Source organism: Shewanella sp. W3-18-1, assembly GCF_000015185.1.
GTDB lineage: Bacteria > Pseudomonadota > Gammaproteobacteria > Enterobacterales > Shewanellaceae > Shewanella > Shewanella putrefaciens.
The window spans coordinates 4,088,879-4,204,221 of sequence record NC_008750.1 but is presented as its reverse complement, the minus strand read 5'-3'; the positions used below and the strand labels follow the sequence as shown (position 1 = coordinate 4,204,221).

98 protein-coding genes, 3 tRNA genes, 4 rRNA genes and 1 pseudogene (2 of these 106 running past the window's edge) are annotated in these 115,343 nt (G+C 45.2%); 61 read left to right on the top strand and 45 right to left on the bottom strand.

The window, feature by feature from the left end; all coding sequences use genetic code 11:
• Positions 1 to 1,095, bottom strand: partial view of a tRNA (uridine(54)-C5)-methyltransferase TrmA gene (trmA, locus tag SPUTW3181_RS19080; RefSeq protein WP_011790917.1) — the 5' portion only. The gene continues 3 nt to the left of window position 1, outside the view; the window shows 1,095 of its 1,098 coding nt (coding positions 1-1,095); it begins with the start codon at positions 1,093 to 1,095; the stop codon falls past the left edge of the window.
• A gap of 235 nt (positions 1,096 to 1,330) precedes the next feature.
• Here trmA and murI point away from each other — a divergent pair, with 235 nt between their 5' ends.
• Positions 1,331 to 2,137: a glutamate racemase gene (gene murI / locus SPUTW3181_RS19075; RefSeq protein WP_011790916.1), complete on the top strand. Its 807-nt coding sequence runs from the start codon at positions 1,331 to 1,333 to the stop codon at positions 2,135 to 2,137.
• Positions 2,138 to 2,158: 21 nt separating this feature from the next.
• On the opposite strand, the gene SPUTW3181_RS19070 is transcribed toward murI, so the two are convergent.
• The gene (locus SPUTW3181_RS19070; protein WP_011790915.1) at positions 2,159 to 2,620 is read right to left on the bottom strand and encodes an RNA-binding protein; all 462 of its coding nucleotides are present in this window, start codon (positions 2,618 to 2,620) and stop codon (positions 2,159 to 2,161) included.
• Positions 2,621 to 3,282: 662 nt separating this feature from the next.
• Here SPUTW3181_RS19070 and SPUTW3181_RS19065 point away from each other — a divergent pair.
• The 7 genes from SPUTW3181_RS19065 (at position 3,283) to rrf (SPUTW3181_RS19035) (ending at position 9,331) form a co-directional block, all read left to right on the top strand.
• Positions 3,283 to 4,825, top strand: a 16S ribosomal RNA gene (locus tag SPUTW3181_RS19065).
• 242 nt (positions 4,826 to 5,067) lie between these two features.
• Positions 5,068 to 5,144: transfer RNA gene (locus SPUTW3181_RS19060), tRNA-Ile, on the top strand.
• 137 nt (positions 5,145 to 5,281) lie between these two features.
• Positions 5,282 to 5,357: transfer RNA gene (locus tag SPUTW3181_RS19055), tRNA-Ala, on the top strand.
• A 440-nt stretch (positions 5,358 to 5,797) separates the two neighbouring features.
• A 23S ribosomal RNA gene (locus tag SPUTW3181_RS19050) occupies positions 5,798 to 8,690 on the top strand.
• A gap of 223 nt (positions 8,691 to 8,913) precedes the next feature.
• Positions 8,914 to 9,029: ribosomal RNA gene (rrf, locus tag SPUTW3181_RS19045) — 5S ribosomal RNA — on the top strand.
• A gap of 73 nt (positions 9,030 to 9,102) precedes the next feature.
• Positions 9,103 to 9,178: transfer RNA gene (locus tag SPUTW3181_RS19040), tRNA-Thr, on the top strand.
• Between the two features lie 37 nt (positions 9,179 to 9,215).
• Positions 9,216 to 9,331, top strand: a 5S ribosomal RNA gene (rrf, locus tag SPUTW3181_RS19035).
• The 16S, 23S and 5S rRNA genes sit together here with 3 tRNA genes alongside, the layout of an rRNA operon.
• A 21-nt stretch (positions 9,332 to 9,352) precedes the next feature.
• Here the strand turns inward: rrf (SPUTW3181_RS19035) and SPUTW3181_RS19030 are convergent.
• The 13 genes and pseudogenes from SPUTW3181_RS19030 to rraA form a co-directional block, all read right to left on the bottom strand.
• Positions 9,353 to 9,786: pseudogene (locus SPUTW3181_RS19030) on the bottom strand (transposase); the annotation flags it as partial.
• A gap of 130 nt (positions 9,787 to 9,916) precedes the next feature.
• The gene (hemB, locus tag SPUTW3181_RS19025) at positions 9,917 to 10,924 is read right to left on the bottom strand and encodes a porphobilinogen synthase (protein WP_011790913.1); all 1,008 of its coding nucleotides are present in this window, start codon (positions 10,922 to 10,924) and stop codon (positions 9,917 to 9,919) included.
• Positions 10,925 to 10,933: 9 nt separating this feature from the next.
• Positions 10,934 to 12,808 (bottom strand): diguanylate cyclase, encoded by a 1,875-nt coding sequence (locus tag SPUTW3181_RS19020; RefSeq protein WP_011790912.1) that lies wholly within the window; start codon positions 12,806 to 12,808, stop codon positions 10,934 to 10,936.
• A complete protein-coding gene (locus tag SPUTW3181_RS19015; protein WP_011790911.1) occupies positions 12,801 to 13,604 on the bottom strand; it encodes a TatD family hydrolase in 804 nt (267 codons plus the stop codon). The genes SPUTW3181_RS19020 and SPUTW3181_RS19015 overlap by 8 nt, the downstream gene beginning before the upstream one ends.
• Complete coding sequence (locus tag SPUTW3181_RS19010; protein ID WP_011790910.1) at positions 13,604 to 14,131, bottom strand: hypothetical protein; 528 nt, start codon at positions 14,129 to 14,131, stop codon at positions 13,604 to 13,606. The genes SPUTW3181_RS19015 and SPUTW3181_RS19010 overlap by 1 nt, the downstream gene beginning before the upstream one ends.
• A 46-nt stretch (positions 14,132 to 14,177) precedes the next feature.
• Entirely contained in the window at positions 14,178 to 14,927 is a 750-nt protein-coding gene (gene tatC / locus SPUTW3181_RS19005) for a twin-arginine translocase subunit TatC (RefSeq protein WP_011790909.1), read from the bottom strand.
• A gap of 3 nt (positions 14,928 to 14,930) precedes the next feature.
• Positions 14,931 to 15,407: a Sec-independent protein translocase protein TatB gene (tatB, locus tag SPUTW3181_RS19000; RefSeq protein WP_011790908.1), complete on the bottom strand. Its 477-nt coding sequence runs from the start codon at positions 15,405 to 15,407 to the stop codon at positions 14,931 to 14,933.
• A gap of 7 nt (positions 15,408 to 15,414) precedes the next feature.
• On the bottom strand, positions 15,415 to 15,654 hold the full coding sequence (gene tatA / locus SPUTW3181_RS18995) for a Sec-independent protein translocase subunit TatA (protein WP_011790907.1): 240 nt from the start codon (positions 15,652 to 15,654) through the stop codon (positions 15,415 to 15,417).
• Positions 15,655 to 15,713: 59 nt separating this feature from the next.
• A complete protein-coding gene (gene ubiB / locus SPUTW3181_RS18990) occupies positions 15,714 to 17,363 on the bottom strand; it encodes a ubiquinone biosynthesis regulatory protein kinase UbiB (protein WP_011790906.1) in 1,650 nt (549 codons plus the stop codon).
• Entirely contained in the window at positions 17,360 to 17,980 is a 621-nt protein-coding gene (locus SPUTW3181_RS18985; protein ID WP_011790905.1) for an SCP2 domain-containing protein, read from the bottom strand. Before SPUTW3181_RS18985 ends, ubiB begins: the two co-directional genes overlap by 4 nt.
• Positions 17,980 to 18,735 carry a bifunctional demethylmenaquinone methyltransferase/2-methoxy-6-polyprenyl-1,4-benzoquinol methylase UbiE gene (gene ubiE, locus SPUTW3181_RS18980; RefSeq protein WP_011790904.1) on the bottom strand — a complete coding sequence of 252 codons (756 nt, stop codon included), beginning with the start codon at positions 18,733 to 18,735 and terminating at the stop codon, positions 17,980 to 17,982. The genes SPUTW3181_RS18985 and ubiE overlap by 1 nt, the downstream gene beginning before the upstream one ends.
• A 244-nt stretch (positions 18,736 to 18,979) precedes the next feature.
• Positions 18,980 to 20,044, bottom strand: coding sequence for a formimidoylglutamase (locus tag SPUTW3181_RS18975; RefSeq protein ID WP_011790903.1), 1,065 nt, complete (start codon positions 20,042 to 20,044; stop codon positions 18,980 to 18,982).
• Between the two features lie 127 nt (positions 20,045 to 20,171).
• Entirely contained in the window at positions 20,172 to 20,657 is a 486-nt protein-coding gene (rraA, locus tag SPUTW3181_RS18970) for a ribonuclease E activity regulator RraA (RefSeq protein WP_011790902.1), read from the bottom strand.
• 324 nt (positions 20,658 to 20,981) lie between these two features.
• On the opposite strand from rraA, the gene SPUTW3181_RS18965 reads away from it, so the two are divergent.
• The 4 genes from SPUTW3181_RS18965 (at position 20,982) to SPUTW3181_RS18950 (ending at position 24,777) form a co-directional block, all read left to right on the top strand.
• Positions 20,982 to 21,230: a YgjV family protein gene (locus SPUTW3181_RS18965; protein WP_014609726.1), complete on the top strand. Its 249-nt coding sequence runs from the start codon at positions 20,982 to 20,984 to the stop codon at positions 21,228 to 21,230.
• A 360-nt stretch (positions 21,231 to 21,590) separates the two neighbouring features.
• Entirely contained in the window at positions 21,591 to 22,103 is a 513-nt protein-coding gene (locus SPUTW3181_RS18960) for a phosphatase PAP2 family protein (protein WP_011790900.1), read from the top strand.
• A 73-nt stretch (positions 22,104 to 22,176) separates the two neighbouring features.
• Positions 22,177 to 23,217: an MJ1255/VC2487 family glycosyltransferase gene (locus SPUTW3181_RS18955; protein WP_011790899.1), complete on the top strand. Its 1,041-nt coding sequence runs from the start codon at positions 22,177 to 22,179 to the stop codon at positions 23,215 to 23,217.
• A gap of 141 nt (positions 23,218 to 23,358) precedes the next feature.
• Positions 23,359 to 24,777 (top strand): hypothetical protein, encoded by a 1,419-nt coding sequence (locus SPUTW3181_RS18950; RefSeq protein WP_011790898.1) that lies wholly within the window; start codon positions 23,359 to 23,361, stop codon positions 24,775 to 24,777.
• A gap of 107 nt (positions 24,778 to 24,884) precedes the next feature.
• Here SPUTW3181_RS18950 and SPUTW3181_RS18945 read toward each other — a convergent pair whose 3' ends face one another.
• The 5 genes from SPUTW3181_RS18945 to SPUTW3181_RS18925 all read right to left on the bottom strand — a co-directional run bounded on the left by SPUTW3181_RS18945 (position 24,885) and on the right by SPUTW3181_RS18925 (position 31,572).
• Positions 24,885 to 26,513: a methyl-accepting chemotaxis protein gene (locus SPUTW3181_RS18945; RefSeq protein ID WP_011790897.1), complete on the bottom strand. Its 1,629-nt coding sequence runs from the start codon at positions 26,511 to 26,513 to the stop codon at positions 24,885 to 24,887.
• Positions 26,514 to 26,718: 205 nt separating this feature from the next.
• The gene (locus tag SPUTW3181_RS18940) at positions 26,719 to 27,333 is read right to left on the bottom strand and encodes a DedA family protein (RefSeq protein WP_011790896.1); all 615 of its coding nucleotides are present in this window, start codon (positions 27,331 to 27,333) and stop codon (positions 26,719 to 26,721) included.
• Between the two features lie 191 nt (positions 27,334 to 27,524).
• Complete coding sequence (locus SPUTW3181_RS18935; protein ID WP_011790895.1) at positions 27,525 to 28,445, bottom strand: manganese-dependent inorganic pyrophosphatase; 921 nt, start codon at positions 28,443 to 28,445, stop codon at positions 27,525 to 27,527.
• Between the two features lie 136 nt (positions 28,446 to 28,581).
• Complete coding sequence (locus tag SPUTW3181_RS18930) at positions 28,582 to 29,043, bottom strand: YhcH/YjgK/YiaL family protein (protein WP_011790894.1); 462 nt, start codon at positions 29,041 to 29,043, stop codon at positions 28,582 to 28,584.
• A 135-nt stretch (positions 29,044 to 29,178) separates the two neighbouring features.
• The gene (locus SPUTW3181_RS18925; protein WP_041408256.1) at positions 29,179 to 31,572 is read right to left on the bottom strand and encodes a TonB-dependent receptor plug domain-containing protein; all 2,394 of its coding nucleotides are present in this window, start codon (positions 31,570 to 31,572) and stop codon (positions 29,179 to 29,181) included.
• Between the two features lie 312 nt (positions 31,573 to 31,884).
• On the opposite strand from SPUTW3181_RS18925, the gene SPUTW3181_RS18920 reads away from it, so the two are divergent.
• The 5 genes from SPUTW3181_RS18920 to SPUTW3181_RS18900 all read left to right on the top strand — a co-directional run bounded on the left by SPUTW3181_RS18920 (position 31,885) and on the right by SPUTW3181_RS18900 (position 35,906).
• Entirely contained in the window at positions 31,885 to 32,460 is a 576-nt protein-coding gene (locus tag SPUTW3181_RS18920) for an LON peptidase substrate-binding domain-containing protein (protein ID WP_011790892.1), read from the top strand.
• Positions 32,461 to 32,513: 53 nt separating this feature from the next.
• Positions 32,514 to 33,431: a pseudouridine synthase gene (locus SPUTW3181_RS18915; RefSeq protein ID WP_011790891.1), complete on the top strand. Its 918-nt coding sequence runs from the start codon at positions 32,514 to 32,516 to the stop codon at positions 33,429 to 33,431.
• Between the two features lie 114 nt (positions 33,432 to 33,545).
• Positions 33,546 to 34,850 carry a sensor histidine kinase gene (locus SPUTW3181_RS18910; RefSeq protein ID WP_011790890.1) on the top strand — a complete coding sequence of 435 codons (1,305 nt, stop codon included), beginning with the start codon at positions 33,546 to 33,548 and terminating at the stop codon, positions 34,848 to 34,850.
• Positions 34,847 to 35,398 carry a response regulator transcription factor gene (locus tag SPUTW3181_RS18905; protein WP_011790889.1) on the top strand — a complete coding sequence of 184 codons (552 nt, stop codon included), beginning with the start codon at positions 34,847 to 34,849 and terminating at the stop codon, positions 35,396 to 35,398. The genes SPUTW3181_RS18910 and SPUTW3181_RS18905 overlap by 4 nt, the downstream gene beginning before the upstream one ends.
• A 31-nt stretch (positions 35,399 to 35,429) precedes the next feature.
• Positions 35,430 to 35,906, top strand: coding sequence for a hypothetical protein (locus tag SPUTW3181_RS18900; protein WP_011790888.1), 477 nt, complete (start codon positions 35,430 to 35,432; stop codon positions 35,904 to 35,906).
• Positions 35,907 to 35,954: 48 nt separating this feature from the next.
• Here SPUTW3181_RS18900 and SPUTW3181_RS18895 read toward each other — a convergent pair whose 3' ends face one another.
• From SPUTW3181_RS18895 to SPUTW3181_RS18850, 10 genes are all read right to left on the bottom strand, one after another.
• On the bottom strand, positions 35,955 to 36,662 hold the full coding sequence (locus SPUTW3181_RS18895) for an SDR family oxidoreductase (protein ID WP_011790887.1): 708 nt from the start codon (positions 36,660 to 36,662) through the stop codon (positions 35,955 to 35,957).
• A 43-nt stretch (positions 36,663 to 36,705) separates the two neighbouring features.
• On the bottom strand, positions 36,706 to 38,319 hold the full coding sequence (locus tag SPUTW3181_RS18890; protein ID WP_011790886.1) for a cryptochrome/photolyase family protein: 1,614 nt from the start codon (positions 38,317 to 38,319) through the stop codon (positions 36,706 to 36,708).
• A 267-nt stretch (positions 38,320 to 38,586) separates the two neighbouring features.
• A complete protein-coding gene (locus tag SPUTW3181_RS18885) occupies positions 38,587 to 39,174 on the bottom strand; it encodes a DMP19 family protein (RefSeq protein ID WP_011790885.1) in 588 nt (195 codons plus the stop codon).
• Between the two features lie 98 nt (positions 39,175 to 39,272).
• A complete protein-coding gene (locus tag SPUTW3181_RS18880; protein ID WP_011790884.1) occupies positions 39,273 to 39,659 on the bottom strand; it encodes a gamma-butyrobetaine hydroxylase-like domain-containing protein in 387 nt (128 codons plus the stop codon).
• 206 nt (positions 39,660 to 39,865) lie between these two features.
• A complete protein-coding gene (gene hslU, locus SPUTW3181_RS18875; RefSeq protein WP_011790883.1) occupies positions 39,866 to 41,194 on the bottom strand; it encodes an HslU--HslV peptidase ATPase subunit in 1,329 nt (442 codons plus the stop codon).
• A gap of 19 nt (positions 41,195 to 41,213) precedes the next feature.
• Positions 41,214 to 41,738, bottom strand: coding sequence for an ATP-dependent protease subunit HslV (gene hslV, locus SPUTW3181_RS18870; RefSeq protein WP_011918556.1), 525 nt, complete (start codon positions 41,736 to 41,738; stop codon positions 41,214 to 41,216).
• Positions 41,739 to 41,888: 150 nt separating this feature from the next.
• Positions 41,889 to 42,467 carry a type II secretion system protein gene (locus SPUTW3181_RS18865; protein ID WP_011790881.1) on the bottom strand — a complete coding sequence of 193 codons (579 nt, stop codon included), beginning with the start codon at positions 42,465 to 42,467 and terminating at the stop codon, positions 41,889 to 41,891.
• Between the two features lie 165 nt (positions 42,468 to 42,632).
• Positions 42,633 to 43,184 carry a dihydrofolate reductase family protein gene (locus SPUTW3181_RS18860; RefSeq protein ID WP_011790880.1) on the bottom strand — a complete coding sequence of 184 codons (552 nt, stop codon included), beginning with the start codon at positions 43,182 to 43,184 and terminating at the stop codon, positions 42,633 to 42,635.
• A gap of 10 nt (positions 43,185 to 43,194) precedes the next feature.
• On the bottom strand, positions 43,195 to 43,476 hold the full coding sequence (locus SPUTW3181_RS18855; RefSeq protein ID WP_011790879.1) for a hypothetical protein: 282 nt from the start codon (positions 43,474 to 43,476) through the stop codon (positions 43,195 to 43,197).
• 362 nt (positions 43,477 to 43,838) lie between these two features.
• Complete coding sequence (locus tag SPUTW3181_RS18850) at positions 43,839 to 44,441, bottom strand: response regulator transcription factor (protein WP_011790878.1); 603 nt, start codon at positions 44,439 to 44,441, stop codon at positions 43,839 to 43,841.
• A gap of 263 nt (positions 44,442 to 44,704) precedes the next feature.
• Between SPUTW3181_RS18850 and SPUTW3181_RS18845 the strand changes: the two genes are divergently transcribed.
• A complete protein-coding gene (locus SPUTW3181_RS18845; protein ID WP_011790877.1) occupies positions 44,705 to 46,513 on the top strand; it encodes a PhnD/SsuA/transferrin family substrate-binding protein in 1,809 nt (602 codons plus the stop codon).
• Between the two features lie 29 nt (positions 46,514 to 46,542).
• On the opposite strand, the gene SPUTW3181_RS18840 is transcribed toward SPUTW3181_RS18845, so the two are convergent.
• The 4 genes from SPUTW3181_RS18840 to SPUTW3181_RS18825 all read right to left on the bottom strand — a co-directional run bounded on the left by SPUTW3181_RS18840 (position 46,543) and on the right by SPUTW3181_RS18825 (position 51,377).
• Entirely contained in the window at positions 46,543 to 47,700 is a 1,158-nt protein-coding gene (locus SPUTW3181_RS18840) for a putative sulfate/molybdate transporter (protein WP_011790876.1), read from the bottom strand.
• Positions 47,701 to 47,891: 191 nt separating this feature from the next.
• The gene (locus SPUTW3181_RS18835; protein ID WP_011790875.1) at positions 47,892 to 48,686 is read right to left on the bottom strand and encodes a substrate-binding periplasmic protein; all 795 of its coding nucleotides are present in this window, start codon (positions 48,684 to 48,686) and stop codon (positions 47,892 to 47,894) included.
• 199 nt (positions 48,687 to 48,885) lie between these two features.
• A complete protein-coding gene (locus tag SPUTW3181_RS18830; protein ID WP_011790874.1) occupies positions 48,886 to 50,424 on the bottom strand; it encodes an SEL1-like repeat protein in 1,539 nt (512 codons plus the stop codon).
• Between the two features lie 116 nt (positions 50,425 to 50,540).
• Entirely contained in the window at positions 50,541 to 51,377 is an 837-nt protein-coding gene (locus SPUTW3181_RS18825) for a mechanosensitive ion channel family protein (RefSeq protein WP_011790873.1), read from the bottom strand.
• A gap of 169 nt (positions 51,378 to 51,546) precedes the next feature.
• Between SPUTW3181_RS18825 and SPUTW3181_RS18820 the strand changes: the two genes are divergently transcribed.
• Together SPUTW3181_RS18820 and SPUTW3181_RS18815 are read left to right on the top strand one after the other, a co-directional pair.
• Positions 51,547 to 52,026 (top strand): hypothetical protein, encoded by a 480-nt coding sequence (locus SPUTW3181_RS18820; RefSeq protein WP_011790872.1) that lies wholly within the window; start codon positions 51,547 to 51,549, stop codon positions 52,024 to 52,026.
• 343 nt (positions 52,027 to 52,369) lie between these two features.
• A complete protein-coding gene (locus SPUTW3181_RS18815) occupies positions 52,370 to 53,545 on the top strand; it encodes a type III PLP-dependent enzyme (RefSeq protein ID WP_011790871.1) in 1,176 nt (391 codons plus the stop codon).
• Positions 53,546 to 53,607: 62 nt separating this feature from the next.
• Here the strand turns inward: SPUTW3181_RS18815 and SPUTW3181_RS18810 are convergent, their stop codons facing one another.
• Positions 53,608 to 53,820 carry a YdcH family protein gene (locus SPUTW3181_RS18810; protein ID WP_011790870.1) on the bottom strand — a complete coding sequence of 71 codons (213 nt, stop codon included), beginning with the start codon at positions 53,818 to 53,820 and terminating at the stop codon, positions 53,608 to 53,610.
• Between the two features lie 535 nt (positions 53,821 to 54,355).
• On the opposite strand from SPUTW3181_RS18810, the gene udp reads away from it, so the two are divergent.
• Positions 54,356 to 55,114, top strand: a complete 759-nt coding sequence (gene udp, locus SPUTW3181_RS18805) for a uridine phosphorylase (RefSeq protein ID WP_011790869.1) — start codon at positions 54,356 to 54,358, stop codon at positions 55,112 to 55,114.
• A gap of 102 nt (positions 55,115 to 55,216) precedes the next feature.
• Here udp and SPUTW3181_RS18800 read toward each other — a convergent pair whose 3' ends face one another.
• Positions 55,217 to 55,969 carry an outer membrane protein OmpK gene (locus SPUTW3181_RS18800; protein WP_011790868.1) on the bottom strand — a complete coding sequence of 251 codons (753 nt, stop codon included), beginning with the start codon at positions 55,967 to 55,969 and terminating at the stop codon, positions 55,217 to 55,219.
• A gap of 479 nt (positions 55,970 to 56,448) precedes the next feature.
• On the opposite strand from SPUTW3181_RS18800, the gene SPUTW3181_RS18795 reads away from it, so the two are divergent.
• The 3 genes from SPUTW3181_RS18795 to SPUTW3181_RS18785 are packed head-to-tail and all read left to right on the top strand — an operon-like array spanning position 56,449 to position 58,810.
• Positions 56,449 to 56,919 (top strand): NfeD family protein, encoded by a 471-nt coding sequence (locus SPUTW3181_RS18795; RefSeq protein WP_011790867.1) that lies wholly within the window; start codon positions 56,449 to 56,451, stop codon positions 56,917 to 56,919.
• 11 nt (positions 56,920 to 56,930) lie between these two features.
• Entirely contained in the window at positions 56,931 to 57,866 is a 936-nt protein-coding gene (locus SPUTW3181_RS18790) for an SPFH domain-containing protein (RefSeq protein ID WP_011790866.1), read from the top strand.
• A complete protein-coding gene (locus SPUTW3181_RS18785) occupies positions 57,866 to 58,810 on the top strand; it encodes an SPFH domain-containing protein (RefSeq protein ID WP_011790865.1) in 945 nt (314 codons plus the stop codon). Before SPUTW3181_RS18790 ends, SPUTW3181_RS18785 begins: the two co-directional genes overlap by 1 nt.
• Positions 58,811 to 59,000: 190 nt before the next feature.
• Here SPUTW3181_RS18785 and SPUTW3181_RS18780 read toward each other — a convergent pair whose 3' ends face one another.
• The 4 genes from SPUTW3181_RS18780 to priA form a co-directional block, all read right to left on the bottom strand.
• Positions 59,001 to 59,225 (bottom strand): hypothetical protein, encoded by a 225-nt coding sequence (locus SPUTW3181_RS18780; protein WP_011790864.1) that lies wholly within the window; start codon positions 59,223 to 59,225, stop codon positions 59,001 to 59,003.
• A 294-nt stretch (positions 59,226 to 59,519) separates the two neighbouring features.
• Positions 59,520 to 60,212, bottom strand: coding sequence for an SPOR domain-containing protein (locus SPUTW3181_RS18775; protein WP_011790863.1), 693 nt, complete (start codon positions 60,210 to 60,212; stop codon positions 59,520 to 59,522).
• A 3-nt stretch (positions 60,213 to 60,215) separates the two neighbouring features.
• Entirely contained in the window at positions 60,216 to 61,961 is a 1,746-nt protein-coding gene (gene argS / locus SPUTW3181_RS18770; protein WP_011790862.1) for an arginine--tRNA ligase, read from the bottom strand.
• Positions 61,962 to 62,071: 110 nt separating this feature from the next.
• Positions 62,072 to 64,267 (bottom strand): primosomal protein N', encoded by a 2,196-nt coding sequence (gene priA, locus SPUTW3181_RS18765; protein ID WP_011790861.1) that lies wholly within the window; start codon positions 64,265 to 64,267, stop codon positions 62,072 to 62,074.
• A gap of 104 nt (positions 64,268 to 64,371) precedes the next feature.
• Between priA and SPUTW3181_RS18760 the strand changes: the two genes are divergently transcribed.
• The 36 genes from SPUTW3181_RS18760 to SPUTW3181_RS18585 all read left to right on the top strand — a co-directional run bounded on the left by SPUTW3181_RS18760 (position 64,372) and on the right by SPUTW3181_RS18585 (position 107,072).
• Entirely contained in the window at positions 64,372 to 65,238 is an 867-nt protein-coding gene (locus SPUTW3181_RS18760) for a FimV/HubP family polar landmark protein (RefSeq protein ID WP_014609747.1), read from the top strand.
• Between the two features lie 178 nt (positions 65,239 to 65,416).
• Positions 65,417 to 65,629, top strand: a complete 213-nt coding sequence (gene rpmE / locus SPUTW3181_RS18755) for a 50S ribosomal protein L31 (RefSeq protein WP_011790859.1) — start codon at positions 65,417 to 65,419, stop codon at positions 65,627 to 65,629.
• 513 nt (positions 65,630 to 66,142) lie between these two features.
• Positions 66,143 to 67,387 (top strand): malic enzyme-like NAD(P)-binding protein, encoded by a 1,245-nt coding sequence (locus SPUTW3181_RS18750; RefSeq protein WP_011790858.1) that lies wholly within the window; start codon positions 66,143 to 66,145, stop codon positions 67,385 to 67,387.
• A gap of 186 nt (positions 67,388 to 67,573) precedes the next feature.
• Positions 67,574 to 69,478, top strand: coding sequence for an RNase E specificity factor CsrD (csrD, locus tag SPUTW3181_RS18745; RefSeq protein ID WP_011790857.1), 1,905 nt, complete (start codon positions 67,574 to 67,576; stop codon positions 69,476 to 69,478).
• Between the two features lie 225 nt (positions 69,479 to 69,703).
• Positions 69,704 to 70,582 (top strand): hypothetical protein, encoded by an 879-nt coding sequence (locus tag SPUTW3181_RS18740; protein ID WP_011790856.1) that lies wholly within the window; start codon positions 69,704 to 69,706, stop codon positions 70,580 to 70,582.
• Complete coding sequence (locus SPUTW3181_RS18735; protein WP_011790855.1) at positions 70,579 to 71,181, top strand: PilN domain-containing protein; 603 nt, start codon at positions 70,579 to 70,581, stop codon at positions 71,179 to 71,181. Before SPUTW3181_RS18740 ends, SPUTW3181_RS18735 begins: the two co-directional genes overlap by 4 nt.
• Entirely contained in the window at positions 71,178 to 71,828 is a 651-nt protein-coding gene (locus SPUTW3181_RS18730) for a hypothetical protein (protein WP_011790854.1), read from the top strand. Before SPUTW3181_RS18735 ends, SPUTW3181_RS18730 begins: the two co-directional genes overlap by 4 nt.
• Positions 71,815 to 72,132 carry a hypothetical protein gene (locus tag SPUTW3181_RS18725; RefSeq protein ID WP_011790853.1) on the top strand — a complete coding sequence of 106 codons (318 nt, stop codon included), beginning with the start codon at positions 71,815 to 71,817 and terminating at the stop codon, positions 72,130 to 72,132. Before SPUTW3181_RS18730 ends, SPUTW3181_RS18725 begins: the two co-directional genes overlap by 14 nt.
• A 14-nt stretch (positions 72,133 to 72,146) precedes the next feature.
• On the top strand, positions 72,147 to 73,823 hold the full coding sequence (gene mshL, locus SPUTW3181_RS18720) for a pilus (MSHA type) biogenesis protein MshL (protein WP_011790852.1): 1,677 nt from the start codon (positions 72,147 to 72,149) through the stop codon (positions 73,821 to 73,823).
• 6 nt (positions 73,824 to 73,829) lie between these two features.
• On the top strand, positions 73,830 to 74,756 hold the full coding sequence (locus SPUTW3181_RS18715; protein WP_011790851.1) for an ExeA family protein: 927 nt from the start codon (positions 73,830 to 73,832) through the stop codon (positions 74,754 to 74,756).
• Positions 74,753 to 75,943: a tetratricopeptide repeat protein gene (locus tag SPUTW3181_RS18710; protein ID WP_011790850.1), complete on the top strand. Its 1,191-nt coding sequence runs from the start codon at positions 74,753 to 74,755 to the stop codon at positions 75,941 to 75,943. Before SPUTW3181_RS18715 ends, SPUTW3181_RS18710 begins: the two co-directional genes overlap by 4 nt.
• The gene (locus tag SPUTW3181_RS18705) at positions 75,940 to 77,700 is read left to right on the top strand and encodes a GspE/PulE family protein (RefSeq protein ID WP_011790849.1); all 1,761 of its coding nucleotides are present in this window, start codon (positions 75,940 to 75,942) and stop codon (positions 77,698 to 77,700) included. The genes SPUTW3181_RS18710 and SPUTW3181_RS18705 overlap by 4 nt, the downstream gene beginning before the upstream one ends.
• Before the next feature lie 2 nt (positions 77,701 to 77,702).
• A complete protein-coding gene (locus tag SPUTW3181_RS18700) occupies positions 77,703 to 78,923 on the top strand; it encodes a type II secretion system F family protein (protein WP_011790848.1) in 1,221 nt (406 codons plus the stop codon).
• 43 nt (positions 78,924 to 78,966) lie between these two features.
• On the top strand, positions 78,967 to 79,461 hold the full coding sequence (locus tag SPUTW3181_RS18695) for a hypothetical protein (protein WP_011790847.1): 495 nt from the start codon (positions 78,967 to 78,969) through the stop codon (positions 79,459 to 79,461).
• Positions 79,462 to 79,537: 76 nt separating this feature from the next.
• Complete coding sequence (locus SPUTW3181_RS18690; protein WP_011790846.1) at positions 79,538 to 80,155, top strand: prepilin-type N-terminal cleavage/methylation domain-containing protein; 618 nt, start codon at positions 79,538 to 79,540, stop codon at positions 80,153 to 80,155.
• 51 nt (positions 80,156 to 80,206) lie between these two features.
• On the top strand, positions 80,207 to 80,716 hold the full coding sequence (locus SPUTW3181_RS18685; RefSeq protein ID WP_011790845.1) for a type II secretion system protein: 510 nt from the start codon (positions 80,207 to 80,209) through the stop codon (positions 80,714 to 80,716).
• 13 nt (positions 80,717 to 80,729) lie between these two features.
• A complete protein-coding gene (locus SPUTW3181_RS18680) occupies positions 80,730 to 81,239 on the top strand; it encodes a type II secretion system protein (protein WP_011790844.1) in 510 nt (169 codons plus the stop codon).
• Between the two features lie 207 nt (positions 81,240 to 81,446).
• The gene (locus SPUTW3181_RS18675; protein WP_011790843.1) at positions 81,447 to 81,935 is read left to right on the top strand and encodes a type II secretion system protein; all 489 of its coding nucleotides are present in this window, start codon (positions 81,447 to 81,449) and stop codon (positions 81,933 to 81,935) included.
• Entirely contained in the window at positions 81,925 to 82,473 is a 549-nt protein-coding gene (locus SPUTW3181_RS18670; RefSeq protein WP_011790842.1) for a type II secretion system protein, read from the top strand. The genes SPUTW3181_RS18675 and SPUTW3181_RS18670 overlap by 11 nt, the downstream gene beginning before the upstream one ends.
• The gene (locus tag SPUTW3181_RS18665; RefSeq protein WP_011790841.1) at positions 82,473 to 83,318 is read left to right on the top strand and encodes a PilW family protein; all 846 of its coding nucleotides are present in this window, start codon (positions 82,473 to 82,475) and stop codon (positions 83,316 to 83,318) included. The genes SPUTW3181_RS18670 and SPUTW3181_RS18665 overlap by 1 nt, the downstream gene beginning before the upstream one ends.
• Positions 83,308 to 83,796 carry a hypothetical protein gene (locus SPUTW3181_RS18660; protein WP_041408254.1) on the top strand — a complete coding sequence of 163 codons (489 nt, stop codon included), beginning with the start codon at positions 83,308 to 83,310 and terminating at the stop codon, positions 83,794 to 83,796. The genes SPUTW3181_RS18665 and SPUTW3181_RS18660 overlap by 11 nt, the downstream gene beginning before the upstream one ends.
• Positions 83,789 to 87,565 carry a DUF6701 domain-containing protein gene (locus SPUTW3181_RS18655; protein ID WP_011790839.1) on the top strand — a complete coding sequence of 1,259 codons (3,777 nt, stop codon included), beginning with the start codon at positions 83,789 to 83,791 and terminating at the stop codon, positions 87,563 to 87,565. The genes SPUTW3181_RS18660 and SPUTW3181_RS18655 overlap by 8 nt, the downstream gene beginning before the upstream one ends.
• Positions 87,566 to 87,908: 343 nt before the next feature.
• Positions 87,909 to 88,958 (top strand): rod shape-determining protein, encoded by a 1,050-nt coding sequence (locus SPUTW3181_RS18650; RefSeq protein WP_011790838.1) that lies wholly within the window; start codon positions 87,909 to 87,911, stop codon positions 88,956 to 88,958.
• A gap of 43 nt (positions 88,959 to 89,001) precedes the next feature.
• Positions 89,002 to 90,006, top strand: a complete 1,005-nt coding sequence (gene mreC / locus SPUTW3181_RS18645; protein ID WP_011790837.1) for a rod shape-determining protein MreC — start codon at positions 89,002 to 89,004, stop codon at positions 90,004 to 90,006.
• Positions 90,006 to 90,494 carry a rod shape-determining protein MreD gene (gene mreD, locus SPUTW3181_RS18640; protein ID WP_011790836.1) on the top strand — a complete coding sequence of 163 codons (489 nt, stop codon included), beginning with the start codon at positions 90,006 to 90,008 and terminating at the stop codon, positions 90,492 to 90,494. The genes mreC and mreD overlap by 1 nt, the downstream gene beginning before the upstream one ends.
• 2 nt (positions 90,495 to 90,496) lie before the next feature.
• Positions 90,497 to 91,093, top strand: a complete 597-nt coding sequence (locus SPUTW3181_RS18635; RefSeq protein WP_011790835.1) for a Maf family protein — start codon at positions 90,497 to 90,499, stop codon at positions 91,091 to 91,093.
• Between the two features lie 222 nt (positions 91,094 to 91,315).
• Positions 91,316 to 92,782 carry a ribonuclease G gene (gene rng / locus SPUTW3181_RS18630; protein ID WP_014609762.1) on the top strand — a complete coding sequence of 489 codons (1,467 nt, stop codon included), beginning with the start codon at positions 91,316 to 91,318 and terminating at the stop codon, positions 92,780 to 92,782.
• Positions 92,782 to 96,933: a YhdP family protein gene (locus SPUTW3181_RS18625; RefSeq protein ID WP_011790833.1), complete on the top strand. Its 4,152-nt coding sequence runs from the start codon at positions 92,782 to 92,784 to the stop codon at positions 96,931 to 96,933. The genes rng and SPUTW3181_RS18625 overlap by 1 nt, the downstream gene beginning before the upstream one ends.
• Entirely contained in the window at positions 96,857 to 97,687 is an 831-nt protein-coding gene (locus tag SPUTW3181_RS18620; protein ID WP_011790832.1) for a carbon-nitrogen hydrolase family protein, read from the top strand. Before SPUTW3181_RS18625 ends, SPUTW3181_RS18620 begins: the two co-directional genes overlap by 77 nt.
• 133 nt (positions 97,688 to 97,820) lie before the next feature.
• A complete protein-coding gene (gene tldD / locus SPUTW3181_RS18615; protein WP_011790831.1) occupies positions 97,821 to 99,269 on the top strand; it encodes a metalloprotease TldD in 1,449 nt (482 codons plus the stop codon).
• Between the two features lie 125 nt (positions 99,270 to 99,394).
• Positions 99,395 to 100,789: a TolC family protein gene (locus SPUTW3181_RS18610; RefSeq protein WP_011790830.1), complete on the top strand. Its 1,395-nt coding sequence runs from the start codon at positions 99,395 to 99,397 to the stop codon at positions 100,787 to 100,789.
• Positions 100,779 to 101,753, top strand: coding sequence for an HlyD family secretion protein (locus tag SPUTW3181_RS18605; protein WP_011790829.1), 975 nt, complete (start codon positions 100,779 to 100,781; stop codon positions 101,751 to 101,753). The genes SPUTW3181_RS18610 and SPUTW3181_RS18605 overlap by 11 nt, the downstream gene beginning before the upstream one ends.
• A gap of 77 nt (positions 101,754 to 101,830) precedes the next feature.
• Entirely contained in the window at positions 101,831 to 103,048 is a 1,218-nt protein-coding gene (locus SPUTW3181_RS18600) for an ABC transporter permease (RefSeq protein WP_041408468.1), read from the top strand.
• 1 nt (position 103,049) lies between these two features.
• The gene (locus SPUTW3181_RS18595; RefSeq protein WP_011790827.1) at positions 103,050 to 104,198 is read left to right on the top strand and encodes an ABC transporter permease; all 1,149 of its coding nucleotides are present in this window, start codon (positions 103,050 to 103,052) and stop codon (positions 104,196 to 104,198) included.
• Positions 104,199 to 104,429: 231 nt separating this feature from the next.
• Entirely contained in the window at positions 104,430 to 105,317 is an 888-nt protein-coding gene (locus SPUTW3181_RS18590) for an ion transporter (RefSeq protein WP_011790826.1), read from the top strand.
• 423 nt (positions 105,318 to 105,740) lie between these two features.
• Entirely contained in the window at positions 105,741 to 107,072 is a 1,332-nt protein-coding gene (locus SPUTW3181_RS18585; RefSeq protein ID WP_011790825.1) for an APC family permease, read from the top strand.
• Between the two features lie 200 nt (positions 107,073 to 107,272).
• Here SPUTW3181_RS18585 and SPUTW3181_RS18580 read toward each other — a convergent pair whose 3' ends face one another.
• The 3 genes from SPUTW3181_RS18580 to SPUTW3181_RS18570 form a co-directional block, all read right to left on the bottom strand.
• A complete protein-coding gene (locus SPUTW3181_RS18580; protein WP_011790824.1) occupies positions 107,273 to 108,343 on the bottom strand; it encodes a hypothetical protein in 1,071 nt (356 codons plus the stop codon).
• A 150-nt stretch (positions 108,344 to 108,493) separates the two neighbouring features.
• Positions 108,494 to 109,114, bottom strand: a complete 621-nt coding sequence (locus SPUTW3181_RS18575; protein WP_011790823.1) for a hypothetical protein — start codon at positions 109,112 to 109,114, stop codon at positions 108,494 to 108,496.
• A gap of 80 nt (positions 109,115 to 109,194) precedes the next feature.
• Positions 109,195 to 111,579, bottom strand: coding sequence for a catalase (locus SPUTW3181_RS18570; RefSeq protein WP_011790822.1), 2,385 nt, complete (start codon positions 111,577 to 111,579; stop codon positions 109,195 to 109,197).
• Positions 111,580 to 111,871: 292 nt separating this feature from the next.
• Between SPUTW3181_RS18570 and SPUTW3181_RS18565 the strand changes: the two genes are divergently transcribed.
• The gene (locus tag SPUTW3181_RS18565; RefSeq protein ID WP_011790821.1) at positions 111,872 to 112,339 is read left to right on the top strand and encodes an MgtC/SapB family protein; all 468 of its coding nucleotides are present in this window, start codon (positions 111,872 to 111,874) and stop codon (positions 112,337 to 112,339) included.
• Between the two features lie 148 nt (positions 112,340 to 112,487).
• On the opposite strand, the gene SPUTW3181_RS18560 is transcribed toward SPUTW3181_RS18565, so the two are convergent.
• Entirely contained in the window at positions 112,488 to 115,010 is a 2,523-nt protein-coding gene (locus tag SPUTW3181_RS18560; RefSeq protein ID WP_011790820.1) for an Ig-like domain-containing protein, read from the bottom strand.
• Between the two features lie 29 nt (positions 115,011 to 115,039).
• Positions 115,040 to 115,343, bottom strand: the 3' portion of a protein-coding gene (yjgA, locus tag SPUTW3181_RS18555) for a ribosome biogenesis factor YjgA (protein ID WP_011790819.1). 233 nt of this gene lie beyond the right edge of the window; only the last 304 of its 537 coding nucleotides appear in the window; its start codon lies off the right edge, out of view; its stop codon occupies positions 115,040 to 115,042.

The following is a 115,343-nucleotide window of genomic DNA, read 5'->3' as shown; positions in this document are numbered from 1 at the left end:
ACGACGTTCCAGCAAAACACCTGTTTCCATATGATCGGTGTAGGGGAACTGATCAAATAGGGCAAATTGTGTGACTCTATGGGTTTTGTACAGTTGTTCCAGATTGTCTTTTAAGGTGTCAGGATTACAGGAAATATATAAAATCCGCTCGTAACCTTGCACTAAAGCCAAAGTATCAGGATCGATTCCAGCGCGTGGTGGGTCGACAAAAATAGTATTACAAACATAGCTATCAAGATCGATCCCTTCTAAACGCCTAAAACTGCGTTTTTTTGCCATAGCATCACTAAAGTCTTCAGCCGACATACGGATAATCTGCAGATTTTTAATGCCATTAGCCTCAATATTGTATTGCGCGGCCTCTACCGAGGGTTTCGCAAGTTCAGTCGCAAGTACGCGATTAAAGTTTTGGGCCAATGCAATTGAAAAGTTACCATTGCCACAGTAAAGCTCAAGCAAATCGCCTTGGCTATCTTGAGTGACATCGATTGCCCACTCCAACATTTTGACTGCTACTTTAGCGTTCGGTTGGGTAAAGCTATTCTCTATCTGCTTATATAAGAAGGTTTTATCATTGACTTGTAATGACTCAACCACAAAGTCTTTATCTAAATCGATTTTTTGCTTACGGGCACGGCCGATGATGTTGACGTTAAACTGGCTACTTAACTTGGCTTTCAGTGCAGCCGCATTGGTGCGCCATTGGTCATCAAGCTGCCTGTGATAAAGCAAAGACACTAAGATCTCGCCGCTTAAAGTCGACAAAAAATCCACTTGGAACAGTTTGTGCCTTAGACTCGGATTCGGTTTCAGCTCGGCGATTAAGGCCGACATCATTTGATTGATGAGCACGCTAGCTGGTAAGTATTGATCGCAACGTACTTTCTCATTCAATACTTTATCGAACATGTAATAGTATAAGTCGTCACCATCATGCCACATGCGGAATTCCGCGCGCATACGGTAGTTAGCTGGCTCTGAGGCAAAAACTTCAACACTCGGTGTTTCAAATTGGGCAAAGGCTTGTTCTAGCTTGATACGCTTGTGTTCTAACTGCGCATCATAAGTCTGAGGGTCCATTGCTGCTAAGTTCATTGTTTGATTCACCGTTGCTGTAAATTGGGGCGCAAATATTATACTAGGTGACACGAATGTCCAGTATCTTGCTTTTGCGGTTTGGACAAAGCTGTGGGAAAATCCGCTCCGCTAGTGAGATGTTTTACCGTGCATTGAGTTTGTCATTGCGATTGAATACACGGATTGGATCACTAAGCTCACATTTCACTCTCTTTTTGTAGTCTATTCATAGTAACCAGGACTGGAGACTCAATTGTCGCGACCTATATTAGTGTTTGATTCTGGGATTGGTGGTCTATCTGTGCTAGCGGAAATTCGTAAACTTCTTCCCCAAAAAGAGTACTGTTATCTTTTCGATAATGCGAGATTACCCTATGGTGAGCTTGAGGAGCAGGTATTAATTTCTGGCTGTGTAACATTAATTGAAGAACTCGCGATTCGTATTGATGCTGCAATTGTCGTCGTTGCCTGTAATACTGCAAGTACCCTTGTATTGCCCGCATTACGCGAAAAACTCTCAATACCAATAGTGGGCGTTGTTCCCGCTATTAAACCTGCGGCCCTAATGTCTAAGAGTAAACGTATTGGTCTCTTGGCTACACCAGGTACCGTGAGGCGGCACTACACCCATAAACTGATCAGCCAGTTTGCAGATGGGTGCCATGTTGAACTTTTTGGTTGCTCAGAATTAGTTATGATGGCAGAGCAAAAAGTTGCAACTGGCATTCTAAATATAGAAAGGCTAGCACGCATATTAGCACCAGTTGTTGCAGCCGATCTTGATGTACTTGTTTTGGGCTGTACACATTTCCCCATGATCCGTAATGAATTACAACTTGTGCTTGGTGCTGGTGTCACCTTATTAGATTCTGGTGAAGCGATTGCAAAGCGAGTAGTAGCACTCTTAGCACAGGAAAGCGGGGTGCTGGATAATAAAACGATGGGAAGTAAAGCAAGTATGTCGGCGTATTATACTAAAGCGGAAATAAGCGAAGGATTATCATCAACATTAGCCGATTGTGGTTTTTCAGCTATTGAGCGAATTGCCACAATCAACTAAGTTCAATTTACATATCTAGGACTACTCGTCGGTACCAGTTCGCTCTGTACCTTCGGAATCCTGTGTTTTAGCTTCTCTTACCTTCAAGGTTCTTTCTTGGAAATTATAGTCGTTCAATTTGACCATGGCCTTTTGTGCGCCAGACTCTGACATCTCCACAAAACCAAAACCTTTACGACGACCTGTCTTACGATCTCTGACTAAACGTACAGAGTTAACTGGACCAAATTCGCCAAATAATACTTTTACTTCACCCTCATGAACACGATAAGGCAGGTTACCTACATATAAGGTCATAGTAGGGCCAACATATTGTTCTTCTGAAGCATGAGATGATGAAGTCTCTGGAACAAATTTAAAAACAAGACTTGCAATGATAGCGCCAGCGACAAAAGCAATAGCTGATAATGGCGTTGCGAACTGAGATAGTGCTACTGCGCCAATAATGGCGACAATCAAGACAATAAGAAATGACTTTTGCATAAGAATGCTCTCTGATGAATGGGAAATTGATAAATAACTGTTAACAGCAAGTATATGGTAATGAATTATTTACTTTTACACTAGAGTTCTGCCGAAAAATTGAGCGTGATTTATCATTTATTAGATAAATAGCGATTTTAAAATTTTATGAATAATCATTAATAGTCAAAAATTAAACATGATGTCTAAAATATCGACGTACAGTTCAGTTGGCATGAAAAAGCCCTTGCACAAAAAGTTTCGCTGCCTATAATGCGCATCCACTGACAGGGCAGACAGCGAAACGCAAGTTAAGCAAAGAAAGCCAAGCAGTTCATCGGTTAGCAAGCTAAACGATGAGTGTTGAGAAAGTTGAAAAAACTACTTGACGCACTAACGGGAATGCGTAGAATACGCAGCCCTGACCCGCTGAAAACACTGAAGTGTGTAAGCGAATGGTCAACGCTCTTTAACAATATATCAAGCAAATCTGTGTGGACACTCACAGGTGTTGAGTTAATCGAAACTGCTTAGCCTTCGGGTTGGCAGTCAAAGAATTAATCAATGATGAAGAGTGTTCATAGCAATATGTACATAATTTTGATTTCGCTTTTTTAAAAGCGGAAACAAAAAATCAGAATTCATTGAGCCGCTGAAGTCGTAAGACGGAAGCAACAAAACTTTAATTGAAGAGTTTGATCATGGCTCAGATTGAACGCTGGCGGCAGGCCTAACACATGCAAGTCGAGCGGCAGCACAAGGGAGTTTACTTCTGAGGTGGCGAGCGGCGGACGGGTGAGTAATGCCTAGGGATCTGCCCAGTCGAGGGGGATAACAGTTGGAAACGACTGCTAATACCGCATACGCCCTACGGGGGAAAGGAGGGGACCTTCGGGCCTTCCGCGATTGGATGAACCTAGGTGGGATTAGCTAGTTGGTGAGGTAATGGCTCACCAAGGCGACGATCCCTAGCTGTTCTGAGAGGATGATCAGCCACACTGGGACTGAGACACGGCCCAGACTCCTACGGGAGGCAGCAGTGGGGAATATTGCACAATGGGGGAAACCCTGATGCAGCCATGCCGCGTGTGTGAAGAAGGCCTTCGGGTTGTAAAGCACTTTCAGTAGGGAGGAAAGGGTAAGGTTTAATACGCCTTATCTGTGACGTTACCTACAGAAGAAGGACCGGCTAACTCCGTGCCAGCAGCCGCGGTAATACGGAGGGTCCGAGCGTTAATCGGAATTACTGGGCGTAAAGCGTGCGCAGGCGGTTTGTTAAGCGAGATGTGAAAGCCCTGGGCTCAACCTAGGAATAGCATTTCGAACTGGCGAACTAGAGTCTTGTAGAGGGGGGTAGAATTCCAGGTGTAGCGGTGAAATGCGTAGAGATCTGGAGGAATACCGGTGGCGAAGGCGGCCCCCTGGACAAAGACTGACGCTCATGCACGAAAGCGTGGGGAGCAAACAGGATTAGATACCCTGGTAGTCCACGCCGTAAACGATGTCTACTCGGAGTTTGGTGTCTTGAACACTGGGCTCTCAAGCTAACGCATTAAGTAGACCGCCTGGGGAGTACGGCCGCAAGGTTAAAACTCAAATGAATTGACGGGGGCCCGCACAAGCGGTGGAGCATGTGGTTTAATTCGATGCAACGCGAAGAACCTTACCTACTCTTGACATCCACAGAACTTTCCAGAGATGGATTGGTGCCTTCGGGAACTGTGAGACAGGTGCTGCATGGCTGTCGTCAGCTCGTGTTGTGAAATGTTGGGTTAAGTCCCGCAACGAGCGCAACCCCTATCCTTATTTGCCAGCACGTAATGGTGGGAACTCTAGGGAGACTGCCGGTGATAAACCGGAGGAAGGTGGGGACGACGTCAAGTCATCATGGCCCTTACGAGTAGGGCTACACACGTGCTACAATGGCGAGTACAGAGGGTTGCAAAGCCGCGAGGTGGAGCTAATCTCACAAAGCTCGTCGTAGTCCGGATTGGAGTCTGCAACTCGACTCCATGAAGTCGGAATCGCTAGTAATCGTGGATCAGAATGCCACGGTGAATACGTTCCCGGGCCTTGTACACACCGCCCGTCACACCATGGGAGTGGGCTGCAAAAGAAGTGGGTAGCTTAACCTTCGGGGGGGCGCTCACCACTTTGTGGTTCATGACTGGGGTGAAGTCGTAACAAGGTAGCCCTAGGGGAACCTGGGGCTGGATCACCTCCTTACCTATACGACTAACTCGATGCTTGGTCGAAAAATGCTCCTGCATTTTCGACATTCGGTACATCCGTGTACCTTTTGAGTGTTCACACAGATTTGCTTGATAGAAGAAAGAGTAAAAGATGGACCTAGTTAAATAGGTTTATCAAAGATGGGTCTGTAGCTCAGCTGGTTAGCACCCCAATTCCCTCATAAAGAGTAGGGTGAGGTCAGTGGTTCTGGATGGTTGTAGATTTATCAATAAGATGGGTCTGTAGCTCAGCTGGTTAGAGCGCACCCCTGATAAGGGTGAGGTCGGTGGTTCAAGTCCACTCTGACCCACCAATCCTTCCTTCTCAGCGTTGGAAAGTGACTCGTTTAGTGAACTAAACGTCGCCACTGTCCGCCTTGATAAGAAATGATTGGCAAACCAATCCTTTAAGAGGTTTGGAACATCTTATTTACTCGCACTGCATGTAAATGGGGCTATAGCTCAGCTGGGAGAGCGCCTGCCTTGCACGCAGGAGGTCTGCGGTTCGATCCCGCATAGCTCCACCATTTATTGCATTATGGTTAGAGATGCCAAAGATAAACTGAAAAATTATCTTTGGCTTTTTTAAGCCCGCTCTTTAACAATTTGGAAAGCTGATAGTAATTAATGGCATGAGTCTGTCATGTGATTAATTACAAAAAGTTTAATGCGAAAGCATTGAACATTGAGTTCTCAAACACTTTATTAAGTGTCTTGAATATTCAAGTCTAAGGCGCGTCCACTTCTTTGGTCAGAAGTGAGACAAGTAAAACCAGCTGGTCGCAATACAATTCGAGATGTGTTTTTTCTTATTTCGATAAGATAAGCGCAGCCAATCGCTTGTTAGGCAAGGCCGTAAGTTGAATGACGAATGAGTGTAGCAGCACTACATGATTGAGGAATGAGACTTGCAACGCCGCATAACAAGAGGAGTGGCAAGCGAAAAAGAAACCTATCTGGGTTGTATGGTTAAGCGACTAAGCGTATACGGTGGATGCCTTGGCAGTCAGAGGCGATGAAGGACGTAGTAACTTGCGAAAAGCGTTGGCGAGCTAGTAACAAGCATTTGAGCTAACGATGTCCGAATGGGGGAACCCGGCCGCATAAGCGGTCATCATGTAGTGAATACATAGCTACATGAGGCGAACGAGGGGAACTGAAACATCTAAGTACCCTTAGGAAAAGAAATCAACCGAGATTCCCCTAGTAGCGGCGAGCGAACGGGGATTAGCCCTTAAGTCTATGGGGTGTTAGTGGAATGGTCTGGAAAGTCCAGCGGCACAGGGTGATAGCCCCGTACACGAAAACTAACCGTAGATGAAAACGAGTAAGGCGGGACACGTGACATCCTGTTTGAATATGGGGGGACCATCCTCCAAGGCTAAATACTCCTGACTGACCGATAGTGAACCAGTACCGTGAGGGAAAGGCGAAAAGAACCCCTGTGAGGGGAGTGAAATAGAACCTGAAACCGTATACGTACAAGCAGTGGGAGCGGTACTTGAGACCGTGACTGCGTACCTTTTGTATAATGGGTCAGCGACTTACATTTTGTAGCGAGGTTAAGCGAATAGCGGAGCCGTAGGGAAACCGAGTGTTAACTGCGCGTTTAGTTGCAAGGTGTAGACCCGAAACCCGGTGATCTAGCCATGGGCAGGTTGAAGGTTGAGTAACATCAACTGGAGGACCGAACCGACTAATGTTGAAAAATTAGCGGATGACTTGTGGCTGGGGGTGAAAGGCCAATCAAACCGGGAGATATCTGGTTCTCCTCGAAAGCTATTTAGGTAGCGCCTCGAGCGAATACCATTGGGGGTAGAGCACTGTTAAGGCTAGGGGGTCATCCCGACTTACCAACCCTTTGCAAACTCCGAATACCAATGAGTACTACTCGGGAGACAGACGGCGGGTGCTAACGTCCGTCGTCAAAAGGGAAACAACCCAGACCGTCAGCTAAGGTCCCAAAGTGTATGTTAAGTGGGAAACGATGTGGGAAGGCTTAGACAGCTAGGATGTTGGCTTAGAAGCAGCCATCATTTAAAGAAAGCGTAATAGCTCACTAGTCGAGTCGGCCTGCGCGGAAGATGTAACGGGGCTAAACATACCACCGAAGCTACGGGTGCAGCCCATTAGGGTTGCGCGGTAGAGGAGCGTTCTGTAAGCCGTTGAAGGTGAAGGGGTAACCCACGCTGGAGGTATCAGAAGTGCGAATGCTGACATGAGTAACGATAAAGGGGGTGAAAAACCCCCTCGCCGAAAGACCAAGGGTTCCTGTCCAACGTTAATCGGGGCAGGGTGAGTCGACCCCTAAGGTGAGGCCGAAAGGCGTAATCGATGGGAAACAGATTAATATTTCTGTACTTCCGCTAACTGCGATGGAGAGACGGAGAAGGCTAGGCTAGCGCGGCGTTGGTAGTCCGCGTTTAAGGTGGTAGGTGGGTGACTTAGGCAAATCCGGGTTGCTATACACTGAGAGCTGATGACGAGGTCCTACGGGACTGAAGTAGTTGATGCCATGCTTCCAGGAAAATCTTCTAAGCTTCAGGTTAGCGGGAATCGTACCCCAAACCGACACAGGTGGTCGGGTAGAGAATACCAAGGCGCTTGAGAGAACTCGGCTGAAGGAACTAGGCAAAATGGTACCGTAACTTCGGGAGAAGGTACGCTCCTGTTGGTGATGAGACTTGCTCTCTAAGCTGACGGGAGTCGCAGATACCAGGTGGCTGCAACTGTTTATCAAAAACACAGCACTGTGCAAACTCGCAAGAGGAAGTATACGGTGTGACGCCTGCCCGGTGCCGGAAGGTTAATTGATTGGGTTATCGCAAGAGAAGCTCATGATCGAAGCCCCGGTAAACGGCGGCCGTAACTATAACGGTCCTAAGGTAGCGAAATTCCTTGTCGGGTAAGTTCCGACCTGCACGAATGGCGTAATGATGGCCACGCTGTCTCCAGCCGAGACTCAGTGAAGTTGAAATTGCGGTGAAGATGCCGTATACCCGCGGCTAGACGGAAAGACCCCGTGAACCTTTACTATAGCTTGGCACTGAACATTGAACCTACATGTGTAGGATAGGTGGGAGACTATGAAGTTGGGACGCTAGTCCTGATGGAGTCGTCCTTGAAATACCACCCTTGTAGTTTTGATGTTCTAACCTAGACCCCTAATCGGGGTTAGGGACAGTGCCTGGTGGGTAGTTTGACTGGGGCGGTCTCCTCCCAAAGAGTAACGGAGGAGCACGAAGGTTGGCTAAGTACGGTCGGACATCGTACGGTTAGTGCAATGGCATAAGCCAGCTTAACTGCGAGACATACACGTCGAGCAGGTACGAAAGTAGGTCATAGTGATCCGGTGGTTCTGAATGGAAGGGCCATCGCTCAACGGATAAAAGGTACTCCGGGGATAACAGGCTGATACCGCCCAAGAGTTCATATCGACGGCGGTGTTTGGCACCTCGATGTCGGCTCATCACATCCTGGGGCTGAAGTCGGTCCCAAGGGTATGGCTGTTCGCCATTTAAAGTGGTACGCGAGCTGGGTTCAGAACGTCGTGAGACAGTTCGGTCCCTATCTGCCGTGGGCGTTGGATGATTGAGGGGAGTTGCTCCTAGTACGAGAGGACCGGAGTGAACGAACCGCTGGTGTTCGGGTTGTCATGCCAATGGCATTGCCCGGTAGCTACGTTCGGAATCGATAACCGCTGAAAGCATCTAAGCGGGAAGCGAGCCCCAAGATGAGTCATCCCTTGGACTATAAGTCCACTAAAGAGCCGTTCGAGACTAGGACGTTGATAGGCATGGTGTGTAAGCGTTGTGAGGCGTTGAGCTAACATGTACTAATGACTCGAGAGGCTTAACCATACAACCCAGATGGGTTTTACAAAGAAGCCTTAGACAGAATATAAACACTTAATGAAGTGTGGTCATAAAATGCTCCTGCATTTATGACACACAGTACATCCGTGTACTTGAACTCAAAAAACAATCAGCTTTCCGAATTATTAAATAAGATAAGAGCAGGTTTTAGTTCCTAGAATCTAGCAGCACGCAGTGCGCTCTCGAGTCTTGTTTAAAATCGAATATGCTTGGTGACAATAGCATTGTGGAACCACCTGATCCCATCCCGAACTCAGAAGTGAAACGCAATCGCGCCGATGGTAGTGTGGGGTCTCCCCATGTGAGAGTAGGTCATCGCCAAGCGCCTAATTTAGGTTTCTACTTTTCGATAAAAGTGAAATCAAAAATGGATAATCATCACTGATGATAAAGAATTGCTGATATGGCTCAGTCGGTAGAGCGCATCCTTGGTAAGGATGAGGTCCCCAGTTCGATTCTGGGTATCAGCACCATTATAATCTAGTGTCTTTTCCTAGAATACAAAATTTGCTTGGTGACAATAGCATTGTGGAACCACCTGATCCCATCCCGAACTCAGAAGTGAAACGCAATCGCGCCGATGGTAGTGTGGGGTCTCCCCATGTGAGAGTAGGTCATCGCCAAGCGCCCAAATAAACGCAAAAGCCCTAGCCTAAACCGCTAGGGCTTTTATGTTTATCCGCTTCGCGAAAACTTACCTCGATGTCGACTCGCCAGCTAAGCTGGGGCAAAAATAACGTCCACCCATGTTTGATGGAACACTGCTCGACAATGTCGGCATAGCCGCTAAAACAACAATTGGCCAACATATTTTGACGTAGCCACTGCCATACCTGCTCTATCGGATCCAACTCCGGTGAATAAGGGGCAACTTGAGAAGCGTGAGATTATCAAAGTTTGTTGATGCGAGCCTGCGCCGTCTATGATGAGCAGCGCATGGTGCCCAAATGCTGTGGCGGCTGAAATTAGCTTTTAAATGCTCGTACATATATTCGCTATTGGCATGCGGCGCAATAATCGCTTGTGTCGCCCCCATCGCCGGACACACTGCGCCATATAGATAATTGCTGTTGCCTGACTGTACGTGGATGAATATCTTTTGGGGGGCCAAATGTGGGTGGTCATCCATAAGAATGTAATCGGTATTAAAAGTTGCAGATACAAAAAGAGCAGCCATCTGGCTGCTCTTGCTTTCCACATTCACACTGCGTCTAGGCTTCTTTAAGCCACTGAGCTGCGCGTTTGGCGAAATATGTGAGAATACCATCGGCTCCAGCACGCTTGAAGCAGAGTAGGGACTCCATCACGATCGCCTTTTCTGCCAACCAACCGTTTTGGATTGCTGCCATATGCATGGCGTATTCACCGCTGACTTGATAAGCGAATGTTGGCACTGCAAGTTCGGTTTTGACACGATGCACTATATCTAAATAAGGCATACCAGGTTTGACCATGACCATATCTGCACCTTCCTGAATATCCAGTGCGACTTCGTGCAATGCTTCATCACTGTTTGCAGGATCCATTTGGTAGCTGTGTTTATTGCCTCCTTTTAGATTGCCTGCTGAACCGACAGCATCGCGGAATGGTCCATAGTAGCTTGATGAGTACTTTGCTGAGTAAGCCATGATTTGGGTGTTCACATGACCAGCCGCTTCAAGTGCTTGGCGTATTGCACCAATACGGCCATCCATCATATCTGATGGTGCAATGATATCTGCGCCAGCTTCTGCATGCGATAGCGCTTGCTTCACGAGAATGTCGGTTGTGATATCGTTAAGGATATAACCTGTTTCGTCTATGATGCCGTCTTGACCGTGAGTGGTGAAGGGATCTAGTGCCACGTCTGTCATGATGCCGAGCTGTGGAAAGGCTTTTTTGAGCTCGCGCACAGCACGTTGTACTAGGGCATCTGCGTTATAGGCTTCTTCTGCCATTAATGTCTTTTTCTCTGCAGGTGTCACAGGGAAAAGTGCGATCAATGGAATACCTAACTCAACCAGTTCTTCAGCCTCCTTCAGTAGCAAGTCTATCGAGTAGCGTTCGACACCTGGCATAGAGGCAATTTTTTCACTACGATTAGTGCCTTCAAGGATAAACATTGGGTAAATCAAGTCATTGACCGTTAGATGATTTTCGGCCATCAATCGACGACTAAAATCATGTTTACGCATGCGGCGCATTCTGCGCTGTGGAAAAGCACTGGTAATAATATTCACTTCTGACTCCTAATTAGGTTCTGCTGTTGCAGAAGAATATAATTTCACTTGATTACGCCCACTATTTTTTGCTTGATAGAGCGCTTTGTCTGCTTGTTCAAGTAAGGTTGTACTGTGTTGGTCGCTAGCGACTATATCTGCGCTCACACCTATACTGACGGTGAGAGGGATGGGTTTTCCTTCCCACATTAAACCAATTGACGTTACTGCATCTCTTATAGTTTCAGCAACTTGAAGTGCACCGTCTGCAGTTGTATTGGGGAGGATGATAGCAAACTCTTCACCACCAAAACGTGATACTAGATCCGTTGGACGCTTTAAGTTTTGTTGTAATGTTTGAGCGATAATCTTTAATGCTTGGTCGCCTGCTAAATGGCCAAACTGATCGTTGATTGATTTAAACTTATCTATATCAAGCATTAATACCGCAATAGGAGTTTCTTGCCGGCGACTGATCCGGCTTTCTGCAAGCAATCGTTTATCAAAAGCGCTGCGGTTTTTAACACCAGTGAGACTATCGATAGTACTTTGTTCTGTGAGTTTTTGATTTACTTCGTGTAATTCTCTTAGTGTAATCTCAAGCTCTAAGGTGCGCTCTTGCACCATTTGCTCCAGCTTTTCATTCGTTTCAGCTTCTAGTTTCAGGGCTTCTTCTCGAGCACTACGAATTTTCTGGGCTTGCTTTAATGCCTCTTGCTGAATACGCAGTTTTGCCTTACGTTCATCGTTATATCGGATAGCAAGTACGAGGGACATGAAGATGATCTCAAAGGTGAGTCCGAGCATAACTGGTGTCTGAGGTTTCATATTTAAATCAATCACGCTCAGGTATAGCAGGCTACTGATACAGGCCCCTGTTAGCATGCTGACCCAACCTATAGTGTAAAGTCTGGCAAGTTTATGTCCATTAATGGCTTGCATAATAGCGAGCACCATAAGGATGAGGCTGAGAATGGCGACTGAAATAATCTCAATGTATAAGGCTGTGCCATAGTGGATAAATGGCAGTAATAGCCCAACGAGTAAAATGTATACAGCACTGTAGCGGCAAATAAGCAGCATATGGCGATTATAGTATTTGAGTTGCAGAATCTTTTCGGTAAACATCAACGCGAATGCCATGACTACAGGTAGTAGTATAGGCACCATAATTTGTTGCAACATAGGCCATTCTGGCCAAATAAAACGGAAAGCGAAGCCGTTAATCGTTGCGACGAGTAAAGTCATGCTAAGCACATAACCAGAATAGTAGCTATAGCTGAAAGATCCTGAAGCGACAGCAATAAAAAGACTAAAAATGCCTATAGCAGCTAACACCCCTAATTGAAATCCATGCTCAACGGCTGTTGATTCTGCTATTTGTGCCAAATCATTTGCAGACCAGAGGTAGAGTGGGACTGCTGCGCTGCCTTCCGTTTCAATATGCAGATAAAAAGTGTGTTCTTCATTAGCACTGATTTTGAAAGGGTAGAGGAAAATATTACTGAGTAACGGCCGTTCAGAGTAAGGCAGACTATCTCCCATATAAACTACGTTGAATGGTTTTTGATTAATGAGGTGGTAGATAGTCACTTTATCTAACAAAGGATTATCTAGGGCTAAGATCCGTGAAAGACTTGCATCAGTACTATTCAAACTGATGTTTAGCCAAAAGTTATGTTGACTAAGTTTTTGAATGTCTTTATTAGTAAAGTTACGCCATTCTTGTTTAGACAGATTCTGGATATCTGCCAATTGTGTTGTTGAAGGATGACTTACCTGTAGCCAAGGAGTTAAGTTCAGTGGTGTTGGTGTATCTGTGTCGATGTGGAGTAAAGCCGCAGCGGAAGTTACAGACGTTAGCAGCCCAAGAAAGAATAAAAGAAAGCGACTTACTTTAGCCATTATCTCGACTCAAATTAAAAAACGCTAAGCTATTTTGATAGCAGCGTGCAGCAAATTCATCTGCATTTTCCCCCCTCAAATCTGCAATGTATTTTGCAATATAGGGGAGGTATTCCGGCTTGTTTTTGCTCGATTTTGGCTTAGGTCGCATGCTTCTTGGTAGAAGATAAGGGCTGTCAGTTTCTATCAGTAAGCGTTCTTGTGGAATAAAGGGGACGAGTTGTGCTAACTCTTGGCCTCGCCTTTCGTCACACACCCAGCCAGTAATGCCTAAGTGTAAATCGAGCGAAATGTAGGTCTCCATTTGTGCATGGGTTCCAGTAAAGCAATGCAGTAATGCACCCGTAAGCTGTGGCCTATATTCTTGTAGAATAGCGATAAAATCCTCATGAGCGTCCCGTTCGTGCATCAGTACGGGCATTTTCAACTCAACCGCCAATTCCAGTTGGGCGATAAAAGCCTGACGCTGGATAGGTCTTGGTGAAAAATCACGATTATAGTCTAAACCACACTCACCAATAGCAACGGCCTGAGGTGCTTGGCAAAGCTGAGCTTGTAACTTACTTGAATCGGTATTCCAAGTGCTCGCATGATGGGGATGTACACCTGCAGTGCAATAAAGTTGGTTCGGATATTGTTTACAAAGGGTAATGGCGGCTGCACTTTCACTTAAATCGCTGCCAATAACAATTAACGGCGAAACCCCTTGGCTCGCCGCTGCTTGTATGATTGATGCTATTTCTGGCTCGAGTGCGCTGCCAAGTAAATTGACAGCGATATCTATATATGAGGGCATTATTTTAGGCGTTTCACCCGAATTTTGGCATTGCGATTATCAGTACCCATTAAGAAAGAACCTAAAGCTGCCTTTTCAATATAAACCGTCTCGCCTTGCTTTAAGTTGTACTTACGGCCTTCAGTTTGTTTCCAAATTTGACCATTGGTGAAAGTGACTTTAAGCGCGCCGTAGGCATCTTCAGTTGTAGATTGAACTTCCAAATAAATTTTATCTACAGTATTTTCTTGAATGCGCTTAGCTTCCATTCCAAAGTCATCGGCAATATTCGCAGCAGGTGCTTGTGACGTTGTTGCAACGGTAGCCGCCAGTTCTGAAACCGGTGCAACAATTGTCATTGTGGTTGGAGCTTGAGTGTTTACTATGGCTGGTGTTACACCTTTGACGCTTTCTGCTAGTTTGTCATAGCAAATTAAGCGTTCAAGTTTATCCGCCGTTGCGGCACATTGGGTTAGCTGCTGTTCAATGCTGGCATTAGCTTGCACTGATACCATAGCTATAGCTACAGCCATAATAGTTAAGCGCATGAGAATCTTCCTTATTATTATATTTTCTCTAACGCCAGCTAAGACGTTAGCTATTGGTTTGTTCTTCGTCGTCCGATTCGTCGCTAGGTTTGCTGTAAAAACGAGCGGCGAATAAACCACCTTCAAACAATAGCAGCATTGGTACAGCAAGCATAGTCTGCGAGATGACGTCAGGTGGTGTTAATAGCATACCAACAACGAAGGCGCCAACAACAATATAGGGGCGTTTTTGTCTTAAGTCATCAGGAGTTGTGACCCCGGCCCAGCAGAGTAAAACGACTGCGATGGGGATTTCAAAGGATAGGCCAAAGGCAAAGAAAAGCTTCAAAATGAAGTTTAGGTAGCTAGTAATGTCCGTCGCAACTTGAACTCCTTCCGGTGCATTATTAGCAAAGAATCCAAAAACAACAGGAAATACAATATAATAGGCAAAGGCAATGCCGAGATAAAACAATACGGTACTGCTGAATAGCAGTGGCATCACTAAGCGTTTTTCATGTTTATATAAACCCGGTGCAACGAAGGACCAAATTTGAAATAACACATAAGGCACAGCCACAAAAAATGATAAAACGAGCGTCAATTTAAAAGGCGCAAAAAATGGCGCAGCGACATCTGTCGCAATCATACTGCCACCAAGCGGTAAAGACTGCATTAAAGGTATTGCCATGTAATGGTAGATATCATTTGCCCAGTACACACTGCAAATGAACACCAATAACACGCTAGCAATGGATTTTAGCAGCTTGGACCTAAGTTCAAGCAAATGGCTGATAAGTGGCTGCTGTTGCGACATGAATTATCCGTTGGCTTTCGGGTTAGAACTGGTATCCACGCCCTGAGATGGCTCATTGTGAGCGGCGGGAGACGTCAAATGTTGACTTGTCTCTAATGGGGTCGTCGGATTGGTCTGGCTCACTTGAGCTGGACTGTGAATTTGATTATCCGGTGCAGCCGTCCCTTGGGATGAAGAGTCTTGAACTTGATAAGGACGGTTTACGGATTGCGCCGCTTGTTTTAACTGTTCAATGGACTCTTTGAGTTCAGGCGAAAGATTAGATAACCCTTTGCTTTCAGCTTTTTTAAGATCGGCATGTAATTGCTCAATCTTTAGCTCCTGCTCAAGCTCTTCTTTGACTGAGTTGGCCATGCGTTTCATCGCGCGGATCCAACCTGTAACCGAACGTACCGCGACCGGTAAACGTTCGGGGCCAAGAACGACTAGCCCCAAAACACCGATCAGCAGCAGCTCCATAAAGCCGATACCGTCAAACATAATAGAGTTACGCCTGTTCTTTGTTAGACTCAGGTTTCTTTTCAGTCGCCTGTTGAGTTGTTTGCGCTGTTTTAGCTGCTTCGGTATCTTCTAATGCCTTTTTATCTTCTTCTGAAGACATTGCATTTTTGAAGCCTTTAACCGCACCACCTAAATCACCACCCAAAGAGCGTAATTTCTTCGTTCCAAACAATAAGACAACGATTAAGGCAATGATAAGAAGTTGCCAAATACTAATGCCACCCATGAAGGTATCCTCTTAATTGAAATCGGTTCTATTATGAACCTCTGATTAATTAGTGCTAGCTAAAATTTACGATTCTTTGGCCTAGATCGCCATCCGATGAACCACATAAGTACGCCTGAAGTTAAGCATACGTAAGGGGACCACAGTGTAGCGTCTTGGTTGAATAATAACGTGCCACAGATCAATAAAACCGCAGAAGTGATAAGCATGTAATTGCTTTTATGAGCTTGCTGCTGATGTTTCAGATACTTATCTAGCATTTGTTGCTGAGAACTCAGCAATTTCCTGCCTAACTTAAGGTTGTCGTAAATTAGTTCAGGGAATTCAGGTAGTTTATCAGACCAATATGGCAGTTTTGTGGATACCTTTTTAAACATCGCTTTAGGCCCCACTTGCTCAGCCATCCACTGTTCTAAAAAGGGTTTCGCGGTTTGCCATAAGTCCAACTGTGGGTAAAGCTGGCGTCCGAGACCTTCGATATAAAGTAAGGTTTTTTCCAGTAATACCAGTTGTGGTTGTACTACGATATCGAAGCTGCGTGCTGTGCGAAAGAGTTCTAATAGCACGTGGCCGAAAGATATTTCATCGAGTGGTTTGTTAAACATAGGTTCACAAACTACTTTGATTGCTTGTTCGAAAGCCTGTAGATCCGTTTTTTCTGATACCCAACCAGACTCAATATAAAGTTGGGCGATTCGGTGGTAATCACGATTAAAGAATGCGAGGAAGTTTTCTGCCAGATAGCGCTTATCGACTTCGCTGAGTGTGCCCATAATGCCGCAGTCTAGGCCTATGTAGTAAGGATTCTCGGGATGGTCGCGGGAGATAAAAATATTCCCCGGATGCATATCTGCATGGAAAAAATTATCGCGGAACACTTGGGTAAAAAATAGCTCAACCCCGCGTTCTGCTAGTAATTTAAAGTTTGTACCTTGTGCTTTTAGGGCGGCAATATCGGAGACTGGGATGCCGTAAATGCGCTCCATTACCATTAAACGCGGGTAACAAAACTCTTCATAAACATAAGGGACATAAAGTGCATCTGAGTTGAGAAAGTTATTGCGTAACTTTATTGCATTTAAGGCTTCTAGCTTCAAATTCAACTCGCCTAAAATGGTGACTCGATAGTCCTCAATCACTTCAGCGGGGCGTAAGCGATTACCTTCACCAAGAAAATATTCAAGCAGATTAGCAGTTTGTGACATCAACTGTAGGTCGGCCAGAATTTTAGCCTCTACATTAGGGCGGAGCACTTTCAATACTACGGCTTTACCATTTGATTTGAGCGTCGCGGTATGAACTTGGGAAATAGATGCAGAGGCCAATGGCGTTTCATCAAAGTCATCAAACAAAGATTCAATCGATGCTTTTAACTCGGCCTCAATTGCTTTGCGAGCGAGCACACCATCGAAGGGAGGGACTTTGTCCTGGAGCATGGCTAACTCAATGGCCCATTCATCACTCAATAAATCGCGCCGGGTTGAGAGCATTTGTCCGAGTTTAATATAAACAGGGCCGAGCTCTTGCATTGCCAGTTTTAAGCGTTCACCACCGGGTTTGCTTTTATGTTTATTACGTATCCAAAATAAGCTGCTACGAGCGAGTGTAAAGTACCAAGGGGTCATCTTTGGCGGCAGAACTTCATCTAACCCGTATTGAAGCAGGGTTTTTATGACGTGGTAACCGCGGCGGATACTGGTAAGGGTCATGGCTTAATGTGGTCTCTTAATTGGATTATTCGCTGTTCAAGGGCAAGAGTATCACTGACTAAATCATCCAGTTGATCGCGAAAATAAACTAATTCAATTTTGTGTGGTGCGAGGCGATACTCTTCAACTGCAAGTTGACCTAAATGGGAGCGAGTTTTGCGTAAAACATCGAGGGCAAAATCCTTTGCCTGATGGCCTGTACTGATGAGTTTATGGGTGGCGGCATCACCTAAGTAGCGTGATATGGGCTCCGCAAAATCAAACTCTATACCACGTAGATATTGGCTAAAACTTTGTAATAAATTGAGGTCGCCCTCTAGTTTGAGTTTATCCTGTTTAATTAATTCGGTTAAGTTAGCCCCTTCCGTCACACGGTAAAGTGTCGTTGCATCGGCATGTAGACTGACATCGACCTCGCCTTCGTAGTGGCTGAGTACTTGGATCTCTTTGGCAAAGATCAAATAAATCGGCCAGGTAAGTTGTGATAATTGGATGCGAAATACTTTTCCATGTAGATTGCGTCGGCGCGAATAATCACCACCCGCTTGGGCCTGAAGCTTTTTCAGGCCTGTTTCAATTGCAGCGCAGACAAGTAACACAACTTCTTGCGGCATCATTAGAACTTATAACCACGGTGCAATGCGACAATGCCGTCGGTCATGTTGGTGTAGTCGACTTGTTCGAAGCCTGCATCAACCATCATTTGCTTCAGAGTATCTTGATCTGGGTGCATGCGAATCGATTCCGCCAAATATTCATAGCTATCTGCATCTTTAGTGATGAGTTCACCCATCTTAGGTAAGACTTTGAAGCTATATAAATCATACACTTTACGCATGATTTCATGCTGAGGCTTAGAAAACTCTAACACCAATAACTTGCCACCGGGCTTAAGCACGCGGTTCATTGAACGTAGCGCCGCATCTTTATCGGTCACGTTACGTAGACCAAAGGCGATGGTAATAATGTCGAAGTGGTTATCGGGAAACGGCAGTGCTTCTGCATTCGCTTGTACATAACTGACATTGTTGACTATACCTTTATCGCGCAGCTTAGTGCGGCCGACTTTCAGCATCGAATCGTTAATGTCGGCTAACACCACTTCACCTTTATCGCCCACTAAGTGAGAGAATTTTGCAGTTAAATCGCCTGTGCCGCCTGCTAAGTCTAAGACTTTCATACCAGGGCGAGCACCAGAAACCTCAATGGTATGACGCTTCCAGAAACGGTGGATGCCGAAGGACATTACATCGTTCATGATATCGTACTTAGCGGCAACAGAATGAAACACGCCGGCAACGAGTTCGGCTTTTTTATCGGCCTCTACAGTTTTGTAACCAAAGTGGGTACTTTTAGATTCGCCCTCAGACATCAATGTGTTCCTATTGTTTTGCAATGTATTAGCTGCGAGTGTATGCCATCGCCTGCATTTGCTGAATCTTTGATCTATCACTCTGTGATCGAGTTAGTAAACTAACGTCAGTGTCTTTGTTTACGCCACTTGGTATAGCACAACAAGTTATGTGCCTACGACCACATAAAACGGACAGGCATTAGACCACAATATCAAGATTTGTTGAATAGCTTAGCGTGTAGTTAGACGTTACCTGCACATGTTATTGTGCCAAATATTGTATGCGGCCTTGAACATAGGCATAAATAAGTTCACTTAGGCTTTGACCTACATCTCTAAATCCAGCTTCTATGCCTGCCTCGTGACAGATCGGTGCCGCTTCAGCTAAATGCAAATAAGCACAAGGGCAGTGACGGGCGATATAATTGACATAATGCGCAGCATCGAGCAACGGCACACCTGCTGCAGTTGAGGCGCTACTAGGCATTTTAGCGATAGCGTCGACGTCGAGTTCTAAGCCTACGGGTAAACCTGTGTTATTGAGTTTGGTCGCAATCTCAAACAAGGCTTGGTTGAGGCTGATTTCGCGGCGAACCCAAATCTGTTGCAAGCTATGCCAAGTGCCGCCAAATTCAGTGAGCTGGCTTAGGTTTGTTTCGCTGTTTTTTAACTCGTGCAATCCCAGTACATGGTAACAACCTAAGGCGCCACGGTCGGCAGCATAGCTAAAGCCATTGCCGCTGTGACGACCTTCAAGCAGACGAAAATCCGAATGGGGATCGAGATTCACCGCCGCGACTTGGCGCTGATAATGGCCGTAGGTTGCCATCAACAAACCATAGGCATTGTTATGGCCACCACCGATGAGTATGGGTTCTAAACCCGCTTTTAAAATTGCACTGACGATACGGATCACGCGCTCATCGAGTTGTTCTACCGCATCGCGTAATTCATCTAAGGTGACGTCATTGTTAGCTGTTGTATTGCTCGTGGTTTGTTGCTGCAGATCGGCGGTGTTAACTTGGCCTAGCACTAGGCATTCGGCGCCGGAAAGGAAACGATTCGATTGCAGGTTGAGCCATTGCTGCATACTGGTTGTGAACGCATCTGTTGCACCGCTGCGACCGAAGTTAGCACGTGGCCCTATATCCTCACCGACACCCAAAATTGCAAACTGAGCACCATGAGCTTTGGCTGTGTGAAGAATCATATCTAAAGTATGCTCTTGATTTGCAGTATGTACACATTGACCTAGCTTGGTTTCACCTGCTCTTGAGTTGACAAGCATCGCAACATCGGCATGAGTAAAAGGAATAAATTCGGGCATATGATTATTCTTATTGAGCCAAAGATAACTTATTGTGACGTAGGCTAGGGCGGTTATTCAATGGTCATTGGGTAAAATAGATAATAAAAAAGCCAGCTTAGCTGGCTTTCATCAAACAGTACTTAGACTACTCAATATCGAGTGGTTCAGGTGATAAAATAATACCAGTGTTATCAGCATAGATATGATCACCTGGTAAGAAAGTCACTCCGCCAAAATTGACGGGAATTTCGACTTCACCTACGGAGTTACCATCTGCACCCACTGGAATCGAGGCTAGAGCCTGAATGCCAATGTCTAATTCTTCTAGTGCATCCACATCGCGTACAGAACCGTAAACGATAATGCCTTCCCAGTTGTTGCTAACCGCAAGCTCTGCGATAGCGCCATCGATAAGAGCACGGCGTAATGAGCCGCCGCCATCGACGAGTAAGACTTTACCTTGGCCATCTTCTTGTAAGACTTCGGTAATTAGGCCGTTGTCTTCAAAGCACTTAATGGTGCTAATAGAACCGCCAAAAGAGCTACAACCACCGTAGTTACTGAACATGGGCTCGACTACATCTACGACATCTAAGTACATGTCACATAGTTCTGAGGTGTTGTATTCCATATTTACACTCCTATTGATCCGCGTTGCGTACAGTTTAGCGAGTTTACGCCAGTATAAAAGGGATTATTGAAAAGAAAAGTGTTATCAATCACGGTATTGTTGCCATTAGCTCGTTAACACTTTAGTGGTAAAGTTTCTTCATATAATCGGAATTCAAGCCAAAAACTTGATATTAGTCATTAAATAACGGTTTTTTATTACAACTCTGTTGCGTGATTTGTTATTATATCCCAAGTTTAAATTAACTTACTTAACTTAATTTGCTTTAGGGGCATGGACCCCCCGTTATGCTTATGGACGGTAGAGGGCCTTCGAGAGGTGCCTGTGGAAGCTATAAATACGATTGAAATTATTGGTTATTTTGCCTCTGTAATGGTGGCAATCTCTCTAATGATGAAGAATATCATTTGGTTACGCTGGTTGAATTTTGTGGGATGTACACTCTTTGTTATCTATGGTGTGTTTATTTCAGCTTGGCCAGTAGCAGGGATGAATGCGTTTGTTGCCTGTATTAACATTTATCATTTGACGAAAATTTACCGTGCTAAGGCAAATCCAAACGCCATAGCCTAAGTTTTATCGAGACGTGTTGTTCTAAACTTGAAGCATATCAATTTAGAACAACACTCCTTCGTTATTCCCACCGCTTATTTCAGCAAATCACTGCTAATCGGTTATTTCAGCGCACCAACGGTCATTATTGTCATAAAACTTTAGGCTAGATGTCACAGAGGCGTCATAGCGATTTTTTAGTCTCATTTTAACAACATCGTACTTGAGTTGGTGTTATATGAGCATCAAGACAAGTATTAAAAACCAAGCCTCAAAGCAAAGAATCTATTACTGAATTTGAGCATTTTAGTAAAGCGACACAGAGAATGCGGATTCACATTGCAGTAAAACTCGCTGGTATACCAGCAAGGAGCCTGTTTTATGTTGAGTTACATTGCAGACTTAGATAAGCGATTTTTTTGTTGTATTGTCGCCTTTACTGATCGCCATGGTCTTTATGCCTATGCCAAGCGACTATCTGCGAGTGGCGATGGGCATCTGTACTTGTATTTATCTGTAGGTTTGATGTTGGCTCATTCTCAGGGGCAGGCGCTATTCAATTTAATGTTAGTGAGTTTTCTGGTTGAATTGCCGCTGTATTTATTATTGAAAAATAGCATTCGGCGAACTCGTCCATGCCACGCCTTAGTGGGGTTTGAAAGTGGCTTTGAGCCATCGGATCGTTTTAGTTTGCCATCTGGCCATACGGCAGCGGCCTTTATCATGGCGACAAGTGTGGCGCAGATTTATCCCGTTGCCGCTCCCGCAGCATATTTATGGGCGCTAGGTGTTAGTTGTTCGCGTGTTGCATTAGGAGTGCACTATCCCTTAGATATCATGGCCGGGGCTTCACTAGGGGCTGGAGTTGTATTACTCGTTCATCAACTGATTTAACTCACATCCTATTAAATGTACCACTTCATTTTATTACCAACATCTTTCATATTTATTGGTTAAAGGATAACGAATGCGAATACTCTACGGAGTTCAAGGCACAGGGAATGGCCACTTAAGTCGTGCTCGAGTGATGGCTAAGGCGCTGATGGAGCAAGATATTAAAGTGGACTTTTTATTCTCTGGGCGTAAGCCGGATCAATACTTTGATATGCAATGTTTTGGTGATTATCGTGTGCAAACAGGAATGACGTTTGCGACTCATTCTGGGCGGCTTAATTTGCCACAAACGGTGAGACAGAACTTATCACTATCCTTAATGAAAGATATTCAAGCTTTAGATTTAAGTTGTTACGATCTGGTTCTTAATGATTTCGAGCCTATTTCTGCTTGGGCTGCACGGCGTCAAGGCGTGCCATCAATTGGCATTAGCCATCAAGCTGCGCTGATCCATCCTGTGCCTAAAATGGGGAATACTTGGCTTAACGAGTTGTTGCTTATGTACTTTGCGCCTGTGGATGTGGCGCTCGGTTGCCATTGGCACCATTTCGGGTTTCCGATATTGCCCCCCTTTGTTGAGGTCGTTCCCTGTTCTTCTGAGCATACTCACCAAATCCTTGTGTACTTACCCTTTGAAGATGTGGATACGATAGCCAGTTTTCTGGCTCCTTTTTCTGACTATCTGTTCTTGGTGTATCACAGCCAGCAACCTCAGGTGCAAACAGCCAAACATATCCAATGGTATGGCTTTAACCGTGATGGTTTTAAGCAACATCTAGCGAGTTGCGGCGGCGTGATTGGTAATGCAGGGTTTGAACTTGCCAGCGAGGCGTTAACATTAGGGAAAAAACTATTGGTAAAACCTTTGATTGGGCAGTTTGAGCAGTTATCAAATGTGGCCGCATTACAATTGCTTGCCGCCGCAGATAGCATGATGACGCTTGATATTAATGTGCTAAAGCGTTGGCTTAAAGCGGCATCACCAAATCCGATTGCTTATCCTCAGGTGGGGGATACTCTCGTGAAATGGCTTCGAGGTGGTGATTGGCATCATAGCCAACCATTATGCCAAGAGCTATGGGCACAAGTGGCGCTTCCAGACACATGGCGTTAACCCTGTGTTCTATTGACATGAAAAGTAGGTGAGACACTAGCTGGCTTTATGGGCTTAGCGTATAATTTGGGCAATTTTGCTGTTAGCCCCTTTCAGCACGTCTATGTTGGCCTAGTCTGGCCGTTGATTATGTTGTTATAAATGAGCCTCAAGAAGTTTACTCAGTACAAGCTACTGTTTTTAATGTTGTTATCTCTTTGTATTTTACTTCCTTTTATTCCAGATCAGGCTTATCACATTCCCGGTCCCGATATCGCGGAGCAAAATTTTCATGTTATTGAGTTTAATGATCAAGGCCAAGCCCATGATGATAGACAGTGGCAAGGTTTACGGGATCGTATTTTACAACCCAATAACGATATCGCTCCTGAGTTGCTAATTTTCGTTCATGGCTGGCACCATAGTGCTAATCCAAAAGATGAAAATTTTGTGGCGTTTGAACAATTTTACCGACAAATGGCGGCATCAGATAAACAACGTAACTTATTGGGTCTTTATATTGGTTGGCGTGGCGATAAATATGATCCTTTCTGGCTCGACGGCTCGGACGATGCAACCAGTCAAATTGAGCCCATAGATTTTCCGACGATTTTGCAACGTAAACGAGTGGCTAAACGCATTGGTCAGCAGGGATTGTCGCAGTTATTTGATAAGCTAGATGGCTTAGTCTCTAATCATCAATTACTGCGTTATACCGTTATAGGCCATAGTCTAGGCGGTTCAGTTGTATTACACGCCAGTAAGGATCGTATTAAAGCTGCAATTGATAATGGCCAAGATAATCCCAATTTATTTTTGTTGTTAAACCCCGCTGTGCCTGCGAAGGATTACCAACCTTTAGATAAGTTAGTGAGTTTGGATAGGCAAAAACCGAGTATGGTTGTGCTGCAATCTAAGGGGGATTTTGCGGTAAAAGAAGCTTTCAATTATATCAAGGATGGCGAGCGTGCTGTGGGTAACTCTTGGGCAATTACCCATGATATCGATAAATGTTCTGGTGGAAACTGCAATACCCCAATAAAGATGCCTTCGGCACTGATGGCTCACGATAAAATTCCTGGCTGTATGATGACTCTTGCCAATTCAGGTTGGAAAATTCGCGCTCGCTTACAGGCTCGTCGCAGCGTACAAACCTGCCCCGATGCTAATATGCAGGCGGTGTGGGTGTTGGCTGTGTCGGATGAGATTGTCTCTGGGCACAATGGTATTCTCACAGCGGATCATGCCAAAGCCTTGTCTGAAGTGATGAGTATGATTGATTTGTATCGAAATCAATTACCTAAACATGCGGTTGAAAGTCCAGCTAACCAAGATCTCGGCGCGCTAACGCCAGAGTCTGGAGCAGTAGTCTCTGCGGAAGGTGAAATAGCTGTACCAGAGGAGCCTGTTGTTATCGTTGAACCTTTACCAAATGAGCAAAGTTCAGACTCTCAGCGTCAAGATGAATCTCCTATTACCGAAGTGCCACCTGTGCCAATCATTGATTCTGAGCCAGACTCAACGTCTGAGAGTCAGCCTGAGGAAGACATCAAACCTCAACCTGAGACTAAAGACATGTAAGCCATCTAGGGAAAGTGCTAATGGCTTAAGGTTATGTTCAGTATCAAGCAATAACCACCAGATTGTACTTGATGTTATCTGTCAATCTGGTGGTCGTTTAAACGAGATTATGCTGTTTTAAACTGTTTAACATTTTGCTCTAATGTTTTTGCCAGTACTTCAAGTTTTTGACTTGCAATGGTAATTTTACTGGCTTGTTCCTCTGCGAGCGAGGCGGAATGAGTAATTTGGCTAAAGTTACGATTGATTTCTGATGCCACGACGGACTGTTCTTCCGCAGCAGTGGCGATCTGAGTGTTCATATCGCTTATTTTGGTGACTGATAGATTGATTGCATACAATGAATCACCTGCAGATTTGGCTTGTTCGACACTGATTTCAGCCTGAGTCTTACCTTCATTCATCACGGCGACTGCATTTATTGAGTTGCTTTGCATCTTCTCAATAACCGTTTGTACTTGTCCTGTGGATTCTTGCGTGCGGCGTGCTAGATTTCGAACTTCATCGGCAACCACGGCAAAGCCACGGCCTTGCTCCCCAGCTCTTGCTGCTTCAATTGCGGCATTGAGTGCGAGTAAATTTGTTTGCTCTGCAATGCTTTGAATCACTTCTAATACTGAACCAATTTGACGGCTATCCTCTGATAAATTGTTAATAACCACAGCAGCTTCGCTAACTTTGTCTGCAAGTTTATTAATACTTGACTGAGTTTTGCTCACTTCATTTTGCCCTGCATTGAACTCATTCATTGCCGTTTGTGCTAAAACGGCGGCATCACTGGTGTGGTTTGCAACCTCAGAAACGGTCGAAGACATCTGGTTTATTGCCGTAGCACCTTGCTCTGTGGCGGCTTTTTGATTACCGATTAAATCTTCATTGTACTTTGCTGTCAGTAATAATTCGTTTGATGCTGAAAGTAGTTCGCTGGCAGCCTTTATTGAATTTTTAGTGATCCCTGACATATGGTCAGTTAAATCTTTAAGTGCACTTAAAATACTTTCGGAAGTATGGAATTTAACTTGTGTCGTTAAATCACCTGATGCGATTTCTTTTATAACAAAAGCCGCATATTCAAGCTCGCCACCGACAAGTTTTTTTAATCGATTAACGGTACTAATCGCCACAAGGGAGCCGATAATAATCGCAATAGTGGTCACAACGAGCATGATCCACTGGAAACTGTTTGTTTGCTCACGTGCCGAGGCAACTTGATGTTGTATTGCTTCTTCTTGATAATCAATTAACTTATTAATTCGTTTAAGCCATTCACTGTAGGCAGGTGAAACTGTGGTAATCAAATAATCGGTTGCCTCGGCTTGACGGCCATTATTGATCATACTGAGCAAGTTTTCAGTTAAAGATAAGGTTGAAGCCTCTATTTCTTTGATTGACCGTAGTAGGTTTTGTTCTTCTGGTGTGTGCTTTACCTTTGCATACATGGCATCTAATGTAACTGCCGCTTTTTGGTAGTACTCATTCAGACGAACAATGTCATTTTGGTGTGATTTTGATTTATCGTTATCTTTGGCTAAAACGACATCTCTAATGGAAATAGCCCTATCATGCACGCTACCACGGAAGTTGATGGCTTGGCGTTGTTCAACTGCCGTTTGCTCGGACAGTTCAGTCAAATTTTCATCAGCTATGCTGATTTTGAACAAGCCAAAGAGTGTGATACCAAGCATGATCAATAGCAGCACAGCGAAGCCTGAATACAAACGTTTTATTACATTCATTAATAACACCTTATTTTGATATTAGGTTTCTTGCCATATCTGATGTTTAGTATACGTAAAGTGACTACTTTAGATCACTAAAAGACCAAATTAACTAATTGATTCAGGTCAATTTCAGGTCGAAAATGGGTTTAACCTTGAAATGAACCTGTAGTTATCATGCCAGTTTATTCTAGTGTTCAGGTAAACATTTATCATAAACAGGTTATTGTGGATTTTTGGTCTGCCACTTTCGCCAAGTAAGCAGGATAAGTACGGCAAGTATCAAGCTGACACCTGCCCATGTTGGATATTTATGCTGGTGGTAGAATGCCAATATTGGTGTTATCTCATCACGGATAATGGCGGGGCCAAGACCAAATATACTTACCCAAATACCGGTGGCAAGACAGTTACCTACTACAAACTGTTTCAGCGGCATTTTTGCCAGTCCGCAGCCGATAAACATGAATTGTTTTAAGCCTTCGATAAAACGACTCAGGATTAATGCTGCTATACCATATTGACCGATAACGCTGTGGATCTTGTCTTCTAATTGTGGTTTTATCCAGCCTTTGTTCAGTAACACCTCCCCGAAGCGCCAACCGATATAATACCCAAAGCTATTCCCGCAAAGTGCACCACAAGCGGCCACCATCAAAACAGCAGATAATGACATTTGACCTGTAGCGGCTAATAAACTGGCGACGATTAATAGGGATTGCCCCGGAGCAGGAATGCCAAATCCTTCGACCGCGATAGCGATAAACAGTAAGACATAACCATATTCTTGTAGCCATGGCGTGAGCTCACTCATGATATGTTGTAATGCATCAGGCATAGGGAAAAGGTTTAATATTAACTTGGAATATGTAGCATCATACAAGTGAAGCGCTAAGACTGAATAGGTTTATGAGCAAAGTTTCATGCTTGCTATATCTGATTGTGCACAAGGGGTTTAGCAGTAAATATCTGATTGGTTGAAATACAAAAGGCCGAACTCAGTTCGGCCTTTTGTATCGCGCATCGCGATTAAGCGAATGCAGCTTGTAGTTGCGGCACAACTTGCTTCTTACGGCTCAATACGCCGTCTAACCATACTTTGCCATCAACTGGGGTTTTGCCATAAGCGCGGTTAACCAGATCGGCATCGTCAGAAACCACTAACAACTCAGAGCCTTCTTTCATAATATCGGTCAGCAGTAACAATACGCTGTGACGGTTGCCTTCAACTTTCAGTGCTTTGATATCGGCTTCCAGTTCAGCTTTGATTGCATCAAATACAGACAGATCGATGACTTCTAGCTGGCCGATACCGACTAAGTGACCATTCATGTTGAAGTCTTTAAAGTCGCGCATAACGAGATCGCGTGCAGGCGTGCCTTCAACGGCAGATTTTACTTTGAACATTTCCATGCCCAGTGCTTTAAAATCTTCAATGCCCGCAATTTCAGCTAAGGCTTCAACGCAGCGAATGTCCGCTGTGGTGCAAGTGGGTGATTTAAAAATCACTGTGTCGCTCAAAATGGCGCACATCATAATGCCAGCAATGTTTTTAGGAATGGCGACTTGGTAGAAGTCATACATCATCTTGATTACTGTGTTGCTGCAACCGACTGGGCGGATCCAACATTCTAATGGAGTATCTGTTGTCAGATCGCCTAATTTGTGATGATCAACGATACCGACAATTGTCGCCTTAGCGATATCGTCTGGTGCTTGAGTCAGTTCAGAGTGGTCAACAATATAGACTTGCTCGCCTGCATAGCTGGTTTTGTATTCTGGCGCTTCAAAGCCGAAACGCTCTAAAATAAAAGCCGTTTCTGGCGATAACTCACCTAAACGTGCGGCAACGGCTTCTTCACCAATTTGGTTTTTTAAATAAGCTAAGGCGATAGCACCGCAGATTGAATCAGAATCGGGAATTTTGTGACCGACAACGTAAATGGGCATTTCAGGGACTCTCCTTTAAATTTGTGACAATTTTAGCAATATTTGGCCTTAATCGGAAATAGCCAAAGCGCATATCACTCTGGCTTTAAGCTGCTATTACGCTAAAAGATATTGAACTTGAATTGGGGCAATAGGCTTACACTTTGACTTTTATCACGACCTTGCGTACTGCGGTCGCAGGATGCCCTGTACCGGGCATATGTATGTCGCCAGGGAAAAATAGCGCAAACATGCCCGCTTTGAGTTTGATATAAGAGGCATTTTCTTTATTTGACTCGTAATCAAATCCCGCATAATCATGTTTTTCAAAATAGGGTTTTGAGGGAGCCTGATCGACTAAAGGCAAGTAACCAAACTCTTCTTCTCCGCTGAAAACATATTGCACGTCGATATATTTTTGGTGCACTTCAAAGGATTCAGTTGATTGATGTTTTGTGTGGTAGTCGTTAACTATCACAAAAATATCATCTCCATCGAGAGGGTAATTTCCCACAGGTAGCTGACTAAAGTCAGTCGTTGCTAAATGCTCCAGCGCACTCGCAATACGGGGATTTAGGGTTTGATAAATATGACGGTTAGCTAAAGTATCAACGATCATCTGTTACTCGATATGGCAGAAGGGAAATGGATAAATTATGGCTGATTATAATCAGATCCCTTTGGTTTAGACATCAAGTTTAAAGATAAAACAACAGGCCATGGAATGGCCTGTTGTTATGAAACGATGAACTCATTAGTAAGTGTATTTGGCTTCTAAGAAGTAGTAGCCACCATTAAAGCCAAAGGGGGTATTGGTTAATGGGTAGACGAAGATACCATTGAAGTTATTGTTATCTGGTCGTTTTTCTGGATACACATCAAACAAGTTTTGCACCCCAGCGGTAAAGCTTAGCGCATCAGTGGCGGCGTATCTTACCGACAGATCCATTACCCATTGATCGCTATAGTTTACATCGCCCGTTGAATAACCTTCACTATAGTCACCAAAGTAGTTTAAGCGAACATTGGTTTTAAAGTCCCCTAACTCATGGGTTAGCCCAATACTGCCCGTGTTATGCGGCGTAGCAGACGTCATGCGGGTTCTTTCTATACCATCAAAGAGTTTCTTTTCTAATCCGCCTAAAATAGACGGCAGATTGATGTCTTGGATCTCGGTTTTATTATAGGCATAGGCTAAATTCGCCCGTAAATCGCCCCAAGTGCCAATATCAATATCTTGGCTAACAACGAGATCGACCCCGCGAGTGCGGCTATCGATGGCATTGACGAAAAATCGTGCTGAATCGGCATTGGTGCCCGCAAGTGCCGCTGCAACCGCAGGGCTATCAGTCGCTCTTAGGGAGCCAGATAAGATGATGCGATCATCAATCTCGATTTGGTAAGTGTCGAGTGTTACCGCGAGGCCAGAGTCATTGGTATAAACAAGACCGAGACTAAATGATTGCGATATTTCAGGTTCTAGTTCGTTAATTCCAAGCGCCTTTGTCACTGGTGATAAGGTGTTGAAGGTGCCTGATTCAACTGGAACTAGCTGGCCTGTCACAGGATCGGGATTAAATAGGGTTGATATGTTGCTGAAGTACAGTTGTTGTACGCTTGGCGCTCTAAAGCCTGTATTGATAGTGCCACGCAGGGCTAAGTTGTCGGTAAAATCATAACGACCCGCTAACTTCCAGCTTGTATTGCCACCAAAGTCAGAATAGTTTTCGTAGCGCAGCGCCGCAGCCCAATAAAACTCGTTGGTTAGCTGGTTTTCAAGTTCGGCATAAATGCCTGTATTATCGCGTGTTTCATTGACCTCGGACTCAGGGGTAAAACCGGTGAAACCTTGGCTACCGGGTGCTTTACCATTGTAGCCACCATTGATATAGGAGCCTTCTTCTCCGGCTTCAATTTCATAACCGTTTTGACGCCATGAAATCCCCGTCGCAAACAGAATTTCAGAATCGTTCACAAAGGCAAAATAGCGAGAAATATCTAAATTGATATTGGTTTCACGGGTAGCCAATGTTCCAGCATCGAATTCAGTAGGACTTTCAGGACCTAATGAAGCATTTAACGTATTGACGATATTATAGTTGAATGAGTTTTTACCATATCCCACAGAGGTATCAATATCCCAATCACTTAGATTGAATTCATAGCCTAGGGTAAGAGAAGAATCGATAATTTTGGGGTTAATTTGCGGTAAAAAACCGTCGGGATACACTTCGGGTAAGTTACGGGCATCGAGAGCTAAACGGTAAAAGGCCCCTGATTTAGTCTCACGTTGACTGATGCCGCCAAAGGCATACAGTTTTCCATCAGTAGAGATAGGCTGAGCCGCATTGATAAATAAACCGACATTATCATATTCGGCATCACCAACCTGGTGGCTCTTACGGTTAAATGTCGCTTCGCGCGGATCGTCAGAACCATCTGCTAGTTTAGGGTATTGCTGCCGTGGATCGAGTCCTGCGCGGTTTGTGCTGTCTTTGTGATGCGCTTCTAGGGCGACATTCACAAAGCCATCATTGCTTAAACTGATACCATGGTTAACACCTACACGCCATTGCTCACCGTCACCTTGGTAGGTTTGTCCGGCTTGCGCCGAGATGCTACCTCCTTGATCGCTGTCCTTGAGTACCACGTTAATCACGCCCGCAATTGCATCCGAGCCGTATTGCGCTGAGGCTCCATCTCGGAGAATTTCAATGCGTTTTATCGCTGTCATTGGAATCGCGTTTAAATCGACGTTAGACGAGCCTTTTCCCATGGTGCCACTTAAATGTACTAGGGCAGAACCATGGCGACGCTTGCCATTTACGAGCACTAAGGTGTGGTCTGGCGACAGGCCACGTAAGCTGGCGGGGCGAACCGCATCTGAACCGTCAGTCACCGAGGAGAATGGAAAGCTATAGCTTGGCGCCGCAAATTGCAGCGCTTTTGCGGTTTCCGTCATACCTGTTGATTCGAGTTGTTCGGCTGTGATGATATCGACAGGGGCAACACTGTCGGTTGCCGTGCGCAAGGCAATACGTGAGCCGATAACTTCAATTTTTTCTACGGCAGCGTGTTGTGAATCTGCTTGTGCGGCAGACATAGTCAATGTAGATGATACTGCTAATGCGATAACGGCTAGACGCATACAACCTCTCAATAATGTATATATAAAACAACAATTAGACCGAACGAAGGTTAACACCATAACAATTGTTACATTTAGACGGATATGTACTAACTCAGAGCGGACTGTTCTAAATCGATATAAATGAATATGTTGTCGGGAGTCATCATTAAGACACTTTTAAAAAGTGGAGGTGTTTCTGGTTACACAAATCAGGTGGATGCTTTTTTACTTGCTTAGGAAGGAAATTATTTCTACTGCTACACTCTAAGTTAATAGGGAATGTAGGTGAGTTACTGATCATTTCCTTTTATTTCAGGGCGGGAGGTTGCTATGCAAACACGAGAAATGGCGTTAATCATACGCGATGCCTTGTTACTGCCACAGGGAAGGATTGAAGTTAGAGTGGTGGAGCCCGGTTATTTGCGAATGGTGGCAGATGTGCTTAAAGGGAAATATGATTTAGCCTTTGCTGCGGCAAATCCACGTGGAAATCCGCCCTGTTATCCCACTGCGACTCAGTGCAATATTATTGATTTTAATCAGTTAGAGGATGATTCTCTTAGCATTGTGCTCGAAGGGCGACAAAGGGTAAATATACTCTCAGCGGCGCAGGCTAAAGATAAAGTCTGGATGTCGCGTACCTTACCTTGTCGTAATTGGCGGCATGAGCCAATCAAAGGTGAGTTTGAATTAATTAGCGCCGCTCTAGAGCAATTCTATGAGGTTAACCCTGCGCTCTTGGAGCTTTATGCCCAAGTGCATTTAGAAGATGCGGCTTGGGTCAGCCAGCGTTGGCTTGAGGTTTTACCTATGTATAACAAAGATAAATTAGTGTTGGTCAATCAACCCGATTGCCATAAGACACTGGATTTTGTATTACAACTGATCAAGTCGCATGTAGACTGAAAAAGCCTATAAACGCTAGAATAGCGGCTTCTCAATAGCCGCTTTTTTTCGATATGACCTTAACTGTCCGCGCCGCTCAACCTTCCTATGTAGTACTGCCCCGGAATATTACCGATACGCCGACAGTATTTGCGTTTCTTTCGACACACTTTGCGCGTATCGGTGAAGAAGTTTGGCGTGAGCGTATTCTCGATGGCAAAGTGCATTGGCAGGATGGCAGTTTGATCGCGCTAGATACGCTTTACCGTCCAATGGCGAGGGTATATTACTATCGCGAAGTACCTGTTGAGACAAAAGTCCCCTTTGAAGAACAGATTCTATTTCAAGACGATAACCTTATCTTGGCCTATAAACCGCATTTTTTGCCTGTAACGCCTAGTGGTAATTATGTGAATGAGTGTTTAGTACATCGATTGAGGCTGCGAACGGGCATCGAGACCATTGCTCCGGCCCATAGATTAGACCGTGAAACCGCAGGAGTGATTTTGATGACAATTCAGCCTGAAACACGTCATCTTTATCATCAACTTTTTGTCGATAATGCCATTTGTAAGGATTATCAGGCCATTGCAAAACTCACACCTGGAATTATTGAGCAATACCAAAAAGGCCATTTAACTTTGCCACTGCATTGGACGGTAAAAAATCGTATGCAGCCAGGTGATCCGAGTTTCACGATGCAAGTGGTTGAAGGTGAAGCGAATAGCCATTCTGAAATCAGTTTGGTGGCGATAAAAGACGACTTAGGATTATTCCATTTAAGCCCGATTACGGGAAAAACGCATCAACTAAGAGTGCATATGTTAAGTCTAGGTATGCCATTGTTAAACGACAGATTTTATCCAAAATTACAGCCCAAAGGTCCAGATAATTTTGCTACACCGTTAAAGTTAATGGCCCAACGTTTGCGGTTTGTGGATCCTGTGAGCGGTATTCACCACGATGCTCAGTGCAATGGGTTTGAGTTTTAAAACCCACTCGTCAAGATAGACTTAAAGGTCGAGCAGTATTTAATAAATGCATTGAATATTAAAGGCTTTTTAAATTAAAGTGAATTCACTTAGCGACTGCATATAGGTGTTGCAATGACGAAGATTTTGGGCACAAGTTTACCTGCAGCCGACCAAGTTGCATTGCTACGAACATTAGGTTTGTTATTACAAATGGGTTTAACCACCTTTGCAGCCGACACCTTTGGCCTTAGCTTGCAAATGGAACCTTTAGTGCATGTACTCGTGTTGGAGACACTATATTTGTCACTCACACTCGTATTACGCAAGCCATTGTTTGCAAAAGAAAGTGGATTATTTATTGCGCTGGGGTTAGATACACTATTTTGGATTTCGTGGTTATATTTTTCCGGTGGTGCCACCAATGCCTTTATCTCGCTGTTGTTATTGCCTATCGCCTTGGCCGCTGTCACATTACCAATTTGGGCACCTTGGAGCCTGACGGCGATATCGACCCTTGCCTATAGCTTGATGATTTTTACCGTGCCAGAATCGCAAATGCAGCACCACGGTATGGATATGAGTTCCCACTATTTGGGAATGTGGTTTAACTTTGTGATTTCAGCATTAGTGATGACGACCAGTGTCGCGCTGATCACTAAACGTATGCGTCGTCAAGACGCGCAATTGGCCTTTATGCGTGAGGGACAATTGCGTCAGGAGCAATTACTCGCGCTAGGGACGGCGTCAGCTCAAATGGCACATCAATTGGCTACGCCACTCTCAACCTTAAGATTATTGTTAGACGAAGTTAAGGAAGAAGGTCGTGTTGTATCTGCCAGTGTGGGCGAGATGGAAATTGCTCTCGGTCGCTGTGAACATACTCTTACCGAATTGCGGCTAGCCACAGAATCGATTCGTGACCGTCGTCAGCATCCGTTAGCTTTAAATGAGCTTATTGATGGACTTAAACAAAAAACCTCATTGCTTATGCCACATACAGAGCTTAATTGGCAGATTGCCTGTCCCCCTTCGCAGTTGACAGGGCTACACATTTTGACTGATATGAGCCTTGCACCTGCAATCATGGCCTTGATTGAAAATGCTGCCCGCGCCAGTGCTGAAACGCTAGGTGTGGCACAGGTGGATATTAGTGTGGATAGCGAGCCAAATGAAGGGCTGCTTTATGTGCGGATCCGCGACTACGGCGCCGGAATTGCACCATCATTATTGCCTCAACTCGGTACTCTGCTGGTTGAAAGCCCTAAAGGATTAGGGGTTGCACTGTTACTTAGTCATGCCAGCTTAGAAAGGCTAGGCGCACAGTTAGTTCTGGCTAACCACCCGCAGGGCGGAACCGTTGCCCAAATTTGTTTTACGGTTTTAGTTGACCCGAAAACATTAGATAAGACCGCCTTGGTCGATAAGATAACGCCATGAAAAAATTGTTGATTGTTGAGGATGACCACGCCCTTGCGAGTATTTTGGAACGTCGTCTTACGCGCCATGGGTTTAATTGTCGTCTAACCCATGATGCTAGCGATGTACTGCTGGTGGCGCGGGAGTTTCGACCCAGCCATATTCTGTTGGATATGAAGCTTGCTGAAGCCAATGGGTTAAGTTTAATTGTGCCGCTGCGTAATTTACTGCCGAAGGTGATGATGGTCTTGCTCACAGGCTATGCCAGTATCGCAACGGCGGTGGAAGCGATTCGCCTCGGCGCCGATAACTATTTGGCTAAACCTGTCGATACCCAAACACTGCTTGTTGCGCTGGATATAGATACGCAGTCACATTTATTGCAAGAGGATGAAATTGATGACTCGCCGCTTAATCCTAAACGGCTGGAGTGGGAACATATTCAGCAAGTGCTCAATGCGAATCAGGGCAATGTGTCGGCTACCGCCCGCCAGCTTGGTATGCATCGCCGTACTTTGCAGCGTAAGTTATTAAAGAAACCCGTGAGTGAAACCGGGCCGCTAAAGTAAACGAGAATGATCTCAAGGAAGGAGTCGTAGGATGCGTGAGTATGATGGTATTGAGGTGCGTTATCGCAGGCCCGATACCAATTTAGCCAAAAGTTTACAAGTGATTGAAAATCTATTGGGATTTGCGCCAGAACCGCAGCAGTTAGACTTTGATTTATCCTTTTGGGCGGGTGGCGCTGGGGTATTGGATAAACTGGCGATCTCTTGCTTCGTCACGCCCGAGCAGCGGCAAGTTCTACAACAAAAACTGGATTTATATTCTCCCGAAGAGGCTGTTGCACGGGACTATTGGCGTGATGACTTTATCTGGTTAGTCGCCGATGATGAGGTATGCAGTGATATTTTGGCGGCCTCGGCGCAATTTATTAACGACAATAAGGCGCCCTTTCAAGATGAATGCGATACGTTGCAGGCTATCTACTTTGGTTATATGAGCGATGTGAATTGTTGGACGGCGGTATGGGGGCAAGGCAGCCGAATAAACTATGCCTACTTTTGCCAAGGTTAATCGCTGTCAGAGTTAACCTGTGTCAGTGCTAAGCGTTGCCTTATTGCTCTACCAAGGAAGCTCTGCACCATCGTAGGCTAAAAATCTTCCCGTTTGAGCTGGAGTGGCATTGGCAATAATGCTCACTAAACACTGGGCAACGTATTGCGGTGTAAACAATTTATCTTTGGGCACACTCTGCTGAAAAGGTCTGGATAATGACGTATCTGTAGTGCCGGGATGAAGTGATAGCACCACACAGTGTTTCATTGTCCTTTGCCATTCAATCGACAGCGTTTTAAGAAACATATTCAGTGCCGCTTTTGAGGTGCGATAGCTATACCAGCCACCCAATCTGTTATCAGTAATACTGCCGACTTTGGCCGACACCACGGCAAATCTTGCAGACACACTGCGTTTTAACACAGGCTCAAAGTATTTTGCCAGCATGACGCTGGGAAGCGTATTTAACTTTAGATTATGCTGGAAAAAATCCGTATCGAGGGACTGTAAACTTTTTTCAGGCCCGTTATCTTGGGTGTGTAAGATGCCAACACAGTTAATGACCCAATCTAATTTAGCGAGTTGTTCACTTAGCTGTTTAATCTCGGCTTCATTGGTTACATCTAACGCATGCCATTGGATCTTCTCCTGCACATCTTGGGGAGGATGATGCCTGTAGGTGGCATGCACAGCCGCGTCTGGATATGTTTCTTGGATTTGTTTAACCATGGCTTTACCAATGCCACCACTTCCGCCAATGATAAGTATTTCCATAACAAAATTCTCCATGGTCAATGTGCCATTATAAAATGTGCCGCTATAAACGGTTTAGATTGGCAAGATTGTGCTCGGCAGTGGCTAATATGGTGTTTCGGACGGATTCTTCCATCTTGTCCCAAGTCTGGTACAGCATGCCAATCCTTGGGTTTTGCGACAATCGTGCGCGATGTTTATTCATAAAGCGCCAATAAAAGCTATTGAATGGGCAAGCGAGTGCGCCGCTACGTTCTTTTATTTTGTAATGACAACCGCTGCAATAGTCGCTCATTTTATTGATATAACTGCCGCTTGCAGCATAGGGTTTTGTGCCGACAATGCCGCCATCTGCAAATAGTGCCATGCCGCGAGTATTGGGCATTTCGACCCATTCAATCGCATCCACATACACGCCTAAATACCACTCATCTACCTGATTTGGCTCGATTTCGGTTAATAAACAAAAATTGCCGATCACCATTAGGCGCTGAATATGATGGGCATAGGCAAAATCCAATGATTGAGATAACGCATGGCGCAGGCAATTCATTTGAGTCTTGCCATTCCAAAAGTAGTCGGGCAGCTTGCGCGTGGCCTCGAGGGCATTAATGCTGGCGTACTGCGGCATATTCGCCCAATAAATTCCGCGAACGTATTCTCGCCAGCCGAGGATTTGCCGAACAAAACCTTCGACTTGGGCTATCTCGATATGCGGGTTGGCCTGATAATACTCAATCGCCGCATTAATCACTTCTAATGGGTTGATAAGTTTGGCGTTTAAGCTAAAGGACAGCCGACTATGGTACAGGCTCCACTGCGCCGGATGCTGCTGGGTCATCGCATCTTGAAAGCGGCCAAAGGCGGGCAGGCAATACTCGCAAAAATACTTAAGCAACTCGAGGCTTTGCGCGCGGTTTATCGGCCAGAGTAAATGCATATCCGCCTTTCCCATGGTGTTAATGCCATGGCGTTTAAGGCGCTCGAGAATATCTTCTACATTGTGGCCAAACATCAAGGGTGTTGGTAATGATTTCAGATCTTGGGATTTAAGCTTTTGCCTATTGCTCGCATCAAAATTCCATTGCCCACCAACAGGCTTGCCATCCTCTATTAAGATATTGAATCTTTTGCGCATTCGCCGATAAAAATGCTCCATCATTCTGTGCTGCCCTTGGGGGAACTCCCTATCAATCTCGGCAAAGGGTAATAAAAAGTGCTCAGTATCGACGCAGTTCACCGTTATATTGGCAAACTTAAGTTGGCTTAACTGGGCTAACAGTCGATATTCGTCAGGCCGTTGATATTCAAACTTAATTGCACCTGTTTCGGCGATATAGTGTTGGAGTAAGGCATTCAGATCGGCAAAGTTTTGGGTATCGTCGAGGGTGAGGTAACGCACCTGATGCCCGTCCGCGCAAAGCTTGCTGGCGAATTGTGTCATAGCACTGAAAAAGGCACAGATCTTTTGCACATGGTGCGTCACATAGGTGTTTTCTTGATGCAATTCTGCGATTAAATACAGTACCTTGGGATCGACCTGCTTATACCAAGTATGCTGCGCATTAAGCTGATCGCCTAAAATTAACCTGACCGAATGGAAGTGCTTTAATTGCTGCTGTAATTGCTGCCGTAATTGCTGCCGTAATTGCTGCCGTAATTGCTGCCGTAATTGCATTAGGTGGGCTCTGGTGAATGATCTTTGCAATTGGGGATACGATGATATGGGTGGTTGGGATCAATCTGAAGGTGGCTTTACAGGGGAGGTTTTATCGCTGTGATTTGGGATTGGGCAAGGAGGATAGGACGAGCAGTCCTCCTTGGTCGACTCTTTATAAAAAATCAGGGGGTGAAGCCCCACGACTTTAAACAAAAAATACTACTGATAGTTTCAGTTAAAGTATCGCTTAATTACTTGCTTAAAGTTCTCGCTATAAACCCGTAATCATTCGATGGCGTTAACCAACCCAGTTTGTCGCGCATAGCTCTCTAGCTTGATATCAAGATTATCCAAGTCTTTATAAAACTCATCATCGAGTTGATTGAGTCGTGCTTCGGCTATTGGATTATCAGTTGCGGCCAGACGCTGGTCTCTATTGGTGGGGACTGGATGGTCGCCAAATACCGCCTGTTTGGCTTGTTGTAATAGAGCTAACGAGTGCAAAGCGCCTATTTGCTGAAGGCCGCGCTCGGCAACTTCATAATACTCGCCCGATGAGTTATCGAAATATTGGATGAAGCCGCCGTTATAGACTTCGCCAGAGAGGCAATTGACTACGTAATAGTATTGCGCTGCTTCGCTTAGTGTGTGAAAACCCTGCTTATCGTCGTGCACCCTCACCACAATATCTCGCCACAGTGCTCTAAAAGGGCAAGTTTTATCTAATTCCCGCTCCTGCTGGTAATAGGCTTTTGCCTGCTCGATATTTTCACGATTACCATTTTTACAGGGCATACATAAGCCCGCGTTTCGCTCGGCGGTGCTGGGCATGATTAAGGTTTGGCAGGCTGTGCAGGGGACTTTTTCCGACATTATCTTTCCTTAGATGCCATAGTCAGTAAGGTTTTGGTGTTATGGCCCAAGGAGAAAACAGAGCAATCTCCTTGGGCAATACTAGGCTATTCAACCGATTAGTTGTACTTAATATTCATCGAGATCAGCGGTTCGCGCGAGGCTTTTTCAGCGCGTAGGCGAGCTAAGTATTTTTCCCATAACTCCACTTGGTGGGTGGCGAGATCGTAGAGTACTTTCCACGAGAATAGGCCGGTATCGTGGCCATCATCGAAGACGATTTTTACCGCATAGTTGCCAACCGGTTCGATGCTGGTGATATTGACGTTTTTCTTATGGGTGACCAGCTTTGGGTTGCCGTGACCATGCACTTCGGCAGAGGGCGAGTAGACTCTGAGCATCTCGCAGCTAAGTTGATATTGCTCTCCATTATCGAAACTGATTTCTAGAATGCGCGATTTACGTTTCAGTTTAAGATCAATGACATTGGGGCTTGCTGTGGTCATAGGTTGGTTACCAGAAAATGCTAGGGATAAGATAAGGACTCATTAAAATAACGCCTGATTAATGTAACCGCTTGCCGCCAAGGATACAAAGGGTAAGCCAGAGCTGTCTATCTCTGGGAGGAGGCTTTTTCGTTTAAGTCACACTTTTGCTTTTGAGTTGTCGTTCATCGCCAAGTTGTTTGGGCTTGGCGATGAGCGGGGGCGCACTAGAGAATAAAGCGGCTTAAGTCTTCGTCCTGCACCAGATTATCTAAGTGGGCACTCACATAATCGGCATCAATCACAAAGGCGCTGCCAGACTTGTCGGAAGCCTCATAAGAAATATCTTCCATTAGCTTTTCCATCACAGTATGCAGACGACGGGCGCCGATATTTTCGGTGCGCTCGTTTACTTGCCATGCGGCTTTGGCAATGCTTTCAATGCCCGATTCGGTAAACTCGACCTTAACGCCTTCTGTCCCCATGAGTGCCACATATTGCTCGGTGAGCGAGGCGTGTGGCTCGGTCAAAATGCGTTTAAAATCATCGGCCGATAGCGCATCTAACTCAACGCGGATCGGCAGACGTCCCTGTAACTCAGGGATTAAATCCGAGGGTTTTGCCATCTGGAACGCGCCAGAGGCGATAAACAGAATATGGTCTGTTTTTACCATGCCGTGTTTAGTGGTCACAGTGCAGCCTTCAACCAGCGGCAGCAGGTCACGTTGCACACCTTCGCGTGAAACATCTGGCCCTGAGGTTTCGCCGCGCTTACAGATTTTATCGATTTCATCGAGGAACACTATGCCGTGTTGCTCAACCATTTCAATGGCTTGCTCTTTTAAATCCTCTTGATTCACCAACTTAGCGGCTTCTTCCTCGATCAATAGCTTAAAGGCTTCTTTGATCTTCATCTTGCGACGTTTTGCTGGTGCTTGGCCCATGTTTTTAAACAGGCTTTGCAGTTGGTTTGTCATTTCTTCCATGCCCGGTGGCGACATGATTTCAATACCAATCTGCGGCTGCGCCACATCGATATCGATTTCCTTATCATCCAATTGACCTTCGCGTAGTTTCTTGCGGAAGATTTGGCGGGTGTTTGAACCCGTGTCGGTGTCTGTGCTTTCCCAGTCATTTTTCGGCTTAGGCAGCAGGGCGTCGAGAATGCGTTCTTCGGCATGTTCTTCAGCGAGCTGACGGCACTTGCCCATTTGTTGTTCACGGGTCAGTTTGATGGCGATATCGGTCAAATCACGGATGATTTGCTCGACTTCTTTACCGACATAACCCACTTCGGTGAACTTAGTGGCTTCGACCTTAATAAAAGGCGCATTCGCGAGTTTGGCTAAACGGCGGGCTATTTCGGTTTTACCCACACCTGTTGGGCCAATCATCAGAATATTTTTGGGGGTGACTTCTTGACGGAAGTCGGCATCTAGTTGCATGCGGCGCCAGCGGTTACGCAGGGCTACGGCAACGGAGCGTTTGGCTTTTTTCTGGCCGATAATGTGTGCATCCAGCTCGTGGACAATCTCACGGGGGGTCATTTCAGACATAATATTCCTCACGGGCTGTTTAGTAATTGAGTTCTTCAATCGTTTTGAATTGATTGGTAAACACGCAAATATCGCCGGCAATAGTTAAGGACTTTTCTGCGATTTCGAGTGCCGATAATTCGGTGTTTTGCAACAGTGCCAGCGCCGCCGCTTGGGCATAATTACCACCCGAGCCAATGGCGACTAAGTCATACTCTGGCTGTACCACATCGCCGTTGCCTGTGATGATAAGCGACGCTTCCGCATCGGCCACGACGAGCATAGCTTCGAGTTTGCGCAGCATGCGATCGGTTCGCCAATCTTTGGCCAGTTCGACGGCCGAGCGCAGTAAATGGCCTTGGTGCATTTCGAGTTTGGCCTCAAAACGCTCAAATAGGGTAAAGGCGTCAGCGGTGCCGCCAGCAAAACCGGCTAATACCTTGTTGTGATATAAGCGACGCACTTTCTTGGCGTTACCTTTCATCACGGTATTGCCTAGGGAGACTTGTCCATCGCCGGCGATGACAACTTGATTATTACGGCGTACTGATACGATAGTGGTCACTTTTGAATCCTCTTCTCTGGCCCGCCATGACAAATCATGCGGTGGATAATGGAGTAGATATGGGGATAGATGACAATAATTCAAGTTGTAGTAAGAAAAGCCAAAGGAGTTTGCGATCTTTGGCATTCTTTTCGCGGGGAAAATAGGCGGTTACTGGGAAAGAGTGGATCGGCCCACTTCAGTGTAGCCACTAAGGGGATAGTATTTGAGTTCCCAATTTTCACTGCCTAAACGACGATCATCTGAGACATAATTGAAATAGCAAAAGGTATTTGGATTAGTTATTGGGCCGCCACTGTACCAATAAACAATGTCAGTGTTGGGCACTTGCTGCCAGTCGAAGTGATTAGCCAGGACAAATTCATTGTTTCCAATTAGGTTGTGCCATAGCTCACCGCAAAACTCGCCCTGTAATTGGGTTCCTGCATTACTGCTACTTGCCGTGTTGATACCGAGTGGAAATCCAGTGGAGGTTGAATCTATTTTTCCATCACCATAACAGGCGAGATCTTGGATATAACCAGAGTGACCGCCCGCAAGCCAGCAACTGTGATAAAGCTTAACACCAGAGGTAAAGGCCGCAAATGCGGTTTTGGCTCTGGCATCGTGAGCATCTTGGCCTAGGTTTAAAAACCGTGGTGCTGCGACGACGGCCAAGATCCCAAGGATGATAATGACCACAACCAGCTCAATTAACGTAAAGCCCTTCGAGGACTGCAAACGACTCATATTGCTCACCTATCTGTTAGAGGACAATATTCTAACGGAACTTTGATTTGCAATCAGTAAGTCATTGATAATATTTAGTTGTTTAACATTATTGTTACATGAGACTGCTGTAAGATGGCAAGCCAGAACTTTACCCTTCAATGCCATCTGCCGAATGTAAACGGCTTATAAAGCCGTGTTGTCTATAACACGATAGCGGGTTTGTACGTAGCCATTGTCATATTGCTGGGTGTGGATTGGCATTAATGGTATGGCTTGGGGTACGTCACTAAAGAGCGGAATACCTTTACCCAGTAAAGTGGGGATGCGAGTGAGCGTGAGTTCCTGAATTAGCCCTGCCGCTAAAAAGCCTTGGATTGTTTGGCCGCCATCGATATAGAGATGTTTGAAGCCACGCTCTCTGAGTTGTTTGCTAATATTTGCCGCATTGCCATTAAGCACTTGTACGTGCTCACTTAACGCCGACGGTACTGTTATGCCGCTGCGACTTAATACAAACACTGGGATATTCATATAGGGCCAATCACAATCGAAGGAGAGGACTTTTTCAAAGCTTTTTCGTCCCATTACAATCGCATCGATAGTGTCGATAAAGGCATGATAACCAAAGTCTTCATCGGGATTAGTACTGGGGTGCTGATTTAAAAAGTCGATATCCCCATCGGGCGTCGCGATATAACCGTCGAGGGTCGCGGCAATAAAAACAGAAGCTTTCATTTATTCTTCCTTAATGCGATTTCCGTGCGTGTTTCTCTAATGATTCTTTCAGTGCTTGTTGCTGAGCGAGGCAGTCTTGTTTTGCTTTGCCGGACATATCGTTACACGTTTGACTTTTATCTGGGCCTTCTAATATGGCGGCAGCAACATAAACCGCGGCGTCTGCGGCATTGCATTCTTGTGTGCTGTAAGGCGAGTTTGCATCGCATTTCGCATTTAATGGCCCAACACAGCCGCCAATAGAGGTTAATAAAAATAGACTAAAAATGATGAATATGAAGGATTTGAACATAGGCTGCCATGGGTCTTATCATTTGAAATGGCCGTCAATTATATAACCCGTCCGCAGTGTGAGCCCAGTGCTGAATTATTCCATTCTATTGTGGGTGTTTTTCTGAGGTAAAGAAACTCGAAAATCAAACATATAAAAAAATCCCCGAGGGCACTGGCAGGCTCTCGGGGTGAAGGTTCAAAAGCAGTGGATTTCTTGAGCGCCAGCAGGGCACAGAGGAAAGAACCTATTGCGAGAGTGTGCGCTTTGATACGATTTTTAACAAAGCCAAATGCACAAACTGCGACAGCTTGTCGCAGGTAAGGCATCTTTAAACCGCCAGGGTAAAGTGGTTAGATAAACTTGAGTATCAGCTCACGAAGTTATAGAACAGAATTAAGGCTCCCTAAGTGCTGTACTAGCTCTGCCATATTATTTACTTCAAGTTTTTTCATGATTTTTGCACGGTGAACTTCAATCGTGCGTAGGGATAAAAACATTGCCTCCGAGATTTGCTTGTTAGTCATGCCTTGGATTACATGGGCTAACACTTGCTGTTCGCGTTCGGTGAGTTGGTCAAACTTATGTTGTAAGCTCTGCTTTTCAAAGGTTGCGAGGCTCTCGCACTGAGCCTTTTCAATGGCTTGTACTAATGCTTTGCCCGATACGGGTTTTTGAAAAAAGTCGCAGGCCCCTTTACGAAAAGCACTCAATGCCATAGGTAAATCACCGTGACCTGTGAGAAATATCACGCCTAGTGGACTGTGGGTTTCTATCAGTTTTTGCTGTACTTCTTGGCCCGTAATTTCAGGCATTCTGCTATCTAAAATTACGCAGCCAGCCTCAGATAGTGGGCACTGTTCGAGAAAGTCTCGACCATTATTAAAGGTTTGTACTTGGTAGCCAAATTGCCTGAGCATAAAGCCAAGTGAATCTAAAATGGCGTCATCGTCATCGACAAGATAAAGGGGCAGCTTAGTGAGCATATATATCCTGTGTTATTAGGCAGATTATTAGGGCTTGTTGATTGTTTTGGTGAGTTACAGCGCCAAACATAAAATCTCCATACCTCAACAAGCCCTAACCAGCTTAAGCCGTGAAGGTGTAGTGCTCAAGATTAACCCTGTGTCTTGGGAGGTATATCACTAAATCACAATATTCATTTTACAGTGGGGTGAGAGTTTGGTGGCATTTCACAGCTTAGTGTCTTTTTATCAGTTAAGGTCTTGGTATTACTCAGGCAAAAGAGATGCGCTTAATGTTTAAAGCTATCGGTTATTTATTACTTTTAGGGTTGAGCTATGTGAGTTTGAGCTATGCCGATGAAGCGACCGAAGTGAACTTATTTAAGGTGGGTGTTCTGGCGAACCACGGTGTATTGCAGGCTAAGCAGCGTTGGCAACCTATGATGGATTATCTCAGTGAACAAGTACCTAATAGCCATTTTGAAGTTGTCCCAGTTGATTTTAATGGTATGAGTAGTGGCTTACTTAGCCATGACTTGCAGTTTATTGTGACCAACCCAGGGCAGTATTTACACTTAAGTAATAATTTTCCGCTATCTTGGCTGGCGACGATGAAGAGCCGTAAGCATCAAGGCAGCACTTTCACGATAGGTGCAACTATCATTGTACGTGCTGATAGCCCAATTCGAACCCTACAGGATCTACGGGGTAAAAATGTGGTCGCAACCGATCCGCAGGCCTTAGGGGGGTATCAAGCAGCCATGGGATTGCTGCACAAAATGGGTTTTTTACCAGAGCAGTTTTTTGGGCAAGTGCGTTTTTTAGGTTTCCCGTTAGAACCGCTGATTTATCAGGTGCGTGATGGTAGCGCCGATGCAGCCATAGCCCCCTTTTGTACCTTAGAAGAAATGATTGAGACAGGGCTGATTAATAAAGCTGATTTTCGAGTGATCCACCCGACTAAGCCCGCAGGGTATGACTGTGAGGTAAGTACCCAGTTGTATCCCAGTTGGTCATTTGCTGCGGCAGATACTGTTTCCCCGAGGATTACTATGCAGATCTCCCGCGCTTTATTTGATTTACCTCCTGACCATGTGGCTGCGATTACCGCCGATACGTTGGGCTGGACAGCGCCCGTTAGCCAGTTAAAAGTCATTGAATTATTCAAAGAACTACAACTACAAGGGGCTTCACCACCGCTTTATCAAACCGTTTATAAATGGATGGAAAAAAATAAAGAATGGGGCGGAGTGTTGTTACTGATTTTTATTGTTTCAACTATTTATCACCTTTGGCTTGAATATAAATTTCGCCAGAAGAGTGAGTTTTTAATCAGTACAGAGCGGCAACTAAAGGATAAGGCACTGCAACTAGAGCGGTTACAAAGTGCGGCGATTTTGGGGGAAATTGGCGCAGGCCTTGCCCATGAGCTTAATCAACCTATAGCAGCCATCACCCAATACAGTGAAGGTGCCATGTTACAACTGGAAAGGCTTGGGCAAAATAATCCCGAACTTTATGATGTGCTTGGAAAAATTAATGCTCAATCGATTCGCGCAGGAGCGGTTGTGCATCGTATTCGCGGCTTACTTAAACGGCGCCAAGCTAAGACTGAACCTTTAGATATTACGGTGGTGGTGAAAGAAGCCTTAGCTTTACTGCGGCGAGAGTTAGATAGGGCTAATGTACAAGTGAATGTACGAGTACAGGGCGAGCCATTTGAACTTACGGGTGATAGTGTGGGTTTAAGCCAAATGTGGGTCAATCTAGTGAAAAATAGTCTAGATGCGCTAGAAACCTGTGGTGATACTCGGGTGCGGCAGTTATGGATTGATATCTACTATTTGCCGCATGAAATCAGAGTATTCGTTATTGATAATGGTGAAGGTCTACAGGGGCAGGCGAGTGAGTTGATGGCATCTTTCGCCTCAACCAAGGATGAAGGTTTAGGGTTAGGTTTGGCGATCTGTAAGGATGTGGTTACCCGCCATCACGGGAGTATTCAAATTGAAAACTGCCAAGATTGTACCACCGAAGCAGCATTACCTTGGCAGCAAGGTTGCATTGTCACCGTAGTATTACCACGGGAATAGCGTCGAAGTGACAATGCGAGAAAGCCATATTAGCGCATAGCGATGGCCCAAGTGCGGCGACCTTGTTCGAGAATAATTCCCACGGCCAACCCTGCCGCCGCGTTAATGGCAAGGCAAGTCACGGCGGTAGATAAGATCACAAAGATACAGAAAGGCTTGCCGTCGAGCAGGCGTTTTGACCAGGCTAATTGTAATCCACCGATAGACAGTAAACTGCCGAGAATCGCTACTGGGATCAGCCCAAGTAGCCAAGCCATTTGGTTATCCCAAAACAGGGCAATGATAAGACAAGTGCCGCCAAAAATCAGTGGTGCGAGGTGAGTTCGGGCGCCAAAGTGGTACTGCACCGCGAGTCCTCCCGCGCCATGACACATGGCCGCAGCACCAAAAGGTGCGAGCAATAGATTCGCCAGCCCAGAGCTAATCGCTAAGTTTTTAGGGGTAAGTTTGGCGGCATCTTCAGGGAATTTTTCCCGCGCCATAACCGAGGTTGCAATCACCGCATTGGTTAAGGTGAGCGCCAGTTGCGGTAACACCAGCAAAATCGCGGCCGAGCTCCATTCGTTTAGTGTCGGCCAAGCCAAATGTAAAGATGCACTCACGGCTGGAATGCTCAGGCTGGTGGCCATGTCGGTTTGGCTATTGGCTTGCCAGATCATGCCTGCGGTGATAACGAGTGGCATGGCAAGGTAGCGTAATGGCAAGAATTTACTCACAAATAACAAGATAAATGCGCCTAGCCCGAGGAGCCAAAAGTCGCTCATCATCTTGGCACCCATCCACATCAATTGCAGACCAATCGCCAATTGAATCCCCACACTCACGGCTTGGGATAATTGTTTAGCAAGCCAAGTGATGGCGCCGCTAAAGGCCAAGATTAACAGGATAATGCCCATCAACATGGCACTGGCCTGTAGCATCCCAGGGGTTAAGCCTTGGGCGATCACCAGTGCAGCGATGACTTTCATCGGTTGGACTGGCATAGGGCGGCGGTAAAAAAATGCACTTATTATCGCGAATACGCCAAAGCCTAAAAATATCCCTTGGGGAGAAAACTGGTTAAGGGCGATAAGCCCTAACACTAAAGGTAAAAAAGTACCTAAGTCGGCAAAAGCGCCACTGGTTTCACCGAGTACACGGTTTAATGGTTGAGTCGTAAAATGGGTTGGGGTTTTGCCCGCAGTCATAGAGGTTGCCACAATTGAACATGGCTTGATTAGGCAAAATAAATGCCATAAAAATCAGATGATTTAGACTATAAACAGACTTAAACTACCGTATTGAGCCAGTCAGTAAGACAAATTAGGGCAAAATTAAGATAAAGTTGAGTCTAATTGTCTTTTTGTTTCAATGATGACAGGGTTAATTTGAGTATTGATTAGTGAGTGGCGGTAGGTGATTCAGTGAGATTAAGTGGTGGCTCGACACCATAGGATTCAAATAGACGCGTGATTTCACCCGAGGTACGCATTTGGTCGACGATTTGATGAACCTGCTTTGCATATTTGTGTCGTGGTGACGTTAATGGAATGCTGAAGTAGCGGCCATTTTTACTGATATCGACATATTCCATCTGTTTTAGCATGGGATCATTGGCAAAAATATGCATTTCATGTTGCTCAGAGCTAATTGCTAAATCAATACGGCCCGCTTTGAGCATATTAATTAACTGGCTGTTAGTATTAACAAATGAAACCTTTAGTTGATTCATATTTTCATTGAATTGCGTGCTATAAAATGTCCCTCTTAATGCTCCAATGATATAAGGGGTGAGTTCATTGAACTCCCGAATAGCCGTCGGTTGACTCGCCAGCGCGTAGTAATAGACATATCGTTTGTCGTAGCCAAGTAGCATAGGGTCGAGGAAGGACTCTCGTTCTGTGGTCATTGAATGGGAGGGAATGAGATCAACCTGACCAGCCTCTGCAACTTTGATTGTTCTTGCCCATGGAACATCAGTCCAATGTACTCTGTGTCCTAGGCGGCGGAATACTTCATTTATCACCGCGGCACCGGGGCCTTTACATTCACCTTGTTCAAAATAAATGATGGGGCTCCTATCGCGGCAGTGCGCTTGCCAAACAATTGGCGATACTGCGGCTGCTGCTTTGGGCAAACATAAGGATGAAAAGATAATCATCGTTAACAGCTTAGTTATCACAGTCAACTTCATTTTTTTGCCTATCTGAATGGGCGACTTTACTCTTTATGGTGTTATGGCAAGTCAGACTATGTTCTATTTTTTTAACGATTTAGAAGCATAGCTAGGACCGATATAAAGATTGTAGTGTGAAGGTGGCTTTTGCGCTTGGTTTTATACGAGCGAGATAAATGATGGTTTGGTCAGCTTTATCTAACCAAACCTGAGCGGGTTAATCTTCCGATTCAATAAAGGGGGCAAGTTTGCTTTCTATGGTCTCAATTTGAGTTTCAGCGTAGGCAAGTTCGGATTCTGTTAAACATGATTTTGCGGTGTTTTGATGCAGCTGTTGAACGCTATTCATCCCGTATTTACCAAAATGACGTAGCAATAAACTAGACCAAATAAACATTTGTATGGGTTTATTTAATTGTTCCGCGCCGTAAATATTGACCAGTTCCCGCATAGCAATTTCATTACCTAGCTCTGCCGATTTGATGTACCAAGCTTCTGCCGCTTGTAGAGCCTCTTGAGTGGGTTTTTCACCACTTAAAAATGATTCAGCCTTATAGGAATAAAAATATTGTTGTTGCTCAGCGGGGATTGGATGCTGATGCAAGAAACTGTCACGTAGACGCTCAGCCTCTCTTATCTCTAAGGTGCCTAGTTGCTGACTGAATCTGGCTAATTCTTTTAGGTGATCTGCTCTATTGCTCATGGCCGCGAGCTGGTAATACATTAACGCTTTAATCGGTTGGCGACTCACGCCTAAACCTTGCTCATAAATCTTGCCTAGGCCTAGCAGTGCGTCTTCATTCCACTTAAGTGCGAATTCTTCAAAGTCAATTTTAGCCTGTTGGTAATCACTCTCATTTTGTGGCGCTTTCAGTAAAAGATGAGCAAATTCAATCTTAGCGAAGTCATTACCTCTAGCGACAGATTGGCTTAACCAATGGCGCGCCTTGTCATAGTCGACAGCAAAATCTTCACCGTAGAGGAAACGTTTACCAAGATAATACTGGCGGAAATCATCGTCTGCGGCGCGCTCGCTAAGTAAAGCCTCTGCACGCGCTAAATCTTTAGGTCCACCTTGGCCTGCAGCAAGCATATGCCCTAGATCATCTTTTGCTAATTCATAATCAGCGGCTGCGGATTTCTCAAAGTATTCACGTGCTTTGATATAGTCCGAAGTGACGCGCTCATCATGCCAGTAGAGTGTGGCTAAATGGTAATAGGCTCTTTGGTTTTCTTGTGCGGCGGCTTTTTCGAACCAGTAAATTGCTTGGCTAGCATCGGGATCGAGAAAGGGCTGGCTTAGATACAAGTAAGCAAGCTCATATTGAAACTCGGCTTGCCCCGCTTCGGCATTAGGTTTGAGCTGTTCTACCTGTGCGATTAACTCATCGGGTGTTTGCGACTGCGAAGAGAGCAAATTAGGTAGGGTGAGCATGGGTAAATATTGAGGCTCTATTTCCGCGGCTTTTTTATACCAATCGTTAGATGCCTTGGGATCGGCGGGAACTTGTGGGAATCGACCGGAATAAAGTTCTGCCATAGCAATGGCGGCAACGGCTAAGCCTTTATCGACTGCCTGCTGAATATAATCTAGACCAGCGTTGACTTCGCCTTGGTTAATCAGCGTTAGGCCATGATTGAGTAGCGCCGTAGGTTCACCTGCGGCAAGCGCCTTAGCTTGCGCTTGCTTTTTTTGATATTTAGCAAAAACAATAAACAATACAACAAACGCAATAATTATGAGTATCAACAACATAGTAGTCCGTCACTATCGATATTTGGAGTCACAGTAAACTTGGATTATCACTAAAATGCAAGTTTACTGTTTAACTAAGGTCGACCAATTGAATGATTTAGACCTATGATTTTGGGCTATTTATTTTGTAAGTGAATTTCTTTCATTGGGCAAGCTATCTCAATTCCTGCGTTTTTAAGTGCATGATATAAATCAAGATTGACCTTATATTTATGCTGAAAATAGCTCTGGGTTGGCACCCAGTAACGCACCCCCATTTCAATTCCTACCGCGTTAAAACCGTTTATGCCGATATTAGGTGTCGTTTCCTGATGAACATAAGGGTTATTAGTGAGTTGGCTTGTAATCACTGCGATTGCATGCTCAGGATCTGTGCTGTAACTGAGATTAAACTGGGTTTCGACCAGTTTATTGCTAAAAGAGTTATGTAGGATCTCACCGACGATATGTTTATTCGGGATACTGATTTGCTCACCTTCTTCATTCGTCAGTATCGTCATTCCTAAATTAATACGTTTAACAACACCACTTTCGCCTTTAATTTCAATAGTATTTCCGACTACAAACGGTCTGGTTACGATAATAGTTACGCCTGCAGCGTAGTTGGATAACATGCCCTGCAAAGCTAAGCCTGCACCTAAAGAGGCCGCACCAATAGCTGCCACCATTGGAGTAACACTAATACCGATTTTGCCTAGGGCGATAATCCCCACCATAACAATAATCAGAATCCGAATAAGATTACTGACAAAGTTGCTAAGGGTGATATCAATATTGTGTTTTTCAAACTGTTTGGCGACTAAACGGGAGACTTTACTCGCAACCCATAAACCTAATAAAAAGATCAATAAAGCACCAAGTAACTGAAAGCTATAGGTGACTAAAAACTCAGTGATCAGTTGATAAACGCCCTGTAATTGCTGTAATTCTTGATCCAGTCCTGGTGCTATCATTTTGATATCCTTGTAATAAATTTAATCGTATGAGTATAACCTAAAAAGGTTATTCCATGCTTAGCTGCCATACATTGTGAAGCGTATCATGTAATCGCAGTTGCTTTAATGAGCCAATAGGGGGAGTCGGGTATGCTGTTCATCTATCCAAATATGGAGTTGAGTGTTTATGAAAACGCTGTTGTTATGTGTGTCTTGCCTATTAACCCCAATATGGGCATTTGCTGCTAGTTATGTAACTGGGGATACTATCAATCCTATTTCATTGGTTGATCAGCATGATAAATCAATTGAAGTCACCGATGATACCCGTGTAGTACTCTTTAGCCGCAGTATGAAAGGTGGTGATATTATTAAAGAAACGCTACAACCGTTAAGTGAAACACAGTTTCCCAATCACTTAGTTTATGTCGCTGATATTAGTGGTATGCCTTCTTTAATTGCTAAGTTTGTGGCGGTACCGCAAATGAAGGAATTACCTTTTTCAATCGGTCTAGATAGAGAAGGTGAGATAAGCCAAATGCTGCCAGACACAAAGGATATGGCGACGATGATTTTGCTTGATCACCGCAATATTCTCGATATCGCTTATTTTGATTCCAGTGAAGCATTGAGCCAAGCGCTCACGAAAATAAATGTGACACAGTGATTGGCTTACTGCGTCGCGGTTTTGTCATCTTCAAATAGTCCACTTGAGTAGGCTTGTTAGGGATGGATATTCTCGCTTATCCATCCCTGATTTAAGTACATCGTAAAAAATTCACTTTTTATTCTCCAAATAGGTGCAAATTTCACTTCGGGTTTGCATGCATAAACATCTGTTTTACAAATACTTTTTTGGATGACATATCCCCTTAAAATTAAATGGCATAAAAAGTTAGTTATTCAGCATAAAAATTCGTTGCGTAAAATGGAAAAATATCGTTTACTGCGCACGTTTTTAAGACTCATACCCACTTTTTATGACCTGACCCAAAGGAGACTCTGGCCCAATGAGCCAATTTCAATCTATTGATGTTGCTGATTATTATGATATGGACACATTCAAACGTATTGAAGCGTTTGCCAAAGACAAAGCAACCCCGTTCGTGGTGATCGATACCAGTATCATTGCGAAACAATACGATGACATGGTTAATAGTTTTCCTTATGCCAACGTTTATTATGCAGTCAAGGCAAACCCTGCGGCCGAGATCTTATCTTTATTAAAAGATAAAGGGTCCAACTTTGATATCGCCTCGATCTATGAGTTAGATATGGTCATGAATGTCGGTGTTACTGCCGACCGTGTGAGTTACGGCAATACCATTAAGAAACGCCAAGATGTGCGAGCATTTTATGAGCGTGGCGTGCGTATGTATGCATCTGACTCAGAAGCCGATTTACGCATGATCGCCGAAGAAGCACCAGGTTCTCGCATTTATGTCCGCATTCTAACCGAAGGGACAGACACTGCCGATTGGCCGTTATCCCGTAAATTCGGCTGCCAAAATGAGATGGCCTATGAGCTATTGGTATTGGCGCAGGAACTCGGATTAGAACCCTATGGTATTTCATTCCATGTGGGTTCACAGCAGCGCGATATCGGCGCTTGGGATTCTGCGATTGGCAAAGTGAAAAGCATTTTTGACCGTCTGCGCGATGAGCACAATATCACGCTGAAAATGATCAATATGGGTGGTGGTTTTCCTGCTAACTATATTGATAAAACCAATCAGTTGGGTGTGTATGCCGAGCAGATCACTCACTTCCTGAAGGAAGATTTTGGTGATGATTTACCGCAAATTATTCTGGAGCCGGGCCGTTCATTGATTTCTAATGCGGGCATTTTAGTGTCTGAAGTGGTGCTGATCAGTAAAAAATCCTACACAGCCTTAGAGCGTTGGGTGTTTACCGATGTGGGCAAGTTCTCGGGTTTAATTGAAACCATGGACGAGGCGATTAAGTTTCCAATTTATACCGAGAAAAAGGGTGAGTTGGATAAATGTGTCATTGCTGGGCCAACCTGTGACAGTGCCGATATTATGTATGAGCACTACAGCTATGGCTTACCGAATGACTTAGCCATTGGTGATCGTATGTATTGGTTAACCGCAGGGGCTTATACCACCACTTATTCAGCGGTATGTTTTAATGGTTTTCCACCGCTGAAAGATTATTATTTATAAGCTTTTGAAATAGAATTAAAAAGGGCGCTTAGGCGCCCTTATTGTTAACTTAGCGAACAAGGCTAGTTATGGGATTTAAGGATTTGATAGATCTCTTCTTTTAGATGTAGCTTTCTGCTTTTGAGTTCTTTCACCGCAGGATTGAAATCACTGCCGACACGTTTTTCCAGTTGTTTTATTTCTTCATCTAACTGATTGTGCTCATTGAATTTACGCTGAAAATGGGCATCTTGATTTTTTAGGGTGGAAATGAGCTCTCTGTACTCTGGAAACATTGGCTTTCTCCTTGTCGTTTTACTATATGTCTTGTTCTCTTTAACCCTAACCTTATGTAGCTGGTTGAATTGTGACTTAGATCAATATTCATTTGCCTTTCGGCTCATACTAAAGGGGGATTTATGTTTATCTGCTATCAATCCAGTGGTAAGGGCTTTATTGATATTTTCACGTCCATATCGCCGACATTTCGTTAACTCAGCAAACTTATGTGTAGACTCGTATATAAAGAACGTCAAATCACGGTGAAAATATCCCTAGATGCCTGCACGCTCTAAAATCATAATTGTAGTCTATAGCGCGTAAGTTAGATCTGGTTCACACTTTGTTTTACATAAATCAGACATTCATCCAGAATTGAGGAAGATTTGCTATCTTTGTGATCAGACTGTAAGCGTTTTGGTAATTACATTACGAATAGACAATTACTTCTTGCCGATAATTCTGTGATCAAGTTAACCTTCATCGCTTCGATACTAGGTTAAAGTCGATTTTATAAGAATTTAATTATCAAAAATGAAAGGGGTTTTCACAATGGCTGATGTATTTCATTTAGGTTTGACCAAAGCAATGCTCGATGGTGCAACCTTGGCAATCGTGCCAGGCGATCCAGAGCGTGTAAAACGTATTGCTGAGTTAATGGACAATGCGACTTTTCTTGCAAGCCACCGCGAGTATACAAGCTATTTAGCGTATGCCGATGGTAAGCCTGTTGTTATCTGCTCAACCGGTATCGGTGGTCCGTCGACATCTATCGCCGTTGAGGAATTAGCTCAGCTAGGTGTAAACACCTTCCTGCGTGTAGGAACAACAGGTGCAATTCAACCCCATGTGAATGTGGGTGATGTGATTGTGACCCAAGCATCTGTGCGTTTAGATGGTGCTAGCTTGCATTTTGCGCCTATGGAGTTTCCTGCGGTTGCCAACTTTGAATGTACTACGGCCATGGTTGCCGCATGTCGCGATGCGGGTGTAGAGCCACATATTGGTGTGACGGCATCTTCAGATACCTTCTATCCAGGTCAAGAGCGCTATGACACTGTTACAGGTCGTGTTACGCGCCGTTTTGCTGGTTCAATGAAAGAATGGCAGGAAATGGGCGTACTGAATTATGAAATGGAGTCTGCGACGCTGTTTACTATGTGTGCAACTCAAGGTTGGCGTGCTGCCTGTGTGGCGGGTGTGATTGTAAACCGTACTCAGCAAGAAATTCCTGATGAAGCCACGATGAAGAAAACGGAAGTCAGTGCGGTTTCTATCGTGGTTGCTGCCGCGAAAAAATTGTTAGCCTAGTTTGGATTAAGCTAAGTAACACTCCCCTGCAAAGTGAGTGATTAAAATGAAAAAGGTGCCAATGGCACCTTTTTTATGGCTTAAAAACGGCGCTAATACAGCTTAGAAGTGGTATTGAGCAATCACAGAATAAGTGTCTTGATCTACACCTTTTACGCCGTATTTATTGGTCCACAGATCGTATTCGATACCTACCAACAGTTTATTGGCTTTATGTTCACCGAATAGACTCTTACCTAGGTCGTATTTTAATTGTGGGTTGAAGTGGAAGTTCTCTTCATAACCATCCTTGTCTGTCGCAAACACCCAATCGATAAAGCCATCGAGCACTATGTTGGCTGAACCAACGGGAATATCGATGCGAAATACTGGGGTAAACTGCCAACCATCACTATTGTTGCCCGTGCTCATTGCATCGCGACGGTAAGTATTAAAGTTAAGGTAAGTGAAATAAGGTACGGCGACATCAACGCCTAGACCATAAAGCAGGCTATGAACTGGGCCTTCGCCTTCTTCATAGGTTAAGGCTAAAGATAAATCGGTCACTGGACCAAAAGCGATTTTCTCGCCAAGAATTTTACTCGCACTAAAGCGTGGGGAAATTTCACCATAGGTGGTGCTATCCATGCCCGTGTGGTTGCCTTTGAAATAGATAAAGTCTTGGAAGGCAAACCAATCTCCGTATTTCCAACCGCCTGCAGTTTCTAAGGTAATAGTGGCTTGTTTGTCTGATGGCGCTAAATCGTAGTCTTCGCCATAAAGGGCTGTAGCGCTGAAATCCCACCACTGTACTAAGTCACCCGCAAATGCTTGAGGAGAAAGCATTAATGCTAGACATAGGCATGTTTTTTTCATTGTTATTTCCTGTTGTAGAGGTAGAGGCTAAATAGTGTTGTACTCAATCCTCGCTCTGACGTCGGCACAGTTTGATGGGTAAGGTCAAACACTGCGGTTGCTGCGGGTCAAAGGTCTAGATAAAAAGTGCGGGCAATATATGCAAAAATTCACATTTATTCAAAGTTTTTATCGAATGTTGTTGTCAAAATCACATAATCAAAATCAGTAATTAAAATGGTTTAATTAGTTGATTTTTAGTGTTTTTATGTTTTAAGTGACATCCGTTTACTTAAATGGTAGCTATCTTTTTGAATTGATTGTGCTTAATTTTAAAACAACTAAAGAAGTGATTTGATAAATTTCATCGCGGTATTTTTTGACAGTGTGATATCTATAGCGGCTCATATTTAACGTAAATTTTGACATATTATGTCGCACATTGATGTGTCTACTGCTATAGTGCTGCAACGGGCACTCTCATTTTAGGGGGGGGGGATATGGAGCTTTCAAATCCAATTTTAATGTGGTCAGTTATTGGTATTATCTTGATGTTAGCCGAACTCATTGTTCCGGGTGGTATAGTGATATTGTTGGGAGCTGCCTGTTTGGTTGTTGCTGGCGCATTGGGTATCGGGTTAGTGGAAGGCATAGTGCAGAGTATGACATTGTGGTTTATTTCCGCGATTGTTCTGTTGTTGAGCTTTCGGCAGTTAACCCAAAGACTGGTAGGGGGCGATTCACATGTCGATAATACCGATGAAGAACTCGACATCTACAATCAAATTGCTCGTGTAAAACAAACTATCGGTCCCGGACAAACAACGGGGCGGGTTGAGTTTCAAGGGAGCGAATGGCCTGCTCTTGGCGATGGCAGTATTATTGCCGTGGGTTGTGAAGTTCGAATTATCTGCCGAGAAAACATTGCCCTAGTGGTTGAGCCTGTTACTCAGGCAACGTCTCAAAACTAAAGGATGAGTCTATGTTTCTGTTTACCTTAATTATTTTATTTGTTTTATTTATTCTCTACAAACTAATGCTAATAGTGCCAATGCGTGAAGTTCACGTTATTGAGCGATTAGGGAAGTTTCGTACCGTATTGCAGCCGGGTTTTCATTTTCTAATCCCGTTTTTTGACCGTGTCGCCTATCGTCACGATACCCGTGAGCAAGTACTTGATGTGCCACCACAAAGTTGTATTTCTAAGGATAATACTCAGCTTGAGGTGGATGGTCTTGTTTATCTTAAGGTAATGGATGGAAAACTGGCGAGTTATGGTATTGAAAACTACCGTAAAGCAGCGGTAAACCTCGCTCAGACAACGATGCGTTCTGAAATTGGTAAGTTAACCTTAAGTGAAACCTTTTCTGAGCGTGATAGTTTGAATGAATCCATAGTACGCGAGATTGATAAGGCTTCTGAGCCTTGGGGGATCAAAGTATTACGTTATGAAATTCGTAATATTACCCCATCACGCCATGTGATCCATACCTTAGAAAAGCAAATGGAAGCCGAGCGTCGCAAACGCGCTGAAATCACCTTAGCCAATGCGGAAAAAGCGGCAATGATCAATATGTCTGAAGGTGAGCGTCAAGAGGCCATTAACCTTTCTGAAGGGCAAAAACAGAAACGGATTAATGAAGCCAAAGGTACGGGACAGGAGATTGCTATCATTGCTAAGGCGAAATCAGAGGGGATGGCAATGATCTCTCAAGCATTAGCGGTTAATGGTGGTACTGATGCGATGAATATGTTGTTAAAAGAGCAGTTTATCGCTCAAGTTGGCAAGATACTTAATGATGCACAAGTATCGGTAGTTCCCGCCGAAATGGCGAAGCTCGAAGGTTTCTTCGAGGGCATGGAGCAGGTCACTCACACTATGAGTGGTCAAAATACAGTAAGTAAAGGAGCGCGTTAATGAATATCCCATTCGATACTGATCTTGCTGTGATGGCCATTTGGGGTCTTATTTTTGCCATTTTTGTTATTAAACTTTTCCAATCGATTCGCTTAGTACCAACTAAGTCAGCCTACATTGTTGAGCGTTTGGGTAAGTACCACTCCACCCTAGATGCGGGATTTCATACCTTGATCCCCTTTGTGGATAAAGTGGCTTATATCCATGACTTAAAAGAAGAAACGATTGATGTTCCACCACAGGAATGCTTCTCTAGCGATGAGGTGAACGTCGAAGTTGATGGTGTAATTTATATTTCTGTGACTGACCCTGTTAAGGCGAGTTATGGCATTACTGACTATCGTTATGCAGCTATCCAATTAGCGCAAACAACAACTCGTTCAGTGATTGGCACCTTAGATTTAGATCGTACGTTCGAAGAGCGTGATGTGATTTCGGCTAAGGTCGTCGAAGTGCTTGATCAAGCTGGCGCTATATGGGGTATCCGTGTACACCGCTATGAGATAAAAAATATCACGCCACCAGAAACTGTTAAAAATGCAATGGAAATGCAAGTGAATGCTGAACGTGAGCGTAGAGCATTACTTGCTAAGAGTGAAGGCGACAAGCAGAGTAAGATTAACCGCTCTGAAGGGGTTAAGGCTGAAACGGTTAACCGCTCAGAAGGGGAAATGCAGCGTCGTATTAACGAGGCCGAAGGTAAGGCTGAGGAGATATTAACCTTATCTCGCGCAACGGCAGAGTCAATTGAACGGCTTGCCTCGGTGATTTCTGCCCCCGGTGGTCATAACGCGCTGAGGATGCAACTCGGTGAACAGTATATGAAACAGCTTGATGGCCTGAGCCAAAAAAATACTCGTGTGGTATTGCCAGGCAATATGGTGGATTTTGATTACTGGATGAATAGCATAGGATTAAAAGAAGCAGGCTTAAAGGATAAATAATCCCTGCCGTGTTGATTTATAAGCCTATACCTAAGGCCAAATACACAGTATTTGGCCTTATTTTTGAGCATTATCATGGGGGTGTTAGCTAAAATTGTAGGTTTTATGACTGTTCGATTTAAGCCGAGCTATTGCATGAGTCGTTAGCTTGCCAATATTTGCTTAATACCGCTATCGAGATCTCATATTCTTAGTATGCTAAACGCTCAGAAATTTGAGAGTGTGAGTGAGTTTCAATGAGCTGAGCAATTGCGTTTTGCTCAAGTTGGGGTAATGCAGAGATTTCATCGTAAATTTTATCTTGGACATCTAAAGGCATGTTTACATGCTCCATAAACATTCTAATGCCTAACGTGTCACCATCCTTAAACAGTTGACTAAATTCATTGGCTTCAATCTCTATCAATGCGTTCATATTACTTCACCTTTAGGTTGGTTATTCATACGGAAATAACTTTTTGCCGTTGATTAAGGGATACGCCTAACTTTGATCTAGGTCAAATTAACTGTGTATTAACCTTTGTTAATAAACTGATTTTCAGTTTATAAATAGAGGGTTATACAAAAAGAGGTGTTAGTGGATAAATGATAAAAACGTATATTTAAGGGCGGAGACTTGGTTGTGTGGTGAATTTTAATCAATAAGGTGCAGGGATAAAAATAGCGGTGAGTTCTAAAAACTGACCGCTAATTTGTGGTTACGACTGGGTTATTTAGGAACGGCTAAAATCTGGCAACCGTTAATGCCTGCATTTTGCAACACATGGCGTTTACGTTCTGCATCACGTTTGGTGGTATATGGTCCTAAGGATACCTTATACCAAGTGCCAGTTGTCCCTTCAATTTGCCTTACCTGCGCCTCCAACCCTTGAAAAGCGATGACGGCTTTCATTTGATTGGCTTGGGACTCCTGACGGAATGACGCACACTGTAATTGATATTGTTGCGGTGCTCGTGTGCTAACAACGTCAGGAATATCAACCTCAACATGCTTGTTTTCTAACTCGTTAAGATAGGTCCACTCTTCCTTAGGTTTTGGTGGCAGCGCATTAGGATCGACTTTAGGTGTTACCTCTTGTTTTTCTACCGGAAGAGTCACAGCTTGACGTTCTTCCTGCACTTGCGCTTCTTTCACTTTTGGGGTCAGTGTTGAAGCTTCTTTGACCTTAACGCGATTCTCGGTTTTAGGCGTTGGGGCTGGAGTTTGCTGTTTTGCTGTATCTTTGATACTCCACAGAAAATAGCTAAAACACCCCACGGCAAGGATGACAAACAGGATCAGTGCGACAGGGTACTTCTTACGCGGTGCAGACTTTTGAACTGGCCGAGCTCTGGTTGCGCGGATCGGGCGCGGTTTAGCGCCCGATTGCGGTCTTCTGTTGGCATAGTCGCGATGGCTCATAGCTTACATCCGTTCTAGGGTTTCGATACCTAGCAGATTGAGTCCCTTTTGTAGGGTGCGAGCAGTCAACTGTGACAACAGTAACCGGCTATTTTTTTGCTCATCGTTATCGGCGGCAAGTACAGGGCAAGCCTCATAGAAACTAGAGAAAGCGCCTGCTAACTCATATAGGTAGGCACACAATACGTGCGGCTGGCCTTTATCGACAACACGATTAAGGATTTCGCCAAACTGAGCCAATTTGTTACCGAGATCTTTCTCTTTTTCATGCTCAAGCACGATTTTAGCTTGGCTGAGATCCAGACCAGTGACTCGCTTGAATATGCCCGCAACACGGGTATAAGCGTATAACAGGTAAGGTGCAGTATTGCCTTCGAAGCTGAGCATTTGTTCAAAGCTGAAGATGTAATCACTGGTGCGGTTTTTCGATAAGTCGGCGTATTTAACTGCGCTTATTCCTACAACACGGGCGATTTCTGCCAGCGTTTCCTCATCCATATCAGGATTTTTGCTGCGAACGAGTTCTAGCGCGCGCACATTGGCTTCTTCTAACAGGTCAACTAACTTCACAACGCCGCCGCTACGGGTTTTAAATGGACGGCCATCTTCGCCGTTCATAGTGCCAAAACCTAAGTGTTCCAATGACATATCTTCACGAACAAACTTAGCTAGCTTGGCGAGGCTAAAAACTTGTTGGAAATGCAGCGCCTGACGTAGGTCAACAAAATACAGTACGCGATCGGCTTTTAACACGTTAGAGCGGTAGCGCATTGCCGCGAGATCTGAGGTGGCATACAAATAGCCCCCATCGGCTTTTTGGATGATCACAGGCAGTGGCTCACCTTCTTTATTGCGGAAGGCTTCTTGGAATACCACTTTGGCGCCGTTGCTTTCTGTTAATAAACCTTGGGCATCTAAATCTTTCACCACTTGTTCGAGGTCGGCGTTATAGGCACTTTCTCCGTGCACATCGGCGCGGGTTAGGCTCACACCTAAACGGGCGTAGACTTCATGGCAGTGGCTTAACGAAATATCGTTAAATTCGCGCCACAGTTTGTTGCAATACTCGTCGCCCGATTGCAACTCAACCACTAACTGACGAGCGCGGGTGGCAAATTCTGCTGATTCATCGAAACGCAGTTTAGCGGCACGGTAGAAGGTTTCAAGATCAGACAGTTCAAGATGAGCTTGCTCACCATTTTTGGCGCGCAGCTCTTCCATATAGGCCAGCAACATACCAAATTGTGTACCCCAATCGCCCACATGGTTTTGGCGAATCACCTTGTGGCCCAGAAATTCCAGCGCACGCACAACACTGTCACCAATGATGGTTGAACGTAGATGACCTACGTGCATTTCTTTGGCGAGGTTGGGGGAAGAGTAATCGACCACTACAGTTTGCGGTGTCGGTAACTTAATACCTAAATGTTCATCGTTAACCGCATTTTGCAGTTGATCCGCTAGGGCACTGTCGTTGATGAAAAAGTTGATAAAGCCTGGACCTGCGATTTCAACCTTAGCCACAAATGCCGAAGCGGGTAGAGTATCTATGATCAACTGGGCTAATTCACGTGGATTCTTGCCAGCGACCTTGGTCAGCATCATGGCTAAGTTGGTTGCCAAGTCGCCATGACTCTTATCCTTGGTTCGATCTACTTGAATGCGTGCTTCAAAATCAGCAGGCAAAATACCTTGTTGTTTAAAGGATTCGATTGTTTGTTCAAGTAATGATTGGATATGTGATTTCATGGATTAATTAGCACTAACTTTAAGAGTGAATACAGGGAATAACCGCATATTTTAGCCGCTTGTGGTTAACAATTGCTATCTTCCCGATGATTTTTTATCAAATAATCGATTTATAACAGATCCTGTGGATCCCTATCCAAACTCCAGCGGCAACGCTTTGCTTCGGGGAGTAACTCCACAAGCGGATGAATACGTTCAAACTCTTGCTGCAGGCGATTGCGATTCTTGGCCTGAAACATTAACTGGCGGCGGAACTTACCTGCTTTTCTATCCAGTGGCGCAGGCATTGGGCCTATTACCTCAAACTCTTTATCTTGAGGTAAAAGTGCTGCAAAGGCATTGAGAAAACTGTCGGCATCCAAGGCAGAATGCGCTTCGGCGCGTACGAGTACCATATGCCATGCTGGTGGCAGTAGTGCCTGTTGGCGTTCTTTTAACTGGCTACGGGCAAACTCGCCATAACCGCGGTGCAGCAAATCCCGCAAGATGGGGTTATCACTCTGGTGTGTTTGTAGTAGCACTGTGCCGGGTTTACTGGCGCGGCCCGCACGCCCTGCGACTTGAGTATAGAGTTGCCCAAAACGCTCAGGCGCGCGGAAGTCGGCGCTAAATAGGGCCCCATCGACATCCAATAGCCCAACAAGGGTTACATCGGGGAAATGGTGTCCTTTTGCTAACATTTGAGTGCCGACTAAGATTTTATATTCACCCTTATGAATCGCACTTAAATGGCTTTCGAGGGAGCCTTTAAGACGCGTCGTATCTCGGTCGATGCGCACCACAGGATATTTCGGAAACTCCTGCTGTAATGCTTCGGCAAGTTGCTCTGTGCCTATGCCTTGACCCATCAGCATAGTGCTGCCGCATTTGTGACATTGTTTGGGAATGGCATATTGGTTACCACAATGGTGGCAGCAAATTTCACCAAGGGATTGATGCACAGTAAAAAATGCATCGCAGCGGTCGCACTCATGTAAGTGCCCACACTCGTGGCATAGCAGGGCTGGCGCAAAACCACGGCGGTTTAAAAACAGTAATACTTGGTTTCCTGCATCTAGATGCAGCCTAATTTCATTTAATAGTGGTGCCGACATCCCTGCCTTTAGGGGCAGATTTTTAATATCAATAATACCTTGTCTTACTTTTTTGGCGGCACCTGCGCGCTCACCAAGTTGTAAATGCACATAGCGACCACTCAAGGCATTTTGCAGACTTTCGAGTGACGGTGTGGCAGAGCCTAAAATGACGGGAATTGATTCTAAATGGCCACGCATAACCGCTAAATCACGAGCATGATAGCCCACACCTTCTTGCTGCTTGAAACTGCTGTCGTGTTCTTCATCGAGAATAATAATCCCAGGATAGGCCATAGGTGTGAACAACGCTGAACGTGTGCCAATAATGATCGCCGCCTGTCCACAGCGTGCTTGACGCCATGCTTCGAGGCGTTGGTTATCGGTTAACCCTGAATGTAAAACCGCGACATTGACCTTAAAACGACGTTTAAATCGGTTGATGGTTTGTGGCGTTAGGCCAATCTCTGGCACTAAGATCAGTGCCTGCTTTCCTTGTTTTAGAATTTCTTCGAGTACGGCCAAATAGACTTCGGTTTTACCCGAACCGGTAATACCTTCTAATAAGGTGCAATGATAACCTTGTTGCTGATTTAAAATAGTCACGGCAATAGCTTGTTCTTTATTGAGTCTATGCGGTGTTTCATCCAGAACTAATTGGGTACGCCAATCAAGGTTAAGTTCGGCTATTTTTTCGTGACGAGCAACCCAACCTTTATCTTCCAAGGCTTTTAAGGCGGTTTTACTTATCGCGAAAGTAATCACTTCTTCTTGAGTTAGGCTAGTCTTTTTGAGTAACTCGAGCAGTTTTTTCTGAGCAGGAGCGCGTTTAACGATCTCGGGAGCAATATTTTGCCCTAGTTCAGTTAATTGCCAATATTGGATTTTTTGTGGTGCGGCATCGAGTCCCTTACGTAATGCGACAGGAAGGGCTTGAGTTAGCATTTGCCCTTGGCTGCAAAAGTAATATCTTGCTGCCCATAAAGTTAATTTATAAAGGGATTCGGGCAATAGTGGCGTGTCGTCAATAAAATCAATAACCGCTTTTATTTGCTTTGGCTCTAGGCTACAAGTGTCAGTCACCGCGGTGACTAAACCTATGAGTTGTTGGCGGCCGAAAGGCACTTTAACGCGAACCCCAATTTGTGGTGTTTGCGGGTAGGTTTCGGGAACGCGGTAACTAAAGTTTTGCCGCATAGGTACAGGTAACGCAACTTCGACAAACAGTGACATATGCTAGGCAAGTCTTAAATGGGAATGGGGTTTAGTGTACTCAGCACGGCTAGCAAGGGCTAGTCCTAATGATGGTTTATCTAAGGATAGTGGAGAGTAAATTGATGGCTAATATCGTGAAATCATTAGGTCTATTCATCTTAGTTTGCAGTGCATCTTCGATGGCTCAAGTATCCCATGTGAGTATCAATAACATGATGTTTGAGTTGGGGACTTATCCGAAGATGCGCCTCAATGTGATTACTGATAATCAGGATATTACACGGCTTGAATTTGTGCTGCGCCAATCAAGTGGTGAAGAGAAGTTGATGGCGCAGGAGCTCAATCGCTTTCTAGTGTTACTCACTGGGGTTGAAGACGTCAAAGATCCCAAGGCGCAGTTAGTGGTGAGGGAATATCGTGTTGATCGTTGGTATGAGGTAAAAAAGATCCCACTTTTTGTGGAGCCTTCTGCCGTTGCGAGTCACACCACTTCAGTGGATTCAACAAAAATATCTCAAGGTGTTAAATCTGCAGAGCTTAGTTCCGAAGTGAGGCTAAACAAAGTGGATATTGTGGCAACAGAAGCTAAGTCCTTACCAGCGGTGTCATCAAGTAATTTAACCCCTATAACGAAAAGTATGGGTTCTGAATCTATCGTTACAACGGGTTTTATATTTTCTAAAGATGAGCCTGATCAAGAGACTGGTAACGCACCCAAGATGATGCCAACTAAGGAATGTTTGCTCAATTATGACTCAAGCGAAACCCTCTGGCGGGTTGCAAATCGTTATGCGAACGAATGGAATGTAAGTGTTTATGGCGCCATGCTTGCTATATATGATGCCAATCCCAAGGCGTTTGCTAAAAATAAAATCAGCGCGTTAAGAGGCGATGCCGCCCTTTACTGCCCATCAACAGATCTGTTGGCACAGTACCCAGATGCAAAAGAGGCCAAGGCCATCTTTGAGGCAAAGCAAGCGGGTAAATAAGAGCGAGATTCAACGGTATTATCATGCAGAGTTATCTGTGAAATGCTCAGATAATCTACTTGTATCCGCAGTGACGATACTGTACCATTCTGCGCCCTAACATATCGTTATTAACTGCATGTGGTGTCCGACTAAGGGTTGGAAGAGCGACATGGCCTTACATTTTGAGGTAACCCCAATGAAACAAGGTATCCACCCAGAATACGCAGTTATTACTGCAAACTGTACTTGTGGCAACGTAATCAAAGTAAACTCTACTGCTGGTAAAGACCTGCACTTAGACGTTTGTGGTGCATGTCACCCATTCTACACAGGTACACAAAAAGTTGTTGATACAGGCGGTCGTATCGACAAATTCAACAAGCGCTTTGCTGTGCTTGCTAAGAAATAATTGCGACGGCAATGTTTCTAGAAAGGGCGCCTCGGCGCCTTTTTGCTTTTCAATTTTTGATATTTATGACTCTTCACAGTAATAGCCGCTGGTATGACTTCAATTAAAAAATCATCAATACTGTGGAAGCTGACGCTTTAACACGGTAAAACGACTTATTCATTGCAATTAACGATAAGATAAGTGGAGTTCACTATCTTTATTGTAATTTAGCCAAAATTTATTGTGAGTTATGGTTGTGAGCCGCATTATTTCAGTAAAATTTAAGTTTGTTTCCTACAAAAAGTAAATAGGTAATCAGGTCTTATCCGTACAGATAAGTTTATAAAACTGGGCTTAGATGTCAGATTGATGCGCAAAGGCGAAATTTCTCAATCTCTTATTTAAAAATTACTGTGATTGGCGTATCTTACCCCTCACCTACAAAGTCGACAGATGTCTCAAAAATGAACTCATCTGCGCTGACTAGGCCTTACCCATACTATTATAAATGTCGCATTTCAGGATGTTAAAATGTCAGATATTCGTCAACAAGCACTCGATTATCATGAATTTCCCGTTCCAGGTAAAACCGCCGTTTGTCTTACTAAACCCGCCGAAACGAGCCACGATCTCGCCCTAGCATATAGCCCTGGTGTCGCAGAGCCTGTACGTGAAATTGCCGCTAATCCTGACAATGCATATCGTTACACCAATAAAGGCAACACAGTTGCAGTGATCACCAATGGCACGGCAATTCTTGGTCTTGGCAACTTAGGTCCGCTAGCATCAAAGCCTGTAATGGAAGGTAAAGCTTTACTATTCAAGCATTTTGCCAATATCGACTCGACAGATATTGAAATTACTCACAATACTCCTGAGGAATTTATCAACACTGTTGCCGCGATTGCAGATACGTTTGGCGGCATTAACCTCGAAGATATTAAAGCGCCCGAATGCTTTGTCATTGAACGCGAGTTAATTGCCCGTTGTAAAGTGCCCGTATTCCATGATGATCAGCATGGTACGGCCATTGTGACTGCTGCCGGTATGATCAATGCGTTGGAAATTCAAGGCAAGTTGATAAGTGACGCGACTTTTGTGTGTATGGGTGCAGGTGCTGCTGCTATTGCTTGTATGACGATGTTAGTCAAGTGTGGTGCTAATCGCGCCAACATTTATATGTTAGACACTAAAGGCGTTATCCATTCTGGTCGTACCGATCTTAATGAATATAAAGCATTATTTGCCAATGATACCGATAAACGCACTTTACAAGATGTAATTAAAGGTGCCGATGTCTTTTTGGGCTTATCTGGTCCAGATGTGATTGGCGCAGAAGAAGTTGCCATGATGGCTGACAAGCCGGTTATTTTTGCTTGCTCAAATCCAGATCCTGAAATTAAGCCTGCACTTGCCCATGCCATTCGCAATGATTTGATTATGGGCACAGGTCGCAGCGATTATCCAAATCAGGTGAATAACGTACTGTGTTTTCCATTTATTTTCCGTGGTGCTTTAGATGTGCGAGCGTCTTGCATCAATGATGAAATGAAAATCGCCGCCGTACATGCTATCGCTGAGTTAGCCAAAGAACCCGTGCCTGAGAGTGTACTTAAGGCCTATCCTAAGGTGAGTTCATTAAGTTTTGGCCCTGAGTATGTATTACCAAAACCTATGGATCCACGTTTATTGCCTCAGGTGGCACGTGCCGTTGCACAGGCCGCAATTGAGTCGGGAGTGGCTGCAATCACTACGCTTCCCAAGTATGCTGATTAAGTAAAAAGTGGTAAATCATCTAAAAAGAGGCTCATTAGCCTCTTTTTTAGTTTTTAGCTGTAGGTAAATACGCCTATCCTTAGTTGCCTTTTGGCTTATGCTACTGAATAATCAGGGGGCAGCATTTGTTGAGCTAATGTTAAATACGCACCGATAATTATAATAATTCTGCAGGATAGCGGATCGATGAAATTCACTCGAATGTTAACTACAAAATTGACCAGTTTTTGGTTGATGTCTTTAGCTGCCATTGCTTTTGTATTTTTACTCTGTGCCATGATGAGTTTTGTGCAACTGACCTATAAATTTCAGCAGCAAAAAGTGACTGAACTCGAATCTATGTTGGTTAACCATTATCACGCCCAATCTGGTTGGGAATTGGACTCTTGGTTGCCACCACTGTTGTTAGCGTACAATACCGTTGAGTTTAAGTTGACCTTGAAAACGGAAGTACTATTCGCTTATCAAGGTAATGTGTTAACGCAAAATGCCATGGTATATAACCATCTGCTCGATCCCAATTCCGATCTACGAATGTCACTCATTTTGCCGCAGCCTTTTGAGCAATATCATGTTGGTTGGTACGAGTTTTTAATCCTCGCGGTAGGGATTTTTGCCATTGTTGTTTTAGTGCGTTTTGGTTATTTATGGTTTTCACAGCAGCTCGATGGGATTGAAGAATTAGCATTACGGAGCCGTTTAATCTTACAAGGAAAGCATGAGCAAGCACTGGCGAGCCCAGGTAAAGGTAAACCTCGGTTAATTAATCGTGCACTGACAAAATTACTTGAAGAGTTGCAGGATGCGCAAAAAGAGCGTGGACGTTTTGATAAATTTATCCGCTCAAATACCTTTTTAGATGCTGAGACTCGTATTGGTAATCGACTTTTCTTAAATAATCGTCTCGATGCTTTAAGTCACAATCAAGGTATGGTTGCCCATGGGGTTATTTACTTATTAGAGATGGATGATCTCGATTTATTACAGCAAGCGAAAGGTGAGTCTGTAGCCAAAGAGCTTTTAAATTCAACTGTCAATGGGATTAATCAGATCCTGCAAACGCTACCAAACAGTATTTTTGCCCGTCGTTCCCATAATCAATTTGCCATTGTTGTACCCCAAGTCTCTTTGATTGAAGCCGATCAACTTGCCAGTAAACTGTTAAAAGTGTGTTTAAGCCAGCCGTTAACGGATGTGGATAATCGAGACAATTTTTTCCACTTAGGATGTGCTTATTTTACCGCAGGCGACAACGCAACGCAGTTGATCGATGAGGCTGATATGGCCTTACGCGCCGCTCAATTACAGGGTAACAGTAATTGGTTTATGTACGATAAGGGGGCAATTGATGAGGAGTTTGCTAAGGGCTCTGTGCGTTGGCGCAGTTTTTTAGAGAATACCTTAGTTCAGCGGCGCTTTTTTCCTTTTAGCCAACCCGTGATTGATTCAGATGCGAATGAACACCATAAGGAAATTTTCACCCGTGCAAGGGATAATCAAGGCGCGTTAATTCGTGCCACGCTTTTTATTCCTATGGCCAATAAGTGTGGATTAATGCCGCAAATCGAGCGGCAAATGATTGAGCGGGTTTTAGCGTTGCTTGCCGATGAGCGACATAGTAAACAGATTTATAGTGTGAACTTAAGCCTCGACTCCCTAACGAGCCGTGCCTTTAGCCAGTGGTTAAAAACGACTTTGTTGGAATATCGCCATTTAACTCCAAGGCTGATATTTGAGGTCTCTGAGGATGTCGTTATTCAGCATCAAGCCAAGTTACAGCCTAAGTTGGATATGATCCGCAAAATGGGGGCAAGGCTCTGTGTTGATCACGTAGGTCAGCAAGTGGTCGGCACTTATTATATTCGCGAATGTCATTTTGACATGATTAAACTCCATCGCTCTATTGTTCGGCATATTCACTTACGCCCTGAAAATCAGCTATTTATTCGAAGTTTGATCGGTGGTTTATATCGTACCGAAGTGCAAGTCTGCGCCGAAGGGGTGGAGGTGTTTGAAGAATGGCAAACACTACAAATTCTTGGTGTCGGTATGGGACAAGGTATGTTTTTCAGTGATCCTGTGGAGGCGTAATAAATATTTGCTCCTGTGATCATTATGGAAGATTGGGCGCATAACGGACGTATTTTCCTATAAAATTCACTGATTAGCGGCTAGACTAGCCGGTGCCAAAATTATGACGGTGAATATGACAGGTTTCACGTTTTCTATTTCACCTTACACTGTATTGTTGTTGGCGTAATATTTTTTGCAAAATCATTGCTCTAGCTTTTAAATTCATTAGGTTATAAGCATTTTATGGATAAAAGACGTATTGGTCGATTAGCCTTCTGGCAAAATAAAGCGATTACGACAGATCTTGGCGTCTATGTTTGTGCCGATAAGCTATGGGTCTATGCCCCTGCAACAGAGCGCTATGCAGAGCAGTGGGTCACATTCGAATTGCAACATGAGCAATGGCTAATGGCTTTTGCTGAGCTCGCCCGCGTTTTCCCCCATGCTCGATTACAACTGCTATTAGCAAGTGGCCCTTATCAGCTACTCGTGGCCGATAAACCCAATGTGGCTCCCGAGGAACTACCCCAAGCCTTGCTCTGGTCAGTTAAAGATATGGTGACCCTGCCTGTGCCACAGATCCATTTGGATTATTTTGAGTCGCCATTACCTAGCGGTAAAATCAATGTGGTGGTAGTTGAAAAAGATAAATTAATCAATATGGTGCAAGCTATACATGCGCATGGGCTTTCCATTGCAGGCATCAGTATTGAAGAGCTCGCCATGACGAATTTGTTTGTCGATGATAACCAAGCTCGTCTCGTTGTGAGCCATTATTCTGGGCACGATCTCTTGCTCACCGTAGTCAAGCAAGGCCAACTTTATATGCAGCGACGTGTGCGTGGTTTTATGCAGTTAGATAAAGCGGAAGTAGATGAGCTTAACTATGGTCTTGCTGATAACTTAAGTTTAGAAATTCAACGTTCTATGGATTATTTTGAGAGCCAGCTTAGGCAGGCTCCTGTGGCATCTATTGAGTTACTCATTGATGGCGCGGCCGACGCCTTAGCCAAATTGGTTTCAACCAATTTCAATCAAGCAGTCAATGTTATCGAGAAAAATGCTGTGGGTGCGTGCATGGCGGGACTGGCTTTTTATGAATTGTCTCGAGGTGCAGAGTGATTAAATCGAGAGTAAACCTTTATTCTGCAAAATTATTACCTCCTGAGCTGCGGTTAACCTTTGCAAAACTGATGACCTATGTGGCTGGATTAGTCCTGCTGTGCATGTTAGCCGGGGTATACGGCTATTGGCAGCTAGGTCAGTCCGAGCAAGCATTACAACAGGCTTCCCAGCAAAAGCAGCAACTCGAACAGCAAAAAGCGGCGCTTGAAGCGCAAATCGCGGCACGTAAACCGGATCCTGCATTGGTGGCACGGGTCGAGTTAGAGTCGCAGCAACTCGAACTTAAACAGTTGTTAATTAGTGAATTAGCCCTTCGTTCCGCTTTAACGAGTCGAGGCTTTGCACCAGTACTTAAGGATTTAGCACAGGTTTCCGATGCGAGTGTGTGGCTGAGCCGGATTATGATTAATGAGCAAAACGTGATGTTTGAAGGTTTTGCAGACCATCCTAAAAGTATCCCGTTATGGGTGGGTAAGCTAAAAACAACAAATACATTAAAGGGGCAGGCATTTTCTTCTATGACGATGGATCGTGGTGAGGCTAAGCCTTTGGCTTTCACATTAACCAGTGAGATCTTAGTGGAGCCGAAGCGATGAAGACGATGTTTAATCATGTCGGCCAACAGTTTGAGGTTTTAAGCCGCCGCGAACGAGTCTTGATCGGTATCGCCCTATTAGCACTTGTCAGCATTATCGGGTTTATGCCATTAGAATCGCTTTGGAAAAAACAGACGTCGATATCACAGCAACTTAAGGCTCTGGAGCAGGAAAATCAGATTTCGGTTCAGCAGATTGAGTTATATCAGCAGCGTTTAACCATGGATCCTAATCAGGATTACCAACAAAGATTGGTGTTATTACAGCAGCAAAATCAAGAGATTGATATGCAGCTTAATGAGCAGATGGTCGACATGGTGCCAGCAGATTACATGCCGGAGTTACTGGGTAATTTGCTTGGGCAAGTGCAGGGGATAAAGCTCATTAAGTTTACTTCTATTGCCCCAGTACCTTTGCTGGCGGTGGGCGATGAGAAAAAACTCAACCTTTACAGCCATGGTATTCGTATGAGCCTTGAGGGAGATTATTTTTCGGTCATGCGCTTTGTCGAGGCGGTAGAAGCCATGCCTGACAAACTCTATTGGAAGCGCCTTGATTATAAGGTGGCCGAATATCCTAAAGGGATAATTGATATCGAAGTTTATACTTTGAGCCTTAATAAGGACTTTATCAGTGTTGCTAAATAAGCCTTATCTTTTCATGACATTATTATGTGTAGCTTCGAGCGTATCGGCCGAAGCGCTGCGCGATCCCACCTTACCCGGAAAAGGTTACTCTGGTGCAGGGCAAGTCACTCAGTCTCAGGAACAAACACTGATCCTAAATAGCATCGTTAGCTCAGGAAGCACAGCCTATGCTGTGATTAATAATAAAATATTGTCTGTCGGCGACAGCATTCAAGGGGTCAAAATCGTTAGGATCACCCCTTCGTCTGTGTCACTTTCTGATGGGCGTAAATTGGCACTGTTTCAAGCAATAACCGAGAGATAGGGAATACAAATTACATGACAGCGATCAAATACTTCACGCCTCTGCTCTCACTTTGTCTTGTGGCGTGCCAATCCACAGATAGGCCACAACCTGAAGCCTCTAAGGCAGCATTGGCTGCATCAATGCAAACGGCGAATCGTGCGACGACGCCATCTCCCGCAACTATGCCAGATGCAGTGCAACGTGAACTAAATTCGGGTGCTTTATTGGCTGGACTCGCTCCGGCATTAGAAACCGAGCGACGCTTTGATGTTTCGGCAAATGATGTGGATGCGAGAGTGTTTTTTCCTAGCTTAGTGCAAGGTACGCCACTGAGCGTTGCCGTACATCCCGAGGTGGAGGGCACGATTTCTCTATCACTAAAGGGCGTTACCTTAAGTGAAGCTATTCAAGTTGTTGAAGATATTTATGGCTATGAAGTCAGTCGAGAAGGGCGAGTTTTACGGGTATTCCCTGCGGGCATGCGTACAGAAACGTTCCCCTTAAACTACCTCTATATGGAACGTGATGGTCTGTCATTGACCTCTGTTAGCTCGGGTCGGATTTCCGATAATAATTCCAACAGTAATACTAATAACAATAACAATTCGAATAACGGTAATTCCAACAATAATAGCGGCAATAACAATTCGAACAACGGCAGTAATTCAAACAATAATAGTGATAGTTCAAACGGCACTTTTATCCGTTCGCGCACTAAAACAGATTTTTGGGGTGATTTAAAAGAAACCCTAACGGCCATTATTGGTGATACGGGCAATGGGCGTCAGGTGGTTGTTACACCACAGGCAGGGTTAGTCACTATTCGAGCTTTCCCTAGCGAATTACGCCAAGTACGCAGTTTTTTAAATTCGGCGGAAACCCATTTGCAACGCCAAGTTATCCTTGAGGCAAAAATCCTAGAAGTCACACTATCGGATGATTTTCAGCAAGGGATCCAATGGGAAAACGTGTTAGGTCATGTGGGAAATACCAATATTAATTTTGGTACAACAGCGGGAACTGTGGGCAATAAAGTCACATCCACTCTGGGCGGTGTAACATCACTTAGCATTAAAGGCTCTGATTTCACAACTATGATCAATCTATTAGATACTCAGGGTGATGTGGATGTGTTGTCTAGCCCAAGAGTGACCGCATCGAACAATCAAAAAGCGGTGATTAAGGTCGGCACTGATGAGTATTTTGTCACTGATGTATCTTCAACCACAGTGGCAGGCACTACGCCTGTGACGACGCCACAGGTAGAGTTAACGCCGTTCTTCTCGGGCATTGCCTTGGACGTCACACCGCAAATCGATAAAGATGGCAATGTGTTATTGCATGTTCATCCATCGGTTATTGATGTGAAAGAGCAGACAAAAAATATCAAAGTGAGTAATGAATCGCTGGAATTACCCTTAGCACAGAGTGAGATCCGAGAATCAGATACAGTGATCCGCGCCGCGTCTGGTGATGTGGTGGTGATCGGTGGATTGATGAAAAGCGAGAACGTAGAAGTTGTCTCACAGGTGCCGTTATTGGGTGATATTCCATTATTAGGCGAGCTGTTTAAAAACCGCAGCAAGCAAAAGAAGAAAACCGAGCTGATTATTCTGTTAAAACCCACCGTTGTTGGCGGTGATACATGGAAGAATGAGTTAGAGCGTTCAAAAACCTTATTAGATCGCTGGTATCCGGAGACTAAGTAAGCTTCTATGTATTTGAAGCATTTTGGCCTAAGCCAAACCCCATTTTCACTCACCCCGAATACCGGATTTTTTTTCGGGTTATCGCCACATGTGGAAGCCTTGCAAGTGCTCCAAACGGCCTTGCAAACAGGTGAGGGGTTTATCAAGGTGACAGGTGAGGTCGGTACAGGTAAAACATTACTTTGCCGTAAGTTAATTAATGACCTACCGAGTGGATTTCATTGTGCTTATTTGCCTAATCCCTATTTAACACCAGCGGAATTACGTTGGGCGGTAGCAAATGAATTGGGGCTTCATTACGGGAAAGATATCGATCAGCAGCAGCTTACAGGCTTGATTCAGCAGCAACTGCTCGAGTTAAGCAGTCATGGGCAGGCGATAGTTTTAGTGTTAGACGAGGCGCAGGCATTACCGGACGATAGCTTAGAAGCGCTGCGTTTATTCACTAACCTTGAGACCGAGAGTCGCAAATTACTCCAAGTCGTGTTATTTGGGCAGCCAGAGCTTGATGAAAGATTAAAACGTCAAGAATTTAGACAGTTAAGGCAGCGCATCACTTTTAGCTACAATTTACGCCCGCTCACATGGGATGAAACCGATGCCTATATTCGCTATCGATTAGCCATTGCGGGTCGCCAAGGTGAAGCCTTATTTACACCTAAACTAACGCGTAAGATTGCCAATGCCTCCCGAGGGATCCCCAGATTGATTAATATTCTCGCCCACAAGGCGCTATTGCTAAGTTTTGGTGAAGGCGTTACACGGGTGAAGGCATCCCATGTGCGTGATGCTATTTTAGATACTGAAGATGCCAGTAAAAATTCGTTCTGGTCTCGAAGCATGGCGCTCGTTCTAGCGCTATTAACGGTCTTCATTTTTGCGATAGCAGCATCAGGTATCGATTTCCTGCAGATTTGGGGGAATAGAGCATGAGTGTTATCAACAAAATGCTAAAAGATCTTGATCAGCGCCAACAGGGACATCAACTTTCAAATATTGCCCAGCATCAAGTGCAATATTTAGGTCGCAAGCATAGCGTTAACATCTGGGTTTCAATCAGCCTAATGTCATTGCTTATTGGCGGTGTTGGTGTTTATGGCTATCAATTAATCAGTCAAATGCCTGTCGAGCCAGCACCTAAGTTCGCCGCCGCGAGTGAGACTGAAGTGGCAATAATACCAACAGTGCCAGAAATAAACGCTGAAGCAGAGACAATCACTTCAGAGGCCGTGAATGTAACCGAGCCTTTAGCCCTTAGCAAAAAGACAGTGGTCAAAGCATCTAATGGTTTGGTTAATATAGAAATGCCCCTCGATGAGGGATCGCATCCAGTCGCCAAGCAGAATGCCCAAATAGAAGCCACGGTGACCGCTAATGCCCAATCTGAACCACAGACAATAGTCACAGAAGAGGATGAAATTGTTGAAGCGATTCAGGCCAGTGCGCCCGAACGTGAGTTCGTTAAGCCATCCGTAGATACCCCCACAATTGAGCCTGTTAAACCCGCGGGTAAAATGGCGGTGACAGAAGTTAAGCTTACGCCAAGCCAGCTCGCGCAAAAGCAGCTTACTCTTGCAACTGATGCCGAAAAACAGGGAAAACTCGATAAGGCTCTCGAATATTATGAAAAGGCTCTCGGCTTTGACCCAAGCTTACATAATGTGCGTCAGCAGCTTGCGGCATTGCACTATGGCCAAGGACGGCTCAATAACGCCGAACAAGTGTTGCAGCAAGCCGTACTGTTATACCCTCAAGAATTTGAGTTTTACCTGTTATTAGCACGAGTTCAGCAGGAGCTTGGCGAAGTAGATTTAGCATTAGCTAGCCTAGCGCAAATCCCCGACAGCCATGTTTTAGCACGGCAAAAATGGTTAGCGCAAACCGATTTAGCCCAAAAACAAGGGCAATTTACTTTAGCTGAACAGGCTTATCGGCAGCTATTGCAACAGGAGCCGCAACAAGGAAAATGGTGGATGGGCTTAGGGTATGCTTTAGATTCTCAGCAGCAATTTGCCAAGGCGAGTCAAGCCTATCGCACCGCATTAAGCCATTCAGGGCTCTCGGCGCAGGCAACGACTTTTATTGAACAACGATTAAGCCAACTAGGAGATAGCCAATGAAACCCAGATTAAAGATGCGTTTGGGCGATCTGTTAGTGCAAGAATCGATTATTACCGAAGAACAGCTACAGCAAGCGTTAACTGAGCAACGTAAAACAGGCCATAAACTGGGTCGAACCTTGATTGATTTACGCTCCATTAGCGAACATCAATTGCTGCAATTTCTCTCCCAACAATTGAATTTGCCCTTACTCGATATCAGTAAGCGCCCCATTTCAGCAGAAGTAGTACAGCTTATCCCTGAAGTACAAGCGCGGCGTTTTCGGGCACTTGCAGTTGAAGATAGGGGAGACAGTGTACTGGTTGCCATGAGCGATCCCGCGGATTTACAGGCGCTCGATCACTTAGAGGTTCTCGTTGCCCCTAAACGCTTAACCTTAGCGGTCGCGCCCGAGCAACAACTGCTAGAGGCCTTTGATAATCTTTATCGTCGTACCGATCAAATCGCGCAGATTGCCGGCAAGCTCGAAGAAGAATACGCCGCTGATAAGATGTTTGATTTGGCGAGTTTAACCTCGGGTGATAGCGATAATGAAACGACCGTGGTCAAGTTACTGCAATCGATTTTCGAAGACGCGGTACAAATGCGCGCCTCGGATATTCATATCGAACCCGGTGATAAAGCACTGCGTATTCGTCAGCGTATCGATGGTCAACTGCATGAAACGATTCTGAATGAAGTAAATATTGCAGCCGCCTTAGTGCTGCGGCTGAAGTTAATGGCAGGGCTTGATATTTCGGAAAAACGTCTGCCACAGGATGGGCGTTTCCATATCGAAATCAAAGGCCATCATATTGATGTGCGTATGTCGACCATGCCGATTTACCACGGCGAATCTGTGGTAATGCGTTTGCTCGACCAATCCGCAGGTTTGCTTACACTTAATGAAACCGGGATGCCGCCGCATATTTTGGCGCGAATTCGTAAACAGATTAAACGTCCCCATGGCATGTTATTGGTAACAGGCCCCACGGGTAGCGGTAAAACAACGACCCTGTATGGCATATTAAGTGAGCTTAATACCGCGGACCGTAAAATTATTACGGTGGAAGACCCAGTCGAGTATCAATTGCCGCGGATAAACCAAGTACAAGTGAACCACAAGATTGGGCTCGATTTTTCAAACGTACTGCGTACCACATTACGTCAAGACCCCGATATCATCATGGTCGGTGAGATGCGCGATCAAGAAACGGTAGAAATTGGACTACGCGGTGCCTTAACTGGTCACTTTGTGTTATCGACGCTACATACCAATGATGCGGTCACCAGTGCATTGCGTTTACTCGATATGGGCGCGGCGAGCTATTTGGTGGCAAGCGCGCTCAGGGTGATTATTGCTCAGCGTTTAGTTCGCCGCGTTTGCCATAATTGTGGGGTTGACTATCAACCTACACTACAGGAAAAAGCCTGGTTGAGCAGTGTAAGCCGTAAAGATTTTTCAGCGGCGAATTTTAGAATTGGTACGGGTTGCCAGAGTTGTAATGGCAGTGGTTACCGTGGTCGGATCGGTATCTTTGAAATCCTTGAACTGGATGAGAAGATGATCGATGCCATGCGTACGGGTAATCCACAGGATTTTGCCCGCGCAGCATTACAAAGCCCCAATTTTACGCCACTGGCCGAGTCAGCCTTGCAATATTTAATTGAAGGCATGACGACCATTGAAGAGGTGGCTAAGCTGGTGGAAGATGTGAGTGAGTCGCAGATCCCTTTATCTAAGGATCTGATAAGCCAACAAGGCGTTGAGGCGTAATTATGCCGGTTTATCAATACCGTGGTCGCAGTGGTCAAGGTCAAGCCGTTACGGGGCAGCTCGATGCTGCCTCGGAAAGTGCTGCGGCGGATATGCTCTTAGCCCGCGGGATTATTCCCCTTGAAGTGAAAGTGGCTAAAGTCGTTAAATCCTTTTCTGTGACTCAGTTATTTGGCGGCAAAGTCGGTTTAGACGAGTTACAAATTTTCACTCGCCAAATGTACTCTTTGACTCGTTCAGGCATTCCTATTTTACGGGCGATTGCAGGATTATCTGAAACCGCCCATTCTCAGCGGATGAAAGATGCCCTCAATGATATTTCTGAGCAACTTACCGCTGGGCGCCCCTTGTCCTCTGCGATGAATCAACACCCTGAGGTGTTTGATTCTTTGTTTGTTTCTATGGTGCATGTGGGTGAAAACACCGGTAAGTTAGAGGATGCATTTATCCAGCTTTCAGGCTATATCGAGCGTGAACAAGAGACGCGACGTCGAATAAAAGCGGCTATGCGTTACCCCATATTTGTATTAATCGCCATCACCATTGCCATGGTGATCTTGAATATTATGGTGATCCCCAAATTTGCTGAAATGTTTAGTCGCTTTGGGGCCGATTTACCTTGGGCGACCAAAGTGTTAATTGGTACATCAAACCTTTTTGTTAATTATTGGCCCTTAATGCTAGTGGCACTTATCGGAGCCATTGTTGGGATACGTTATTGGCATCATACGGAAAAAGGTGAAAAGCAGTGGGATAAGTGGAAGCTGCATATTCCAGCCGTTGGCTCTATTATTGAGCGTTCAACCCTTTCACGTTATTGCCGCAGTTTTTCGATGATGCTCAGCGCGGGAGTCCCTATGACTCAAGCATTAAGTCTGGTGGCTGATGCGGTGGATAATGCTTATATGCACGATAGGATTGTGGGTATGCGCCGAGGGATTGAATCCGGTGACTCAGTGCTTAGGGTATCGAATCAGAGCCAGTTATTTACGCCCTTAGTACTACAAATGGTCGCAGTGGGTGAAGAAACAGGGCAAATCGATCAGTTATTGAATGATGCTGCCGATTTTTATGAGGGTGAAGTGGATTACGATCTTAAAAATCTCACGGCAAAATTAGAGCCTATTCTTATTGGCATAGTGGCCGTTATCGTATTAGTGCTTGCGCTCGGTATCTATCTCCCTATGTGGGATATGCTCAATGTGGTTAAGGGGGGGAATTAACAGCATGCGCTGCACACCCGCTTATTGCAAAGGATGCGACTAGATGCGAAGTCAGCAGAAGGCTGAAAGCAATCTATTGAACCTCTATGGTCGGATGATCGCGTTAATTGTGGTGTTAACTATGATGGCTATTATCGGTATCAAATATTTTTCAACGATGCCGCAGTTGGCCGCTAGAGGGCTTGAATTAGAGCATACGCGTTTTTTAAATATAGTGGCTATGGTGCGCTCCCAATGGTTATCCCTTGGTAAACCGTTACAGATGAATTTAGACTGGGAAATATTTGATAATCAAAATCAGCAGCTTAAGCCTAGCGTGGTTAAGATGAATCCCCTTGGTTGGCCACAACCTCAGCAACGGAATAACCAAGGTTGCCAAGCGTTATGGCAACAGTTAATGGGAACAGAATTAAAAAAAAGCACTCTAATCGGCGCGTATCTTCCTCGGGATAATAGCTGCCATTATCGCTCGCAAAATGGCGATAGCATTGGCTACCAACTGGATTCTGGCAGGGTCATTTTTTTGACGAATCCTTAAAATATTGTTAAGCAGTAGGCTTTTTAAAATGAATTTAACTGTTAGAATGACATGTCTTAAGTATGAGGGTAAGTAAATGAAGACTAAGCAAAATGGTTTTTCATTGATTGAACTCGTTATCGTTATTGTGATTTTAGGCTTATTAGCGGCAACGGCGATCCCACGGTTTTTAAATGTAACCGACGACGCACAGGATGCGAGTGTCGATGGGGTTGCGGGTGGTTTATCCACTGCGGTGAGCTTTGTGCGTTCACAGTGGGAAGTGGATGGACGTCGCAACAATAATGTGCTCCTCGATGGTACCTCGGTTAACCTCGATACTCGTTTTGGTTACCCTACTGGAACCTCAGTCACGGATGCGACCGCAATGACGGATGCCAGTTGCCAAGAAGTCTTTAATACCGTATTGCAGAGTGCTCCACGCAATGTGCTTTACACTCAAGATACCCGTAATCAACGCTATACCGTCAGAGTGATCGATGGTGCGGGCGGCAGTGCGACCTCAATTGCAGGCGCAACGGTAACTGGCTTAGATTTATGTGTTTATCACCAAGTGGCTTCACTGGTGGTCAACCAAACAACGGGGGTCGCGACGCCTACACCCGATTTATCCACGACAGGTGCTAAGGGCGTGGTCTATAACCCAGGTACAGGCAGAGTATTAAGCTTTACCCAAACCCCATTTACGCCTTAATTACACTGGCGTGGAATTAGATATTTAGAATTGTTATTACATAGGTAGTTAATGATGAAAAGACAACAAGGTTTTACCTTAATTGAGTTAGTGGTAGTTATTATTATTTTAGGTATTCTTGCTGTCACAGCGGCACCTAAGTTTATTAATCTTCAGTCTGATGCATACGCATCCACTTTGAATGGCGTCAAAGCCTCTTTGCAAGGTGCTAATTCGCTTGTTTATTCTAAGGCGGCTATTCAGGGTGTGGAGAGTAAGGATGTATCTAGCATTATTATCGATGATAAAGGTAATTCTGATGCAGATGACGATGTTAAAGTTAACGGTGTTTATGGATATCTGAAGCAAGCAGCAGATGATATGGTGTTAGTACTTGATTTAGATACTACTAACGAGTGGACTATTGTTGAAGCACCTACGGTTACAACGACGCTTACAACGCCTGCAATAATTCATCCTAAAAAGTTGACGCCTTCAAATACGGCAAAATGCTGGGTTGAATACAAACAGGCTGATTCTAGTAACCCTCCTAAATATCATGTTGAGTCATCTGGTTGTTAATTAAGGGTTTTAAATGAAAAAACAAATTGGTTTTACATTAATTGAATTAGTGGTTGTGATTATTATTTTAGGCATTTTAGCTGTTACCGCCGCGCCTAAATTTATCAATCTACAATCGGATGCAAGAGCTTCAACTGTGAAAGGATTAGAAGCTGCAATTAAAGGTGCGGATACTCTAATTAACTCAAAATCGTTAATTGCGGGTAATAATACAGTTGCTTCTACTGTAACGCCTGCTCCAAATGTCACTGTTGAAACAGGTAAAACAGTTTTGATTAACTATGGCCATGCAACGCCAGTATGGACAGGTTCTCTTGCGAATGCATTAGACATTAATGCAGCCGATAGTGGAACATCAAGTGAGTGGCTTTATGTTTTAGCTACTGGCAGCATTTATTTCTATCCACAAGGACAAGTCAGTCCAACAGCCGCAACAAATCCAGGTGCTTGCTACGTCCAATACACGAATTCTTTGACAACATATGGCCCAATTACAGTTACTAGTGTTGTAACTGGTTGTTAATTTGAATTACTAGAAAAGGCCTGCCTAGCAGGCCTTTTTTTTAGATAAAATACATGTGTTAAATCGGTTGCAATAAAATGAATTTACTTAGAATTTGCATCCGAATTTATAGCAATTTATTTGCTTTAATCAAATGGTTGGCAGAAACTGAACCTAGAACCTAGAACCTAGAACCTAGAACCTAGAACCTAGAACCTGAAATGGACAATGGCTAAATTTTCAATGGCAAAACAGACTGGATTTACCTTAGTTGAGTTAGTCACAACGGTCATCTTGATTGGGATCCTTTCTGTGACCGTACTGCCGCGTCTGTTTACACAGTCATCCTATAGTGCTTTTAGCTTGCGTAATGAATTTATGGCAGAGCTGCGTCAAGTGCAACAAAGAGCATTAAACAATACCGATAGATGTTATCGGATCGCTGTTTCCAGTGTGGGTTATCAAGTGAGTCAATTTGCGACCCGTGATAATACAGGTTGCACGGGCGCGCCGCTTTCTCCAGAACCGCTATATACCCAAGCCTTTAAAGGTGGTGCTACGCTTACGTTATCCAGTAGCAATGCTAGTAGTTTTAATATTGATTTTGATATGAATGGTAGACCCTCATTAGCTTGTAATGGTCACTGTATCAAAGTCATCGCCAACGATATTGTAAGCATCAATATCTCGAGCGAGGGATATATCTATGCCAACTAATCCTCGCTTATTCCTTCATAAAATATCGCCACACAAGGGCTTTACCTTAATTGAATTAGTGGTGGGCATGCTGGTGATTGCGATTGCTATCGTGATGCTTAGCAGTATGTTATTTCCCCAAGCGGATCGTGCAGCAAAAACCTTGCATAGGGTGCGAAGCGCCGAACTTGCCCATTCGGTGATGAATGAGATATGGGGTAAAAGATACGATCAAAATACCAATGCCAATGGCGGTGTACCTGCCTGTGGGAGTCCTTTAGGGATGAGTTGTACCCCTGCCGATAAGTTAGGTAAAGATATCGTTTCTGGAATAGTGGAAAGCCGCAATAATTTTAATGATGTGGATGATTACCACGGTTTAAATGAAACCGCGACTATGCTTAACTCCAGCCAAACTTATACCGAGGCTTATCCTAACTATCGTTTAAGTGTCACTGTTGCTTATGGGGCCGTGCCCAATACCAAGTTAGTGACGATTAATGTGACAACGCCTGATAACGAAGTGATTACTTACAATATGGTGAGGAGCAATTACTGATGGCCTCACAATATGCTGTTAATAAAAAATCCGCGCGGGGATTTACCTTAGTCGAGATGGTCACTGTTATCTTGATTCTGGGTATTCTGGTGGTTGGGGTGAGTAGCTTTATTATTTTTGGTACGCGGATTTTTGTCGAGTCGAGTTCAGTCGATCAAGTATTAAGTCAGAGCCGTTTTGCCGTCGAGCGAATGACCCGTGAACTGCGTGGCGCTTTACCTAATAGCGTGCGGGTGAATACGGATTCACTCACCTATCAATGTATTGAATTTGTACCTATCCAAGCTAGCACCTCTTATTTATCTATGCCAATAGCACCGAGCGCCGCAGCTCTCTCGGGAACGGTGATTTTAGACGATGTGACCAGTAAGATTGCGGTTAACCAATATGCTTGGATTTATCCTTTGACTGATAGCGATGTGTATAACAGTGCGAGGCAAAAACGCGCTCAGATTAACACCATGGCGCCTTCGGGTAATCGGGTAACGCTGACGTTTACTGCGCCAGTACGTTTTGCTGAAGCATCACCACGGCAGCGGATCTATTTTGGTTCAAATCCTGTGAGTTATTGTTTTGAAAAAGAGCCAAGTGCTAATCAATTGCAGGTACGACGTTACGCGGGCTATGCCTTTACTGCCACTCAATCTAAACCGGGCGATATGGGTTCAGGGGTGTTGATGGCGCAAAGTGTGGCGAATCTTCTGAGTGATAGTAATGACTTACCAATGACATTAACCCCATCAAGTTTAGTTAATCATGCCATGGTGCATTTACAACCGCGGTTTAATGTTAATGGTGAGACATTCCAATATCGACATCAAGTGCAGGTGATCAATGTTCCATAATGTATCTCGTCAATTGACAGGTCATCACTCGATAATGCGAATGTTACCCAGAACATCGCGAGTAAGGTCGCAACGACCAGCCTTACCTACGCGGCAGCGAGGGAGTGCGTTGATCATTGGGATATTTGTTATCACTGTGATGTTTTTATTAGCGTCTGCACTTATCAATATTGTGGAAGATGCGGATACTGGATTGACGCAAGAAGTGTGGGGGGCTCGTGCCTTAGCCGCGGCCAATAGCGGTGCTGATGCAGCATTAGCACAGTTATTTCCACTAAACGGTAGTGTCGGTGTTTGTTTGGCAAGCAGTTCTTGGACGCCACCGAATGTAGTAGGTTTCCATGCTTGCCGTGTTGAACTCAGTTGTAAAGCATATGCCGTAGACACTGTCACCCAATATCTAATAAATAGTAAAGCGGTATGTGAGAGTGGTGAGACTCGCGTCAGCCGACAAGTTGAGGTAGAAGCCCGTGGTTAGATTTTTGATGATATTAAACTTGGCACTACGTTATCAAACTCATTATATGCGTGGCTTATTGTCTAACTTGCTGCTTATATTTTTTATTCTTACCTCATCGCCAACTTATGCCGCAATTGATTGCAATAGTGTATTTCCGGGGCCAATACAGAGTTTTAGTAGTAGCGGCGAACTCTATATGCAAAGCGGTGCGCTCATTGAAAATTATAATGTTTTAGATGTTTGCTTTAAAACGGTAAAAAATTACCATGAAATGAATGTAAGTGCTTGTGGTATAGGGAAGTGTCAGATTTCGGGGACTGCCAGTTTGGCAAGGGCTGCACCCACTTTTGTCAATAGCTCTACTTCTGCAACCAATATTGTAGCCAATTGGACAACGCCCTCTGTAGAGCTTGGAACGACAGCGGGTTATGGTCAACGATTTAATAGTAGTCGTTGGGATATAGGCACATTAACGATTAATACAGGCGGTAATGTCACCGTATCTGATGCTTATTCAACATATGTCATAAAAGATCTGACTTTTTTTAACTCAAGTATTATGACGTTAAAAGCAGGTAAAACTTATATTATTGATGGTGATCTTAACCTTAATTCAGGTACGTTAAATATAGTGGGTACAGGCGATACCAAACTGTATATTAAAGGTAATTTTACCATTGCACTCTCATCAGTTTTTAATGCGCCCACTTCTGTTGATGTATACGTAGGTAATAGGCTAGAAGTACAAAGTAATGCTCAGATTCAAGGTAGTTACTATGTCGCCGATGATGCGACGTTACTCAATAGCGCAGTATTGGTAGGTAGGCTCAGTGCTAAAAACGTAACTCTTCAGAGCAATAGTAAGGTGATTTATGATGCCGGTGCACCTGTCTTACAATGCTTTAATGATGATTTCTCCCAAAGTGCATTAAGCAGTGATTGGGTTGTTTCCCGTAGCAGTGGCAGTTTTACCCCTTCAATCGTGGGTGGCCGCATGCGTTTAACGCAAGCGAGTCAGAAACAATCAACGGCATCCACTTATCAAAGACTTTTCCCCGCCGCTGAAAACTTAGTCGAAATCCAGTTTGATCATTATGCTTACGGTGGTGCGACCAATAATGGTGCTGATGGTATTGCCGTGGTGTTATCTGATGCCGCGATTACACCGCAGCCTGGCGCCTTTGGAGGACCTTTAGGTTATGGTTTTAAGCCTGGAATTAGCGGGTTTGCGGGAGGCTGGCTTGGGGTTGGTATTGATGAGTTTGGGAACTTTTCTGGTGAAGGCGGGAGCATAAATCTTTCGGGCCAGCGGCGCCAGTCAGTTGTTGTGCGTGGTTCTGGTGCTGGCACATCTGGTTATCGTTATCTGCGTGGAACCTGTAATAACGGCACAACCAATACCAGTGGTAGCTGTTTATCTCCTACGGTTGATAAAAACAATGTAACCCCTGCACACAGATATAAAATTACCATAGATTCGCAGTCTGCGGGACAATCATTAGTCAAAGTTGAGCGTAATACAGGCTCAGGTTTTGTCACCTTAATATCCTCTTTCAATGCTGCGGCTCAGACGGGGCAAGCAATCATTCCGAAGGATTTTTTATTGTCATTAACGGGATCGACGGGGGATTACTATAATAACCATGAAATTGATAATGTTCAGATTTGCGCATTAAAGTCGAATCCAATTACCACACAGATCGATCATTTTGAATTTGATCATACGGGTCAGGGACTCACCTGTAATCCCGAGACTGTGACCATTAGAGCCTGTGCCAATACGAGTTGTAGTCAACTCTTTACCGAACCGCTAACGGCAACATTATTGCCTGAGTCTACAGCCGAGGGCGTGTGGGTTGGCGGTAACCAAGTGAGTTTTAGTGGTGGTACTGCGCAATTACAACTACGGCGCAATACTGCTGGCGTTGTGACCTTAGGTGTAAAAGGGTCCAGTCCAACAACTAGGCCCTTAAGCAAGACCTTATGCCGTATTGGTGCTGGTGCATTAAGTGAAAATAATTGTTCGCTGACCTTTGCCGATAGCGGTTTTATTTTTGATGTACCTGATAAATTAGCTAATAAACCGGTTGAGGTGTTGGTCAAAGCGGTTAAAAAGTCGGATGTCACACAGCAGTGTATTCCGAGTTTCCAGAATCAGGCTAAGAGCCTTAGTTTTTGGAGTCAGTATGTGGAGCCTAGTGCGCCAATCACACCTAAGGCTGTCACTATTAATAGCACTGCAATCAGTGCTGCGAGCGCCGTACCTACTGCATTGAGCCTGGGCTTTGATATTAATGGGCAGGCAAAAATCACGGTCAATTACCCCGATGCGGGCAAATTACAGATCAATGCCCAATATACAGGAAGCGGTACTGAGCAGGGCCTTGTGATGACTGGCTCGGATCAATTTGTCAGTGTCCCAGCAGGATTATGTGTGAAACCCGTAAATGCGACGGCACTTTGCCCAAGTGCCAATATGAGTTGCAATGTCTATCGTAAAGCGGGTCAAACCTTTGGTATGACGGTGCAGGCGGTTGCGTGGCAGGCGGACAATGATAGCGATTTTTGCAGTGGTAACCTGCCAACGCCCAACTTTAGTGATGATTCAATGATGCTGGCAAGTAAAGTGGTTGCGCCAACCATAGCCAGTGGCGCAAACAATGGTGTGTTAGGCGTAACGTCTTACAGCCATAGTGCGCAAACCAATAACCTAAACACCATTAATAATCAAACAATCAGTGAGGTTGGCGTATTTCAAATTTCAGCTACGGCCAGTGCTAATTACCTCGGCACTTCGACTAGTTTAAATATCCCTACCGCCTATTCTGCCAATATTGGCCGCTTTGTGCCCGACAGGTTTTTGATTGGGGATATTTCGGTCTTATCTGCCTGTGGTGGCTTTAGCTATATGGATCAACCCTTTCCTATGTCGATGAGCCTTACAGCCTTGAATATCGGCGGCGATAGGACATACAACTATTTCCCGCCATTCTCCCTCGCGACCGCGAAGTTGGTGGGCGAAAACAATAACAATGGTATCGATTTGCAGAGTCGTTTGAGTGCTTTACCAGTTAATGCGGCAAGTTGGGTTCAAGGTGTGGCGACGATTGATGGCGCTTACCGGGCTAATTTGAGCAGAGTAACCCCAAATGTGGCGACGAATCTGTATCAAGACGGGCCCTTCGAACTGCTCGATATTGGTGTGCAATTGATGGATAACGACCCAAGACCAAATGGTTTATACAGTTATGTAGCCTCACCCGATATGGATGCGGCATCCACAGGTGCCTGCATCAATTGCAATGCAAAAAAAATCACCACGCAGATCCTACGCCATGGCCGAGTAGTGATGGATAACACCTATGGTCCAGAGACTGAAGTCCTCAAAATGCCGACCAGAGCCGAGTATTGGAATGGCACTAATTGGGTGTTAAATGGGGATGATAGCTGCACTATCGCCACTTATGGCTTAGGTTCGCAGGTTGATAATGCTGATCTTGGCTATCACTTTGACCCAAATTTAGCCACAGGACAAAGTGTTGTGCGCTCCGGTGGCACATCAACATTCCAATCTGGCCAATTTGAGTTGCTGTGGCGAGCCGTGGCGACAAGTGGCCCGCTTTACCGAGGACAAGTGACCGCGCCTTTAGATGTACCCGCTTGGCTAGAATGGTATTGGAATTGGAACGGGGTTTCACCTACTAGCTTATCCGAACCCCGCGCCAGTGCATTTTTTGGTCGTTACCGTGGGCATGACAGGATCATCTACTGGCGAGAGGTTAATTAATTAGTTTTAGTAATCTATCCCGCTAAATTAAGTTGTAACTTTAGTGGTAAATCGTTAGGCGACTTATTTTTGAGCCTTGGCTTAAATGTCTACGTTCGGCTTTAAATGCAAAAATGACGTTTGGCATGTGTTGCTAGTTTGTATTGCTTTTTACTTTTCGCTGCTCAAACTTTAACCTGTAAAGCGTATTTTTCGGCTAAATACTGTTTTTAAGCTGTATATTTGAAAAAAAATCACGCCATTAGCGATTGTTAACCTCAATGGTCTTGTGGAATCAAGGTGGCATTGATAAAGTTAGCTGATTTTTCTTTTCTTCTGACTCCACAGAATACAGGCTAGTTACATGTTCAAGAAGCTGCGTGGCATTTTTTCTAATGATCTATCGATCGATTTGGGTACAGCTAACACATTAATTTATGTTCGTGACGAAGGCATAGTCCTCAATGAGCCTTCTGTTGTTGCTATACGTGGTGAGCGTAACAGCTCTGGTCAGAAATCTGTTGCCGCAGTCGGCACAGAGGCTAAACAAATGTTAGGCCGAACACCCGGTAACATCCAAGCTATCCGTCCAATGAAAGACGGTGTTATTGCTGACTTTTATGTGACTGAAAAAATGCTGCAGCACTTTATCAAACAAGTGCACAACAATAGCTTTTTTCGTCCAAGCCCGCGCGTTTTAGTCTGTGTGCCCGTGGGGGCAACTCAGGTTGAACGTCGTGCTATCCGTGAATCGGCCATGGGGGCTGGTGCTCGCGAAGTGTATTTAATTGAAGAGCCAATGGCTGCTGCGATTGGTGCGGGTTTACCTGTCTCTGAAGCAACAGGTTCTATGGTGGTGGATATTGGTGGTGGTACCACTGAAGTCGCTATTATTTCATTGAACGGTGTCGTGTATTCCTCTTCAGTACGTATTGGTGGCGATAAGTTTGATGATGCCATTATCAACTATGTGCGCCGTAATTATGGCAGCTTAATTGGTGAAGCAACAGCTGAGCGTATTAAGCACACAATTGGTACGGCTTATCCTGGGGATGAAGTGTTAGAGATTGAGGTACGTGGTCGTAATTTGGCTGAAGGTGTGCCGCGTAGCTTTATACTTAACAGCAATGAAATTTTAGAAGCGCTGCAAGAGCCATTATCGGGTATTGTTAGCGCGGTGATGGTGGCGTTAGAGCAGTCTCCACCTGAGTTAGCCTCAGATATTTCTGAGCGTGGCATGGTATTAACGGGCGGTGGCGCACTGTTGCGTGATTTAGACCGTTTATTAATGCAAGAAACGGGTATACCTGTAATGGTTGCGGACGATCCACTAACGTGTGTTGCACGCGGCGGTGGTAAAGCCCTCGAAATGATTGATATGCACGGCGGCGATCTGTTCTCCGAAGAAACTTAATTTAACTTCGGTATGGGGCGGCTAATCACCGCCCTAGCTTTCTATGAAGCCAATTTTTGTTCGTGGTATTTCTAACCAATTTCGTTTAACACTGGCAATTATTTTGTCGGTGATTTTGCTCGTGGCTAATCATCGTCTCGAACCTGCGCGTCAATCCCTTTCATCTGTATTAAGCCCTGTGCAATATCTCGCCAGTTTCCCCGGGGCCTTACTCGATTGGTCATCCGAGAGTTTTGCAACGCGTAATATGCTGGCGTTACAGAATAAAGAGCTATTAAGACAGCAATTGCTAATGAGCGAGCGTTTGCAGCGTTTTGAACATTTGCGCCAAGAGAATGAGCGTTTACGCGCCTTGCTTGGGTCTCCTGCGTATCAGGATTCTCGCAAAATGGTGGCAGAAGTGCTCGAGGTCGCTAGCGATCCCTCCCATCATTATGTTGTGTTAAATCACGGAGCGCGCAGTGGCGTGTTCGTCGGGCAACCCGTTGTTGATGCACAAGGGGTTGTGGGGCAGGTGGTGCAAATTAGCGAGATGACCAGTCGTGTATTGCTGCTTTCTGATGTCTCCCATGGTTTACCTGTGCGTATTACCCGCAACGATGTGCGCTTAATCGCCAATGGTACGGGTGAAAATGATGAGATTGAATTGCGCCATGTGGCTAAAAGTATCGATGTGCGTGTTGGTGATTTATTAGTGACTTCTGGCCTTGGTAATCGTTTTCCCGAAGGGTATCCCGTTGCTCGGGTCATGGAAGTCCTGACGGAGGATGGCCAAAGCTATGCCCGTGTTACTGCTCAACCACTGGCAGCCCTTGATCGTATTCGTTATTTATTATTGATTTGGCCATCACCAGATTCAGGTGTGACTTTGCCGCATCAAATGCCAGTACCTGCTGCGGATCAGCCTGAAGAGGCTAAGCCGGATCCCAATACGATAAATAGTGCACCCAATACCCAAGGTTCGGCAAACACGCCACAAGGGGCTGCAACTAATGCGAATGCTACAACGGGCGCTGTGACCACTCCACCGCCAGCAGAGGTGCATTAATGAGTTTACAAGCTGCCAATGGTCGACTCATCGTCTGGTTGACGCTGTTTATCGGATTGCTAAGCCAAATTATGCCTTTACCTTCGGTGGTTGAAGCTTGGCGTCCTGACTGGCTGTTAATGGTGGTTATGTATTGGTCTATTGCCTTGCCACACAGATACAATATTTTAACTGCTTGGGTTTTAGGTTTGGCCCTCGATATTCTGTTGGGAGCAACCTTGGGTGTGCGCTCATTAGCGATGTCATTGGTGATCTATATTGCGATTTTGCATTGCCAACGGTTGCGTAATTTCCCAAAATGGCAGCAAACCTTAGTAGTGGCGCTGCTAATTGCCCTTTACCACTTAGTCGTTTACTGGGTAGAGTTTGTGATGGATGAAGCGACGTTTAATGCGGATTTGTTTCTACCTGCCATTTCTGGGCTAGTGATTTGGCCTTGGATTTTTTGGATTTTACGTCGTGTTCGACGTCATTATAAGGTTCGCTAACGGTGAATTTAGTTCTCGCTTCTACCTCTCCACGTCGCAAAGAATTATTGGCAAATATTGGCTTAGGGCGTACAGATTTTAGTTTTACTCAAGTCGCCCCAGATATTGATGAAACCCCTTTAAATGATGAGACTCCAAGGGATTATGTACAACGTCTCGCCGCTGAAAAAGCGCAAGCAGGGCTTGCATTATGCCTTGGCATGTCACAGCCTGCTGTATTAGGTTCTGATACTATCGTTGTGCTTGAAAACGCAATATTAGGTAAACCCGTTGACGAACAGGATGCAAAACGTGTGTTGCGGGCATTATCTGGCAAAACACACACAGTAATGACAGCGGTGGCGATAACCTATGGTGATGTCGACAGCCCTACAACATCAGTGCGTTTGGTTGAAACCCAAGTACGATTTTGTACGCTAAGTGATGCTGATATCGATGCCTATGTTGCCTCAAAGGAACCCATGGATAAAGCAGGTAGTTATGGTATTCAGGGGTTAGGCGGCTGTTTTGTTGAGTCGATTGAAGGCAGTTATTCCTGCGTGGTTGGCTTACCTTTAGTTGAAACGCGTGCATTATTAGCTGAGGTTGGATTCGGTTAATCTTATCCCTGTTGCGAGGTTTAAAGGATTTAAAACGGAACCTTATCGATGTTGATAACCTCTTACTACCAAGTTTTAGTCCGTGAACTTACGGTGTTGGTAGTAGTTGGAATATCGGTTTCAGGCTGAGAGACGCTATAACTTCAATTATTTAATCTAATTTCCCGAATGGGGTGAGTCGTGAATACCAGTCGCTTAAATCAAAATAAAATACAGCGCAAGATGGGTTCAGAATTACTGATCAACGTAACCCCATCCGAGGCTCGCGTCGCTTTAGTTGAACACGGTGTATTGCAAGAAGTGCATATTGAACGCCGTATGAAACGGGGATTAGTCGGCAATATTTATAAAGGTAAAATCAGCCGCGTGTTACCTGGCATGCAAGCGGCTTTTGTTGATATAGGTTTAGATAAAGCTGCATTTCTTCATGCTTCTGACATAGTGCCGCACACTGAGTGCGTTGCCGATGTTGAAAAAGGCCACTTCGTTGTCCGTGATATCGCTGAATTAGTCCGCCAAGGGCAAGATATTATGGTGCAAGTAGTTAAAGATCCCTTGGGTACTAAGGGAGCGCGTTTAACAACTGATATCACGCTGCCTTCCCGTTATTTAGTCTTTATGCCTGGCTCTAGCCATGTTGGGGTTTCCCAACGTATTGAGCTTGAGGAAGAGCGCAGCCGTTTAAAGAAAATCACACTTCCTTATGTGGATGAAGATGGCGGATTTATTATTCGCACGGCTGCCGAAGGCGTTGGAGAAGATGAGCTTGCCCAAGATGCGGCGTTTTTACGCCGAGTTTGGTCTAAGGTCAGCGAGCGACGACAACGCCGTGGCGTGGCGCTTTTATATCAAGATTTAGCGTTGCCAGTGCGTATTGTGCGTGATTTTGTTGGCACTGAACTGGATCGTATTCAGGTCGATTCACGCCGCACCTTTGATGAGTTGCAAACCTTCGCTCAAGAATTTATGCCTGAAATTGCTGAGAAAATTGAGCATTATTCAGGCCCGGCACCTATTTTTGATCTCTACGATGTTGAAAATGAAATTCAGCGCGCGCTGGGGCGTAAAGTTGAGTTAAAGTCGGGCGGTTATCTGATCATCGATCAAACCGAAGCCATGACGACCGTCGACATCAACACTGGTGCCTTTGTGGGTCATCGTAATCTCGAAGAAACCATCTTTAATACCAATCTCGAAGCGACCCAAGCCATTGCAAGGCAACTGCGCCTACGCAATCTAGGTGGCATCATTATTATCGACTTTATCGATATGCTTAATGAAGAGCATAAAACACGTGTACTTAATAGTTTAAATAGTGCTTTAGCCAAGGACCGCGTTAAAACGAATGTCAGTGGTTTTTCTGGTTTAGGGCTGGTCGAGATGACGCGCAAACGCACTCGCGAGAGTTTAGAGCATGTGGTTTGTAGCGAGTGTCCAGCTTGTCATGGCACTGGGAGTATGAAGACAGTTGAAACTGTCTCCTATGAAATATTCCGAGAAATTATTCGATTAAATCGTGCATACGATGCCGATGAGTTTTTGCTGTATTGTTCTCCTGCGGTATATCAAAGTTTGAGTGGCGAAGAAAGTCATCTGATCGCTGAGCTTGAAGTTTATATTAGTAAACGTATTCGCCTGCAAAATGAGCCTATGTACTCACAGCACAAATACGATGTGGTGATGATGTAGTGGCTGCGTTTGTTACCGTTAAATCAGTGAGCCGTTTTTGCTGGCAACTTCTGGCAGTTGTCTTGGTGTTGTTTGCACTGGCTGTTAGCTTGATCCGTGGATTATTACCTCAGGTCGATGAAGTGCGTCAGCAGCTCGTTGATTATATAAAAAATGAATATCATCTCGATGTTCAAGTGGGGGAATTATCGGCTCAATGGCAAGCCTTTGGACCCGCACTGACCATTGAAAACCTGATTATCCCACCCCAACATAAAGTACCAGTAACAGTATTGGTCAAGAATATCCAAATTAAGCTGGATTTTTGGCAATCCTTATTGAAAACCAGCCCGCGTATTGAGGATGTCAATTTTGATGGGATCAGACTCGCCCTCGATATCGATAAACTCATCGAAGATCCGTCGGTGACGACACAAAGTAACGTCTATCAGACCGATTGGTTGTACAAATTACTCCTAAAACAGCTTGAGCGTTTTTCTCTCACAGATGTTTCGGTACAGTTGTTAAGTCAGCAGCATGAATATCGCCCCATTCATATTCGGCATTTAAATTGGCGTAATAATGGTGATAGCCATCGCGGTGCGGGTCAAGTTTATCTCGATAATCACGCCTCTATGCACGAGTCATTACAATTACAACTCGATATTAAGGGCGATGGCGCTACCCCTGATAGCCTCACAGGTCAAATCTATCTAGCGGCTCAATCATTGGATTTAGGAGAGTGGGCGTCGCGTCAATCTCATCCAGATGAGCCCAGTGAGAAACTCCCTTTGGAAGGTGTTATCAATCTCAAAGCTTGGCTTACTTTTGCTCAGCGGAGTATCCATTCGGGGATGATCCACTTTGAACCGAGTTGGCTTGAATGGGCAATAGGGGACAAACCACAAAAATTTGAGATCAACTCGGGCAGCATTACGTGGTTACCGACAGCCTCTGGTTGGGAGGTTAATAGCACGGATCTGGATTTTATAACCAATGGCGAGGCTTGGCCTGAGTTGACATTGGCGCTTAAACAGCAGGGTGATGAGTTATTTGGCTATGCAAGTCAACTTGAGTTACAAACTTTATTTCCATTATTGCCCTTATTTCCCAGCGTTGATTTAGCGGCTTTAAAACAGTGGCATCAATTGGCTCCAGAGGGCGGAATTGGCCCTATCCGCGTATATCATAAAAAAGGTGAACCTTGGCTTGCCAACACGGATATTAAACAGCTTCATTGGCGGATGGATGAGGGTGTTCCTAATGCTAACCCATTGGATGCTCATCTGCAGTGGCAGGATAAAACCCTCGTCTTTTCATTGCCAGAGCAAGCTTATACCCTGAACTTTGGCGATGAGTTTCCTGCCCCCTTAGTGCTTAATGGTGCAGCCATTGTTGGGCAATTCGATACTGAATCTTTAACCTTAAGTGTGCCGCAAATTCGGTTTGATAATGATGATATAGCGCTCGATGCAGCCGTTAAATTGGACTTCAGTGCCGCAGTCTTTATGTCGCTTGCCGCCAATGTGGAGGTAAAAAATTCTGCCAATGCGGATAAATATTTTCCCGTAAAAGCCATGGGCGAGTCTTTAGCTAAATACCTTGATGATGCGATAAAGGCTGGGCATAGCCAAAATGCACAAGTGTTATGGCAAGGAGCATTGGCGAATTTTCCCTTTGATGATAATAGTGGGGTTTTTCAAGCAGCCTTTACGTTGCAGGATGCGCAATTCCAATTTCAACCCGATTGGCCAGCGGTCACGGATCTTTCCCTCGACGCCCTATTTGAAAATGCTCGTATGGATATTTGGGTTAATCAAGGAAAGTTAATGGATGTTATCGCTGATGGCGCCCATGTATTTATTCCTGAATTGGGTGAATATTCATTATTAAAAATTCAAGCAGAGCTGGCGACTCAAGGTCGTGCCGCGACTCAAGTTTTACAGGCATCTCCCCTTGCAGACTCCGTAGGTAAAACACTCAACGTTGTGCAAGTTCAAGGTGCTGTGACAGGAAACTTAGATATCAGTATTCCCTTATATGAGGGCGAAGATGAAGACATTCGAGGCCAAATTAGTTTTGATAATACGCCTGTGTATATTGCGCAACCTGGGATTCAGCTTAATGGCGTGACAGGTATAATCAATTTTACAAATCAAGTGATTACAGGCAAAGGCATTAAAGCCCGCTTGTTTGAACAGCCGCTCAGTTTTACCTTTGACACTCAGCCCAAAGGTAAAGATTTTGCCCTTAATCTTCAGTTGAAAAGTCGCTGGGATCTCAACCGTCTTCCCGATGAATTACATCATCCGTTGAGTGATTTCTATCAGGGGAAAATCAGTTGGGATGGTGCAATGGATATGCTCTTTACTGAGCAAGGTTATCAAATCCAAGCCAAAGTGACATCCGATATGCTGGGGACGCAACTGTCATTCCCCGGATATTTTGCTAAGCCAGAAGATGAACCGCGATCTTTAGTTGCGGAGTTTATTGGCGATCAAAATGATGCGATCTTAGACGTAAAGCTTGCCAGTCATGCCGAGTTTGTCGGTGGGTTTACAGCCGATAATGGTACTCGCTTTAGTTACTTTGATTTGTTATTGGGGCGTTTATTCGATGAGGATGAGGCCAAAAATACAGAGCAAGGTCATATCCAAATTGATCTTGGCAAAGCCAAATTAGCTGAATGGTTACCTGTGATTAATGCTTTTGTTGGGCAAGAAAAAATGCCTAAAACGGGGATTTTAGTTGATGAGATCCCACATAAAAACGTATTTCCCGCGGTAGCAAGTATCGATTCTCATATTGGTCGTCTCGATCTATTGGGGCAACAACTGACAGAGCTTAGGCTTAATGCGAAACCTAATGAAACGGGATGGCGCTTCAATGCCAACGCCAACGAATTCGAAGGTTGGATAGATTTCTATCCAAACTGGATGACGCAGGGGCTTAAAATTGCTGCAAGCAAATTCTATTTTGCTCCTGAGTTAAAAAATGATGCAGAAGCCGATTTTGGCGCGGAACAAGTCCTTACTAACTTGCCACCAGTTGCCGTAAATGTGGAAGATTTCCATGTTTTTGATAAACCCTTTGGTAAATTAGTGTTGCAGGCTAGTCCACAACCATCGGGATATCAGATCCAGACATTGTCTTTGGCTACACCCAATGTAACCCTAAAAGGGAGTGGGATATGGCAACAGCAGGATGGGCAAAATAAAACAGAGTTGAGCATGATGTTAAATGCGACCCAGTTTAATCATTTGACCGAGCAATTAGGGATTGATCCTGGCGTTAATGAGGCGCCACTCAAGGTTAATGCTGACTTATCGTGGGAGGGCGCGCCCTATGCATTTTCCCTTGAAAGCTTAAACGGCAAAGTAAACTTTGCTTTGGGTAAAGGTCATTTATCCCAAGTGAGTGATAAGGGGGCGCGAATATTTTCACTTTTCAGCTTAGATTCCCTCGTGCGTAAGCTATCGTTAGATTTTAGCGATGTTTTTGGGCAAGGCATGTATTTCAATTCCTTTACCGGAAACCTGCAAATTGATAATGGGGTGGTGAAAACCACTGATACCGAAATGGATGCGATTGCCGGCAATATGAAGGTGCGAGGATACACGGATCTCACCACTGAAAGTTTAAATTACGATATTCGTTTTGTGCCGCAATTGGCCTCGAGTGTGCCGACAGTGGTATTGCTCAGCACCAGTGCGTGGACATTGGGACTGGGCGCATTTGCCCTGACCAAAGTGCTTGAGCCTGTGATTGAGGTGATTTCAGAAATTCGTTTTAGGGTAACGGGGACTATGGCTGAGCCTGTGGTCGAAGAATTAGAGCGTAAGAGTAAAGAGATTGAAATTCCAGAGTCTATTTTGCCCATTATTGGCGCTGGCGATAAAGCCATGCCGACCGAGGGTAACAATGAACAACATACCCCGAAGCTAGGCCCAAAGGCTTCGGAGGACATGAAACTTGGCGAACCTCTGCCTCAAGGATCTCAGCCTGATACGATGCCGCCCGAGCCAGCCATCAAGCCTATCGAACCTACCAATAGCCAAGACGTTAAACCGATTAAGCAAAATCAGGGAGATAACAATGCACATCAGCCTGTTGCAATGTCAGAGCAGTCGCGACGTCAGCGCCAATCAGCTGTTTATCGAATCGCAGCTTAACGAACTCAAACGGGATGCCGATGCGCCCCACTTAGTGGTATTACCCGAATGCAGCTTACTGTTTGGTGGCCATGAAAGTCAGCAACTTGCCTATGCTGGCGATGCCCATCAGAACCCACTCAAATCGGCGTTAAGTGCACTGGCCGCCAAGTATCGGGTGTTTATGGTCGCGGGAACTATTCCGGCGTTGGCTGAGGATGGTCGTGTCTATAGTCGCTGTTATCTGTTTGATGATAAAGGTGATACTTTAGGGCATTACGATAAACTACACCTTTTTGATGTGGATGTTGCCGACGGTACAAAGCAATATCGCGAGAGCGAAACCTTCTGCCCTGGCGATCATATAACTGTTATCGATACACCTTTTGGCAAAATAGGCCTAGCTATCTGTTATGATTTACGTTTTCCCGACTTGTTTAGGGCGATGCGTCTTGCGGGTGCCGAGATTATTACAGTCCCTTCGGCCTTTACTAAAGTGACGGGGAAAGCCCATTGGCAAGTATTGCTACAGGCAAGAGCGATTGAAACCCAATGTGTTATTCTCGCAGCGGCGCAATGGGGAGCCCATAATGAAGGTAGCCGCGAAACTTGGGGGCAGAGCATGATAGTCGGTCCTTGGGGAAATATTTTGGCTGAACTTAAAACGGGTACGGGTTGGGTGCAGGCCGAGGTCGACTTAACCGAACTGCACAGTATTCGCAGTAAAATGCCCGTCATGCAGCATAATCGTTTTCGTGAACCATGTTTGAAATAATGCGCCAATAGCCAGCAGACGAGTTGAAATGCTGAATTTACGCTTGAGTCGATACGCAGCATTAACACATAGAATGAGTATACCGAGTTTACACTCAGAATATCAAGATCCCTTGGGGTCAAAGAGAGCATAGATGCCATTTTTAGCACAAGTAGAGCAAAGTTTATTAAAGAATGGGTTAGCGTTAGATGGCTTGCAAAGCTATTTGAACACCATACATCAGCACAATATCGATTATTCCGATCTCTATTTTCAAGGCAGTCGCCACGAGTCTTGGGTGCTAGAAGACGGCATCATCAAAGACGGTAGTTTTCATATTGAGCGCGGTGTGGGTGTGCGGGCTATTAGCGGTGAAAAAACTGGTTTTGCCTATGCCGACGATATCACTCCTGCTGCCTTAAGCGCTGCAGTACAGGCTGCCCGAGGTATTGCCAGTGCGGGTGAGCAAACTCAAGTGCAAGCCTTTAAACGCCAAAAAGCATTAGCGCTATATGATAGCTTAGATCCCATAGCGGCGATGGAGGAAGTCAAAAAAATCAACCTGCTAAAAGAGGCAGATGCCTTTATTCGCAGTCTCGATAGTCGCATTATCCAAGTGGTGGTTAGCCTTGCCGGCGTGCACGAAGAAATCCTTATTGCTGCGAGCGATGGTACGTTGGCGGCCGATATTCGCCCCTTAGTACGCTTTAATTGCAGTGTGATTTTAGAAGAAAACGGTAAACGTGAACGTGGCGGTGCAGGGGGCGGTGGACGCCATGACTACGGTGTTTTAATGGCAAATGATGACACAGGTTTACCTATGTGTTTTGCCTTTGCCCGCGAAGCCGTGCGTCAAGCGCAGGTCAATCTAAATGCCATCGATGCACCAGCGGGTGAAATGCCAGTGGTGTTAGGTAATGGCTGGCCCGGTGTATTGCTCCACGAAGCGGTTGGACATGGTTTGGAAGGTGACTTTAACCGTAAGGGCAGCAGTGCCTTTAGCGGCAAGGTTGGCCAGCAAGTCGCGTCTAAATTAGTGACTGTGGTCGACGATGGTACCTTGCCTAATCGTCGTGGTTCACTGAGTATCGACGATGAAGGTGTACAAACCCAAAGAACCGTATTGATTGAAGACGGTATTTTAAAGGGCTACATCCAAGACAAACTCAATGCGCGTTTAATGGGCGTTGCGCCAACGGGTAACGGCCGCCGTGAATCCTACGCGCATTTGCCTATGCCACGTATGACTAACACTTATATGACAGCAGGCGAGTCTGACCCAAGCGAGATCATCAAGTCGGTCAAAAAGGGGATTTATGCTCCTAACTTTGGCGGGGGGCAGGTGGATATCACTTCAGGTAAGTTTGTGTTCTCAGCATCCGAAGCCTATTTGATTGAAAATGGTGAAGTGACTCAAGCCATTAAAGGCGCGACTTTAATCGGTAACGGCCCAGAAGCCATGAGCCAAATTTCGATGGTGGGGAATGATATGGCACTGGATAGAGGCGTTGGCGTTTGTGGTAAAGATGGTCAAAGTGTACCTGTAGGTGTCGGCCAACCGACCTTGAAGTTAGATCGCTTAACAGTGGGGGGGACAGCATAAGATCTAGAATCTAGAACCTAGAACCTAGGCTTAACGCCACACTTAAGGAGGCGAGTTCTAGCCGCTTTCCACCATGAATGTTATCATCCGCAAACTAAATTAGAGTAACAACTCTAGAGGTGTTAATGAAACGATCACGAGTGGCTTGGCTGTGTTTACTGTCAGTGCCTTTTTTATTGCCATCGGCTTTGCATGCAGAGCCGATAAGCTTCAGTGACGCTTGGCAACAAGTGCTGAAGGTGAGCGATAAGCTACAGGCGCAGTCGCAGGAAGTTAACCGTGCTAAAGGCGAGCAGCAGGCCGGAGAGGGGTTAAACTTACCCTCCTTAGATATTCGCGGTAACTATATTCATTTGGATAAACCGATAGAGTTTGATTTGAAAGAATTAAATTCAGTGGTTTCTATTCCACCAGCCCTTGGCGGCATCATCGCGGGTATTCCGCCGCTGCCCTTAAGTGAGCAAGATATTTTTAGTGCGAGCTTGCAGGCAATGTGGCCGATTTATACGGGTGGGCAGATCACCGCCGCTCAAGGTATACACGCGGCCATGGTGGCCGAAAAACAACAAGAATTACAATTAGCCACCCGCGATTTATTTACCCAGTTGGTGGACAGATATTATGCTGTCGATGTGACTCAGGCATTAGTTGAGACCCAAACCGATCTGGTTGGCTCCTTAACAAAGCATGTTGAACATGCTCTAGCAATGGAGCGCGAAGGGCAAATTGCGAAGGTTGAGCGCCTCAATGCTCAGGTCGCTTTAGATAATGCTAAAGTCAATTTAGGTAGTGCCAGCCGCCAACATGAAATGGCTGTTATCGCGCTGGCTCGTATGCTCCAGCAAAGTCAGGTGAGTACCCATTCCCCTTTATTCGTACTGCCGCACGCTCCATCGTTAGATCAACTTAGCCAAATGACCTTAAGCCAACATCCAGCACTCAAATTGCTCGAAGCGAAAGAAGCGCAAGCGAATGGTTTAGTATCATTAGAAAAGGGGAAATACCACCCAACGGTATTCCTCTTTGGTAATTACACCTTGTATGAAGAAGACACACTCTTATCGAGCATTACGCCTGATTGGATGGTTGGTGTCGGAGTTAATGTGCCGCTGATCAGCCGTGATGGCCGCAGCGGTAAGGTCGAAGCCGCGAAAAGTGCCCTACTGCAAGCCCGCTATACCAAGGCACAAACCAAGCAAGACTTAAGCCTGCTGGTGGATCAAAGCTATCGCCAATTATTACAGGCCGAAGAAGAAGTGAAGGCGCTTGATACCTCACTCGAGCTTGCGACCGAAAATCTGCGGCTTAGGGAGATTGCTTTTAATCAAGGGCTTTCCACTTCTATCGACCGAGTCGATGCCGAGCTAAAACTGAGCGCAGTGAAAACCCAGCAATTGGCTGCCCGTTATCGTTATGTGCAAGCCTATGCCAGATTGATGGCAATCAGTGGTCAATTAGATGAATTTATTGGTCGTACCGTCGATCGTCACCCAGTGCAGGAGATAAATCATGCGCGCTAATCGAATGCTGGCCCTTGTGGCGTTGGTCGCATTAGGCCTCATCTTAGCCTATGGGCTTAAGCTGGCTTATAGCCCGCAGCCGAGTCTATTGCAGGGGCAGATAGAAGCCCGAGAATACAATGTGTCATCCAAAGTGCCCGGTCGTGTCGAGCAAGTGTTAGTGCGCCGTGGTGATAGCGTGGCCGAAGGGGATTTGTTGTTTGCCATCCACAGCCCTGAGCTGGATGCAAAGTTGATGCAGGCCGAAGGGGGCCGTGATGCCGCCAAGGCTAAGCAGTTAGAAGCCAATAACGGTGCCCGCAGCCAAGAAGTGATGGCAGCTAAGGAGCAATGGCTCAAGGCGCAGGCGGCGGCAACGCTCGCTAAAACGACTTATACCCGCGTTGAAAACTTATTCAACGAAGGTGTGGCAGCAAGACAAAAACGTGATGAAGCCTTTACTCAATGGCAAGCGGCAAAATACACAGAACAAGCGGCCTTAGCCATGTATCAAATGGCCGAGGAAGGCGCACGAGTTGAGACCAAAGCGGCGGCGGCAGGCAATGCACGTATGGCTGAAGGCGCGGTAAAAGAAGTGAGCGCCGTGATGGAAGATAGCCAAATGCGCGCCCCTAAATCGGGCGAAATTAGCGAGGTGCTATTACAGGCGGGTGAATTGGCACCAAGTGGTTTTCCGATTGTGAGCTTAATTGATATGCAGGATGCTTGGGCAGTGTTCCAAGTGCGTGAAGATCAACTCAAGCGTTTCAACAAAGGCGATAAAATTCAACTCAATATTCCGGCACTCGGGCAGGATGTCGAATTTACAGTATCCCATATCAGTGTCATGGGTGACTTTGCCACTTGGCGCTCGACCGAGAGTGGCCATGACTTTGATATGCGTACTTTTGAGGTGGAATTACGCCCCAATGCACCGATTGCTAACCTACGTGTCGGCATGTCAGTGCTGCTACGCGGTGAGTAAAGGCCGTGACTGAGCACTCGACAAACATCAAAGCGCTGGACACTCGCAGCGCGCCAAGGGCTGCTGACATGGGCTTAATGGCATTGTTCGTCGCATTAGTTCGTCGTGAGCTGCGTGCCCTATGGCATGATCCTTGGCAGTTAGCACTGATAAGTTATATTCCGCTACTGGGAATGTTATGCCTTTGGTGGCTGTTCAGTGCCGGTCTTCCAAGACAACTGCCCGTGGCGATTGTCGACCAAGATCATAGCCAATTGAGCCGCATGTTGACCCGTCAGATGAAGGCAAATCCCGTTACCGAACCCCAAAGTTTTACCGATTTATCCTCAGCCGTTAGCGCCATGCAGCAGGCGAAAGTCTACGCGATTGTGGTCTTTCCCTATGATATGAAAAAGGATTTACTCACAGGCCATAAACCGACAATTGATGTGCGCTACAATAGCCAGTTTTTGCTGGTGGGTAAGTTACTGTCAAGCCAAATTCAACTGAGTTTAGGTGAGGGATTACAGCAAGTTGCGGAATTAAAACAACTGGCAACGGGTACGCCAAAATCCCAAGTGGCGGTCAATTTAAGCCCTGTCAAAAGCCAAACTACGGCATTATTTAATCGTAATAACAACTACATCGGTTTCTTGGTGCCGCCAGTGCTTATTGCACTGTGGCAGTTATTATCGATGTTGGTGATGGCAAATAGCCTAAATCGTGAGTTACATTTAGCGCCTGTTGTACAAGCCGATGTGATATCGGATCGATTAACCACACATTTCTGGCCTAAAGTATTGGCTAAAGTGGCATTGTTTACACCGATATTAATGTTGCAGGGTGGCTTTATTTTAGCTTGGCTATATTTGTATCTTGCCCTGCCGATGGCTGGCAGTTTAGCCCTATTACTGCTTGCGCAATTAGTGATGTTATTGGCGGTCTGGAGCTTAGTGTTATTAATATTTGTTGTGATGCGTGACAGTGCGCGGGTCATCAGTTTTTGTACTGCTTTATTTGCGCCCGCCTTTGCTTTTATGGGCATTACCTTCCCGACCCATGATATGCCGCCATTAGCCCAGTGGTGGCGATTGATTATGCCGTCGAGCCACTATATGGAGTCCCATGTGAGCGTGGTGAGTTACGGCGCCAGTGGGCTGGACGTGGTGAGCCAAATGAGCAGCTATTGGGGCTTTATCTGCCTGTTTCCTCTAATTTATTTATTAGCGCGTAAGTTACTGCCCATGACAGCAAATACTGAGAGTGGGTTAGCGGCAAGTGATTCGGATGCAGCACAGCCTGCCAAGGGGCAATAGTATGAATATATGGCGGCTGGTATTCACTGAACTTAAAGCCATTATTAGCGATAAAGCGATAGCCGTGACTTTATTTGGCGGCGTATTGTTTTATTCGGTGCTCTATCCTTTACCCTATCTAAACCAAGTGCCGACCGAGCAACAATTGATCGTGGTGGACTTAGACCATTCTTCCTTAAGCCGTCAGTTGATCCGCCATGCCGATGCCAGCGCAAAAATTCAAGTCATAGGTCAAGTCGGCTCGATAACCGAGGCGAAGCGCTTTATTGAAATAGGTAACGCCCATGGTTTATTGGTCATCCCCGAAGGATTTCGCCGCGATTTATTGCTCGGTAAAGGCGTCACGCTAAGTTATGGTGGTGACGCCAGTTACTTTTTGATTTACTCCGCCGTTGTCGAAGGTTTAGTCAGTGCGGGAATGGATGCGGGTAAACAAGTACAATTGATTGGCATGCTTGCCCAAGGGCAAAATCCTAAGCAGGCTCAAGAAAGTCTACAATCGCTCCATCTAAATAGCGTTCCTGCTTTTAACCCAAGTTTAGGTTATACGCCCTATGTGGTCCCCGGATTGTTTTTGCTGATCCTGCATCAAACCTTATTGATTGGTACGGGTATTTTAGGGGCTGGGCAATGGCGGCATAAAGGGTATTGGCAACAGATGTCGCCAGTGCAATTAGTCTGTGGCCGTATACTTGCTTTTATGTTGATTTATATATTTTTTACCAGCTTTTATGTGGGCTATTGTTATCACTGGTATAACGTCAGTATTCAAGCGAGCCTTGGCTTAGTTGCGCTATGGTTATTGCCGTTTTTACTGGCTACCGCCGCAGCAGGGGTTGCGATGAGCACACTGTTCACTCGCCGCGATTTACCAACACAAGTGCTACTGCTTATTTCTATGCCCATCCTATTCGTATCAGGTTTTGTTTGGCCGATAGCATTGATCCCCGAACCGCTGGTGTTAGGCTCGCAGTTTATTCCTGCCGTGCCTGCGATTATGGGCATGCTCGAACTCAATCAAATGGGGGCGAGTTGGGCGAGTGTAACCCCAAAATGGCTACAACTATGGGGCTTATTTGCGGTCTTTTTCGGCCTAGCAATTGTAGGGATCAAGCGAAGAGCGAAGTTGTTGTTAATTGATAACCCCTAGGTTTAGCAATATTCGCTATTTCTATTTATTGGCGAGTGTGAATAGTTTGCTAGGGCACAATGCCGCTTTGCCCCCACCAAAAATTTGTTACTCATATCATTCGAATCTTAGTCAATCCGCTGCGTTTACCCCTGTTGTCATTTAATACGATTGGTATAGCCCACCGCAAAGAACTGGGCATCTGAAAGTACAATCGCTACAATCGCCGCTATTGTGATTGTAGGAGTCGACATGAGTACATCTTTACTTGACGTGCCAACGGGTTTGCAGGCACGAGTGATTAGCTTGGTTGAGCAAAACTGGTTTGGTCATTTTATTTTGACATTGATTTTAATCAACGCGGTGCAGTTAGGTATGGAGACCTCAGCCAGCCTGATGGCGCAATACGGTACTTTGTTGATGAGTCTTGATAAGGTGCTGCTGAGTGTATTTGTGGTGGAGTTATTGCTGCGGATTTATGCCTACAGGGGGAAATTTTTTAAAGACCCTTGGAGTGTGTTCGATTTTACCGTGATAGTGATAGCACTGATCCCTGCATCTGGGCCATTGGCTGTCCTGCGTTCGCTCAGGGTATTGCGGGTGCTGAGAGTGTTAACAATTGTGCCATCAATGAAACGGGTGGTGTCTGCGCTGTTGGGATCACTTCCTGGATTGGCATCGATCGCCACGGTATTACTGTTGATTTATTATGTGTTTGCGGTGATTGCTACCAAAATTTTTGGCGATGCATTCCCTGAATGGTTTGGCACTATTGCTGACTCATTTTATACCCTATTTCAAATAATGACGCTTGAAAGCTGGTCTATGGGAATTTCGCGGCCAGTGATGGAAGTGTACCCTTATGCTTGGGTATTTTTCGTACCATTTATTCTGGTAGCGACTTTCACAATGCTAAATTTGTTTATTGCGATTATCGTCAATACCATGCAAACCTTCAGCGACGAAGAGCATGCATTAGAGCGTGAACAAGACAAACAAATCTTAGAGCAGGAACAAAGACAAATGCACGAGGAGTTGAAAGCCATCAGACTCGAGCTACAACAATTACAAACCTTGTTGCGCAATGCTGCTGGTGATTCTTCTAATGTGTCGACAAAGGGAAACATTGGTTCTGACTAAAGCAGATTGAGGATCGTGAGCGGTTATCAAGTCTTATACTTAGATTCTGTCGTTTTTCGCTAAACCATCACAGATTGCGGATCACTTAATATTTTTATTGGGTTGTCTTCTGGTTGGTTTTGGGGGAGAATGCGCGCCGAAAAAATAACCGAGCTACTCAGTGGCTCGGTTATTTTTCATTTATGAATATGCGTTTAACACCAATTGAGGCCGGTAAACATCCGGAAATGATATGAGGTTCGGCTGAACCTATTTTACTGAGGACAAACCAATGAGGTTGTTGTGTACCGAATTTTCGGTCGTTGCTGTAAATCAAGTAGTTGCGTTAGCTATTCAACCTAAGGTGTTGATGGTGACTCACAAGCAAAAACCAATTGCAGATGTATGGTTAAGTGTTCATCCCTATAGAATGGGGGTGTGCTGATGAGTCAGCAAAATCCGGGTTTGAAGCAGACCCTCAACTTATGGCAAGTGGTGGTAATGGGGCTTGCCTATCTCACGCCGATGGCCGTTTTTGACACCTTTGGTATTGTTTCCGAGATAACCTCAGGTCATGTTGCTACATCCTATCTTTTTGCGCTCGCTGGGATCTTATTTACCGCGTTCAGTTATGGCCACTTAGTGCGTAAATATCCTTATGCGGGTTCAGCCTACACTTATGCTCAAAAAACCTTTAGTCCGAACGTCGGTTTTATGGTGGGCTGGTCATCGCTGCTGGATTATATGTTTATGCCGATGATCAATATGTTACTGGCAAAAATCTATTTAACTGCCATGTTCCCCAATGTTGAACCTTGGATCTTTATTTTCGCTCTTGTGACCATAATGACCTTACTTAATCTTAAGGGGATAGATCTGGTCGCTAACTTTAATGGGGTGATAGTGTTTGCACAGCTGGCCATTATTGTGGTGTTTATTGGTCTAATGGGCTATAGCATTTCCCTCGGTGAAGGCGAGGGTGTGATTGCGAGCGTACGACCATTTTATGCAGATAATATGGCGATGGCGCCATTATTCACGGGGGCGACGATTCTGTGTTTCTCCTTCCTCGGCTTTGATGGATTAAGTTCGCTGACCGAAGAAACTAAGGATGCTCAACGTGTTATTCCTCGCGCGATTGTGTTGACAGCCTTGATCGGTGGCGTGATTTTTGTTGGTGTATCCTATTTCTTGCAGCTTTATTTCCCGGATATCTCACGCTTTCAACAGCTTGATGCGGTATTGCCTGAAATTGCACTCTACGTTGGCGGTAATCTATTCCAGTCCATCGTATTAGTGGCAACCACGGTTGCGGTATTAGCCTCGGGTATGGCAGCCCATGCAGGCGTTGCACGGATTTTATATGTTATGGGGCGGGATAATATGCTGCCACGTAAAGGGTTTGCTTATATCCACCCTAAGTGGCGCACCCCAGCATTTAATGTTCTGTTGGTGGGCGCACTTGCGCTATCTGCCGTCTCATTTGACTTAGAAATGGCGCTAGCCTTAGTTAATTTTGGTGCTTTAGTCGCTTTTACCTTCGTGAATTTATCTGTCATTGTGCAGTTTTATGTGAGGGAGCAGCGTAATCAATCACTTAGAGATCACTTACAATACTTAGTCTTGCCATTGTGTGGCGCGGGTACTATTGGTGTACTTTGGGTGAACTTAGAACCACAATCATTAGAGCTGGGGCTCATTTGGGCGGCAGTGGGAGCGATGTATTTGGCTTTACGGAGTTTCCGTTTACGCCGTGCAGTAGAGCTACAAAATTAGTTGAGTTCAATACATGGCAATTCACCTAAGTTAGACGATAAAAACCCTTTACCAGATAGTACTCCGCATACTGGTAAAGGGAGTCACATGTTCTAAAAGAACAGCGCGATTAAGATAATGATCGGAATTGGGATCCCGATAAACCAAAGTAATACTGAACGCATAACAACCTCCTTTAAATTGAATAAACAGTGTGCGAATTAAGCATCGCGTTGACGGCCACCGAAAATAGCCATCACACTGGCGACGAATGCGCCCAACAATAGTGCTACAGCCATCCAAAGTGCAGCATAGGCGGATGCTTTACGTGCTTCATCTGCGGCTTGGCGAGCCGTAGTTTCCGCATTTTTCAGCGTGGTTTGCACTTTCTCAAACCCTTGTGACACTCGCTGCTCAGCTTCCTGCTGAGTCAGATCGGTGCGTTGTGTAATGAGTTGACCTATATAGCGTTCGTCCTCTGGTGACAACGTACCTGTTTGCAGTGCCTGTGCGAGTATCCGTGAGACTTCACGGACTGGAATTGGCAAGATTTCAGGGGGTTGCTCGTTTGCCAATGCGTTTACTTGGGGGGCTGTAGCTTCAGTTTGGACTTCTGGCATTTGTTCATTGACCTGAGGTGTCATTCTTTCTGCTGGGATTTCTTGGGCCGGTTTGTTTACCTGCGGTGTTGTTCTTTTACGGGGGCCGTTAGAGTCATCACGGAACAGTGAATCAACAAAATAGCCGATGGAATGGTTGCCATTGCCAGCTTCACCTGTGGCTAGCGTTGCCGCCGAACCCACTGCAGTTCCTGCGGCACTTGCGGCTTTACCGACAACGTCAGCACTAGCACGGACGCCACTGCCAATGCTACCCACGACCGACGTCAGTACCACAACGGTTAGCAGTGATGCGACAGCCCATGTCAGAAAACCGTGAGCGGTATCGCGAAAGTACACTTCATCCGTATGTACATCTGTCCATTTGGTGCGTAGTCGTCCGGCTAGATAACCGCCCATGCCTGATGCAGCGAGTTGAGTGAAACTCAGCCATGCGATTGCTGCAACACCAAAGGTTGCTGCACTGATGCCCTCCATGCTCCACGGCGATATAGCAGAGAAACCCAGCCCAGTGCCTAAGAGCATTAATAACAGTGACAGCGCTGCGGCGCCTGCCGCTCCTGCAAAGATGGCTGCCCATGAGACGGCGCTAGATCCGTATGGGGTGTTAATGCTGTTTGCTGGAACGCGGCGATCTCTCATCGGTTCCATACCGAGGTTAACTTCTGACATGTGTCTCTCCATTTTGTATTTATAAAAATAAGGTAGTAAGGTTATCCACAGTGTTGGCATTGTTGTTGGAACTGAAAAACAGTGCGGTTATAACTGCACAGACTTCCTTGTTGGCGTCACTCCACTATTTGATGCCGACATACATATCTATTAGCTTTTAGACTTCAACATGTCATCGCGTAGGTTTATTGCCCGCGCGGCGCCAATGGCGGTTTCCACTTTTTTAATTTCCTCAGGCGGCGGTAGGACGGCGGGTAAACCCAGCGATTCGATCCATAGCTCGCGTAGGAATCCCTTGGTGTGATAGAGATGATGGTGCTCATCCTGCGCCACCAATTCAAACGCAGTCCTTAGTGCATTGGTTTCCTCACCTTCACCGTGTTCTGCCAGATGTCCAATCAGCTCCCAGTTCTGATGATCTTTTGTTTCTGCCAGAACCACGCACTCGCCAGCGACCAGTTGCGCTGCGGCAGTACTGCCTCGTGTCTTTGCTATTTGCATCGCTTTGACCAGTGAATTCCCTATATGAGCCACGACTTCACGACCAGGTGTCTTAGTGTCAGGATCCAACCCTAGCTCACCAAAAACATCCATAAGTACCTGCTCGTGGATGCGGGTTTGCTCAAGGTATTCTTGCCATTCAGTTTTTAAATCTTTGTTTAACGCGCATGACAGGGCCGTTTCGTAGATTTTTATGCCACCGCGCTCTGTTTCGATAGCCTGATACAGCAACTCGTGTAGCTGTTTTTTGATATAAGGTTTCTTGTTCATAGCTTTATCCTTTTTAGTGGCATTTTTTAAGCAGTGGTTGGTCGTGAGCGATAATCGGACTGCTTCATGTGGTTACAGCGTTATTGGATTATTGAATAGCGAGAAGGGTGGCGATGAGATGCGACCGCATCAATAAATACCGGCACAATTTCAGCCATATTGCTGCTGTCTACTAGCAGGATCCCCTTGTCTTCTTCCATGCGGAATCCAATGTTGGCCAAATCCAGCAGTTCCCGTCCGTCACCTAAAGCGAGGATTGTTTTGCCGTGTAGGTACAACTCTTTTATAAATGGGATTGTGTGGCTATAGCCTGCGAGAGCTTGAACCGCCTCGTTTCCATCGGGTAGGACCAAGGCATCAAACAGCACAGCCGGAGAATTCTCCATCGATTTATCCGCTTCTATTTTCTCGCCTGAGGCACCCACAAAACTCCCTATTCGCGGCCCAACAAAATGAACGACAGCTCCAGCGTCTACTAACGCCGCATGAAGGCTAACCAAGGATGCATGGTGAACACCGTCCTCGATTAACACGGCAATATGACGTGTACGGATACCGCATTCGCCCGGTAATGCCATCAGCGACAAGGCGGTAGAGACTGTTACTTCAGGTGACTGCGGCTCAGCGATGGCCTTGGGCATTGCATCTGGAACAACCATTCCTAGGCCTGCTGCAACTTCAACTGCAAGTTCAGGGGAGACATTCACCAACGAGGACAGCATCCGATTGCGTATGGCAGGGACTGCAACTTTGCTGAGCTCGAAGCGAAATGCATCGACAATATGGGCTTTTTCGACAGCCGTTTGACTGTTGAAAAACAAAGTGGCTTGTAGATAGTGCTCGGCAAATTTTTCCGGCTTACCCCTGATTTTGTCTTCGCTAATTCTTTCTGGAAACGATACAAATCCGCTGCTTCCAGCTTGAAATGGACAACCACCCGCCAGTGAATTTGGCTCGTAGGCAACACGGCCGCGATGGATCGCCTGACGATGAATGCCGTCGCGTTGGTTATTTTGAACCGGGGCTAGTGGTGCATTGATCGGGATTTCGTGAAAATTAGCGCCACCTAAGCGGGTAATTTGCGTGTCCACATAGGAGTGGATACGACCCGCCAGCAGTGGGTCATTAGAGAAGTCTATGCCCGGAATAACATGTGCAGTGCAGAACGCAACCTGTTCGGTTTCGGCAAAGAAGTTATCAGGATTGCGATTGAGCACCATACGCCCAACAGGCAGTACTGGCACCAGTTCCTCTGGGATCAGCTTAGTTGAATCGAGTACATCGAAGCTGAAACCATCGGCCTGTTCCTCGCTGAAAATTTGTAACCCGAGCTCCCATTCTGGAAACTCGCCCGACTCTATGGCTTCCCATAAATCACGTCGGTGGAAATCAGGATCGGCGCCCGATATTTTCACCGCCTCATCCCACAGCAATGAATGCGTGCCTTGCAGCGGCTTCCAGTGGAATTTACAAAATACGGATTGCCCCTCTTCGTTCACTAAACGGAAGGTATGCACGCCAAAGCCTTGCATCATGCGATAACTGCGCGGTATAGCGCGGTCCGACATCACCCACATCAGCATATGGGTGGACTCTGGCATCAGTGAAACAAAGTCCCAAAACGTATCATGGGCCGATGCCGCCTGAGGCATGCCGTGGTGTGGCTCTGGTTTAACTGCGTGTACTAGATCGGGGAACTTCATCGCATCCTGAATAAAGAATACTGGCATGTTATTTCCAACCAGATCCCAGTTACCCTCGTCGGTATAAAACTTCACCGCAAAGCCACGCACATCACGCGCCGTGTCTTTTGAACCACGCTCGCCAGCTACCGTAGAAAAACGTACGAACACAGGGGTGATTTTGCCTTGCTCGGCAAAAGGTGCTGCGCGAGTGTATTTGCCCAGTGCGTCATAGGCTTTGAAGTAGCCATGAGCTCCTGAACCGCGAGCATGAACGATTCGTTCTGGGATACGTTCGTGATCGAAATGGGTAATTTTTTCCCGCAGGATGAAATCTTCAAGCAAGGATGGCCCACGTAATCCAGCTTTCAGGCTATTTTGATTATCACCAATGCGAACCCCTTGATTGGTGGTCAAAGGCTGAGCGCTTGCATCGACTCGAACCCGATTGAGCGAGTCGACCATAGGGTTAATCCCAGGTCGCACAGCGCTACCGGTTTTAGCCGTTTCGATATCCTCAGTTGCCGTGCTTGCCGTTAATGCAATAGAGGGCAACTCCACAGTCACTCCAGGTACAGGTGCCATAGCGTTATCATGACCATAGTCGAATGCCTTATTAATGTTGTAGGGCATAGCTGCGACCAAGGTATCGCTATCGCGAGCTTGCTTTGCAACTATGTCATTCGTTTTAAGCACAGACTCCTGACCCTCTGTTGCGGCGACGGATGAGTCATCTTTGCTTTGCACTCGTGATGACGGGTCTGGTTTTTTGTTCATAGCCATAATTGTTCTCCGGTGAGGTGGGGAATGTTGACAATAGAGATACCGCTCAAACCGCCAACCTTTATCGATTCTTATTGAGTTGATGGGCTGTGTCTGTTCGATAGCGAACCATCCACTAGACTGTATCTGCATCACCGTATGCCGTTTTTTTGTTCAGTTCGACAACGCACCGACGCTGTGATTTGTATCCTTCAGACTGGTTGTGGAACGCCTGTTTTGTCGCAGCTAAAGGTCGATAAGCAGAGCTTGACTAGGATTTTTAGATTCACTTTTAAACTCTGTAAAAAGGCCTATGAACCTAATACCTGATCTTGAATTGAGTGTTGCCGCACTGCATGTACGCGATTTATTGTTTGCCTTTATTCTGGCCCTGCCGATCGGTTGGGACCGTGAAAAGCGTGAACGTACGGCGGGCTTACGCACCTTTCCGCTGGTCGCGGTTGCCGCATGCGGATATATGCTGGTTGGTATTGAGGTACTGAGTTCAACGGATGCAGAAGCCCGTGTGATGCAAGGTATCATCACAGGGATAGGGTTTATTGGTGGCGGTGCCATTCTTAAAAATGCGGTGAAAGGTGAAGGCTTTGTTTCAGGTACTGCAACAGCTGCAAGTCTATGGTTAACGGGAGCTATCGGAATATCGGTCGCCACTGGCCGCCTCGAAATTGCGCTGGTGCTCAGTGCCATGACGTTCTTTACCTTGAGGCTGATGAGTCCAGCTAAAGCGAGCGTGGGAGATCAAGAGGATAAACAAGAGTAGCAGAGAGTTTACAGAAGGCATTGGAAAGCAAGAGGAAAAGCCAGAGGATACACCTCTTGCGTGTTTTTTCTTAGCCCCAATGATAGGTCATCTGGATCTAAAAAAAGACCCGCATTGGCGGGTCTGTGTTTTACGGATACATTACCGACTATTGCAGCAATATATTGAACTTAAGCAAGGTTTCAACACCACTTGGTGTATTCACTGTTAGTACCACTTGGCTGCTAGCGGTTCCAGTATTCTTGAGGAAAAAGTCCGTCATACCAGCATTAGCATTATTCGTTTTAGGGACAGTATAGGTTGTTGATAGTAATTCCCCTTTATCCGCACCGATATTAAGCGTTGTGCTCGAGGGCATAATTTGATCGGCACTATCGTAGAATTTTACGGTAAATTTAGCCGTTTTCCCGGCAGGGATTGCAGTTAACGCGTCAAGATTATTGAGAATATTTTGACCTTGGCGATCTTCATATACTTTGACATCATCTTGCCATAGGGAGAAATAGGCTTTTGAGCCTGACATTATCATCACAACCGCTTTGCGAACGTAAGTCTTATTAGCTTGGCCTGTACCACAGAGTGCGCCTTGACATTGAGGGCCGTTAAACTTTCCATCGGCACCTTTGTAGGTGCTGCTGGCGAGGTTATCGAAATAGCGTTCACCACTGTCATAGGCAAAGTTTTCGTTATCATCGCGAAAGGCTGTCGGCAGATCGCTAAAGCCTGAGCTATGGAAGGTTTCAACATCTAAGCCATTACCGCTACAAGCCACAGCCACACCATTCATTAAACAGGCCTTTGCGATTGCGCTGCCATCGGCAGAATCAAATTGGTTGTTGCCATTGGTATCGAAAAAGGTCTCGTGGCCTAACGCGTAGGCTAAAACCGTTATACGATGATCTTGAGGTCTTGGATCGCTTGATGTCCAAGTCACACTGCAGACACCATTTTGAGTTAAGCAGCTTGGCTCTATTTGGCCGCCTTCACTGGTGAAGTTGACTGTTGTGTCATTGGGCGCAGGGTTGCCAAAACTATCAGACAGTCTTGCTGTCACTGTGACTTTCTCACCATCAATATTACCCGCTTCAGGGTTGGCATTACTGGTCGCTAAACTAAATCCAAGCTGTTGTGGCAGACCCGTATTCACGGTTAATTGTTCAGATTGGCTAGTGATGACTTCTTTAGTATCAGTATCAACCGCAGTAGCGACTACGCGCACTGGCGTGGGGACGGTACCGGATAATACCCGTACACTGGCGATACCTTGGGAGTTAGTCAGGCTTTGCGCATTCGCAGTGCCATTGGCAAAACTTAAACCACCGACAACCGTATCTAAGGTAAAGCTGACCTCTTGCTGCGCTGCGGGTTGACCATTGGCGCTGGTGACTTTAAAGCTGACTAAAGAGGATTCGCTTGAACCCGTACCGCCCGCACCTTTAATACGAATTTGAGTGGGTTCCGCCGATTCAAAACTTAAGCTAGCCAGCGTTTGGCGTTGTAGGGTAAAAGGTAGGCTAGCCGTTAAGGTTTGATTGCCCGCAACTGTGGTGGCGATGATCTGATCGTTACGCTCGCTATTGCCGCTGCAACTTGTGTCTTGGAAGGTCGAACTGGCATTACCCGATAAAGTCGTAACTGGGGTATCGAGAGTTGCACTATTGTTTGTGGTGCAATCTGAACTAAAGCTGATGGAAGCCGGTGTTTGTACTCGCGTAATTGTGCCGTCATTGGCCTCTAAGACTAAACTTGCGCTTACGCCAAAGCTGCCACCTGCGCTGATCTTATATACGCCCTTGGCATCGGCCGTTAAGGTGCTTGCTAATTTGCCTTCGGTAAACACTGTGCCATTGAATGAGCCGAGTTTTAGCGTGCCTTCTTGGTTGACGGCATCTTTACTCAACACTTCATACAGGCTACTGGTTTGCAGCGATTGACCTTGATAATCCACAGTGACCGTTAAGGCGTTTGCCCCTAATTCACTGCCACTTGGCGTGTAGGTCACCTGCGCAATACCTTGATTGTTGGTTAGCGCACTGGCTGGATTGAGCGTTGCCGAACCTGCAGTAAAGGTCACTTTAGCGCCTTCGATACCCTTACTTTCGCTGTCTAACAATATGGCTTGCAGTTTCACCGCCTCATCGACTTTAAAGCGAGTGACTAAGGCCGAACTGCTTAAAATACTGGCGCTGAGTTTAGGGGTGGTCGGAGAGGTATTATCGCCCGTGCTTAAAAACTCAAAATTGCGGCTAGCGGTGAGTGCTGTTGTGGAATCTTTTGGGATGGTTGTTGCCGAAATTGTTCCAGCATTGATGAGTAAATCTGGATTACTCACGATAATAATGGCTTCACCGTTATTGTCGGTTAGCTTGCTGCTGGGCGTTAATACACCAAGGTCAGTCGTAAAGTCGACTTTCTGATTACTGACTGCGGCTGAGCCTTTCTTTAACTTCGCGACTGCGCAAAACTCTGTGTCTTTAGGGAAACGTTGGAGTGACGTCAAACTGCCGCATTCAGAACCCGATAAGGTTTTAAAGTCGATAGACAGTTTATAGATACCGTCAGTGGCATCTGTGCTGCCATTATCTTCATCAGTGGCGCCATTACAACCACTGAGCGCTAATGCGCCCAGTAACACCCAAGAAAATACCGCTAACATTTTGCTGAGTCGCATAAGCAACATCCTTGTGAGGCTGAAGTTAATTAGTCTTGGATTTCGCTGCGTAGATATTTAAACAGCTCTTTAGATGATTTTGATTCTGGACTTTTAGCCAGCTCTTTAGTCGCTTGACGCACCAAAGTACGCAGTTTTTGTCTGTCTAATTGCGGATAGTGCTCGACTAAGGTTTGAATTTCATCGTCACCTTGGGTTAACAAACGCTCACGCATTTTCTCAAACATCTGCAGTTTAGCGGTTTCGTTGTTGTTTTTGTTTAACACAACAGCGAGAGCAGCTTTGATCGGTTCAATATCAAAATTGCGCATCAATTTGCCGATATACTGCATG

Coding starts and splice junctions, on each gene's coding strand:
- SPUTW3181_RS18585 (WP_011790825.1), top strand. CDS start 105,741: ATGAGTCAGCAAAATCCGGGTTTGAAGCAGACCCTCAACTTATGGCAA.
- SPUTW3181_RS18840 (WP_011790876.1), bottom strand. CDS start 47,700: ATGACTGCGGGCAAAACCCCAACCCATTTTACGACTCAACCATTAAAC.
- csrD (WP_011790857.1), top strand. CDS start 67,574: ATGAAATTCACTCGAATGTTAACTACAAAATTGACCAGTTTTTGGTTG.
- SPUTW3181_RS18710 (WP_011790850.1), top strand. CDS start 74,753: ATGAGTGTTATCAACAAAATGCTAAAAGATCTTGATCAGCGCCAACAG.
- SPUTW3181_RS18825 (WP_011790873.1), bottom strand. CDS start 51,377: ATGATAGCACCAGGACTGGATCAAGAATTACAGCAATTACAGGGCGTT.
- SPUTW3181_RS18815 (WP_011790871.1), top strand. CDS start 52,370: ATGAGCCAATTTCAATCTATTGATGTTGCTGATTATTATGATATGGAC.
- udp (WP_011790869.1), top strand. CDS start 54,356: ATGGCTGATGTATTTCATTTAGGTTTGACCAAAGCAATGCTCGATGGT.
- SPUTW3181_RS18560 (WP_011790820.1), bottom strand. CDS start 115,010: ATGCGACTCAGCAAAATGTTAGCGGTATTTTCTTGGGTGTTACTGGGC.
- SPUTW3181_RS18570 (WP_011790822.1), bottom strand. CDS start 111,579: ATGGCTATGAACAAAAAACCAGACCCGTCATCACGAGTGCAAAGCAAA.
- tatB (WP_011790908.1), bottom strand. CDS start 15,407: ATGTTTGACGGTATCGGCTTTATGGAGCTGCTGCTGATCGGTGTTTTG.
- SPUTW3181_RS18985 (WP_011790905.1), bottom strand. CDS start 17,980: ATGATGCCGCAAGAAGTTGTGTTACTTGTCTGCGCTGCAATTGAAACA.
- SPUTW3181_RS18945 (WP_011790897.1), bottom strand. CDS start 26,513: ATGAATGTAATAAAACGTTTGTATTCAGGCTTCGCTGTGCTGCTATTG.
- SPUTW3181_RS18900 (WP_011790888.1), top strand. CDS start 35,430: ATGCGTGAGTATGATGGTATTGAGGTGCGTTATCGCAGGCCCGATACC.
- SPUTW3181_RS18850 (WP_011790878.1), bottom strand. CDS start 44,441: ATGCTCACTAAGCTGCCCCTTTATCTTGTCGATGACGATGACGCCATT.
- SPUTW3181_RS18930 (WP_011790894.1), bottom strand. CDS start 29,043: ATGATCGTTGATACTTTAGCTAACCGTCATATTTATCAAACCCTAAAT.
- SPUTW3181_RS18750 (WP_011790858.1), top strand. CDS start 66,143: ATGTCAGATATTCGTCAACAAGCACTCGATTATCATGAATTTCCCGTT.
- mreC (WP_011790837.1), top strand. CDS start 89,002: ATGAAGCCAATTTTTGTTCGTGGTATTTCTAACCAATTTCGTTTAACA.
- SPUTW3181_RS18760 (WP_014609747.1), top strand. CDS start 64,372: ATGGCTAATATCGTGAAATCATTAGGTCTATTCATCTTAGTTTGCAGT.
- SPUTW3181_RS18730 (WP_011790854.1), top strand. CDS start 71,178: ATGAAGACGATGTTTAATCATGTCGGCCAACAGTTTGAGGTTTTAAGC.
- argS (WP_011790862.1), bottom strand. CDS start 61,961: ATGAAATCACATATCCAATCATTACTTGAACAAACAATCGAATCCTTT.
- SPUTW3181_RS18590 (WP_011790826.1), top strand. CDS start 104,430: ATGAGTACATCTTTACTTGACGTGCCAACGGGTTTGCAGGCACGAGTG.
- SPUTW3181_RS18660 (WP_041408254.1), top strand. CDS start 83,308: ATGTTCCATAATGTATCTCGTCAATTGACAGGTCATCACTCGATAATG.
- SPUTW3181_RS18610 (WP_011790830.1), top strand. CDS start 99,395: ATGAAACGATCACGAGTGGCTTGGCTGTGTTTACTGTCAGTGCCTTTT.
- SPUTW3181_RS18620 (WP_011790832.1), top strand. CDS start 96,857: ATGCACATCAGCCTGTTGCAATGTCAGAGCAGTCGCGACGTCAGCGCC.
- SPUTW3181_RS18775 (WP_011790863.1), bottom strand. CDS start 60,212: ATGAGCCATCGCGACTATGCCAACAGAAGACCGCAATCGGGCGCTAAA.
- rng (WP_014609762.1), top strand. CDS start 91,316: ATGGGTTCAGAATTACTGATCAACGTAACCCCATCCGAGGCTCGCGTC.
- SPUTW3181_RS18865 (WP_011790881.1), bottom strand. CDS start 42,467: ATGAGTCGTTTGCAGTCCTCGAAGGGCTTTACGTTAATTGAGCTGGTT.
- SPUTW3181_RS18675 (WP_011790843.1), top strand. CDS start 81,447: ATGGCTAAATTTTCAATGGCAAAACAGACTGGATTTACCTTAGTTGAG.
- SPUTW3181_RS18685 (WP_011790845.1), top strand. CDS start 80,207: ATGATGAAAAGACAACAAGGTTTTACCTTAATTGAGTTAGTGGTAGTT.
- SPUTW3181_RS18895 (WP_011790887.1), bottom strand. CDS start 36,662: ATGGAAATACTTATCATTGGCGGAAGTGGTGGCATTGGTAAAGCCATG.
- mshL (WP_011790852.1), top strand. CDS start 72,147: ATGACAGCGATCAAATACTTCACGCCTCTGCTCTCACTTTGTCTTGTG.
- SPUTW3181_RS18695 (WP_011790847.1), top strand. CDS start 78,967: ATGCGAAGTCAGCAGAAGGCTGAAAGCAATCTATTGAACCTCTATGGT.
- SPUTW3181_RS18800 (WP_011790868.1), bottom strand. CDS start 55,969: ATGAAAAAAACATGCCTATGTCTAGCATTAATGCTTTCTCCTCAAGCA.
- SPUTW3181_RS18665 (WP_011790841.1), top strand. CDS start 82,473: ATGGCCTCACAATATGCTGTTAATAAAAAATCCGCGCGGGGATTTACC.
- tldD (WP_011790831.1), top strand. CDS start 97,821: ATGCCATTTTTAGCACAAGTAGAGCAAAGTTTATTAAAGAATGGGTTA.
- ubiE (WP_011790904.1), bottom strand. CDS start 18,735: ATGTCTGAGGGCGAATCTAAAAGTACCCACTTTGGTTACAAAACTGTA.
- rpmE (WP_011790859.1), top strand. CDS start 65,417: ATGAAACAAGGTATCCACCCAGAATACGCAGTTATTACTGCAAACTGT.
- SPUTW3181_RS18820 (WP_011790872.1), top strand. CDS start 51,547: ATGAAAACGCTGTTGTTATGTGTGTCTTGCCTATTAACCCCAATATGG.
- SPUTW3181_RS18715 (WP_011790851.1), top strand. CDS start 73,830: ATGTATTTGAAGCATTTTGGCCTAAGCCAAACCCCATTTTCACTCACC.
- SPUTW3181_RS18975 (WP_011790903.1), bottom strand. CDS start 20,044: ATGCCCGAATTTATTCCTTTTACTCATGCCGATGTTGCGATGCTTGTC.
- SPUTW3181_RS18785 (WP_011790865.1), top strand. CDS start 57,866: ATGAATATCCCATTCGATACTGATCTTGCTGTGATGGCCATTTGGGGT.
- SPUTW3181_RS18605 (WP_011790829.1), top strand. CDS start 100,779: ATGCGCGCTAATCGAATGCTGGCCCTTGTGGCGTTGGTCGCATTAGGC.
- SPUTW3181_RS18910 (WP_011790890.1), top strand. CDS start 33,546: ATGACGAAGATTTTGGGCACAAGTTTACCTGCAGCCGACCAAGTTGCA.
- SPUTW3181_RS18880 (WP_011790884.1), bottom strand. CDS start 39,659: ATGACCACAGCAAGCCCCAATGTCATTGATCTTAAACTGAAACGTAAA.
- SPUTW3181_RS18650 (WP_011790838.1), top strand. CDS start 87,909: ATGTTCAAGAAGCTGCGTGGCATTTTTTCTAATGATCTATCGATCGAT.
- mreD (WP_011790836.1), top strand. CDS start 90,006: ATGAGTTTACAAGCTGCCAATGGTCGACTCATCGTCTGGTTGACGCTG.
- SPUTW3181_RS18960 (WP_011790900.1), top strand. CDS start 21,591: ATGTTGAGTTACATTGCAGACTTAGATAAGCGATTTTTTTGTTGTATT.
- SPUTW3181_RS18565 (WP_011790821.1), top strand. CDS start 111,872: ATGAACCTAATACCTGATCTTGAATTGAGTGTTGCCGCACTGCATGTA.
- SPUTW3181_RS18700 (WP_011790848.1), top strand. CDS start 77,703: ATGCCGGTTTATCAATACCGTGGTCGCAGTGGTCAAGGTCAAGCCGTT.
- SPUTW3181_RS19015 (WP_011790911.1), bottom strand. CDS start 13,604: ATGCCCTCATATATAGATATCGCTGTCAATTTACTTGGCAGCGCACTC.
- SPUTW3181_RS18860 (WP_011790880.1), bottom strand. CDS start 43,184: ATGAAAGCTTCTGTTTTTATTGCCGCGACCCTCGACGGTTATATCGCG.
- SPUTW3181_RS18690 (WP_011790846.1), top strand. CDS start 79,538: ATGAAGACTAAGCAAAATGGTTTTTCATTGATTGAACTCGTTATCGTT.
- priA (WP_011790861.1), bottom strand. CDS start 64,267: ATGTCACTGTTTGTCGAAGTTGCGTTACCTGTACCTATGCGGCAAAAC.
- ubiB (WP_011790906.1), bottom strand. CDS start 17,363: ATGACCCTTACCAGTATCCGCCGCGGTTACCACGTCATAAAAACCCTG.
- SPUTW3181_RS19010 (WP_011790910.1), bottom strand. CDS start 14,131: ATGCGCTTAACTATTATGGCTGTAGCTATAGCTATGGTATCAGTGCAA.
- SPUTW3181_RS18845 (WP_011790877.1), top strand. CDS start 44,705: ATGCGCTTAATGTTTAAAGCTATCGGTTATTTATTACTTTTAGGGTTG.
- SPUTW3181_RS18790 (WP_011790866.1), top strand. CDS start 56,931: ATGTTTCTGTTTACCTTAATTATTTTATTTGTTTTATTTATTCTCTAC.
- SPUTW3181_RS18595 (WP_011790827.1), top strand. CDS start 103,050: ATGAATATATGGCGGCTGGTATTCACTGAACTTAAAGCCATTATTAGC.
- SPUTW3181_RS18575 (WP_011790823.1), bottom strand. CDS start 109,114: ATGAACAAGAAACCTTATATCAAAAAACAGCTACACGAGTTGCTGTAT.
- SPUTW3181_RS18830 (WP_011790874.1), bottom strand. CDS start 50,424: ATGTTGTTGATACTCATAATTATTGCGTTTGTTGTATTGTTTATTGTT.
- SPUTW3181_RS18795 (WP_011790867.1), top strand. CDS start 56,449: ATGGAGCTTTCAAATCCAATTTTAATGTGGTCAGTTATTGGTATTATC.
- SPUTW3181_RS18955 (WP_011790899.1), top strand. CDS start 22,177: ATGCGAATACTCTACGGAGTTCAAGGCACAGGGAATGGCCACTTAAGT.
- SPUTW3181_RS18940 (WP_011790896.1), bottom strand. CDS start 27,333: ATGCCTGATGCATTACAACATATCATGAGTGAGCTCACGCCATGGCTA.
- SPUTW3181_RS18780 (WP_011790864.1), bottom strand. CDS start 59,225: ATGAACGCATTGATAGAGATTGAAGCCAATGAATTTAGTCAACTGTTT.
- SPUTW3181_RS18600 (WP_041408468.1), top strand. CDS start 101,831: ATGGCATTGTTCGTCGCATTAGTTCGTCGTGAGCTGCGTGCCCTATGG.
- SPUTW3181_RS18855 (WP_011790879.1), bottom strand. CDS start 43,476: ATGTTCAAATCCTTCATATTCATCATTTTTAGTCTATTTTTATTAACC.
- SPUTW3181_RS18580 (WP_011790824.1), bottom strand. CDS start 108,343: ATGTCAGAAGTTAACCTCGGTATGGAACCGATGAGAGATCGCCGCGTT.
- SPUTW3181_RS18670 (WP_011790842.1), top strand. CDS start 81,925: ATGCCAACTAATCCTCGCTTATTCCTTCATAAAATATCGCCACACAAG.
- SPUTW3181_RS18920 (WP_011790892.1), top strand. CDS start 31,885: ATGCAAACACGAGAAATGGCGTTAATCATACGCGATGCCTTGTTACTG.
- SPUTW3181_RS18835 (WP_011790875.1), bottom strand. CDS start 48,686: ATGAAGTTGACTGTGATAACTAAGCTGTTAACGATGATTATCTTTTCA.
- SPUTW3181_RS18905 (WP_011790889.1), top strand. CDS start 34,847: ATGAAAAAATTGTTGATTGTTGAGGATGACCACGCCCTTGCGAGTATT.
- SPUTW3181_RS18925 (WP_041408256.1), bottom strand. CDS start 31,572: ATGCGTCTAGCCGTTATCGCATTAGCAGTATCATCTACATTGACTATG.
- SPUTW3181_RS18680 (WP_011790844.1), top strand. CDS start 80,730: ATGAAAAAACAAATTGGTTTTACATTAATTGAATTAGTGGTTGTGATT.
- rraA (WP_011790902.1), bottom strand. CDS start 20,657: ATGGAATACAACACCTCAGAACTATGTGACATGTACTTAGATGTCGTA.
- tatA (WP_011790907.1), bottom strand. CDS start 15,654: ATGGGTGGCATTAGTATTTGGCAACTTCTTATCATTGCCTTAATCGTT.
- SPUTW3181_RS18810 (WP_011790870.1), bottom strand. CDS start 53,820: ATGTTTCCAGAGTACAGAGAGCTCATTTCCACCCTAAAAAATCAAGAT.
- SPUTW3181_RS18915 (WP_011790891.1), top strand. CDS start 32,514: ATGACCTTAACTGTCCGCGCCGCTCAACCTTCCTATGTAGTACTGCCC.
- tatC (WP_011790909.1), bottom strand. CDS start 14,927: ATGTCGCAACAGCAGCCACTTATCAGCCATTTGCTTGAACTTAGGTCC.
- SPUTW3181_RS19070 (WP_011790915.1), bottom strand. CDS start 2,620: ATGCAAAAGTCATTTCTTATTGTCTTGATTGTCGCCATTATTGGCGCA.
- hslU (WP_011790883.1), bottom strand. CDS start 41,194: ATGTCTGAAATGACCCCCCGTGAGATTGTCCACGAGCTGGATGCACAC.
- SPUTW3181_RS18950 (WP_011790898.1), top strand. CDS start 23,359: ATGAGCCTCAAGAAGTTTACTCAGTACAAGCTACTGTTTTTAATGTTG.
- SPUTW3181_RS19020 (WP_011790912.1), bottom strand. CDS start 12,808: ATGGCTAAAGTAAGTCGCTTTCTTTTATTCTTTCTTGGGCTGCTAACG.
- SPUTW3181_RS18740 (WP_011790856.1), top strand. CDS start 69,704: ATGGATAAAAGACGTATTGGTCGATTAGCCTTCTGGCAAAATAAAGCG.
- SPUTW3181_RS18705 (WP_011790849.1), top strand. CDS start 75,940: ATGAAACCCAGATTAAAGATGCGTTTGGGCGATCTGTTAGTGCAAGAA.
- SPUTW3181_RS18890 (WP_011790886.1), bottom strand. CDS start 38,319: ATGCAATTACGGCAGCAATTACGGCAGCAATTACGGCAGCAATTACGG.
- SPUTW3181_RS18885 (WP_011790885.1), bottom strand. CDS start 39,174: ATGTCGGAAAAAGTCCCCTGCACAGCCTGCCAAACCTTAATCATGCCC.
- SPUTW3181_RS18935 (WP_011790895.1), bottom strand. CDS start 28,445: ATGCCCATTTACGTTGTCGGTCACAAAATTCCCGATTCTGATTCAATC.